Raw genomic sequence first — 115,343 nt, 5'->3', positions numbered from 1 at the left:
CCTCGCGCCGCTGCAGCCCTACCTGGCCGACCGCTTCAACGCGGCGTTGCGTGGCGGCGCCGCTACCGTCAAGGGCCGCCTCGGCGTGGAGGCGCCCACCGGCAAGCCAATCGCCGCGCGCTTCACCGGCAACGCGCTGCTCGGCAATGTGCGCAGCGTCGACCGGGTGACCGGTGACGACTTCCTGCGCTGGCGCTCGCTCGCGGTGAACGGCATCGATTTCGCCATGGATGAGGCCAAGGGGCCGATGAAGCTCGGCGTGGCCGGTGTCGCGCTGTCGGATTTCTACGCGCGGGTGATCCTGAATGCCAACGGCCGCCTGAACCTGCAGGATGTGATGGCCGGCGGCGCGGCCAAGGGCGAGGCCGCGCCCAGCACCAGCCTGACGCAAGCCAATCCCGCTTCGCCGAGCGCCGCCAGCGCACCGGCCCCGGTGCCCGCGCCTGTGGCTTCCGCCGCGGCCAAGCCGCAGATCCGGATTGGCGGCGTGACGGTGGAGAAAGGCAACATCAATTTCTCGGACTTCTTCATCAAGCCGAACTACACCGCCAACCTGACCGACATGAAGGGCTCGGTCTCCAAGGTGTCCTCGACGGAGCCGGCGCCCGCCGACCTCACGCTGGCAGGCCGCATCGACGATGATGCGCCGGTCACGATCGACGGCAAGCTCAACCCGCTGGCCGATACGCTCTACCTCGATATCGCCGCCAAGGCCGCGGGCGTGGAGCTGACCCGGCTGACCCCGTACGCGGCCAAGTACGCTGGCTACCCGATCACCAAGGGCAAGCTCACGGTCGATGTGGCGTACAAGATCGAGAACGGCAAGCTGGACGCGCGCAACCACCTCTACCTCGACCAGCTCACCTTTGGCGACAAGGTCGACAGCCCTAGCGCGACCAAGCTGCCGGTGCTGCTGGCGGTCTCGCTGCTAAAGGACCGCAATGGTGTGATCGACATCAACCTGCCGGTGTCGGGCTCCTTGTCGGACCCGGAGTTCAGCATCGGTGGCGTGATCGTGCGGGTGATCGTCAATCTGCTCACCAAGGCCATCACCTCGCCGTTCTCGTTGATTGCTTCTGCCTTTGGCGGTGGCGACGAACTGGGCTACGTGGAGTTTGCGCCCGGCACCTCCACGCTCACGCCGGCGGCCACGCAGAAGATCGCGACACTGGGCAAGGCCCTGGCCGACCGCCCGGCGCTGCGCCTGGAGATCAGCGGCCGCATCGATCCCGCCACAGATACCGCCGGCGCCAAGCGCGCCTGGCTGGACGCGCGCGTGGCCGAGCAAAAGTCGCGCGAGATGCGCGCCAGCGCGAAGGCGGGCGCCGTGGCCGAAGAGAGCGAAGAGGGCGAGCAAGGCGCCAAGGTGACGGTGTCGCCTCAGGAGTACCCGAAGTACCTGGAAGCGGTCTACAAGCGCGCCTCCTTCAAGAAGCCACGCAATGTGGTCGGGCTGGCGAAATCCCTGCCCACCAAGGAGATGGAGGCGCTGCTGCTGGAGAATGCGCCGGTGACCGAGGTGGAACTCCGGCAATTGGCCGAGCAGCGGGCGCTGGCGGTCAAGCAGGCGCTGGAGCGCGATGCCAAGGTGCCGGAAAGCCGCCTGTTCCTGACCGCCTCGAAGCTCAACGCCGATGGCATCAAGGACAAGGGCGCACCCAACCGGGTCGATTTCACCATTCGGCAGTGAATCGCCGGCAAACCTGGCCTTGCCCGCGCAGGGGGTGGCGGTGCCGTCCCCTGCGCCCCGCGGCCCGGCCCAATCGGCGGGGCACGAGCAAAAAACGCTGTATCATTTCGCCCGGAATCGATACAGGAGTGCGTTTTGCAGCAGGAAGCCGTTGTTTACAAGACTTGGGTTTGCTTGATTTGCGGATGGGTCTACGACGAAGAGCAGGGCTGGCCGGACGATGGCATTGCCCCGGGCACGCGCTGGGATGACATTCCGGATGACTGGCGTTGCCCCGAATGTGACGTGGGCAAGGGCGAATTCGCGATGATCGAGATCTGATCGGCCGGACAGGCAAACGCAGCCAGGCAAACGACCAGCTACCGGGCGCTTCCGGCCCGGATGACGATATCTCACAGAGGGCGGCTTAGTGCCGCTGCATTTGCCGGCAGATGCCGGCGCGCTTGCGCTGCTCGGCGCAGCGCCGATAGCGCATGCGGTAGGGGTGGCTACAGCGCCAGATCGCCGTGGCCACGGTGACCAGCAGGAACGCCGCCATCAAGACAGCCAACAGGCTCAGTGTCATAGCGGCCCCCTTTTTCACAAGCAAGCCGGGAACGCTCGAAGCGTTCAGATCAGCAACGGAAGCGCCTCCAGCAAGGCCACCGCCAGCAGAGCCCCGAAGATCGCACCCGCCGCGCGGCAACTGATGCGCAAGGCCCGGGCTGTGAAGGGGATCCCGCCGAAGGCAATCATGCCGACCAACGCCATCGGAATCAGGAACACAAGATCATGTGACGTGAAGTGCAGCATTGCCGTCTCCTGTCTCTCTACTTGTGCTTCCAGTATAGAAAGTGTCGCAGGGAGGCCAAGGACGATGACATTGGGGTTGTCCCGTAAGCTGCATTTCGTCGGGACGCGTGCACAAGCCGCCTCGCCACATCCCTTGCTGCAGCCGCCGCCCGTGCCATATTGGCCTCTGGCGCGGGCGCCAGGGCAGTCACTGCCGCCGGCCTGCTGCAGCGCTGCATAAATTCCCCTTGTAGAGCGCGTAAAAACTTCCTAAAAATTGGTCAGGCCACTTTACCTCCTGGCCCAAATCATTTTCGGGACCGCGCGCCGACATGCCCCTGCAGCAGATCGAACCCCGCCGCCTTTACCGCCAGATTGCCGACCAGTTGCGCCGGCTGATCGAGAACGGGGAGTTTCCCGTGGGCGCGCGCCTGCCGCCGGAGCGAGACCTTGCGGTGCAACTGGGCGTATCGCGGCCGTCGGTGCGCGAAGCGCTGATCGCGCTGGAGGTGGAGGGTCTGGTGGAGGTGCGGATGGGCTCTGGCATCTACGCCTGTCCGCCGGAACGTGCGCGCGCTGCCAGCGTGATGGCCGAGCCGCCGCTGGATGTGATCCGCGCGCGCCAGACCATCGAAGGCGAGATGGCGGCCAACGCCGCGCGGCATGCCACGCCGGCCTTGCTGGAGGCGCTGGAAGAATCGATTGCCATCATGCAGGAGGAGGCCGGCGCCGGACAGATTCCGGTCAAGGGCGATCGCCTGTTCCATTTGCGGATTACCGAAGTCTCGGGCAATGCCGTGCTGCAGCGCCTGGTGGCCGAGTTGTTCGACGAGCGTCATAACCCGCTCTTTGCCCGTTTCGGCAGCCACTTCGAGAACGCGTCCAGCTGGCACGCGGCCATTGCCGAGCATCGCGCCGTGGTGGCAGCCATCGCCTCGGGCTCGCCGGATGCCGCGCGCGAGGCCATGTGCCTGCACCTGGAAGCCTCGCACAGCCGCTTCTACGCGGCGTGGCCCGCGGGCGCGCCAATCGAGCCCACCGAGCCCACCGAGCCAATCCCAACGCGGCGCAAGCCGCGCAAGCTTGCCGAGGAGTCATGATGTCCCTGGTCTGCCATATCCATGCGAGCGAAGACCTGCGTTTCACGCAGGTGGAGCCTGCCGCTCCCGGGCCGTTCGAGGTCGAGGTGCGCCTCGGCGCGGCTGGCATCTGCGGCTCGGACCTGCACTACTACTTCCACGGCAAGGTCGGCGCCTTCGTGATCCGCGAGCCGCTGACGCCGGGCCACGAAGCGGCCGGTATCGTCTCGCGCGTTGGCAGCGGTGTCACGCGCGTCGCGCCGGGCAACAAGGTGGCGATCAATCCCTCGCATGCGTGCGGGCAATGCGACTACTGCCGGGCTGGGCGCGACAACCTTTGCCGGAACATGCGTTTTCTCGGCAGCGCCAGCATCTATCCGCATGTGCAAGGCATGTTCCGCGAGCACTTCCTGATGCACGAGCGCCAGCTGACGCCGGTGGACAGCGATATCTCGCTGGGTGAGCTGGCGTTTGCCGAGCCGCTCTCGGTGGCGCTGCATGGTGTGAACCGCGCGGGCGAGCTGCTGGGCAAGACCGTGCTGGTCACCGGCGGCGGCACCATCGGCAGCCTGGCGGTGATGGCCGCGCGCCTGGCCGGCGCTGCGCACATCATCGCTTGCGATATCGCGGACCGCCCGCTCGAAGTGGCGTTGCAGGTTGGCGCCGACCAGGTGATCCGCACCGACCGGGAGCCGCCGCAGGCGCTGCAGGACCTCGCCGATGTCTGCCTGGAAGCCGCCGGCAGCGGCGCGGCGCTGGACACCTGCCTGCTGGCCGCGCGGCGTGGCGCGCGCATCGTGCAGATCGGCACGTTGCCGGCCGAGGGCCTGCACTTTCCGGCCAACAACATCATGGCGCGCGAGCTGGAGTATGTCGGCGCGTTCCGCTTCGGGCGCGAGTTCGACTGGGCCGTGCGCTACCTCACGCAACGCCGCCTCGACGTGCGCCCGCTGCTGTCGGCGCAGCTGCCGCTGGCGCAGGCCGTGGCGGCATTCACGCTGGCCGCCGACAAGACGCGCAGCACCAAGGTACAGCTCACCGCCGCATAGATCCATCCACGCAGCACCTGAGCGCCGCAAGCGCATCCGCAAGAGAGCGCAAGGCCCACCACACCGAAGGAGACGAAGCATGAAGCCATTTTCCCTGCGCCTGCCGTCAACGTTGCTGCCGGCCGCCCTTGTGCTGGCAACCTGCGTGGCCAGCCTGGCCTGCGGCAGCGCGCTGGCCCAGACCAAGCTCAAATGGGCGCACGTGTATGAGACCTCGGAGCCGTTTCACAAGTGGTCGGTGTGGGCCGCCGAGGAGATCAAGAAGCGCAGCAACGGCAGGTACCAGATCGATGTGTTCCCCGCCTCCCAGCTCGGCAAGGAGAACGACATCAACCAGGGCCTGGCGATGGGCTCGGTCGATATCATCATCTCGGGTTCCAGCTTTGCCGCCAAGTCGTTTCCGCGCATCGGCGTGACCTACTACCCCTACACCTTCCGCGACGCCAACCACCTGCTGGCCTATACCAAGAGCGATATCTACAAGGAACTCACGCGCGGCTACGAGGAAAAATCGGGCAACCACATCGTCGCCACGACTTACTACGGGACGCGCCAGTCCACCTCCAACAAGCCTTTCTCGCATTGCGCCGAGATGAAGGGCCTGAAGATGCGCGTGCCCGATGTGCCAGCCTACCTTGCCATGCCGCGCGCCTGCGGTGTGAATACCTCGCCGATTGCCTTTGCCGAGGTGTACCTGGCGCTGCAGAACGGCACCGTGGAGGCACAGGAGAACCCGCTGCCCACCATCGAAGCCAAGAAATTCTATGAGGTGCAGAAGTACATCGTGCTCACGGGCCATATCGTCGACCACCTCAACACGGTGATCTCGGGCGGCCTGTGGAAGAAGCTCTCCGAGGCCGACCGCAAGATGTTCAGCGACGTGGCGCAGGAAGCCGCCACGCGCGCCACCGCCGACGTGGTGGCACGCGAGAAGGAGCTGGTGGCGGTATTCAAGCAAAAGGGCCTGACGGTCACCGACATCAATGTGCCGGAGTACCGCGACGCGGTGCTGAAGAACGTGAGCTTTGAATCGCAGGGTTATCGCAAGGCCGACTGGGACAAGATCCAGGCCGTGCAGTGACCCCGGCGGCAGGCGCCAGATGCCAGATCAAAGATCAGGCAGATCGCAGTCTTTGCGGAGCAACACCATGGAAATGCGTTCCCGACTTGCCGATGACCTTCCCGCGCAGGCCGTTGCCGGCGAGACCTCAGGCGGTGCGCCGCAACTGGCCACCGTCGCGGAGCTGGCGCACAGCTTCGAGGAGGCGGACAACAAGCAGGTGGACCTTGCCGGCTACGCCGCCGAGGACTGGTTCACGCTGGGCTTGTTCTGGCTCATGACCGCGCTGGTCTTCCTGCAGTTCTTCACCCGCTACGTGATGAACGACTCGCTGGCCTGGACCGAGGAGCTGGCCACCTACTGCCTGATCGGCGTGGTGTTCATCGGCGCGGCCATGTGCGTGCGCAAGAGCCGGCATATCCAGGTGGACCTGATCTACCGCTACCTGCCGCATGCGCTGGCACGCGTGCTGTCCACGCTGGTGGACATTGTGCGCACTGCCTTTCTCGGCTATGCGGGCTGGCTGGTCTGGCGCTACATCCTGGTAGTGGGCGACGAGCCGATGACCACCATCGCGTGGAACAAGAGCTGGATCTACTACCTGGTGCTGGCAGGATTCGTGCTGATGTGCCTGCGCTCCTGCCAGGTGAGCTGGCTGAACTGGACGCAGGGTTTTTCCATCCTGGAGCGCCCCGAAGCGTTCGAGGCCAGCGACGACTGACAACGACCGACGACAACCGACGACCGACGTCCAACCCGGAGCGCCCCCCGCCATGTGGATCCTGATTGTCTCCTTCCTGCTGCTGATGCTGGTGGGCCTGCCGGTCGCCATTGCGATGGCGGTGGCTTCGCTGCTGTATATCTGGGCCTCCGGCACGGTGCCGGACGTGATCCTGGCGCAGCGCATGATTGCCGGCGTGGAGAGCTTCCCGCTCCTGGCCGTGCCCTTCTTCATCCTCGCCGGCAACCTGATGAACGTGGCCGGCATCACCGGGCGCATCTATAACTTCGCCGTGGCGCTGGTGGGCTGGATGCGCGGCGGGCTGGGCCACGTCAACATCATCGGCTCGGTGATCTTCTCCGGCATGTCGGGCACCGCCATTGCCGATGCGGCCGGCCTGGGCACCATCGAGATCAAGGCCATGCAGGACCACGGCTACGAGACCGAGTTCGCGGTGGGCGTGACGGCGGCCTCGGCCACGCTCGGGCCGATCATCCCGCCGTCGCTGCCGTTCGTGATCTACGGCATGATGGCCAATGTGTCGATCGGCTCGCTGTTCCTGGCTGGCATCGTGCCGGGCCTGGTGCTGACCTTGTTCATGATGGGCACGGTGGCGTGGTTTGCCCACCGCCGCGGCTGGGGCAGCGATACGGCGTTCTCCTGGAAGCTGCTGGGCAACGCCAGCGTCGAGATCGCGGTGGTGCTGGCCTTTCCGCTGGCGATCTGGCTGATGACGCGCTTTGGCGTGTCCACCAACGTGGCCGCGCTGATCGCCCTGGCGGTGCTGCTGGCGCTGGACTGGTACTTCGACTTTTCCGCGGTGATGGCGCTGATGGCGCCGGTGATCCTGATCGGCGGCATGACGCTGGGCTGGTTCACGCCGACCGAGGCCGCCGTGGCGGCGGTGATCTGGGCGCTGTTCCTCGGGCTGGTGCGCTACCGCTCCATGACGCTGCGCTCGCTGGCCAAGGCCACGCTCGACACCATCGAGACCACCGCATCGGTGCTGTTCATCGTCACCGCGGCATCGATCTTCGCCTGGCTGCTCACCACCAGCCAGGCCGCGCAGATGCTGTCCGACGCCATCCTTGGCTTCACCCACAACAAATGGGTGTTCCTGCTGCTGGCCAATGTGCTGATCCTGATCGTGGGCTGCTTTATCGACACCACGGCGGCGATCACCATCCTGGTCCCGATCCTGCTGCCCATCGTGCTCAAGCTCGGCATCGACCCGATCCACTTCGGGCTGGTGATGACGCTCAACCTGATGATCGGCCTGCTGCATCCGCCGCTGGGGATGGTGCTGTTCGTGCTGGCGCGTGTGGCCAAGCTGTCGGTGGAGCGCACCACCGTGGCCATCCTGCCGTGGCTGGTGCCATTGTTCCTGACGTTGATCGCCATCACCTATTTCCCGGCGATCACGCTGTGGCTGCCGAACCTGGTGGGCAGCAAATGAGCGCCACCATCGTCGAGGTCGAACTGCTGCAGGTGGACCTGCCGCCGCGCGTGCCGCGCTCAGACGCCATCCAGTCCTTCGTCACGCAGGAAACGCCCATGGTGCGCATCCGCTGCGACGATGGCACCGAGGGCACGGGCTACGCCTACACCATCGGCACCGGCGGCTCATCGGTGATGGCGCTGCTGCGCGATCACCTGGCGCCACGCCTGATCGGGCGCGATCCCGCCCAGATCGAGGCGATCTGGCGCGAGTTGCTGTTCGCCACGCACGCCACCTCGGTCGGCGCCATCACCAGCCTGGCGCTGGCCGCCATCGATACGGCGCTGTGGGACTGGCGCTGCCGGCGCGACGGGCAGCCCCTGTGGCTCGCCGCCGGCGGGGCACAACCGCGCGTGCCGGTCTACACCACCGAAGGCGGCTGGCTGCACCTGGATGCCGATACGCTGGTGAGCGAGGCCGTGGCGGCGCGCGAGGCGGGTTTTCGCGGGGCCAAGCTGAAGGTGGGCCGCACGCGGGCGAGCGAGGACGTGGCGCGCCTGGCAGCGGTGCGTGCTGCCGTGGGTGACGGCTTCGAGCTGATGGTGGATGCCAACCAGTGCTTCACCGCTGCCGAGGCCATCCGGCGCGCGCCGCGCTACGCCGAGCTGGGCATCGCGTGGTTCGAGGAGCCGCTGCCGGCCGACGATATCGGCGGGCACGTGCGGCTGGCCGCATCCACCCCGGTGCCCATCGCGGTGGGCGAGTCGTTGTACTCGCCCGGCCAGTTTGCCGAGTACGTGCGCCAGGGCGCCTGCGGCATCGTGCAGGCCGATGTGGCACGCATTGGCGGCATCACGCCCTGGCTCAAGGTGGCGCACCTGGCCGAAGCCCACAACCTGTCGATCTGCCCGCACTTCCTGATGGAGCTGCATGTGTCGCTATGCGCCGCGGTGCCCAACGCGGCCTGGGTGGAGTACATCCCGCAGCTCGACGAGATTGCCGCCAGCAGCGTGCGCATCGAGGCTGGCCATGCCATCGCCCCGGACGCGCCGGGCCTTGGCATCGAATGGGACTGGGCCGCGATCGGGCGCCGCACAGTGGCGCGCGCGCTGGTTTCCTGATGATTTCACCGGCTACGAAAACGTGGCCGGAACCGCTTATGGAGAATGACTGATGACGCAACGACTCGCCGGCAAGCTGGCCCTCGTCACCGCGGCCGGGCAGGGCATTGGCCGCGCCACCGCCGAAGCCTATCTGCGTGAAGGCGCGCGCGTGATCGCCGCCGATATCAACGCGCGCTTGCTCGAGGCGCTGGCCGGCCAGCCCGGCTGCACCACGCTGCGGCTGGACGTGACGGACGGCGCCGCGGTGCAGGCTGCTGCGAAGCAGGCCGGCGCGCTCGATATCCTGTTCAACGGCGCGGGCTTCGTGCACCACGGCACCATCCTGGAATGCGACGAAGCGGCGTTCGATTTCTCGATGAACCTGAACGTGCGCGCCATGTACAGCATGATGCGCGCCTTCCTGCCCGCCATGGTGGCGCAGCGCCGCGGCTCGATCATCAACATGGCGTCGGTGGCAGGCAGCATCAAGGGCGCGCCCAACCGCTTCGTCTACGGCGCCACCAAGGCGGCGGTGATCGGCATGACCAAGTCGGTGGCGGCGGACTACATCGGCCACGGCATCCGCTGCAATGCGATCTGTCCCGGCACGGTGGAGTCGCCCTCGCTGCGCCAGCGCATCGCGGACCAGGCGCGTGATGGCGGCAGGAGCCTGGCCGAGGTGGAAGCCGCCTTTGTGGCCCGCCAGCCGATGGGACGCATCGGCAGCGCCGCAGAGATCGCCGCGCTGGCGGTGTACCTCGGCTCGGACGAATCGGCATTCACCACCGGCACGGCGCAGGTGATCGACGGTGGCTGGTCCAACTGAGGCGGCACATCCCGCTCGTCCCCTCTCAGCCACCCGCCCGGAGCCAGCATGCCAGCCGATCACATTCTCAATGTCATCCGCATCCATCCCGCCGACGACATCGTCATCGCCTGCCGCCAATTGGTGCCGGGCACCGTCATCGCCGCCGAGGGCGTGACCGTCGCCAGCCTGGTGCCGCCAGGGCACAAGCTCGCCGTGCGCGCCATTGCCGCGGGCGCGCCGGTGCGGCGCTACAACCAGATCATCGGCTTTGCGCGCCAGCCGATCGCGCCGGGCCAGCACGTGCATACGCATAACCTGGCCATGGGCGAGTTCGCACGCGAACACGCTGCCGGCGCCGATGCGCGCGCCACCGAATACGTTGACGCACCTGCCAGCTTCGACGGCATCATCCGCGCCGACGGCAGCGTGGCCACCCGCAACTACATCGGCATCCTTACCTCGGTGAACTGCTCGGCCACGGTGGCGCGTGCCATTGCCGATCACTTCCGGCGCGAGCTTCGCCCCGAGGCGCTGGCCGCGTTTCCCAACGTGGATGGCGTGGTGGCGCTCACGCATGGCGCGGGATGCGCCACCGATAGCGAGGGCGAGAACCTGCGGGTGTTGCGCCGCACGCTGGCGGGCTACGCGCGCCACCCGAACTTTGCCGCGGTGCTGGTGGTGGGGCTGGGCTGCGAGGCCAACCAGATCGATGGCCTGCTGGCCGAGGAGGATCTCGCTGGCATGGCCGGCGGCCCGCGCCTGCATGCGTTCAACATCCAGGACAGCGGCGGCACCGCTGGCGCGGTGGCGCGCGGCGTGGCCATCGTGCAGGACCTGCTTGCCGATGCCAATCGCGTGCGCCGGCAAGCCGTGCCGGCGAGCCACATCACGGTGGGCCTGCAATGCGGCGGCTCGGATGGCTACTCCGGGCTGACTGCCAACCCGGCGCTGGGCGCGGCCGTGGATCTGCTGGTACGCCATGGCGGCGGCGCCATTCTGTCCGAGACGCCTGAGATCTACGGCGCCGAGCATCTGCTGACGCGCCGCGCGGCGTCGCCGGCGGTGGCCGCGCGCCTGCTGGCGCGGATCCGCTGGTGGGAAGACTATTGCGCGCGCAACCACGGCAGCATGGACAACAACCCCTCGGCCGGCAACAAGGCCGGCGGGCTCACCACCATCCTGGAGAAGTCGCTAGGCGCGGTGGCCAAGAGCGGCACCACCAATCTGGTGGAGGTCTACGAGTTCGCGCAGCCGGTGCGCGCGCGCGGCCTGGTCTTCATGGACACGCCCGGCTACGACCCGGTCTCGGCCACTGGCCAGGTGGCGGGCGGCGCCAACCTGATCTGCTTTACCACCGGGCGCGGCTCGGCCTATGGCTGCGCGCCATCGCCCTCGCTCAAGCTGGCGACCAACAGCGCGTTGTGGCAAAGGCAGGCCGACGACATCGACATCAACTGCGGCGACATCGTCGACGGCGGTGCCAGCATCGCGCACAAGGGCGAGCAGATTTTCCGGCTGATGCTGGAGACCGCATCGGGGCGAAAGACCAAGAGCGAGCTGCATGGCTACGGGCAGAACGAGTTCGTGCCGTGGTCGCTGGGCGCGGTCATGTAAGCGCGAGCGGGCGCAGCGAACCATCAAAAAAAACCACGCAGGAGAGAGCATGAAGATCACCGCCGCGCGCGTCATCGTGTGTTCCCCGGGACGCAACTTCGTGACGCTGAAGATCGAGACCGACGAGGGCCTGAGCGGCATCGGCGACGCCACGCTCAACGGCCGCGAGCTGGCCGTGGCGAGTTACCTGGAGGACCACGTGGCGCCCTGCCTGATCGGGCGCGACCCGCACCAGGTGGAGGACATCTGGCAGTACCTGTATCGCGGCGCGTACTGGCGGCGCGGGCCGGTGACCATGAGCGCGATCGCCGCCGTCGATACCGCGCTGTGGGACATCAAGGCCAAGGCAGCGGGCATGCCGCTTTACCAGTTGCTGGGCGGCAAGAGCCGCACCGGCGTGATGGTGTACGGCCACGCCAATGGCAGCGATATCGAGTCCACGGTGGACGAGGTGCTGCGTTACAAGGAAATGGGCTACCGCGCGGTGCGCGCGCAATCGGGCGTGCCGGGGCTTAACAAGGTGTATGGCGTGTCGTCGGACCGCCTGTTCTACGAGCCGGCTGATGCCTCGCTGCCGTCGGAGCACGACTGGAGCACGGAGCGCTACCTGGACCACACGCCGCGCCTGTTCGAGAAGGTACGCGACGCGGCTGGCTGGGATCTGCACCTGCTGCACGACGTGCACCACCGGCTCACGCCGATCGAGGCGGCTCGCCTGGGCAAGTCGCTGGAGCCGTTCCGCCTGTTCTGGATGGAAGACGCCACGCCCGCGGAGCACCAGGAGAGCTTCCGGCTGATCCGCCAGCACACCACCACGCCGCTGGCGGTGGGCGAGGTCTTCAACACCATCTGGGACTGCAAGACGCTGATCCAGGAGCAGTTGATCGACTACATCCGCGCCACCGTGGTCCATGCGGGTGGCATCACGCACCTGCGCCGCATCGCGGACTTCGCCGCGATGCACCAGGTCCGCACCGGCTCGCATGGCGCGACCGACCTTTCGCCGGTGTGCATGGGCGCCGCGCTGCATTTCGACCTGTGGGTGCCCAACTTCGGCATCCAGGAATACATGCGTCATAGCGAGGAGACGGATGCGGTGTTCCCGCACGCCTACACCTTTGCCAACGGCATGCTGTATCCCGGCGATGCGCCGGGACATGGCGTGGATATCGATGAGACGCTGGCGGCCAGGTATCCCTATCAACGCGCTTACCTGCCGGTGAATCGGCTTGCCCACGATGGCACGCTGTGGCACTGGTAGTTCCAATGCCAGGCAAACACAGGCAGGCACCATGACGACGCCAAGACTGCATCCCGACACGCTCGCGCGGCTTCCGCATGACGTACTGCGCCCGCGCTATGCGCGCGAGCGCCTGCGTGGCGGCATTGTCCACCTGGGCATCGGCGCCTTTCACCGCGCGCACCAGGCGGCGGCGACGGAGGCCGCGCTGCACGCCGATGCCGCCGACGCGCACTCGCTAGACTGGGGCATCGTCGGCGTCTCGCTGCGCCGGCCTGACACGCGCGACGCGCTGGCGCCACAGCAAGGCCTGTACACGCTGGCGCTGCGCGGGGTGCGGGACGACGGCAGCCGCTTCACGCAGTTGCAGGTGATCGGCGCGGTGATTGCGGTGCTGGTGGCCGCCGATGATCCCGATGCCGTGCTGGAGCGCATCGCGCATGCGGACGCGCGCATCGTCAGCCTTACTGTGACGGAGAAGGGTTACTGCCATGACCCCGCCACCGGCACATTGAACTTCAACGACCCGGGCATCGCGCACGACCTGCTGCACGCGGGCGCCCCGGTGACCGCCATCGGCTATCTGGCGCGCGGCCTGCAACGGCGCATGGCACGCGGCCTGCCGCCGCTGACCTTGCTCAGCTGCGACAATATCGCCGCCAACGGTGACACGCTGCGCGGCTTGCTGCTGGCCTTCTGCGCCCGCGTGGATGGCGCGCTCCACGATTGGGTGGCAGAGCGCTGCGGCTTTCCCAATGCCATGGTCGACCGCATCGTGCCCAAGACCACCGTGGACGATGCCGCCCGCATCAGCGCCGCGCTTGGCGTGGAGGACGCATGGCCGGTGGTGGGCGAGCCCTTCCTGCAGTGGGTGATGGAAGACCGCTTCGTGGCCGGCCGGCCACGCTGGGAGGTGGGCGGCGCGCAGTTTGTCGAACACGCGCACCCGTTCGAGACGCTCAAGCATCGCCTGGTCAACGGCAGCCATTCGACCATGGCTTACCTGGGCATGGTGGCCGGGTGGGCCACCACCGACCGCGCCATCGCCGTGCCGGCTGTGCGCGCGCTGGTGGACGGCATGATGGAGCAGGAAATGCTGCCAACCTTGCCCGCGCTGCCGGGGCTGGACACCGCGGCCTACCGGCGCGACCTGCTGGCGCGCTTTGCCAATCCCGCGCTGCAGCATAAGACCAGCCAGATTGCCATGGACGGCTCGCAGAAGATCCCGCAGCGCTTGCTGGCGCCGATCCGCGAGCGCTTGCGTGCCGGTGCCCCGTTTCCGCGCCTGGCGCTGGGCGTGGCCGGCTGGCTGCATTTCCTGCGCGGCCGGGACGAGCACGGCGCCGAGTACCGTATCGAAGACCCGCTGGCCTCTTCGCTGCATGCCTTGCTGGCCGCGGCCGATGCCCGGCGTGCAGGGGAAGCGGATCGCATCGCGGCCATCGCGTCGTTTACGCCGGTGTTCGGGGATCTGGCTGCTTCGCGGGTGTTCGTCGAAACGCTGGCCAAGCCTACGCGCATGCTGCGCGAGCGCGGCGTGCTGGCGACACTCGCGGCGGTCGCCGGCACGCAGGACAGCTCCGCCTGAACGGATCGCCGAGCGCCAAGTACCGATCCTGCCACCCGCGCGTGGCACGTTGCGGCGCCAACGTGGCGCCGGCCCGCCTCCAGCACTTATTTGCGCGTGTGCGGTCAAACGATCAGGCCGGCGTGTCCTATGCTGTGCAGATACGCAGGCCTGATCAGCAATCGAGTCGCAGCTTGCGTATTTCAAGCGCTACCGCAGCGCAACAGCATATCCGGAGGTGGCTATGGAACTTCACATGCAATCGCACCACTACGTGCGCCGCATGCCAGACTGGACCGCGGCAGCGGTGTCGGGGCTGGCGGCCGGGGCGCTGCTGATGGTGATCGAGCTGTTCTGGTCGACGATGGTGGCGGGCATCAACCCGTGGGGCACGACGCGGATGATCGCGGCGATCCTGATGGGGCAGGACGTGCTCCAGACTTCGTTGTTCAGCGTGAGTACCGTGGCCGCGGCGCTGATGATCCACTTTGTGCTCGGCGCGGTGCTGGGCATGATCCTGGCAGCGATCATCGCGCCATTTCACCTGGATTCGAGCACGGGCCTGGCGTTGCTCACCGGCGCGGTATTCGGCATTGCCGTGTACCTGTTCAACTTCTACGGCATGACGCGCTTTTTCACCTGGTTCGCCGATGCGCGTGGCTGGCATACGCTGGTTGGCCACATGATCTTTGGCATGACCGCTGCCATTGCCTACTGGAAGCTCGAAAGCAAGGATGTATCTCACTGAGCACGCAAACCGGAGGAAATACCAGCCAATCCATTAGCGAATCCATCAGCGAATCCATCGGCGCGTGCCGCGGCGCATCCTTGTTTTCATTGCCCTGCGTCTACGCGCGGTTTAGCGGTTTAGCGATTTAGACCCGCGCATTGCCACTACACGGGCCGTGCGGGCTGGCGGCGGCGGAGGAAAGCATCGGCTTTCTCCGCCGCTTTTTGTTTTGCCGCTGGTGGCGCGTAGCCGGGCCGATCTTGTGTGGCATCGCACCCAAAGCGCTGTCAAGGCCGCCTTGCCGGTGGCGGACCAGATGCACTAGTCTTATCTCAGCTTGCGTGTAGTTTGCAGCCATCTGTACGCAAGCGGGGAGGGTCGGTATGGCGATAGCCATTGCAATCGTGATCGTCGTCGTTGCTTCGGTGCTCTTCCATTTCCTGAGCCCGTGGTGGGCGACGCCGCTTGCCTCCAACTGGAAGCAGATGGACGACACGCTGACCATCACGCTGGTCATCACCGGCATCTTCTTCGTCATCATCAACCTGTTCGTCGCCTACATCGTCTGGCGCTTTCGCCATCGCGACGGCGCGCGCGCGGCCTATCAGCCGGAGAACCGCAAGCTGGAGCTGTGGCTGACCGCCGGCACCACGCTTGGGGTGATTGCGCTGCTGGCGCCGGGCCTGTTCGTCTATGCCGAGTACGTGCGCCCGCCTGGCGACGCCATGGTCCTGGAGGTGGTGGGCCAGCAGTGGCAGTGGGGCTTTCGCTTTCCCGGCCGGGGCGGCCAGCTCGGCACCTCGGACCCGCGCTTTGTCTCGCCTGCCAATCCGCTGGGCGTGAACCCGGACGACCCGCGCGGGCAGGACGACATCATCGTCGCCGGCCAGGAAGTCCATCTGCCGCTGAATCGGCCGGTCAAGGTGCTGCTGCGCTCCAAGGACGTGCTCCACGATTTCTACGTGCCGCCGTTTCGCGCCCGCATGAACATGGTGCCAGGCACCGTCACGTCGTTCTGGTTCACGCCGACCAAGGCGGGTACGTACGAGATCCTGTGCGCGCAACTGTGCGGGGTCGGCCACTACAACATGCGCGGCCATGTGGTGGTGGAGGACGAGGCAGCGTTCCAGGCATGGCTTGCGCGCCAGCCGACGTTCGCGCTGACCATGGTGAAGACGCCCGCTGTGGCGGCAGGGGCAGCGCCTGCTGGCGCGCCGGCGGCCGATACGCTCGCCGAGCAGGGCCGCGCGCTGGCACAGAGCAAGGGCTGCGTGGGTTGCCACAGCATGGATGGCACCGTTGGCGTGGGGCCAAGCTGGAAGGGCTTGTATGGCAGTACCGGGACCTTTGCCGACGGCAGCAGCGCGAAGGTCGACGACGCCTACCTGAAGACGGAGATCACCGATCCGCAGGCACGCCTGGTCAAGGGTTTCGGCCCGCTCATGCCAAAGATGGCCCTGAGCGACGAGGAGGTGAGCGCGCTGATTGCCTACATCCGCGCCAACGGCGCGCCCGGCGCGGCGACGCAGGCGGGCGCCGCGTCCGGCGCTGCGGCCAGGTAGATCGCAGGCAGGTTGCAAGGAAGGCTACAGGAGGGAGTGCAATGGCATACGCCGACGACGCCGCCCACGACGGACCGCAGAGCTTCTTTACCCGCTACATCTGGAGCCAGGATCACAAGGTGATCGCGGTGCAGTACACGCTGGTTGCCATCTTCGTTGGTCTGGTGGGCGTGGTGCTCTCCAACCTGATGCGCCTGCAGCTGGGCTTTCCCGGGCACTTCACGTTTATCAATGCCAACCGCTACTACCAGTTCGTGACCATGCACGGGATGATCATGGTGATCTACCTGCTCACGGCGCTCTTTCTCGGCGGCTTCGGCAATTTCCTGATCCCGCTGATGGTGGGGGCGCGCGACATGGTGTTCCCGTACCTCAACATGTTGAGCTTCTGGGTCTACTTCCTCTCGGTGCTGGTGCTGCTGTCGAGCTTCTTCGTGCCGGGCGGGCCCACCGGCGCCGGCTGGACGCTGTATCCGCCGCAGGCCATCCTGCCGGGCACGCCCGGCTATGAGTGGGGCATCATCCTGATGCTGGTGTCGCTGGTGATCTTCATCGTGGCCGCCACCATGGGCGGGCTCAACTACGTCACCACCGTGCTGCAGGCGCGTACCGAGGGCATGACGCTGATGCGCATGCCGCTGTCCGTGTGGGGCATCTTCATGGCCACCATCCTGGCGTTGCTGGCGTTTCCCGCGCTGTTCGTCTCAGGCGTGATGATGCTGCTGGACCGCACGCTGGGCACGAGCTTTTTCATGCCGGCGATTGTTTCGCTGGGCCAGCAGCTGAACTACAAGGGCGGCAGCCCGCTGCTGTTCCAGCACCTGTTCTGGTTCTTCGGCCACCCGGAGGTGTACATCGTCGCGTTGCCGGCGTTCGGCATTGTCTCCGACCTGGTCAGCGTGCATTCGCGCAAGAGCATCTTCGGCTATCGCACCATGGTGTGGGCCATCCTGGCCATCGGCGTGCTGTCGGTGGTGGTGTGGGCGCACCATATGTTCGTGAGCGGGATGAACCCGTACTTTGGCTTCTTCTTTGCCACCACCACGCTGATCATCGCCATTCCCACCGCCATCAAGGTCTATAACTGGGTCATCACGCTGTGGCGGGGCGACATCCATTTCTCGGTGCCGATGCTGTTTGCCATCGCCTTTATCAGCACCTTCGTGATCGGCGGGCTGACCGGGCTGTTCCTGGGCAATGTCAGCGTGGACATTCCGCTGTCGAACACGTATTTCGTGGTCGCGCACTTCCATATGGTGATGGGCGTTTCGCCGATCCTGGTGGTGTTTGGCGGGATCTATCACTGGTACCCCAAGGTCACCGGCCGCATGCTCAACGACAAGCTGGGGCACATCCATTTCTGGGTGACGTTCGTCGGCACCTATGCCATCTTCTTCCCGATGCACTACCTGGGGATCCTTGGCATGCCGCGGCGCTACTACGCCTATGACAACTACGCCTTCATCCCCGAGTCGGCGCACACCATGAACGCTTATATCTCCGTGGCGGCGTTTATCGTGGCGGCGGCGCAGTTGCTGTTCATCTTCAACCTGGCCTGGAGCGTCAGGCACGGCAGGCCGGCGGGGTCCAATCCCTGGCGCGCGGCCTCGCTGGAGTGGCAGACGCCGGACACGCCGCCCGTGCACGGCAACTGGGGCGCGGAGCAGCCGGTGGTGCATCGCTGGGCCTATGCCTATAGCGTGCCGGGCGCGAGCGAGGATTTCATTGCACAGAACGCGCCACCCGAGGCCGGGGGCGCCGAACCCGAGCCGCATACCCGCCATGGAGCGGTAGCATGAACGCGAACCTGGTCTATCGCACCGGTGCCGACGGCGAGCGGCGCCCGGGCCCCGGCCCCGGCGATGTGGGCAGGCAGCGCGCGGGGCCCGCGCCGGCCAGCATCGGGCTGTGGGTGTTCATGGGCGTGGTGAGTTCGCTGTTTGGTTTGTTTATCGCCGCGTACGCCATGCGCATGGATTCGCCGGACTGGCACGCCGTGGCGTTGCCGTGGCAGGTCTGGCTGTCCACGGCCTTGCTGGCTGCGGGCAGCGGGGTAATGCTGGTGGCCGCGCGCGCGGCCCGCGCCGGACGTGTCACGGTGGCGCACCGCGCGCTGTGCTTTGGCGGACTGGCGGCGGCAGCGTTCGTGGCTTCGCAGTTGTGGGCATGGCAGGCCCTGCTCGCCATCCACGTGGTGCCTGCCAATAACCCGTCCGGCAGCTTCTTCTACCTGCTGACCGCCATGCATGGCCTGCATGTGCTGGGCGGCCTGGCCGGCTGGGCGATGGCCATGCGCGCCGGGCCGGGCAGCGCGCTGCGCATTCGCCTGTGCGCGCGCTACTGGCATTTCCTGCTGGCCGTGTGGCTGGTGCTGCTGGCCGCGCTTGGCTGGCTCACGCCGGAGTTCGTTCGCTTTATCTGCGGCCGCGGCTAGGCGGCCCCACCAATTCCCGAAGGAGACGTGCCCATGTCTTCGCTACCCACTTCATCCGCACCGGCGGTGACCGGCTTGCGCGGGCTGGTGGCTGACTGGTCCTCGGACCAGCAGGCCTTCAAGGTGTCGTGGGGCAAGGCGATGATGTGGATCTTCCTGCTGTCCGACACCTTCATCTTCAGCTGCTTCCTGACTGGGTACATGACGGTCAGGATCGCCAGCACGGCGCCCTGGCCGAACCCCAGCATCGTGTTCGGGCTCAAGGTGGGCGGCACCGAGGTGCCGTTGCTGCTGATCGCCATCATGACCTTCGTGCTGATCAGCAGCAGCGGGACGATGGCGATGGCCGTCAACTTTGCCTACCGGCGCGATCGCGTGAAATGCGCGTTGCTGATGTTTGCCACGGCGCTGTTCGGCGTTTCCTTCGTCAGCATGCAGGCTTTTGAATGGACCAAGCTGATCGTGACCGAGGGCGTGCGCCCGTGGGGCAACCCGATGGGGGCGCCGCAGTTCGGCTCCGCTTTCTTCATGATCACCGGCTTCCATGGCCTGCACGTGAGCTGCGGCGTGATCTACCTGCTGATCGTCGCCACCAAGGTGCTGCGGGGCCGCTACGAGCGCACGGGCAACTACCAGATCGTGGAAATCGCCGGGCTCTACTGGCACTTCGTGGACCTGGTGTGGGTGTTTATCTTCGCGCTGTTCTATCTCTGGTGAGGCCCCTCATGGCTGCGTCGACCCCGTCTCCCGAATTGCCCGCGCAGGCCCCCGCGGTTGCCGGCTCGCACGGCGATCTGCCGCATGGGCAACCGCATGGGCAGCAACATGGGCAGCAACACCCCATTGGCCTGTACCTGAAGATCTGGGCACTGTTGTTCGTGCTGTCCACGCTGTCCTACCTGGTGGACTACTTCCATTTCGAAGGCTATCTGCGCTGGACCCTGATCCTGCTTTTCATGGTGATGAAGGCCGGATTGATCGTGGCCGTGTTCATGCACATGGCCTGGGAGCGGCTGGCGCTGATCTGCGCCATCCTGCTGCCGCCGCTCTGCCTGCTGGTGCTGGTAGGCCTGATGGCGGCCGAGGCGGACTATACGTTCCTATTGCGCGGCGTCTTCTTCCGCTGAGCGTGCCTGCGCGTGCGGTGCATGTTCCGTGCGGGCCATCCGGGTACACTTGCCCGGTTGCCCGCCAATAAGAGGAAACCATGCACCCAGCTACGGAAGCCATCCTGATCTATAACCATGGCCGCGATCCCGAGCGGCTGACCCGCAAGCTCGCCGCCATCGCCGCCGATCCTTTCGCCTTCCTGCGCGGCACCAACCATCTCTACGCGGCCTCGGTGGGCACCGAGGCCGCGCTGATGGAAGCACCCACCACCTATGTCTGCGGCGATCTCCATCTGGAGAACCTGGGCAGCTTCAAGGGCGACAACGGCCTGGTTTATTTCGATCTGAACGACTTCGACGACGCGATGGTCGCACCGCTGACGGTGGACCTCGTGCGCCTGCTGTCCAGCCTGATGATCGCGGCGCCGCAGCTTGGCCTGTCGGCTGCCGACGCGCGCGCGGGCGCCGAGCGCATGCTCGATACCTACGCGGCGGTGCTGGCCAGCGGCAAGCCGCGCTGGGTGGAGCGCGCCACCGCCACCGGGCTGGTGGCGACGCTGCTGCGCCGCGTCAAACGCCGCCGCCGCGGCGAGATCCTGGCGGCGCGCACCGTGCGGCGTGGCGGGAAACGGCGCCTGCTGATCGACAACACCCATGCGCTGGCCCCGCTCAAGGGCGAGCGCAAGCGCGCTGGCGCCATCCTGCGCGAGTTCGCGCGGCAGGCCCATCACGGCCAGTTCGTGGCCGACGACGCCGCGCGGCGGGTGGCGGGCGTGGGCAGCCTGGGGCTGGAGCGCTATGTGGTGCTCGCGCATGCGCCCGGCACGCCCACCGCCCAGCGGCTTATCGACATCAAGCGCGCCGCGCCTAGCGCGTGGCAAGGCTTGCCGTATGGCGCGCAACCCGCGTGGGGCAGCGACGCGTCGCGCGTGGTGCATATCCAGCACGCCATGCAGGCGGCTTCGCCTGCGCTGCTCTCGGCGGTGACGATGGGTGACGGGCCAGCAAGCCCGTCCTATATCGTCAAGAGCCTGCAGCCCACGGCCGACCGCGTGAACCTTGGGCCTCACACCGATCGCGCCAGCCTGAATGAGGTGCTTCTCACGATGGCGCGCTCGGCGGCCTGGGCGCACCTGCGCGGCTGCGGACATGAAGCCGCCGATCGGATCGAGGCGTTGCAGGAATTTGCCGCCGGTACGCGCTGGCGCGCGCCGGTGCTGCGCCTGGCGCGGCACGGCTGCGAGATGGCCCAGGCGCAGTGGAAGGACTTTGCCGAGGATTACCGCAAGGCCCGGGGGAAATAAGCCTGGTTTGCGCGCTCGCCAGCCGTCGCCAACCAGTTTTTCCTGGCCGGGCGGTTGCCCGGCCAGGACGGTACATCAGACCTGCGTGATGAACTTGGTCACCAGGTAGCCATCGAAGGTTTCCTGGCCGCCTTCGCTGCCGATGCCGGAATCCTTGATGCCGCCAAACGGCGTCTCGGCCAGCGCCATGCCGAAGTGGTTGATGTTGACCATGCCGGCTTCCAGGCCGTTGGACACCACCGTCGCGGTCTTCAGCGAGTTGGTGAAGACGTACGAGGCCAGGCCGAACGGCAGGCTGTTGGCGCGGCGCAGCACTTCTTCCACGTCCTTGAAGCGCGTCACCGGCGCTACCGGGCCGAAGGGCTCGTCGACCATCAGCTTGGCGTCGTCGGGCAGGTCGGTGACCACGGTCGGGGCAAAGAAGAAGCCCTTGTCGCCGATGCGCTTGCCGCCCGCCACCACCTTGCCGCCGCGATAATTGGCGTCGTCCAGGAACTGCTCCATCGAGGCGATGCGGCGCTCGTGCGCCAGCGGCCCCATCTGGGTGCCGTCGTCCAGGCCGTCGCCAACCTTGATCGAGCCAATCACCTCAGTAAAGCGCGCCAGGAACTTGTCGTAGGCTTTTTCCTGCACGTAGAAGCGCGTGGGCGACACGCACACCTGGCCGGCGTTGCGCAGCTTGAAGCGCGCCAGCATCTCCGCTGCCGGCTCGATGTCGGCGTCGTCAAACACCAGCACCGGCGAGTGCCCGCCCAGTTCCATGGTCACGCGCTTCATATGGGCGCCGGCCAGCGCGGCCAGTTGCTTGCCCACCGGCACCGAACCGGTGAAGGAGATCTTGCGCACGATCGGCGATTCGATCAGGTAGGTGGAAATCTCGCCCGGCACGCCCCAGACGATGTTCAGCACGCCCGGGGGCAGGCCTGCATCGTGGAACAGCTGGGCCAGCGCGACCACCGCGCTGGGCGAGTCTTCCGGTCCCTTGAGGATCAGCGTGCAGCCGGCGCCGATGGCCGAGACCATCTTGCGGATCGCCTGGTTGAAGGGGAAGTTCCACGGCGTAAAGGCAGCGCACACGCCGATCGGCTCGCGCACCACGATCTGGCGCACGTTGGGCTGGCGCGGCGGGATCACGCGGCCGTAGATGCGGCGGCACTCCTCGGCGTGCCATTCGGCGTGCTCGGCGCAGATCATGACTTCGCCGATGGCCTCGGCCAGCGGCTTGCCCTGGTCCAGCGTGATGTTGCGGCCGATGTCCTTGGCGCGCTCGCGGGTCAGTTCCGCCACGCGGCGCAGGATCTTGGAGCGCTCCAGCGGCGAGGTCTTCTTCCAGCTTTCAAAGGCGCGCTGCGCGGCGGCCAGGGCGCGGTCCAGATCGCCGCGGTTGGCATGCGGCAGCTTGCCCAGCAGTTCCTGGGTGGCGGGGTTGATGACGTCTTGCTCGCGTCGGTCCCCTCCCTTGACGAATTCCCCGTCGATGTAGAGGGCGAGATCCTGGTACATGCCTTTCTCCTGAAGAAGGTTGCGTGCGACAAGCGCAGCCGGTGCCGCCGCGGTGGGGGGTGCCGCGCGTGGGCGCGGCGGCCAAACCGCAAGCTTAACGCGTCGGCCGGTTTTGTGCATCGGCAGGCGCCGGCGTTTCCGAGGGGGCGTGGGAAGTGCTGCAAAGGCCACCGTCCGTGCCCACTCACGGGCCAGGAAGAATGGCTGATGCCCCGGGCTCAGCCGCGCCGCATCGCCACCATGCTGCGCGTAGCCAGCGCTAGTGCGTTGTGCCGGTTGCCGCCGCCCAGGTCATCGGAGATCGCCGTGGCCGCGTTCAGCACCAGCGCGGCAAAGCCCTTGATCTTGTGCGGCTTGAACCGCTCGGCGGGCCCCGACAGCCCGATGGCGGCGATGACGTGCCCGTTGCCGTCGCAGATCGGCGCGGCCACGCCGTAGACGGTCTCGCGCCACTCGCCGCGGTTGACCGCATAGCCCTCTTTGCGCACCTTGGCCATCTCCCGCAGGAAACGCTCGGGCTCGACGATGCTGTTAGGTGTGGACGGCACCAGCGTGGTGAACATGCGCTGCAACGCGGTGTCCGGCTGGAAGGCCAGCATCGCCTTGCCGGTGGCCACGCAGTGCGCCAGCGCCCGCCCGCCGATCTGGGTATAGGCGCGCACGGGGTTGGGGCTGTCGATCTTGTGCACGTAGACTACCTCGGCGCGGTCCAGCACGGACAGGTGCACGCTCTCGCCGCTGGCGTGCATCAGCTTGTCCATCCACGCCTGGGCATGGCGGCGCAGGTCCAGCCGCGAGAGCACCGCCGAGCCCAGTTCCCAGAGCTTGATCGACGCGCTGTAGCCGGTGCCGGAGGCGTCGCGAATCACATAGTTGAGCTCGGTCAGCGCTTGCAGCAGCCGATGCACATTGCTCTTGGCCAGGCCCAGGTGGGTGGCGATCTCGGTGAGGCCCAGCGGCCGGTCGCTGTGCGCCAGCAACTCGATCACGCCGAGGCCCTTGATCAAGGTGTTGTTCATTGAAGCGATGTCTTAATGCGAATGGCGCAACCCTGTTCTCAAATGTGGAACGATAGTATCGTATTTTGCAACTCCCTATAATCGTCGCAACGCGGCAGGCAGCCTGCCGAAGAGGTCGGCTGATTCACTGCCGCCGCCGCCTCTCTCTCCTTGCCTGTGGATGCTTCCCATGCGTGATCTCGACCAACAGGACCTGCCGCTGCAAGGCGTGCGGGTCGTGGAATTCTGTACCGTTGCCGCCGGGCCCTTTTGCGCCATGTTGCTGGCCGATATGGGCGCCGAGGTGATCAAGGTGGAAGCGCCCGAGGGCGACACCTTGCGGCAGTGGCCGCCGCTGTCCGATGGCTTCTCCGAGAACTTCGCCTCGCTCAACCGCAACAAGGAGTCGGTGGCGCTGAACCTGAAGGATGCCGCCGACGTGGCGCTGGCGCGTGCGCTGATCCTGGATGCCGACGTGGTGATCGAGAACAACCGTCCCGGCGTGATGGACCGGCTCGGGCTGGGCTACGCCAGCTTTCGCGAGCAAAAGCCAGGGCTGGTGTATTGCTCGGTGTCCGCCTATGGCCAGAGCGGCCCGCGCGCAGGCGAGGGCGGGTTTGACCTCACCATCCAGGCTGCCGCCGGCGTGATGAGCGTGACCGGGGAGCCCGATGGCGCGCCGGTGAAATGCGGCGTGCCGCTGGCGGACTTCGCTTCGGGGCTGTACGGTGCCTTTGCCATTGCCAGCGCGCTCACGCGTGTGCGGGCCGGCGGCGCGGGCACGCATATCGATGTGCCGATGTACGGCTGCACGCTCGGCATCGCCGCACTGCAGACCAGCGAGTACTTCGGCACCGGCAGGAGCCCGGCCAAGCTGGGCTCCGCGCATCCGCGCAATGCGCCCTACCAGGCCTTCCAGGCCGCCGATGGCTACTTTGCCATCGCCGCGGGCAACCAGAAGCTGTGGCTCGAAGTGGTGCGCGTGGTGGCACTGCCCGCCCTGGCGCAGGACGCGCGCTTTGCCACCACGCGCGACCGCGCGGCCAACCAGGCCGCGCTGAAGATCCTGCTGGAAGAGCGCTTTGCCACCGCTGGCGTGGCGCACTGGATAGCCGCCTTCAATGCCGCTGGCGTGCCGCATGCGCGCATCAACGACTATGCCGCCGCGCTGGACGATCCGCAGGTGGCGCATATGGATTGGGTGCGCCCGCTGACGCTGCCTGGCGGCCACCAGACCCGCACCTTCGCCTCGCCGCTGCGTTTCGACGGGCTGGGCTTGCCGATCCGCCGCGACCCGCCGGCGCTGGGCGAGCACAACGCCGCCGTGCGCGCCCGTTACCAGGCGGCCACGGCAGCCACGGAACAAGACCCTACGTAAAGTCAAAGGCAGATAGAGGAACCATCATGAGCGACAAGACCGGCAACATCGATCGGCTGCGCGCGTTCGTTGCCACCATCAGCCGCGTGGTCACGCAGGCGGAACTTGCGGGCAGCAGCGAGGCGGACATCCTCGCGCAAGCCAGCGCCGCGCTGAGCGAACTGGTGGCGCACGACGACTGGCTGCCTGAGGCCATGGCGCGCCCGCATCCCGTCTACTACCAGCAGCATTTGCTCTATGGCGATCCGCTCGATCGTTTTTCGCTGGTCAGCTTTGTCTGGGGGCCGGGCCAGCAAACGCCCGTGCACGACCACACGGTGTGGGGCCTGATCGGCATGCTGCGCGGCGCCGAGGTGGACCAGCACTACCGCGTGGAAGGCGGCCGGCTGGTGGAAGACGGCGATGGCGTGGTGCTGAGCGCGGGCCAGGTGGCCGCGGTCTCGCCCACGCTGGGCGATGTGCACCGCGTGCGCAATGCGCATGACGACCGGGTGTCGATCAGCGTGCATCTCTATGGCGGCAATATCGGCCGCATACAGCGTCACGTGTATGACGCCGCCAGCGGCGCCACCAAGCCGTTTGTATCCGGCTACTCCAACGCGCTGGTGCCCAACCTGTGGGCGCCAGTGGCACCACCGGCGCAGGGGTGAACGTGGAACAAGCCGGTCTGCTGATTGACAAGCAAGGCGACGTCACCCGATTGACGCTGAACCGGCCCGAGCGCGGCAATGCGCTGTCGGCCGGGCTGGTGGAGGCACTCGCGGCGGCGGTGCTGGCGTGCTACCACGATGGCACCCGCCTGCTCGCCATTGACGGCGCCGGCGCGCATTTCTGCACGGGGTTCGACCTGGGTGAGCTGGATGGCGAGAGCGACGATTCGCTGCTGGCGCGTTTCGTGCGCGTCGAACTGCTGCTGCAAAGCGTGCATGGCGCGCCCTTTACCACCGTAGCGCTGGTCCAGGGCCGCGCCATGGGCGCGGGCGCCGACCTGATGGTGGCCTGCGAGCAGCATTGGATCGCGCCGGGCAGCACGCTGGCTTTCCCCGGCGCGGCCTTCGGCCTGGTGCTGGGCAGCGCGCGGCTGGCGCAGCTGGTGGGCGTGGCGACGGCGCGGGACTGGATCGCGAGCGGACGGGCGGTCCAGGCCGAGGAAGCGCTGGCCTGCGACATGGCCGGCAATTTGATGGCGCCGCAGGCGCGCGCCGCCGCGCTTGCCACGCTGGCACAGCGTGCACGCCGGCTGGATGCGCCAACCCATGCCGCTATCCAGGCCGCCACGCAGGGCGGCCACGCCATGGCCGAAGCGGCGCGCGCGGCGCAGCTGGCCGAGCTGGTGCGCTCCGCTGCCCGGCCGGGCCTCAAGGCGCGCATCGCCGCTTACCGGGCGGCGTCCAGGCGCTGACTCAGCGCGGCTCGGGGCTGAACGCCGGCAGGTCCGGCCATGCCAGCGCTGCCCAGGCGCCCTTGGGCGGCGCCAGCAGCTGGCGCAAGCTGGCTGCATCGAAGGCCTTGCCCAGCGGGTCGGCGCGGAATGCGGCAAGCCATTGCTGGCGGCCGGCGATAAAGGCATGGCCGAAGTCTTCCCAGCTGGCAAAGCAGTCCTGCGCACGCTGCGCGTTGAGCAGGAGCACGCGCCAGGCGGCCATCGGCTCGACCCAGCCCATCAGCATGACGGTGCGTGCAAAAAAGGCCATCCGGACGCAGGCGAAGGCCAGCGCGGCGCGTGGATCGTCGGTCGGCAGCAGCGCATGCAGGTCGGCGCGAAACCACCGGGATTCGAACACCTGGGCGAGGTGCTGGCGCACTTCGTCATCCGTGGCATTGGCGCGGAACTCCATCTGATGCAGCAACTGCACGCGGAACAACGCGCGCGTCGCGTCGGTCATGTGGTCCGAGGCGGGGTCGAAAAACCCCGTCATGCTGGTGGCATCGACCATGGGCTGCGCCAACGTCAATGCCCATTGCTTGCGCGGCGTGAACACAGCGGGACGCTTGGGGCGCAGGAAGCGGTAGACCCGCCATAGCACAAAGGCCCCGAGGAGCAGGTAGAAGACATTGATGCCATTCATCCGATCTGGCGCTCCGTGACACCTCGCGAGGGCGAAGCCTGGATTTGCGCCGCGCGCGACAGCGAGATGTCCGGCCACGGCACGCCTTCGGTGGCGACAACCGCCTCGGCGTCACCCGCGCCCGGCGTTTGCCGAGTGGCATACCGGACCGATGCCGCCATCGGCGAACGCTGCGCCAGCAAGCCAGGCTGGCGCGCGGCGACCAGCCACTCCACCATTGGCGTCGGCGCGCTGAGCCTGACAAAGAGCTGTGGGTAGCGGGCGACCAAGCGGGTCTGCGTCGTGGCGTCGGCCACGTCTTCAATGCGCGCCCAGCCGGCTGGCGTGCGTACCACGCCGATGGCGATGCAATCGTCGGGGGTTTCCTCGTCGGTACCCAGGGCGTTCAGGCAGGCCAGCACATCTTCCACGTAGCGCGCGATGGGCGGCTTGTTCTGCTTGCCCTTGACCTGGTCGACGGTGAGCGCGCCATTGGCCTGCACATGCACGCTGATGGTGATATGCGGTTGCCCGCTGGCATCGCGGAAACTCAGCAGGCGCAGGCGCTGCTGCGCCACCGCTTCGGCATAGCGCTCGCCGTAGCCGCCGGACAGCGCGCGCCGGTCGGAAAACTGCCCCAGGCAATGCCGCATGACATAGCTTTCAAAGGCCATTTCCGCGCGCAGCAGCGCGCTGTCGGGCAGCAACTCCACGAACACGCCATGCGGCGTCGGCAGCAAGGTGCGCAGCGCTTCGGGCTGGCTATGGCGCCAGCCGCGCTCGATGCGCGTGGCCATCTCGGCGTGTTCCTTGTCCCACAGCGCCAGCGCCTGCGGGCAGGTGATGCGGTCGAGCTTGCCGTCGAGAGCGGTGCCCTTGCGCGAGGTCAGGAACTCGACGAGCCGCGCTTCCAGCGCCAGCAGGCGCGGCTCGACAGGATCCACCCAGACGACCGGGGCCGGTGGCGCTGCTGTTTCACCGCCGCTTGCCTTGGCCGGCGCGCCAAAGCGCGCCGCAACCCACTGCGGCATCGCCTCGGATCTCAGGGCCTGTCGCGCACCGTCGAGCGAATCAATCTTGACGGCCGGCTCGAAGTTGGCGACGAGATGCCGATAGAAGTGGTTGAGCAGCCAGGCGCGCACCGCCGCATCGTCGCCGCGCGCCTGGCTGCGCGCAGCGATGCCCGCCTTAAGGGCGCCGGCATTGAGGGCGTTGCGCGGCGCGTACCCCGTTGTCCGCCTGGCAGTACTCATTTCCAGACTTGCCACCAGCTTTTGCTCTTGCCGGCGGGGTTGGCTTGCGCGCGGTAGAGCGCCACTTTTTCCTCCATCGCCTTGACATCGGCGAGCTCGTCTTCGTTGCTGCGCGGATTGAGTGCGATGGCACGCTCGAAGAGCGCGGCGGCCTCGGCGTGGCGCTGCAGCCCGCTGAGTGTGTCGGCCGCCAGGCTGACCATCCAGGATTCCGAGCAATGATCGACGTGGCGCGCGATGCGGCTCCACAGGGCCGCGGCTTCTTCCGGGCAGTGATGCGCCAGGTTGAAAGCCATTTGCAGGCGCACGCCCAAGTCCTTGCTCGACAGCTTGCTGCCGTCCTGGCCTTCTTCCCGCTCCCATTTCACCAGGCGCTCCACCCAGATGGGAATCTCGCGGTCGCGATCGAGCTTGTACAGGGCCTGCGACACCTCGCTCAGGTAGTCGTTGGGGTCGTGCCGGCTGTAGCCAAACTCGGCGGCGTAGTGCCAGAGCTGCTCGGCGGCGCTGATGATCCCCTCGGAATCCTGCATTGCGATCCGCACGCTCAGCAGGCCGGCGTAGTGTTCGGCAAACGGGCTGGCGGCGATGCCGCGCCTGTGCAGCTCGACAGCATCCTCGTAGCGCCGCTCGTCGTACCGGTAGATGATGGCCAGGTTGTTGCACAGCATGGAGTAGAGGTGCGCGCAGGCATCGTACGGATGGCCGGCGCCGCTCTCGAAATAGCGCTCCAGGCACGCCTGCCCTTGTTCGTAGGCGGCAATCTGCAGCTTGATGAAATCGCTGTAGGTTTCATTGCGCGACTCGGCGGGGACGCGGTCCAGGTGTTCCCCGAGCAAATCGCCAAGCGCGACCCCGAAGTTGTACGCCCACAGCCCGCTTGGCAGCGAGAAGGCCGGCAGCTTCAGCGTCTGGATCACCCCAAGCGATTGCACCCGTGCCTCGAACAGGGCATAGGCCGTGCGGTTGTCCTGCATGCTGCCTTCCTGCGCCGCCGCATACAGCCGCGCCGCTTGCGTCGTGGCATCGATGCGGCCCGCCGCGCCGTCGTTGACCGCCGCCAGTCTTGCGATCCATGGATGGCCCGGCGAACGCTGCTCGGCCAGCGCGCGTGCTGCGTCGAATACCGCCTGCAGGGCCTGCGCATCCACTTGCTCACCCACGGCGCCAAAGAGCGCTTCATGGGTCGGGGAGAGGGTCCGCAAATCCTGTTCTCCCTCTTGCGCTTTTGACAGGAAGGCCGCCAGCGTCTCTTCCGTGTTGCAGGCCCGCATGGCGCACAATGGCCACCAGGCCGAGTCGTCGGCCGCATCGGCCAGCCGCGCGTGAACCAGCTGCGCGGCGCCGTCCCACATCTTGTCCTCGACCTGATAGATGTGCAGGAACGCCCGGCGGCCGGCCTCGTCAGCGCGCTGGGCTTCCATCAGCCACGGCAGCTCGTATTCGATGAAGTCATCGCTGCCGTTCGACGACAGGCTATGGCGCGCGGCGGAGCAGGCGTTCAGCGCGCCGGGCAAATCGCCTTGCGCGTACAAGGCGCGCGCCGCGAGCCGGGACAGCCGGACTTCCAGCTCACGGCGCTGCGGCAAGGACCATTGCGCGCTCAGGGCCCTCGTGGCCTGCTGGAAGTCGGCAAGGCGCTCGGGCGCGATGCCGATCAGGGCGCTGCCCAGGCGCAGCCAGTCGTTTTCGTCGACGTCCTGTTCCGCGTCAGCCGTCTGCAGCGCCAGGATGGCCGCGCCAGCCGCTGCGCGGGCCTCGTCGTTGCTGTCATGGCGCGACAGCGCCCAGGCGCGCCGCCGATGATAGTCGGCGAGGTCCCATGCACGGAACGGCGCGCGTTCCGCGATGGCCGCGTTCAATGCATGGCGCAGGTCAATCGTCTCCAGCGCAATGCCCAGCTTGCGCAGCTCCAGGCTATCGAACACGCGAAGCTGCCGATATCGGTCCGCATTCAGCTCCGGCATCCCTGCCACGATGGCGCGCATCTCAGCGAGGGCACGCTGGATGCTCTCTTCCTCGTTGACGTGGTTGGCTATCTGGAGGCGATAGAGCGCCAGGTGCATGCGCAGCTCGGCCTGCGCTTCGCGCGGCGTGGCTTCCAGCGTGCCGGCGCCGTCTGCGTTGACCACCGCCAGCGCCGCCGCCGGATCCCCCGCGCGCATCCATAGCGTATGCAGCCGGTCGATGGACTCAAGGGAATCGGCCCGCAAAGGCTTGGCGCGCAATCTGGCCAGCAAATCAGCGGCTTCGCTTGAATTGCCTTCCTCGAGATCGGCTTCGAGGCGATCCAGTAACTGTTCCAGATGAACACCGGTCAATGCGTTGCCATTGCTATCCACGGATCTTTCCATAATGTGATCTAATTTTCACTTAACGCGCGATTCTACCCGGAGATGCCACAGACCCGGAAAATGCGCTCCATGGCTCGCCCAACGGCGTCGCGGTTCAAGCGTTCACCACGCTAAAACGCCCCGCCTCCTTGGGGGAGGCGGGGCGTTTCAGTGTGGTTGCCCGTACGGGGCAATGGGCAATGCGTCGGGCGCAGGGGGCGAGCGTATGCGCCTAGTTCTTCTGCGCGTCGGCGGGCGCGGCCGACATCTCCTGCTTCATGGTGTCGTTGTTGGCCTTCTTCTCGGCGCTCTTTTGCTGCTTGGCGGACTTCACATCCTGCTTGTACTCTGTCTTGGCGGCCTTCTTCTTGGCCTTGTATTCGTCCGAGGCCTGCTTGTTGGCATCGCGGCGCTGGACCAGCGGATCCTTCGGCGGCTCGATCTGTGTCATGCCGGCCGGCACCGCGGCATTGCCGCTATCGGCAGGAACGGTGGGCGTCTGGGCAAAGGCGGCCGCACATAGCAGGCCGGCAGCCAGGGCGGTGGAAGCTTGCAAAAAGCGAATCGGCTTGTTCTTCGTCATATCGGACCTCACGGTTCATGGATGGAAACGGCGCTTGGACGCCATGGCGGGGACGCCGCGATGGCCGCTCTGCGAGACACCAAGTGCCACTTGCGTATTGCGTTTCGCCCATGTTTGACTCCTCGCGCGCAGAGCCCGTGCCCTGATCCAAACAACTGCTTACAATTGGCTTTCTGTCTGACAGACGACTACCGACAAGGGCTGTCAGCAAGGTGTGACATAGTGGCGAACATGGGCATCGCACATGGCATTGCCCCGCGGTTTCCAACGAGCCCAGTCGCAACAAGAACACGACAAGAACACGACAAGAACACGATAAGAACACGAGACCCCTCGAACATGCCAACAAAATCCAAAGCCCAGCTGACCACGGGCCCGATCGGCCGCACGTTGCTGCTGTTTTCGCTGCCGGTGCTGGGCAGCAATATCCTGCAGTCGCTCAACGCCTCGATCAATTCCGTGTGGGTGGGGCATTTCCTCGGCGAGGCGGCGCTGACGGCCACCTCAAACGCCAACATCATCCTGTTCTTCCTGCTCGGCGTGGTGTTCGGCATCAGCATGGCCAACACCATCATGATCGGGCAAGCCGTGGGCGCGCGCGACCTGGTCGAGGCGCGCCGCGTGGTAGGCACCAGCACCACCTTCTTCATCCTGCTGTCGGTGCTGGCGGCGGCACTGGGCTACGCCTTCACGCCCGACATCCTTGCCGCGATGGGCACGCCGGCCGATGCCAGGGCGCTTGCCATCAGCTACCTGCGCATCATCTTCCTGGCGCTGCCCTTCATGTATTTCTACAACTTCGTGATGATGACGCTGCGCGGCGCGGGAGACTCGCGCACGCCGTTCTATTTCATGCTGTTGTCGGTGGGGCTGGACGTGGTGCTCAATCCGCTGCTGATCTTTGGCATCGGCCCGTTCCCGGAGCTCGGCATCGCAGGCTCGGCGCTGTCCACGCTGATCGCGCAGTTGGCGAGCCTGGCCGCGATGCTGATCGTGCTCTACCGCCGCCACCACTTCCTGGCACTGCGGCGCCACCAGCTCGCCTACCTGAGGCCCGATACCGCGATCCTGCGCGCGCTGGTGGCCAAGGGCTTGCCGATGGGGCTGCAGATGGTGGTGATCTCGTCGTCGGCGATCGTGATGATGTCGCTGGTCAATCGCTACGGCTCGCAGACCACCGCCGCCTATGGCGTGGCTTCGCAGTTGTGGACGTACGTGCAGATGCCCGCGCTGGCGGTTGGCGCCAGCGTGTCGTCGATGGTGGCGCAGAACGTGGGCGCCGGGCTGTGGAGTCGCGTGGCGCGCATCACACGTGTAGGGCTGCTGTTCAACCTGCTGATGACCGGCACGCTGGTTGCCCTGATCTACCTGTTCAATCGTCACTCGCTGGGCTTGTTCCTGCCCGATGACGGCACGGCCATCGGTATTGCGCAGCATATCAATGCCATCGTGCTGTGGTCCTTCATCCTGTTCGGTTTCACCATCGTGCTGTTCGGCACCGTGCGCGCCACCGGCGCGGTGATGGCACCCCTGGTGATCCTGTTCCTGTCGATGTGGGTGGTGCGCCTGCCATTTGCCTGGGTGCTCGAGCGCACCGTTGGCGCCGATGCGATCTGGTGGAGCTTTCCGCTGGGCTCGGTGGTCTCGGTCACGCTGGCCGTGGCGTATTACCGTTTTGGCAACTGGCGCGCCGCCCATATCCTGCCGGTCGCGCCCGGGCCGGCCCCGGAGCCGGAGTTCGCGCCCCAGGCGCCCGATACCAGCATGGGCACAGCGTGCGAGGAAGCCCTGAGCACGGCCGGCGCCACCGGCGAGCAGGCGCTGGCGGGCGAGTCCCGCGCGATGTCGAAGCAGGGCGCCGACTGAGTCGCTTGCCCGCATGTCACCGGCGCCAGCAGAAGCCCACTGAACAGGCGCAAAACCGCGCGCCGTGACGACGGCTGTCGCTCCCTCGTCCCTCAGGGGGAGAGGCGAGCGCGGCAGCGCATATCTGGCGTGCCGGTAAGGTGATGCAAGCGGCCCTCGGGTCTGCCGGCACGCGTCCGCACCGGGTTGATCCTCGTGCTTTCCTTACGTCTTCCTTTCAGTCCCCTTCAGTTTCCCTTCGGCTTCCTTTCATTCGTCTTTCGGCGTTACATCACAGCGTGATGTATATGTTTTGGCGGTTTTTCCCGGCGTATCGGTGAATACCCCTAAACCAAGACAAATGAAAGCAAGCTGAAAGATCGCCTCTCTAATGTTCGTTCCATCCTGCAGGGACACTATTTTCTTCCTGCCGAACGGACCACCTCCGCATGCAAAGAGCCTGCGAGCGGAGGGGCACTGCTTTCACGTACTTTGAGGAGAATCGTTTTGCGCATACGCAGCCAAAAGGACTTTGCCTCCGGCCTGATGTTCATTCTGGTCGGATTGTGCTTTTCCTGGGTCGCCCGCGGCTATTCCATGGGAACAGCCGCCAAGATGGGCCCCGGATATTTTCCGTTTCTACTCGGCCTGGTACTCGCCGTGCTCGGTGCATTCGTGCTGATCGGCTCGGTATCGAAAAAGGGTGAAGCTGACCAGCTCGCCCGCTGGGACTTGAAGACCCTGTTGTGGATTCTGGGTTCGGTGGTGCTGTTCGGCCTGCTGCTCAAGCCGCTCGGCATGGTGTTGTCGGTGTTCGTGCTGGTGCTGGTGTCGTCGATGGCCAGCCATGAGTTCAGCTGGAAGGGCGCGGTCTTGAACGCGATCGTCCTGGTGCTGATCAGCATGGGCGCCTTCGTGTACGGCATCAACCTGCAGATGCCGGTGTGGCCTGCTTTCATTACTGGTTAAGGAGTCGGCCATATGGAATTGATTGACCATCTTGCCTTGGGCTTTTCCACGGCGCTTTCGTTGCAGAACCTGGCATACGCCTTCCTGGGCTGTGTGCTGGGTACCTTGATCGGCGTGCTGCCGGGCCTGGGGCCTCTGGCCACCATCGCCATGCTGCTGCCGGTGACTTACACGCTGCCCCCGGTGGCCGCGCTGATCATGCTGGCCGGTATCTACTACGGCGCACAGTATGGTGGCTCCACCACCGCTATCCTGGTCAACCTGCCGGGTGAATCGTCGTCGGTGGTGACCACCATCGATGGCTACCAGATGGCACGGCGCGGACGAGCGGGCGTGGCACTGGCCACCGCCGGCCTGGGTTCCTTCTTTGCCGGCTGCGTGGCTACCCTGATCCTGGCCGCGTTTGCTACGCCGCTGTCGGAACTGGCGTTCAAGTTCGGTCCTGCCGAGTACTTCTCGCTGATGTGCCTGGGCCTGATCGGCGCCGTGGTGCTGGCTTCGGGCTCGCTGCCCAAGGCCGTGGCGATGATCGTGCTGGGCCTGCTGCTGGGCCTGATCGGTACCGACGTGAACTCGGGCGCCGCACGCTTTTCCTTCGACATCCCCGAACTGACCGACGGCATCGACTTCGTCGCGCTGGCCATGGGTATGTTCGGCTTCGCGGAAATCATCGCGAACCTGGAGCAGAAGGAAGCCCGCGAGACCTTCACCGACAGCGTTACCAACCTCTGGCCGACCAGGGAAGATTTCCGTCGCATGATCCCGGCTGTGCTTCGCGGCACGTTCCTGGGCTCCGCGCTGGGCATCCTGCCGGGCGGCGGTGCGGCACTGGCTTCGTTCGCAGCCTACTCGCTGGAAAAGAAGACCTCCAAGTACGCACATGAGTTTGGCAAGGGCGCTATCGAAGGCGTGGCAGGTCCGGAATCGGCCAACAACGCCGCGGCGCAGACCTCCTTCATCCCGCTGCTGACGCTGGGCATTCCGCCCAACGCCGTGATGGCGCTGATGGTGGGTGCGATGACCATCCACAACATCCAGCCGGGCCCGCAGGTCATGACCAGCAACCCCGCGCTGTTCTGGGGCCTGATCGCCTCGATGTGGATAGGCAACCTGATGCTGATCATCCTGAACCTGCCGATGATCGGCGTGTGGGTGAAGCTGCTGACCGTGCCTTACCGCTTCCTGTACCCGGCCATTCTGGTGTTCTGCGGTATCGGCGTGTACTCGGTCAACAACCAGACCTTCGACGTGTTCATGGCAGCTGGCTTCGGCATCATCGGCTACCTGTTCCTGAAGCTCAAGTGCGAGCCGGCGCCGTTGCTGCTGGGCTTCGTGCTGGGGCCGATGATGGAAGAGAACTTCCGCCGCTCCCTGCTGCTGTCGCGCGGCGAGTTCACGGTGTTCGTGACCCGTCCGCTGTCGCTGGGCCTGCTGATCGCAGCGGCTTCGCTGGTTGCCATCGTTGCCCTGCCTTCCATCAAGGCAAAGCGCGAAGAGGCATTCCAGGAAGAGTAGTCGTCAAGCCCCACCCGCGCCGGCCTCGTGCCGGCGCGCGCAATGCAAGAAATGGGGTGCCTCGTGCACCCCGTTTTTTTGATCGGCGTGCCTGGTGCCGACCGGGCCGCTTGCAGGTAACACGCCCGGGTGCGCTCGCAGCGCCAGGGCTGCCGATGTAGATCCGCTCTATCGCACCGCTGGCTGGTGTGTCACAGGAGCCGCATGAGAGCGCCAACGCTAGACGGCTTCGTTTCGAAGCTGTACATCCTCAAGCTTGTCCAGTCGAGCCCGTCGACGGTCATGACGCTGGTCGACCGCCTGCGCGAGCATGGCGTGGAAAAGAACATCCGTTCGCTCAGGCCCATCCTGCGCAGCCTGATGATCGCACGCGCGATCACGGCGGAGCTGGTGGAAGGCAGTGGCCGCGTCTATTGCATTACCGATAGCGGACGCGAAGAACTGCACAAATACCTGTCGCACCTCGACGTCTTGCAAAGCGATATCGAGCAGACGCGCTAGGACTGCCGTACCTGGCCATCGCTCAGGCAGCCTCGCCCTCGGCCCACCGCGCCGGGTAGAGCAGCAGGCTGACGGTCGTGCCCCGCTCCGAAGATGCAATCGACAACTCGCCGCCAATAGCGGCTGCGCGGCTGCGCATATTGGCCAGGCCATGGCCCGGTGCGCCGGACGCCGCATCGAAGCCGTGCCCGTCGTCGCGGATCTCGATCAGGATGGCCTCGCCCTCGACGCTGGTGCCCGCGAAGCTGCGCGCCACCACTTGCACCGTCGCGCCGCCGGCATGCTGCATCACGTTGGAGAGGGCTTCCAGCAGCAGGTACTGTAGCTCGCGCACGATCTGCGGCGTCAGGCCGGCCACGGGCGGCAGCCGCTCCACTTGCCAGTCCACCCGCAGCTTCGCCGCCTCCAGGCGCGCCCGCAGCCGATAGCGCAGGTTGCCCAGCACCACGGCGAGGTCGCCGCCGGTGTCTTGCATGGCATCCACCGAGAGCTTCAATGCATCCAGCGCTTGCTGCAGATGTTGCTGCAGCACCATGGGCGAGCCATGGCCCGAGCGCAGCAGGCTGAGCGCGCCTACCAGCGTACTGCCCAGGCCATCGTGCATGTCGCGCATGATGCGCCCGCGCTCTCGCAAGGTGGCCTGCTCGCGCTCGATCTCGCGTGAGTGCGCATAGAGCAGATGCAATTCTTCTTCCTTTTGCGCAACCTTGCGGTCCAGGTTGCGGTTGAGCTCAGCCAGCGTGCTGGTGGTGCGCGTATAGCGGTCCACCAGCAGCCAGGCCATGCTGAGGCTGAACAGCTGAGAGACGTACTTGGTCAGCGAGGTGTCCCAGTAGAAATCGTTGCTGAACTGGATGCGGATCATATCGGCGGTGCTCAGCGCGCTGGCCAGCGCCACCGTGGCGGCCAGCACCAGGCGCTCGCGGCTGGGACGCCGCAGCGCCGCCCACGCCAGCGCCGTGGCGATGCCGCACGCCAGCAGCATGTTGATGGCCCAGTCGAACAGCTTGAGGCTGGGGGCGTTGAACAGGAATGTCATCACCACGATCAGCGGCAGCTTGATCCACAGGAAAGCGGTGACCAGCCACGCCGGCCACGGTGAGCGAACGTCGATGATGATCAGCGCGAACCGGGCGGTGGCCACGATGAACAGGGTCCGGCTGGCCAGCACCAGCACCTGCCACGCGTGCAGCGGCAACGGGGCGCTGTCCAGCAGGCGCTCGACCACGCTGACCGACCACGCGATCTCGGCTAGCGCATAGAGGCCGAACAACGGATCGCGCTGGCGCCACCAGATCAGCAGCGAGATCGCCGTCAGCAACAGGCTCAGCGCGGTGATCACCAACGGCCCGATCACGCGGAACCAAAGTGCACCCAGGTAGTGCGAATGCACCAGCTGGCCCGGCCCGAACTCGACGCGCGACAGGCCTGCCTTGGCATTGGCGCGGGCGGCGATCGTGATCGTCAGCTCGTTCTCGGGCCGTAGCATGGCCTCGGGCACGGGGATGTACAAGGGGCGCTGGCCGCCGTAGAGGGCAGGCGCATCCATGGCGCCGGAGGCGGCCAGCAGCTTGCCGTTGAGATGCATCTCGAAGCTGTTGGCCGCGCGCGCCAGGTACAGCGCGGGGATGTCCTGCCCGCCGCCGCGGTAGGGAAAGGCCAGGCGGTAGGTCGCCGTGCCATTGCGGCCGGGGTAGATGCGGTCCCAGTCGTGAGGCAGTGCGACCTCGGCCGGCTGTGGCGCCTGGCCTTGCCCGGCGCCGTCGGGGCGGACCACGGCCAGCGCTTGCTGCAGCACCTGCACCTGGTTTGCCGGGTCCGGCGCGGATGGCCGCGAGGGATCCTGGTGCGCCGCGCCGCAGGCGGTGACCCCACAGCCCATGGCGAGCCACAGGGCACTCAGGCACACCAGCCGCAGGATAGGCAGCAGGGCCATCGCCATTGGCCTCAAAAGGTCTTCAACAGGCCAAGCTTGTGGGCTTCGAATACGGCCTCGGTGCGGGAGTTGACCGCCAGCTTGCCGTAGATGTTCTTGATATGCGCCTGCACGGTGTGCACGCTGATCGCCAGGTGCCCGGCGGTTTCCGCATAGGTGTACCCGCGCGAGATCAGGTCGAGCACCTCGGTCTCGCGGGCGGATAGCGTCACGTCCATGCCAGGGGCGCCCTGTGCGTCCGGCGCCGGGATGCCAGGCACGCTGGCACTGCGCAGCCGGGTGATGACCTTGCGCGCGATCACCGGGCTCATCGGCGAGCCGCCGGCGCGCAACGCCAGCACGGAGGCGCGCAGGTTGTCGTCCGACTCGTCCTTGAGCAGGTAGCCGGTGGCGCCCGCGGCGATGCTGGCCAGCACATTGGCCTCGTCGCCGAACATGGTGATCACCATGCAGTCGCAGCGCGGGTACAGCCGGCGCGCGTGTCGGATGACATCGATGCCGGACCCGTCCGGCAGCCCGAGATCGCACAGCAGCACGTCGGGCTCGTGCGCCGCCAGCCACTCGCAGGCGCTGGCGCGCCGCGCGCAGGCCGCCATCACCTGAATGCCCGGCAAGCTGGCCAGCGCACTTTGCAGGCGCGCGCTGGTGGCGGGGTCATCCTCGACCAGCAGGACGCGGATATCGGCCTCCGGGGCCGCAGACAGGTTCTGTGAGGGCATGGTTCAGGCTGAAGTGGTCTCGACTATGGCGCGGATAGGCGGGGGGCGGTACTCCATATTCATGGGATGGCGTCTGGCGGCAATCGTAGCGCCGGCACCGGATACGGTCAAACCGGCGGCAGCCCGCGCCGCCGCCATTCGGTTCGGCCGTGTTTCGCGCCCGAGGGCGCGAAACACCCGAGCGCGATGCGAAGCGAGCCGTCAAGGTTCACCTAGGCCGTATGGGGCGCCTCGGGCTTCGGCGAAAAGAGCGGAAACGAGGGACCCATGTCTGAGTATCGCCTTAAGGCGATGCGAGTTTGGGTCCCGGCCGCTCTTTTCGCCGAAGCCCGAGGAGGTAGTCGCCCCATCCGGCGCGCTTCTTTGCCTACTTTCTTGGCAAGACAAGAAAGTAGGTCGCCGCGCCGCAGGCGTGGTGAAACCGCAGTTGCAGTTGAAGTTGAAGCTCCAACAACCCAACCTACCCAACCCACCCATCAAGAAGTCATAACAACCTGATTCCTCCCATTCCGCTTAGCCTGATAAAGCCCAGCATCAGCAATCTCCACAATCCGGCTAAAAGGCAAATCCGCACCAGGCACGATCGCCGTGCCCCCAATGCTGACAGTCACATGCTGCCCCACCGGCGACCCGCTATGCGGCACCTGCAGGGACTCGATGGCGCGCCTGACCTTCTCGGCCAGCAGCCGTGCCCCGCCGGGTGAGGTGGACGGCAGGATCATGGCGAACTCCTCGCCGCCGAAGCGCGCCGGAAGGTCCGCCGGGCGCGCGCAGTTCTCGCGGATCACGCGGGCCACGCGGCGCAGCACCTCGTCCCCGGCCACGTGGCCATAGGTGTCGTTGTAAGCCTTGAACGAGTCCACATCGATCATCAGCAGCGCCAGCTGGCTTTGCTCGCGATTGGCGCGTTTCCATTCGGCCCCGAGGTACTCGTCGAAATAACGCCGGTTGGACAGCCCGGTCAGCCCGTCCGAGTTGGTCAGCCGCTGCAGCTCCAGGTTGGTCTCGAGCAACTGCTGCTGGCTCTGGCGCAGCGCGCGGTAGGCCTCGTCGCGCTGCTGCAGGTTGAGGTACGAGCGCGAGTGATAGCGGATGCGCGCGACCAGCTCGATGGTGTCGGGCAGCTTGACCAGATAGTCGTTCGCGCCGGCGGCGAAGGCCGCGCTCTTCATGAGCGGGTCTTCCTTGGTGGACAGCACGATGATGGGGATATCGCGCGTTGCCGGGTTGGCGCGGTAGCGGCGCACCAGCGTCAGGCCGTCGATGCCGGGCATCACCAGATCCTGCAGGATCACCGTGGGGCGGGTGCGCTCGGCTACTGCAACTGCCTCGTCAGGCTTGGCGCAATAGTGAAAATCGATATCGTGTTCGGGTTCCAGCTCGCGCCGTACCGCTTCGCCTACCATGGCCTGGTCGTCCACCAGCAGCACCATGGCCAGGTATTCATCCGGGCCCAGGGGCGCTCTAGGGGTTGTATCTTTAGACATTGTCTTCCTCGTGCTCTCCGACCTGGAGACGCTAACAGCATGATCCTGGCATGGCGGCGCGGGTGCGCGCGGCCAGATTCGCATCGTTTTTCATGTTGTTAGCGCCTCTGTGCTACCCCTGGTTGTTGATGGCATTGCATGCCCGTACGATGCGGGCGGCGATCTGCTGCAAAGGCAGGATTTCGCTGGCGGCCCCGATGGCGGCGGCAGCCTTGGGCATCCCGTAGACGGCACTGCTGGCCTGGTCCTGGGCGATGGTCAGGTAGCCGCGCTCGCGCATGGCCTTGAGGCCCAGCGCGCCGTCCCGGCCCATGCCGGTGAGCAGCACGCCCACCGCGTCACCGCGCCAGTGTTGCGCCACGGTCTCGAAAAACACATCGATCGACGGCCGGTACAGGTAGTCGCTCGGCTCTTCGGTATAGACCATGCGTGAGGCGCCGACCAGGCGCAGGTGGTCGTTGGTGCCAGCCAGCAGCACGGTGCCCGGCTGCGGCCCCTCGCCCTCGCGGGCCAGGCGCACAGGCAGCGCGCATTGCGCGTCCAGCCAGTCGGCCATGCCAGCCGCGAAAGTCTCGTCCACGTGCTGGACCGCTACCACGGCGGCGGTGAAGCCGGCCGGCAGGCCGCCCAGCACGGTAGCCAGCGCGGCCGGGCCGCCGGCCGACGCGCCCAGCGCGACAAGGCGCTCGGCACTGGCCTTGTGCCTTGGCGCCGCGGCCACGCGCGCGGGGCCGGTGCGGCCCTCTAGCAGGCGGCCGATATTGCGGATCTTGCGCAGCAGCGGGCCGCTTGCCAGTTGCGAATCCGGCTGCGTCAATGTGGGCGTGTCCACAGCGTCGATGGCGCCTTGTCCCATGGCATCGAAGACCTGGGTGGCGTTGCGGCCAAGGTCCATGGTCACGACCACGATGGCGCATGGCGTGGCGGCCATGATGCGGCGGGTTGCCTCGACGCCATCCATCACCGGCATCATCAGGTCCATCAGGATCAGGTCGGGCGTGCGCGCGGCGGCCAGGCGCACGGCGCTCTCGCCATCCTCGGCCACCCATGTGACCTCCAGCGCGGGATCGAGGGCGATGACGCGCCGCAGGGCGACCACCGCCAGGTGGGAGTCGTTGACAATGCCGATCTTCATGCGCGTGCTTCTCCAATCAGGTCTTGCACCGCATCGAGCAACGCGGCGTCCTGGAAGCTGCCTTTGGCCAGATAATAGTCCGCGCCGGCCTGCAGGCCGCGCTGGCGATCCTGCTCCCGGTCCTTGTAGGAGACCACCATCACGGGCAGGTGCATCAGGCGGCCCTCGCGCTTGATGCGGCTGACCAGCTCGATGCCGTCCATGCGCGGCATGTCGATGTCGGTGATGACCAGGTCGAACGACTCCGCGCGCAGCACGTTCCAGGCATCCATGCCGTCCACCGCCACCGTGACGTCATAGCCGCGGTTGGACAGGAGCTTGCGCTCCAGCTCGCGCACCGTGAGCGAATCGTCCACCACCAGCACGCGCTTGCGCCGCACCGGGGCTGCCTCCGCAGCGCGGCGGATGCGGTCGATCTTGCCCTCCGAGAGCAGCTTCTCCACCGAGCGGACCATATCCTCCACGTCGAAGATGAGCACCGGCGTGCCATCCTCGGTGAGGCTGCCGGCGGCGATGTCCTTGATCTTGCCCAGGCTTGCCACCAGGGGCTGCACCACCAGGATGCGCTCGCCCAGCAGCCGGTCCACCGCCACGCCGTAGGTACGTTCGTGATCGCCCAGGACCACCACCGGCACGGTGTCCTCGTCGCGCCGGGTCTCCGCCTGCTGCAGGACCTGTGCCGCGCTCACCAGCCCGACCTGGCGGCCGCCAAAGCGGAAGTGCTGGCGGTTTTCCAGCTGCTCGATGCTGCCGCGCTCCAGGTTGATGGCCCGCATGACATAGGCCAGAGGGAAGGCATAGGCCTCGCCGGACACCTCCACCAGCAAGGCGCGCACTACCGACAAGGTGAGCGGCAACTCCAGGTGGAACTGCATGCCGCGTCCGCTTTCCTGCGTCAGGCGGATGCTGCCGCGCACCTGGCGGATCATGTCCTGCACGGCGTCGAGCCCGACGCCGCGCCCGGACACCTCGCTGACAGTGTCGCGCATGCTGAAGCCGGGCAACAGCAGGAAGTCGAGCAGCTCGGCCTGCGACAGCCTGGCCACGGTGTCCTCGGGCACCAGCTTGCGCTGCACGATGGCGGCGCGCAGGGCGTCGAGGTCCACGCCCGCACCGTCGTCGGCAATCACGATCATCAGGCGGCCGGCGTTGTGGCGCGCGTTCAGCGTGATGCGGCCTTCGACCGGCTTGCCGGCGGCGCGGCGCGCCTCGGGCGGCTCGATGCCGTGGTCCACCGCATTGCGCAGCAGGTGCGCCAGCGGCGCTTCGAGCTGTTCCAGGATGTCGCGGTCGACCTTGGTGCTCTCGCCGACCAGTTCAAGGTGCACGGCCTTGCCCAGCGAGCGCCCCAGGTCGCGCACCATGCGCGAGTAGCCGGTGAGCCCGTCGGCGAGGGGCCGCATGCGGCTGGCCAGCGCCCGGTCATAGAGCTCGTGCGAAAGCTGGCCGGTGCGGTGGTCGTACTGCTCCAGCTCCGTGACCCGTTGCGACAGTTGCTGGTGGCTCTCGCCCAGCAGGCGCTGTGCTTCTGCCAGCGCGGCGTGGGCGGTGGGATCGGCCGCGCTGGCCGCGAGCGTGACCTGCAGGGCGTCGAGTGCCTGCAGCGCGCGCATCTGCATGCGCCGGGTCTGCTGCAGGGCGTTGCCGAAGGGCTTGAGCCAGTGGGTCTCCACCATCGCCGCGCCCGACAGCGCCAGCAGCTGGTCCAGCGTATCGGCGCTGACGCGCAGCATGCGCTCCTGGGCCTGCGGCTCGCGGGGGGCTTCGCCGGGCGCGAACGTGGCTGGCGTGGCTGGTGCCCTGGTCGCTCCGGGGACCGTGTCGGCCGCCGGACCATCGGGTGGGGTCGGGTGGATGGCTTCTGTCACCGCGGCCTCTGGCGCGCCCGCGGATGCACTCCCGGGCGTTGCCGCCGCCAAGGCATGAGCCGTGGCCCAGGCGTCGGAGTCCACCTCTTCGCCGGCCAGCAGCGCGGCCATGCGCAGCACCAGCGCATCGACCTCGGCCTTGCCGTCCCGGTCGGCCCAGTCCAGATCGCCGCCGGGCGGGCAGCCCAGCCGCAGCAGGAGGTCGGTGCCATGCAGCAGGGTGTCGATATGCACGGGCCGCAGCAGCAGCTCGCCGCGCTGGGCGGCCACCAGGCAGTCTTCCATCACGTGTGCCACGCGCACGCCGCCATCCAGGCCGACGATGCGCGCGGCCCCCTTGAGGGAATGCGCGGCGCGCATGCACGCCTCGAGCTGCTCGGCCGCGGCGGGGTCGCGCTCCAGCGCCAGCAGGCCGGTGTTGAGGACTTCGGCCTGCGACTGCGCTTCCAGCGCGAACAGCTCGAGCAGCGAGGCGTCGCGCAACTGGTCGGGGTTCATGCCAGGCTCCGCTTCAAGGCTTGTTGCAGCAGGGCCGGGTCGAGCAAGCCCACCGTGCGCTGGCCGCTTGTCAGCAGCGCCCGGGTGAAATGCGCCGAGGCGCGTGACAAGGTGGTCGGCAAAGGCTGCAGGTCGGCTTCGGCGATCCGTTCGATGCCGGTGACTTCATCCACAGGCAGCGCGATGGCGGTGCGGCCCTGGCCCAGCACCAGCAGCCGGGCGCCGTGCCCGGCGCTGCCTTTGGCATTGGAGGCGATGTTGGAGGCGGCACCAGCGGCAGGGTCCTGCCCGAGCAGCCGTGCCAGCGAGATGCATACCAGCAGATTGCCGCGCACGCTGGCCAGGCCCAGTACCGCGGCGTGGCGGCGGTGCGGCAGCGAGTGCACGGGGCAGGGCGCGGTGACCAGCGCCAGCGCGCCCGCGGGCAGCGCCAGCCATTCGTCGCCGATACGAAACACCAGGCATGACATGGCAGGCCCGCGCGCGGTGGCATTGGCATGAACGGCGTGGCCGTCCGGCAGGCTGACTTCGCCGGTGGGCAGGTTGTCCAGCAGCGTGAGCGCCGCGCGCGAATAGGTTGGGCAGTTGCGGCAATGGATGTGCTCGGCCAGCAGCGCACAGCTGCCATCGCCCAGCACGCCGATGCGGCGCCAGCAATCGTCGACGGCGACCGTAACAGTGCCCATGCCGGGCGGCCGGCCATGTGCGGCCAAGGGATGCGATGCGGGCTCAGCCATGACGGATCGGGGTCTTGCGCTGTGCGCGGTTTCTCAGGCGGGCCGAGGCCGCGCCGTCGCCTTCCGCTTCCAGGATGGCAGCCATATGGTAGAGCGCTTCCTGGTGGGCCGGGTCGAGGTAAAGCGCGCGGCGATAGGACTCGCGCGCGTCGGCGGGACGGCCGGTGGCGTCGTAGAGCACGCCCAGCAGGCAGTAGCCGGCAGCCGACGGACCTTGCGTGTCCAGGTGCGCCACGCAGGCCGTTACCGCGGCGGCCAGTTCGCCGCGATCGGCAAGCCGGGAGATCCGGGACAGCGCCTCGGCGCCGGCCTTGGCCCGTTCGGCCGTTTTGTCGCTGGCGGGGGCGCCAGGTGCCGGTGCCGGGGGCGCCAGCACGCCGGTGGAACCCGCCTGGCCGCGTGCGGCAGGCGGCCTTGGGGGCAGTGGCGGCTGCGGCCACGGTTGCGGGGCGGCCCGGGCCGGCGCACTCGGGTGCGCAGGGTAGCGCGGCGCTGCCGGCGTGGCGCTGCCCGCCTGGTGCGCGCCGCGCCGGGTAAAGGCAAAGGCAAGCGGCACGCCTGCCGAGATAAAGCCGTGCCGCGTAAGCAGGCTGGCCTCGGCCGGGCCGACAAAGAGCGTGGCATCCTGCCGGCTAAGCCGTTCCAGCATCTTGAGCGAACGGCGCTGGGTCGGCGGATCGAAATAGATCAGCAGGTTGCGGCAGAACACAAAGTGGTAGGGCGCTTCATTGGCCATCAGCCCCGGGTCGAGCAGGTTGCCGCGCAGCAACCGCACCTTGGCGCGCACGTTGGCCTTGAGCGCGTAGCCACCCGCGCAGGGGGTGAAATGCCGGTCGCGGAAGTCCAGCGGGGCGCCCCGGAAGGAGTTGTTGCCGTATTGCCCGATGCGCGCGCGCTCCAGCGAGCGGGCGCTCACGTCCACGGCATCCACCTGGAAGCGTTGCTCCGGCACACCGGCGTCCAGCAGCGCCATGACAATCGAGTATGGCTCTTCGCCGGTCGAGCAGGGCACGCTCAGGATGCGCAAGGGCGCGGCGTCGTCCGGCGCGCGATCACTGCCGAAGACCCGCATGGCGGCGAAGCGGCCGAGCGCCAGCAGCGCCTCGCGATGGCGGAAGAACCAGGTCTCGGGGACCACCACGGCTTCGATCAGTGACTGCAGTTCCTCCGGGTGCGAGTGCAGCAGGTTCCAGTACGCGTGGTGGTCGGGCACCGCGGCCGCTGCCAGGCGCTCGCGCAACGCGCGTTCGATCATGCCGGGGCCGACGGTGGCGGCGTCCAGGCCAATGCGCTCCTTGAGCAGCGCTTCGATATGGGAGGCGGTGGTCATGGCCCTGGCGCGCCGGCGTCAGCCGCCGGCAGATCGGGGAATAGCCTGGCGTGCACGTCATCAGGCAGCAGGGCATCGACCTTGATCCACTGCACCAGCCCCTGGCTGCCGCTGCGCACGGGCCCCAGGTAGCGGGCCGGGGCGGTGTCCACGCCGCTGTCGACAAACTCGGCGGGCTCGCAGCGCAGCGTCTCGGTAGCGTACTCCAGCCGTAGCCCGAGCAGCCGCGCGGGTGCCTCCGCGTGCCGGCGGTAATGCACCAATACGGTGCGTGTGCTGGTCCGGCTGGCGACCGGCGTGCCGATGGCCAGCGCATTGATGTCGATGACCGGCACCACCTGGCCGCCCCGCGCCAGCAGCCCGCTGACCCAGGCCGGCGCCTCGGGCAAGTGCTTGAGCGTGGTCAGGGGCAGCACTTCGACGATCTCCTTCGCGTCCAGCGCGTAGTGGTCGGGCCCGATGCGAAAGAGCAGGAAGAGTTTCATGGGGTGGCGTGGATGCCCGGGGCGCTCAACGTGCGCTCAAACCTTGAAGCGCGACACGCCGGTGCGCAGGTCATTGGCGACCAGCGTCAGCTCGTCGATCGCCTGGCTGGACTGGCGCAGGGATTCCACCGTCTGCTGGGCCGCCTCGGACAACTGCATCAGGGCCTGGTTGATCTGTTCCGCGCCGCCCGCCTGGGCTTGCATGCCCTCGTTGACCATCTGCACGCGCGGTGCCAGCGACTGCACCTGGCCGATGATCTGGGAGAGCTGGTCGCCCACCTGGGTCACCTCCGACATGCCGCGCCGCACTTCCTCGGAGAACTTGTCCATGCCCATCACGCCCGCGGCCACCGCTGACTGGATCTCGCGCACCATCTGCTCGATGTCGTAGGTGGCCACCGCGGTCTGGTCGGCCAGGCGGCGGATCTCGGTGGCGACCACCGAGAAGCCGCGCCCGTATTCGCCGGCCTTTTCGGCTTCGATGGCAGCGTTGAGCGACAGCAGGTTGGTCTGGTCCGCAACCTTGGCGATGGTGGTGACCACCTGGTTGATATTGCCCGCCTTCTCGTTCAGGGTGGCCAGCTTGGCGTTGACCGAGCCGGCGGCTTCCATCACATGGTGCATGGTGGCTTCCATGCGCGACAAGCTGGCCTGGCCGGTGCCGGCCAGGCCAGCGGTCTGCTCGGCGGCGCCGGAGACTTCGGTCATGGTGCGGACCAGGTCGCGCGAGGTGGCGGAGATCTCGCGCGAGGTGGCGCCGATCTCGGTGGTGGTGGCCGCCGTTTCGGTGGCGGTGGCCTGCTGCTGGCGCGCGGTGGCGGCGATCTCGTTGACCGAGGTGGTGACCTGGATGGCCGAGCGCTGGGCCTGCCCGACCAGCGCGGTGAGGTCGCCGGTCATCTGGTTGAAGCCTTGCTCGACTTCCAGGAACTCGTCCTTGCGGTTTAGCGACAGGCGCTGGCGAAAGTCGCCGCCACGCATGTCGGCGAGCTGCCTGACGATCGCGCGCATCGGCACCGTAATGGAGCGGAACAGCAGGTAGCCGGCCACCAGCGACTCCAGAAGGGCGGCGATCAGGGAGATCTCGATGCTGATCTTGGCCGTTTGCACCGCCTGGTTGATGCTGCTGGCGCCCTCCTCGGCCACTTTGTTGTTATCTTCCAACAGTGCTTGCACAGCCGTGCGGCCTTCGGTCCAGGCGGCGTGGATAGGTCCGCGCAGCTTGGCTTCGGCGGCGGCGACCTCCGGGCCGGTCGCCGCGAACAGCGATGCCGAGACCTGGTCATAGTGCCGGCGCAACTCGCGGTATTTCTCGAAGCGCTCGCGATCGTCGGCGCGCCGGATCGAATCGGCGTACTTTGCCTCCAGGCCGTCCAGCCGCTTGAGCAGGGCCGAGTTGGCCTCGGCGTATTGCCGGCGCTCGGCGTCATTGGCCGCGGTCACGCTCTGCCAGGCCAGCACATAGGTCTCGCCCCAGGCGCCGCGCATCGCGGTGCTGTAGTAGAGTCCCGGGAGTGCATCGTCGCGCAGCGCATTCGCATGGGTCTGGATGGCCGACTGGCGGTCATAGGCGACCACCGCCGTGAGTAAAATGACCGCCAGGATGAAGGCAAAACTTGCCAGGATGCGCGTGCGGATGGTCCAGTGAGTCACGGTGCGGTTTCCCGTTGCTTATTCTTGTCGGAAGGCGGTCCATGACCGGCCGGGCGCACGGGATTCGGCGCGCGTGCGCGGACCGGGCGCGAGCGGCCGGTTGATAGCGGCGTAGGGTACTGTAAGGCCCCGGCCATTTCAATGGCACGCGCGCAGCGGTAAGGAGATTCGGTGCGTTGCAACTTGTTGCCGCAACATATCGTTTAACTTGGCTTGATTTTTTCCTGGTTTTAGTCACACTTGCCAGATAGACAGATCGGACCGATGTCGATAATCACGAACAGGGCAGGCATGGTGGCCAGGTCAGAGGCGAAGGCCGGCGCCCCGCCAAACGCGGACATTGATCCGCTGACGGGCGTAGCGTCGCGCCAGGCATTCTTGAACACGCTGGAAGGCCGCCTGCGCACGGAGGCTTCCCCGCGCTGCTCGCTATTGCTGCTTGGCATCGACGATTTCCGCGCGTTCAATGACATGCATGGCCATGCCGAGGGCGACGAGATCCTGCGCCGGGTGGCCCGCCGCCTGCGTGACGCCTCGCCGCGCGACGCCATCCTGGGGCGGGTCGGCAGCGACGAGTTCGCCGTCTTGCTGCCTTCCATTGCCGATCCCACCCTGGTGCGCCACGTCAGCGCCGCCATCCTTTCGCTGCAGACCGAGCCCCACGAGTACGGCAACCGGCGCCATCACGTGCTGGCCAGCCTGGGCGCCTGCGTGATGCCTGCCGGCGGCGACAATGCCTCCGATGCCCTGGCCTCGGCCAGCCTGGCCCTGGGTCGGGCCAAGCGCGACGGCGGCCGCACCATCCGCTTCTTCAAGCCGCAGATGCGCACCGACGTGACGACCCGCCTGTCGCTGGTGCAAGCGCTGCGCGACGCCTACGCGCAGCGCCAGTTCGAGTTGCTGTACCAGCCCCAGATCGACCTGCGCGACGGCCGCGTGGTTGGCGCAGAGGCGCTGATGCGCTGGCGCCATCCCACCCAGGGCCTGCTGACGCCGGCCAGCTTCATCGATGCGCTGGCCGCCAGCAGCGTGGCGGCGGACGTCGGCGTCTGGCTGCTGCACACCGCCTGCGCCCAGGCGCGCATGTGGTCGCTCGGGTTTGCCGATGCACCGCGGGTGGCCATCAACCTGTTTGCCGCGCAGCTTAGCGAGAGCCGGCTGCTGACCGAAGTGCGTCACGTGCTGCGCGAGCTGGCACTGGCGCCGGAGCGGCTGGAGCTGGAGATCACCGAGACCATCGCCCTGCAGCAGGGCGACGAGTTTTCCGGGCAGTTGCAGACCCTGCGCCGCGACGGGGTGACCCTGACCTGCGACGATTTCGGCACCGGCTACGCCTCGCTCAGCTTCCTCAAGTCCTTTCCCGTGGACCGGATCAAGATCGACCAGTCGTTTATCCGCAATGTCACGCACAACCCGGTCGACGCCGCCATCGTGCGCGCCATGGTGAACGTCGGTGGCAGCCTGGGCATCGGCGTGGTGGCCGAGGGCGTGGAAACCGTCGAGCAGCGGGATTTCCTCTCCGAGAATGGCTGCCATGAGGTACAGGGCTACCTGTATGGCAGGCCCATGTCCGCCGACAAGTTCACCGAGTTCCTGCAGCAGTCGGCACGCTGATCCGGGCCGGCTGCCCGGGCACGTTACGCCACTTTTCGCTACTCCCCATCGTCCCATGGCCTGGCCGCGGGCCTTGCGCGCAAGGCCCGCGCTCGCGCGGCTCGCGGCAAATTGTTTCCGGCTTTGTCCCGGCCACCGGGCTCCTGCGCCTGACACCGGCAGCACCTGGGCCGCCGCGCGCGGCACGCAGGCGGGCGCGCTTGCCGGTCATGGCCGGGCCGGGGACATATGTGCTTACAAAGTCAAGTCGGCCAGTCTGGCTGCGTGGCGTTATCGGAAGTATGGTGATATCGGGGGCGGCGAGTCTCGGCCCGGGCGCCCATACTGACCAAGAGGTATTCCAAATGTTTTCTGATCGCAGGCTTGGCCCCGGCGCCCGCGCCTTGCTGCTTGCCGCAGGCATCGTTTTCGCCACTTGGCAACTGCCGGCGCTGGCGCAATCCGCCGATCCCTCCGGCCGCATCGGCACCGTGACCGATGCTGCCGGCAACCTGAGCTTTGCCCCGGCGGGTTCGGACGATTGGGCAGCCGCGGCGCTGAACCGGCCCATTACCACGGGCGACCGCCTGTGGGTCGACAATGGCGGCCGTGCCGAGCTGCATGCCGGGTCCACGGCGATCCGGCTTGGCAGCGGTACCGCCGTGACGGTGCTCAACCTCGACGACAGCGCTACCCAGGTCAAGCTGACCCAGGGCACGCTGCAATTGCGTGTGCGCGCGCTGCCGCCGGACCAGCCGGTCGAGGTGGATACGCCCAACCTGGCGTTCGTGCCCAGCGAGCCAGGCGACTACCGCCTGGACGTGGCGCCCGACGGCACCAGCACGGTCGTCACCATGCATCACGGCACTGCCGTGGTCTACGGCGACAACCACTCGCTGGTAATGCGGCGCGGTGACCAGATCCGCTTCGATGGCTCCGACCTGGCGCAAGACGGCAGTGCTTCCAATCCCCCGATGGATGCGTTTGACCAGTGGGCCTTGGCGCGGGACGCTCGGGAGGACGGATCGCCGTCGGCACGCTACGTGCCGCGTGAAATGACCGGCTCCGCCGAGCTGGATAGCTACGGCGACTGGCAAGAAGATCCCGGCTATGGCGCGGTGTGGTTCCCGCGTGTCGTGGCGGCGGACTGGGCGCCGTACAGCACAGGCCACTGGGCCTGGGTGGCGCCGTGGGGGTGGAGCTGGTGCGACGATGCGCCCTGGGGCTTTGCGCCGTTCCACTACGGCCGCTGGGCGCGCGTTGGCGAGCGCTGGGGCTGGATGCCGGGCCCGGTCGCGGCGCGCCCGGTCTATGCGCCGGCGCTGGTCGGCTTTATCGGCGGCGGCGGCTGGAACGCGTCCATCCAGATCGGCAATGGTCCTGGCGTCGCCTGGTACCCGCTCGGCCCGCGCGAAGCTTATCGGCCTGTCTACGGCGCAAGCCCGACATACATCACGCGGATCAACAACGTCACGGTCAACGACGTGACGATCAATCACAACGTCCACAACACGTACATCAACCGCGATGTACCCGGCGCCATCACCGCCATGCCGGCGCGCGCCTTTGTGCAGGGCCAGCGCGTGCCTCCGGGTGCCCGCAATGTGGCCTGGCGTGACCTGCCGCGGGGCGAGGCCAATGGCGCGCCGCCGCTGGCACCCGTCAAGGCGAGCCTGGTCGGCCCGGCGCCCGCGCGGCCGGCTCCGGCCGCGGCGATGCAAGGCTTTGCGCGTCCGGCTATCGCGGCGCGCCCTCCGGGCCGCCCCGCCAGCGACGAACTGGCCCAGCGTTTTGCCCGCGCCGGCGGCGCGGTGCCTGGCGCCGGGCCAGTCTGGCAAGGGCGGGGCAACGGTCCTGCCGCCATCCAGGCTGCGCCCGCGCCAGTCCGGCTGAGCCAGGCAGCCCAGGCCAATCATGGCCGCATCGCAGGCGGCCAGGTCGGCGGTCCGGCAGGCGGTAACTTCGGCAACCCGGCCATGGCGCCGCAGCGGGCGGAAGGCGGGATCCGTCCGCCGATGCCGCAGGGCCTGGCAGGCGAGCATGGTGCCCAGCCGCCCGCCCAGGGCATCGATCCGCGCACACGCGGCTGGACCACGCGCCCGGGCCAGGCCGGCGGCATGCCGCCGCAGAACGGCCAGCCGGCAGCGCCCCTCCAGCAGGCACAGCCGAATGGCCGCGGCCCGCAGCCGGAGCCGCAAGGCATGGCTCGCGGCCAACAGGCGCTGCAACAGCAGCAGGACATGCAGCGCCAGCAGCAACAGCGCCAGGCGGGCGACCAGCAGCGCGCGCAGCAGGCACTCCAGCAGCAGCAAGAGATGCAGCGCCAGCAGCAACAGCGGCAGGCGGGCGACCAGCAGCACGCGCAGCAGGCGCTCCAGCAGCAGCAAGAGATGCAGCGTCAGCAGCAGCAACGGCAGATGCAGGAGCAGCAGCACGCGCAACAGGCAGCGCAGCAGCAGGCCCAGCAGCGCCAGATGCAGGAGCAGCAACGGCAGCAGCAAGCCATGCAACGGCAGATGCAGGAGCAGCAGCGCGCGCAACAGGCAGCGCAGCAACAGGCCATGCAACAGCAGGCCCAGCAGCGTCAGCAGCAACAGCAGATACAGGAGCAGCAGCGGCAGCAGCAAGTGATGCAACGTCAGCAGCAGGAGCAGCAGCGCCAGCAGCAGGACCAACAGCGCCAGCAGCAGGAGCAGCAAAAGCGCCAGCAGGAACTGCAGCGCCAGCAGCAACACGCTGCGCAGCCGCATCCCGCGGCGGCGGATGCGCAGCCACCCCACGCGTGAGGGCGGGGCGGATCGCTTGGGAGAGCGCGGTTCCGCACGCATGAAGGGCAACGAGCCCGCCCTGGCTAGCCAGGGCGGGCTCGTTGCCGATGGCGCCGGCGGTGCGCCGGGCCTGTCTCTTGCCGTGCGTTACTTCGCCAGTTCCGACAGCCGCACCGGTGCGATCTTGCCGTTCTGCACCCAGCCCACCACAGTGTCGGCAACGGTGCCGCCCTTGGCGTCGATGCTCTCGATCTCGTTGGGGTTGGCATCCTTGGCCAGCGTCTTCACCGCCTCCGGCATCCTGGCCCGGATCGCGGCCACGTCGCTGGTGGTGCCGGCCAGCTTCATGGCGCCGGCCAGCGCGTAGACCATGGTGTAGTTGAGCGACATCTCGGTGGTGGCGTCGCGCCCGTCATGCAGCTTCTTGTATTTGCTGTTGTAGGTTTGCGCGGCCGGGCGGGCATCGTTGGCCAGCGGCATCACGCCGATGGCGCCTTCGAGCATGGCCAGGCCGTTGGTGACCTTGGCCATCTCATCCAGCTTGGCCTGGTCCATCACGATGAAGCCGCCCTTGAAGCCCAGCTCGCGCGCTTGCTTGACCACCAGCGCGGTCGGCTCGGACGGGCCGCCGACAAACATCACGTCGGGCTTGTCGGCCAGCACGCGTGACACGCCGCTGTAGAAGTCGGTGGCCTTGGTGTAGGACATCGGGTTGTTGGCCACCACCTTGCCGCCAGCGCTTTCCCAGGCCGGCACAAACGCCTGCACCCAGGCCTTGGCGTAATCGTGGTCGGCCGGCGCCAGCGCTACGTTCTTGCCGTAGCGCTTCATCTGCGCCTTGATGAAGGGATCGATATAGCCGGTGTAGGACGGCGGGATGCGGATGGTCAGCTTGTTGCCGGTGTCCGTGATGCGCGGCACGCTGGAGTAGGCCATCACCAGGAACTTCTCCTGCTCGTTGAACGCCTGCAGTGCAAAGATGCCGCCCGAGTGCGGCACGAACACGGCGGGCGTCTTGTACTGCTGCACCAGGCGGCGCGCGTTGATGGCGGCTTCGGCGGGGGCGTACTTGTCGTCCAGCGACACCACTTCCAGCTTGACCTTCTTGCCTTTGACCTCAAGGCCCGAGGCGTTGATTTCGTCCACTGCCATCTGGATGCCGGACAGGACGTTCTTGCCGTACAGCGCGGCGCCGCCGGACAGCGGGCCGGTGTAGCCGAGCTTGACGACTTCCTGCGCGAAGGCGGTGCCGGATGCCATCAGGGTGGCTATGGCGGTGGCGGCTAGCGGGAAGAGGCGGCGGATCGTTTTGGTTTGCATTTGGCTGTCTCCAGTTGTGTTTGCACTGCGTTCGTTCTTGCCTGCTGGTTCTGGTCTTGCTCCCCTCTCCCGCTTGCGGGAGAGGGGGGGGGAGAGGGCGGGCGATCATTGCGCCGTCGCGCTGCGCAAGACCTTTGGCTTCGCTTTTTGTGGCTCCTAGCTAAGCCACCCCTCTCCCCAACCCTCTCCCCCTGAGGGGAGAGGGAGCAACTGCCGTCGTCATTTCCAACGGCTTTGGCGCGCTCTAGCCACCGATATAAGCGCGGCGAATCCCTTCGTCCTTCAGCAGCGTGTCGCGGTCGCCTTGCATCACGATGCGGCCGCTCTCGATCACATACGCGCGGTGGGCGATGCCCAGCGCCGCATAGGCGTTCTGTTCGGCCAGCAGCACCGTGGTGCCCGCGCGGTTGATGCGCTGGATCACCTCGAACATCTGCTTGACCACCAGTGGCGCCAGGCCCAGCGATGGTTCGTCGAGCAGCAGCGTGCGCGGGCGTCCCATCAGCGCGCGGCCGAGCGCCACCATCTGCTGCTGTCCGCCGGAAAGCGAGCCCGCCGGATCGTCTTTTTTCTGCCGCAGGATCGGGAACATCTCGAAGACGTCTTCCAGCGAGCGCTTGATGCCGGCGGAGTCGCGCCGGTGCACGTAGGCGCCCAGCGTCAGGTTCTTCTGCACGCTCATGGCGGGAAACAGCTTGCGCCCCTCGGGGCAGTGCACCAGTCCCGCCTGCACGATCTGCGAGGGCTTCATGCCGGCCAGCTCGCGGCCATCAAAGCGCATGCTGCCGCCGCTGGTGCGGTGGATGCCGCTGAGCGCCATGAAGATCGAGCTCTTGCCGGCCCCGTTGGCGCCCAGCAGCACCACCAGCTCGCCGGCGGCGGCGTTCAGCGTGATGTTGTCGAGCGCGCGAAAGCTCCCGTACGAAAGCGAAACGCGTTCAAGCTGCAACATGGTCGGCTCCCAGATAGGCTTCGATGACCTGCGGGTCTTGCTGGATCTGCGCGGGCGACCCCTCGGCGATCTTCTCGCCGTAGTTCAGCACCATGATCTTGTCGGCCAGCCGCATGATCATGTCCATCTTGTGTTCGATCAGGCAAACCGTCTTGCCGTGGCGGACCATCTTGCGGATCAGTTCGGCCAGGCCCACGGTCTCCTCGGGGTTCACGCCGCCCGCGGGCTCGTCGAGCAGCAGCAGTTCGGCATCGGTGGCCAGCGCCAGCGCAAAGGCCACGCGCTTGCGCTCTTCCTGCGTGATGTCCGCCGCCACTTCATGCGCGAGGTGCGCCAGGCCCACGAAGTCGAGCGCCTCCTCGGCCTTGGCGCGGCACAGCCGTTCTTCCTCGCGCAGCCGGCGCGTGTTGAAGATCACGTCGGCCAGCCCCGCCTGCGTGCGCAGCCGGTGGCCGACGATCAGGTTGTCCAGCACGGTGGCGCGGTCGAACAGGTGCGTGGCCTGGAAGGTGCGGGCCACGCCGAGGCGGGCGATCTGGTCGGCGCGCAGGCCGGCCACGTTGCGGCCCTTGAGCAGGATCTGCCCGGAGGTCGGCGCATGGGTGCCGGCGATCAGGTTGAAGAAGGTGGTCTTGCCCGCGCCGTTGGGGCCGATGATGGCGTTGATATGGCCCGTCTCGAAGGTGATCGAGACATCGTGCACGGCGCTCAGGCCGCCGAATTTCTTGGTCAGGTTGCGGATCTCAAGCATGGTCGGCCCCTGCATTCGCAGCGTTTGCATTCGGGTTGCCGGCGACGGGCGCGTCGGCCGGGTGCGCGCGGCTCGTGCCGCTGCGGCGTGCGGCGGCGGCGCGGCGCGCCTGGCGCTTGGCCCACGAGCCCACGATGCCGTCCGGCACGAAAATGATCAGCAGCACCAGCACCGGCCCGAACACCAGCATGCGGTAGTCCTGCAGGAACTGCAGCGTCTGCGTGACCCACGGCACCAGCACCGCGCCCAGCAGCGGCCCCAGCAGCGTGCCGGTGCCGCCCACCAGCATCGCCATCACCATCTCGAAGGTCAGGTCGGTGCGCGCGATGTCCGGCCCGAGAAAACGCACCTGGCCCGCGTACAGCGCGCCGGCAAAGCCGGCATAGCCCACCGACAGCACGAACGACAGCACCTTGGTGCGCATCAGGTTGATGCCGAGCGCCTCCGCCAGCGCGTCGCTGTTGCGCACCGCCATGAAGCTGCGGCCCAGCAGCGAAGTGACGATGCGGTGCATCAGGAAGGTGCCCGCCACCAGGAAGAACAGCACCAGGTAGTACTGCGCCTGCACGTTGTCGAACGCGAGCGGGCCCACCGAGGCCGGCACCGGAATGCCGATCAGCCCCACGGTGCCGTGCGTCAGGCTCTCCCACTTCTCGATCAGCAGGTAGATGATGTAGCCGATGCACAGCGTGAAGATCGAGAAGTAATGGCCTTTGAGCCGCAGCGATACCACGCCGACGAAGTAGCCCACCGCCATGCACACCACGCCGGACAGCACGAACGCCGCCCAGAACGGCACCTGGTGATCCACCGTGAGAATACCCAGCGTATAAGCGCCGATGGCCATGAAGCCGCCGTGCGCCAGGTTGAGCTGGCCGGTGTAGCCCGTGATCAGGTTCAGCCCCAGCGTGGCGATGGCGTAGATAAAGGCCAGCGTCATCACCGTCAGGTAGTAGCTGTTGGGCGTGACCAGCGGGAACGCGATGGCCAGTGCCAGCAACAGGGCCCAGCCGGTCTTGCCTTGCAGTGTCTTTGTCATGGTGCGCTCCTTATGCGGCCTTGCCGGCAAACAGGCCTTGGGGCCGGATCGACAGGATGAGCACCAGCAGCGCGAAGGCGATGATGTCCTTGTAGTCCGTCGAGACGTAGAAGCCGCCGAAGCTCTCGGCCATGCCGATGATCAGCCCGCCCACGATGGCCCCCGGAATGCTGCCCATGCCGCCGAGGATGATGATGACGAAGGCCTTGGTGATGACCAGGTTGCCCATGCTCGGGTAGACCAGGTTGATCGGCGCGTAGAGCGTGGCGGCAATGGCGGCGAGCGCGCCGGAGATGGCAAACACCAGCAGCGTGACACGCGTGGCGTCGATGCCAACCAGCGCCGCGCCCTCGCGGTTCTGCGCCATCGCCACGATGGTGGAGCCGGTCACGGTGCGGGTGAGGAACAGGTGCAGCAGCACCATCAGCCCGAAGGCGGCGGCGATGATCAGCAGCCGTTGCGCCGGCGCGGTCAGGCCCATCACTTCCACCATCTGGCCATAAGGCGTGGGCATGCGATGGAAGTCCGCGCCCCACATTGCCTGCGCGCCGGCTTCGAGGAACAGCATGATGCCGATGGCGGCGATCATGTCGTGCAACTCCGGCGCGTTGCGCAGCGGATGGAACACCAGCCGGTCTGCCAGCATCGACAGCGCTGCCACCGCGATGGCGGCGGCACCCATCGCCAGCCAGTAGTTCATGCCCAGCGACGTCATCAGGTAGTACGAGACGTAGGCACCTGCCATGTAGAAGGCGCCATGCGCGAAATTGGGCACGTGCAAGATGCCGTAGACCAGCGTCAGGCCCAGCGCCACCAGGCTATATACGCCGCCCAGCGTCAGGCCGTTGAGGACTTGTTGAAGAAACAATGTCACGGGCTTACCTCATGCGACTTTTCGAATCACGAACGAAGGCACGCAAGCCGCGCTGCGGGCTGCGTGGAAATGGCGGCGCCGCGCAAAGAACAACGCGGGGGCCGCTTGGTCAGGCGGGGCGAGAGTCAGCCGCGGGGCGGTGCGGCCTGGTGAATGGCGTGATGCATGCTTGGTCTCCTGTGCGATGCGGCAATGGCCTGCCGTGCAGGCCCCGGGTGCGGTGTCGTCGTGTACCGTGAAGCGCCACGCATGTCTGCGTAGGTATGTTCCAGCACGATCGTTCGTTTTCATTGACTGTTGCATACGGCCTGAGGCACAGTCAAGAAATACGGAATAGTCTTCCGCACAGCGAAATAGCCGGCTTACCTCCGGCCCGCCATCTCCAAAGGCGGCCACAGGTCTGCTTCCCGCACCCAGTAGCCAAGCGTTATCGCCACGTATGAAGCGCACCTCGTCGATCCCGCTCTCGCCTGCCTCCTCCGCTTCCTTGCCCGGCGGCGCGCATGCCGCGCCTGTGCGCGCCGCCGATGCGCCGCACGACGGCAGCGAACCGGACATTGACCGTGACGACCGTGACGACCGCAATTTCGTCACCGCGCTGGCGCGTGGGCTGGACCTGCTGCGCGCCTTCGGCCCGCACGACGATTACCTTGGCAATGCGGAGCTGGCGCGGCGCGCCGGCATCCCGCGCCCCACGGTTTCACGCCTGACCTACACGCTCACCAGCCTGGGCTACCTGATCTATTCCGCGTCGCTGGAGAAGTACCGGCTCGGCCAGGGCGCGATGGTGCTGGGCCAGCGTTACCTCGCCGGCTCGGGCATCCGCGAGATCGCGCAGCCGCTGATGCAATCGCTGGCGTTTGCCACCGACTGCACGGTGGCGCTTGCCACATCGGACCGCCATGAGATGGTGTACCTGGAAGTCTGCCAGCCGCGCGGCGCGCTGGTCATGCGGCTGGCGCCCGGCTCGCGCCTGCCCACCGCCACCTCCGCCATCGGCCGCGCGTGGCTGGCCGGGCTGGAGCCGGAGCGGCGCGCCGCCGTGCTGGCCGACCTGGAGCGCCACTACGGCGCGCGCTGGCCCGCGATCCGCATCAAGCTCGAGCGCGCGCTGCGCGACTACGCCAAGCGCGGCTTCTGCCTGGCCCACGCGGAGTGGGACCGCACGGTCAGCGGCGCGGCCGCGCCCGTGGTGCTCGAAGACGGCGCGGAAGTGCTGGCCATCAACATCGGCGGCGCGGCCACGCGGCTGACGCCGGAAATCCTCGACGGCAATCTCGGCCCGCGCATCCGCGAACTGGCCGAAGCGCTGCAGAGCCGTCTGTGGCAGGGGCGCGGATAGCCGCGCTATGGGCGCCATCGATGCCATCGCCACGAATCGCTTTCTCACGGCCCCAGGGCCACACATCCAGCTAGCAATACAGACATAGAAAACAAAGGAGACAAAATGGAGATTCGCAACAAGACCGTGGTGGTGACCGGTGCGGCCACCGGCATCGGGCGCGCGCTGGCGCTGGCGTTTGCCGCCGGCGGCGCGCGCGGCGTGGCCGTGGCCGACCTGGATGGCAAGGGCGCGCAGGCGGTAGCCGAGGAAGTGGCCAAGGCCAGCCCGGACTGCCAGGTGTTCGCGCAGCAAACCGACGTGGCCGATGCTGCCGCCGTGCAGGCGCTGGCCGATGAGGCCACGCAACGCTTTGGCCAGATCGACGTGTTCTGCTCCAACGCCGGCATCATCCTGCGCAAGGGCCTGGATGCCAGCGCCGAGGAATGGCAGCGCATCTGGGAGATCAACGTCATGGCCCACATCCACGCCTCGCGCGCGGTGCTGCCGCAGATGCTGGCGCGCGGCGATGGCTATTTCGTCAACACCGTCTCCGCCGCCGGCCTGCTGTCGCAGATCGGCTCGGCGCCTTACGCCGTGACCAAGCACGCCGCCATCGGCTTTGCCGAGTGGCTGTCGATCACCTACGGCGATCGCGGCATCAAGGTCAGCTGCATCTGCCCGCAGGGCGTGCAGACGCGCATGCTGTTCGGCGAGGATGGCGAACGCAAGGGCTTCCTGCAGGCCGGCTCGGTCACGCCCGAGCACGTGGCGCAGGTCACGCTGGAAGGCGTGAAGGACGAGCGCTTCCTGATCCTGCCGCATCCCGAGGTGCTCGAGTATTACCAGCGCAAAGGCCAAGATTACGATCGTTGGCTAAAGGGAATGCGCCGGCTGCACGATAAAGTGATGGCGGAGTTCGGCGGCACGGTGGTTTAAGCGTGGCGTGAAACCCCGGGCAACAGTCAGATCAATCAGAACAGTCAGTTGAGTCACTGCTGCCGGCGGACGGGTGCAAGGCTTCGCCCCTTTGCGCTGGCAGCGTGCAAGATCAGTCCGACACCAGAATAAAACCGAACATCGGGAGACACACCATGCGTTGCAAACCTTTCGCAGCCGCCGTCCTGGCCGCCTGCGCCGCCTTCGCCGTGCCCTCGGCCCATGCCGACACCTATCCTTCCAAGCCCATCCGGATGGTGGTGGGCTTTCCCAGCGGCGGCGCGCCTGACATCCTGGCGCGCATCTTCTCCGAAAAGATCTCACCCTCGTGGGGCCAGCCCGTGGTGGTGGACAACAAGCCGGGCGCAGGCGGCAACATCGGCGCCGAGGCCGTCGCCCATGCCGCGCCGGATGGCTACACGCTGGCGCTGGGCACGGTCGGCACGCACTCCATCAACGGCTCGCTTTACAGCAAGATGCCGTACGACATGGTCAAGGATTTCACCCCGGTGATCCTGGTCGCCTCCACGCCCAATGTGCTGGTGGTCAACCCCTCCGTGCCGGCCAAGAACGTGGCGGAGCTGATCGCGCTGGCCAAGGCCAAGCCAGGCGCCCTGACTTTCGGCACGCCGGGCATTGGCACCTCGCCGCACGTGGCCGGCGAGATGTTCAACTCCCTGGCCGGGGTCAAGCTCACCCACGTGCCCTACAAGGGCCGCGCCATGGCCATTCCCGATCTGCTCGGCGGCCATATCAGCATGATGTTCGACAACCTGCCGTCGGCGTTGCCGGTGATCAAGGAGGGCAAGGTGCGGGCGCTTGGCGTGACCAGCGCGAAACGCTCGCACTCGGCGCCGGATATTCCCACGCTGGCAGAGCAGGGGCTGCCCGGGTTTGATGCGGACTCGTGGTTTGCGATCTTTGCACCGGCGAATACGCCCAAGGATGTGATCGCCAAGCTGAACACCGAGCTCAACCGGATTTACCAGCTTCCCGATGTGCAAGCCAAGCTCAAGACCTTGGGGCTGGATCCTATACTTGGTACACCGGAGAAGTTGGCGGGTTATCAGAAGGTTGAGATTGCCAAGTGGGCGAAGGTGGTGAGGGATTCGGGGGCTAAGGCGGAGTAAAGGTGTTGGCTTTTGGGGTTAGGGTGCCATACGACGTCGCTGTGCGGGGTTGGTTGCTGTTTCTTTGAGCGGCGATGGCGCTTGCACCCAAAGGCCATACGACATCCCCCTGCGGGGGCTGCCGGTCACTCTTCTTTGCGTCGGTGTATAGACCGGGGACATGGGTGACACATGTGCGAGGACATGGTTGACACATTTTAAGCGGCATTCGGGTCGTTTAGGTCGATGCTTCCGAAGCGATGATGTGCGAAGTAAAGGGCGTATTTGCCGCTGTGTCTGGCGTCAGGCCGCAGCGCCACGTGCAGCTTGGCTAGGGCATTCGAAACCTTGAAGCGACGTCCCTGGAAACAGAGCTCGCCGTGCCATTTGACCTGCACTACGGTGTCGTCAGGGCCGTATTCGATGGGCGGCAACTGCTCCGGATATGGCCTCGGGCTGGGCCGATACCGCGTGACGGGCGTCGCCAGGCCAAGGGCTTCGTGAGGTCGCTGCTGGTTGTAGACATCGCGCCAGCGATCGAATGCGCGCTGCGCATAACGGCAGGAAGCAAAGTCGTTGCCGGTGAGCACCTCGGCCTTAAAGGTGCGGTGGAACCGCTCATCCTTGCCATTGGTTTGTGGGTGCGCGGGGCGGCTATGGCTCAGGCGTACGCCCAGGCGAATCAACCAGATCGCCAGGGCCGTGAGCTGGCCGGGTTGGGAAGGGCTGCCCCAGGGCGCACCGTTGTCGGCGTTGATGCGCAGCGGCAGCCCATAACGACGGAAAGCCTCGCGCAGATGGCGCTGCACCACTGCAGTCTGGGTTCTGGTGCAGGCCGTGAGCAGGATATTGAAGCGGGAATGGTCGTCCAGCACTGTCAGCGGGTAACACGGCACGCCGTCTCGGGTGGCAAACCAGCCTTTGTAGTCCATTTGCCAGAGATGGTTGGGCTCGGGATGCTCGAAACGCTGCCATGCCACCGATTTGGCGGAGGCCTCCGGGGTAATTAGCCCGTGGCGATGCAGGATCGAGGTGACAGTGCTGGGAGCCGGCGCCTCGGTATGCCCAAGGTCCTGCAAGCGGCGGCTGATCTTGCGCCCGCCCCAGGCAGGATGCTGCTGGCGAAGCGCGATCACGGCCTGTTCAAGGTCGGCGTGGGTCTGTTCCGGGCTGCGACTGGGCCGCCGAGAGCGGTCGACCAGACCGGCCTCGCCTTGCTCGGCATAGCGCGCGAGCCATTTGTAGGCGGTCTGGGGACTGATGCTGAAACGCCGGCATAACTCGCGGCGATTGCTGCCCTCTTGCTGGGCCAGAAGGATGAATTCTTGACGAAGGCTCATGGTGTCGCGCGTGCTCCAAGGCATGGTCGGATTCCGGGCAGATTCATTGCCCGAAAGTGTCAACCATGTCCTCGCACACCCGTCACCTATGTCCCCGGTCTATACACGTCGGCAAAGAAGACTAACGAGAAGAAAGCCGACCCTGCCGGGGGCAGAGCAATAAGGCTGTTTTTGCCTCGGTGGTTGCGTCGTACGGCCCGGAGTGTTGGCTAGCGTATCCTACCGGCCCTAAGGACATCATTTTTGCATGACCCATGGGTTACGTCGCGCAGCCCCTGACCTCGCTTGCGGTGACCATTCCCACATCTGCCGTTCGCGAGGCGAAGTGCTGCGCCGTTTCGGGTGTGGATGGTTTCGTGGTTTTGTCTCGGAGGACGAGCGCCGTGGGTGTGAGCACGGCCCTCGCGCACGGGCCACGGTGCCCACCACGAAACCAGAGGGGGGTGAAGCAAGGTGCCGCTCGTGCCGGTACGGCAGGGCATCAAATGGCCGGGCGGCCACCGTCAGAGACAAAACCACGAAACCACCAGGGCAGGCAGGATCGTGGCGCTGCGCACCGCGAACGGCAGATGCCCGAACGCGCACCGCGCAAAGCGATCAGGGGTACCACCACGTGACCATAGGGTCATGCAAGTGCGCTGCCCTTCGGGTCGGTAGGATCGGCCAGCCAACACTCCGGGCCTTACGACGCAACCACCGACACTCGAAAGCCTGATTGCTCTGCTCCCGGCAGGGCGGCTTTCTTTTCGTTAGTTTTCTTTGCCGGTCAAAGAAAAGTGACCGGCAGCCCCCGCAGGGGGATGTCGTATGGCACTTGGGTGCAAGCGCCATCGCCGATGAAATAAACAGCGAAACCCCCTGCTGGGCGATGTCGTATAGCCCCAAAATCCAACACCAACAAAAAAATCACAAATCCGCCTCAGCGGCCACCTCCACCCCCACCCGCACCGCAGGTCCACTCCCACTCCCACTGCGCAACCGGCTAAAACTAACCACAGCCCCCACCAAAGCCACCCCCGCGGCAACAAAAAGCGCCACCCGAGCCGCCCCGCTGGCATCAACACTAAACAACAACGCCACAATAGCTGTCCCGGTAGTCTGCCCCAGCAACCGCGTTGTCGCCTGCGCCCCGCTAGCGCCGCCGCTGCGCGCCGGTGGCGTGGCGCCAATCATCGCGCGGTTGTTCGGCGACTGGAATAACCCGAATCCCAATCCGCACATGGCCATGCGCCAGCACACGGCAAAGCTGGACGCTTCCGGCCCGAGCGTCGCCAGGCCGATCAGCCCGGACCCGAGCAAGGCCAGCCCGATGCCGGCCAGGATGCTGGCGGGATAGCGATCGGACAGGCGTCCCGAGATGGGCGCCATGATGGCCACCATCAGCGGCCACGGCGTGATCAGCAGCCCGGTCTCGTGCAGCGTGCGGCCAAGCTGGTATTCGAGGTAGAAGGGCAGCGCCACGAAGGCCAGCATCTGCGCCATGAAGGAGCAGAAGGATGTGCCCACCGCCAGCGTGAAGGCGCGGCTGGCGAACAGGTCCACCGGCACCAGCGGCGCATGCTTGCCGCGCTGCATGCGTACCAGCCACCATCCCAGCAACGCTGCCACCACCAGGCCGGCGGCGGCGGCGGGGCGCCATTGCGCGTGGCCCGCGCCGTCCACGCCGAGGATGAACAAGGCAAAGACCACGGCCGAGAGCAGCGCGCTGCGATAGTCGAAGCTGCGCGGCTGGGGCGGCGTTGCCGGCAGCGCGGTGCGGGCCAGCGCCAGCGCGAAGATCGCCACGGGCACGTTGATGGCGAACAGCCACGGCCAGCTCGCCACCGACAGGATCAGCGCGCCCACCGAGGGCCCCACGGCAATGGTGATGCCCACCACCAGCGCGTTCAGCCCGATGCCCCGGCCCAGCTTGGTGGGCGGATAGATAAAGCGCACCAGCGCCGTGTTCACGCTCATGATGCCGGCGCCGCCGATGCCCTGCAGCACCCGCGCGGCCACCAGCACCGGCAGGTTGGGCGACAGCGCGCACAACAGCGAGCCCGCCAGGAAGATCGCCAGGCCGGCGCGGTACACGCGCTTGTAGCCAAGGATGTCGCCTAGCGAGGACAGCGGCAGCAGGCACACCGTGACGGTGAGCTGGTAGGCGTTGACCACCCAGATGGTGCTGGACGGGTCCGCCGCCAGCTCGCGCGAGATCGAGGGTAGTGCGATATTGGCGATCGAGCCATCGAGCACGGCCATGATCAGGCCGCAAAACACGGTGAGGATGGCCCAGGAGCGTTGGGGATAGGGTAGGCCTTGGTGTGGCTGCATGAGGGAGGGCGGCTGCTGAAGGAGTGGCGCGAGCGATGCTTGAGATGCTTGACGACACAATTATCGTCTCGCGGAGCGGTGCTTGCAAATGATCGGAATGTGGTAAGGCAGCGCCGGCAGTGTTGTTTTTCGGTTGCAGAGAAATAGGGCGGAAAACCCGCCGTACTCCACCAAATGCCCGGCTGGCCCAGCGCTATGATCCCCGGCACGATGTCCCGGAAACCAGGTCGCAAACAGCACCTCCCATGGGGACGCAGCGTTTTCCGGACCGCCATTAGCCATGTCAACACCAACCACCCAGGGCAGCTGGCAGCCAGTCCCCACCAGTCTCGATCCCGTCGACTGGAGCGCGCTGAGGGCGCAGGGGCACAGCATGCTCGACGATATGCTGGACCACCTCCAGGGCATCCGCGCCCGCCCGGTCTGGCAGCCGATTCCCGACGCGGTGCGCGCAAGCTTCCGCGAGCCGCTGCCCCGCGAGGGCAGCGGGCTGGACCAGGTGCATGAGACCTTCATGGACAGCATCCTGCCGTTTGCCGTGGGCAATGCGCATCCCGGCTTCATGGGCTGGGTGCATGGCGGCGGCACGCCGGTCGGGATGCTGGCGGAAATGCTGGCGGCCGGGCTCAATGCCAACCTGGGTGGGCGCGACCATATCCCGGTGGAGGTGGAGTGGCAGGTGCTGCGCTGGGTGATCGAGCTGTTCGGCTTTCCCGACGATGCCAGCGGCCTGTTCCTGACCGGCTCCTCCATGGCCAACCTGTCCGGCGTGCTGGTTGCCCGGACCCGGGCGCTCGGGTCCGAGGTACGGTCGACCGGCATGGGGCAGACGTCGCGGCGCCTGACGGCCTACACCTCCACCCGGGCGCATGGCTGCATCGCCCAAGGCATGGACCTGGCCGGCCTCGGCAAGGACAATCTGCGATCGATTCCCGTTGACCAGATGGGGCGCATGGATATGGCGTGCCTTGCCGCCGCCATCGCTGTCGACCGCGCTGCCGGCTTCCAGCCGTTTCTCGTGGTGGGTACCGCCGGCACGGTGGATACGGGCGCCATCGACGACCTTGCCGAGATCGCACGCATTGCCCGCCGGGAGCAACTGCATTTTCACGTCGACGGTGCCTTTGGCGCCCTGGCCATGCTGTGCCCTCAACTGGCGCCGCGCCTGCGCGGCATCGAGCAGGCGGATTCGATCGCCTTCGATTTTCACAAATGGCTGCAGGTCCCCTATGACGCCGGCTTCTTTGTGGTCCGCGACCGGCAATTGCACCTGCGCACCTTTGCCACGCACGAAGGCACGTACCTGAGCCGCGGCGAGCGCGGCATGGCGGCCGGCTCCCCCTGGCCTTGCGATTTCGGGCCGGACCTGTCGCGCGGCTTTCGCGCGCTGAAGACCTGGTTCACGATCAAGGTGTACGGCACCGAGCGGCTGGGCGGCATGATTGCCCACACCTGCACCCTGGCGCAGGAACTCGCGCGGCGCATCGAGTCCGAGCCGGAGCTTGAGCTGCTGGCGCCGGTATCGCTCAACATCGTTTGCTTCCGCTATATCGGTGCCAATGCCAATGTTGATGCCGATGCGAACGGCGCCATCGAACAGGTCAACCGCGATCTTGTTGTCGCCCTGCAGGAATCCGGCCTCGCCGCGCCTTCGTCGACCGTGCTCGACGCGCGCTTTGCGATCCGGGTTGCGCTCTTCAATCATCGCAGCGCGCCGCAGGATATCGATGTCCTGCTGAACGCCACCCTGGCGCTTGGCCGGTCGCTGAGCGCCGTATCACCCGCACCCGCACCCGCACCCGCACCCGTACCCGTTCCCGAAGCCAGCGGCCTATCACAATGAACGCAATCCTTGATCCCGCCAACATGAAGCCGGCCCCTGATACCCTGATCGGCCTGCGCCACCTGCTGCGGGCGGCCCATCAGAACGAGGACCTGCGCCCGCTCGGCGCCGAGCTGATCAACCACCTGCAGTCGCAACCGGACGATGCCAATGCGTTGATGGATCTCTCGCTGGTCCTGCAGCTCGTCGGCGATCACGCGCTGGCCATGACCATGCAGGCCGAGGCGCTGCAGGCGCGCCAGCTCTATCACTTGCCGACCTTGCGCGATGGCGAAGCCCGCCTGCGCGTGCTGGCCATCATGGTCTCGGGCGACCTGATGGCCAACACGCCGCTGGAGTGCTTGTTGGGCAACTCCGATGTGGCGCTCGATGCGCTCTACGTCACGCCGGAAAACCCGCTGCCGCAGGCCGTGCCGGAGCACGACGTGCTGTTCATCGCGGTGGGCGAATCCGACCGTACCCAGCCCGTGCTGGAGCACCTGCGCGCGCTCGCGGCAATCTGGCCGCGCCCGGTGCTGAACCAGCCGGATCGCGTGCAACAGCTCTCGCGGGACCGGGCGGCATCCTTGCTGGCGTGCGCGCCGGGCGTGTGCATGCCGCCGACGCTGCGCGTGGATCGCCAGGTACTGGCCGGCATCGCCGGCGGGCAGGCAGCGATCTCGTCGGTGCTGGGCGAGGGCGCTTTCCCCATCATCGTTAGGCCGCTTGGCTCGCATGCCGGCAAGGGCCTGGAGAAGATCGGCGACGCGGCCGAACTCGCTGGCTACCTGGCGCAGACGGACGAGCCGGCGTTCTATGTCTCTTACTTCATCGATTACCGCAACGATGACGGCCAGTTCCGCAAGTACCGGCTGGTGCTGATCGAAGGGCGCGCGTACGTGTGCCACGTGGGCATCTCCGAGCACTGGATGATCCACTATCTCAATGCCGGCATGGCAGAGAGCGCGGCCAAGCGGGATGAAGAAGCCGCCATCATGCGCGACTTCGACCACACCTTCGCGCTGCGCCACAAGGATGCCCTCGCTCTGATCCAGGAGCGGCTGGGTCTTGATTACGTGGGCCTGGATTGCGCCGAGACGCCGCAGGGGGAACTGCTGGTGTTCGAGGCCGATACGGCGATGGTGGTGCACGATATCGATCCGGTTGACCTCTTCCCGTACAAGCAGCCGCAGATGCACAAGATCTTCGCGGCGTTCCGGACCATGCTGATCAACGCCAGCGAGGCCCATGCCGACCACGTGGACGCGCACGATGCCGCTGCCATCGACGGCTGACCTGCTGGTCAGCGGCGGGGACCACCGCATCGCGCTGGATCCGGCGACCGGCCGTAACAAGTACGGTTGCCAGCCGCTTGCCTCGACGGGGCTGGTTCCCTTTGGCTCCTCCACGTCCTCGGGGATTTCTCCTGCCGCGTTCGCCGAGGTGGACGCGCTGCGCAACCGGCTTGCCGCGGCGCTGCCGCACCAGAGCGCGCCCGAGTTGTATCGCCACGAGCTGGACCGGCTGCGCGGCGAGTTGCTGGCGCTGTGCGGCATAGGCGATGCGCTTGGCACCGGGCTTGTTTTCTCGGCTTCCGGCACCGATGTGCACCTGCTCGCGGCGCGCGTTGCCGCGCGGGTGGCGGCCGATGGGGCCGGCAGCGATGCGGGCAATCCGAGCGTTCGGCGCCGGCCGCTGGTGATCATGGCCGGCGAGGCCGAGAGCGGCAGCGGTGTGGCCGCCGCGCTCACCGGGCGCCACTTCAGCACGTATAACGCACTGGGCCGTACCACCATTCCGGGCGAGTCCTTGAGCCAGGCCTGCGCCAGCGACATCCTCGACGTGCCGATCCGCAATGCGGACGGCAGCTTGCGGGATGCGAGCGTGGTCGACGCGCAAATCGAGGCGCTCGTCAGCCAGGCCGTGCAGGATGTGCGCCAAGTGCTGCTGGTGCTGATCGACGTCTCCAAGACCGGATGCATTGCGCCGAGCATTGCGTGCATGACGGCGCTGCATCGCCGCTGGCCCTCGGCGGTGCAGGTCCTGGTTGACGCCTGCCAGTTCCGCATTGAGCCGGGTACGCTCCAGGCCTACCTGCGCAACGGCTGCATGGTGGCGCTGACCGGCTCCAAGTTTGTGACCGGGCCTTCGTTCTCCGGCGCCTTGCTGCTGCCCGCGGCAATTGGCAAGATACTGCGCGAGCGCGGCGTTCCGGCGGAGCTGCGCCTGTATTCCGCGCGCGAGGAATGGCCGCAAGGCTGGGCAAGCGCGCAGGCGCTCGGCAGTTATGCGAACTTTGGCCTGCTGCTGCGCTGGCAGGCTGCGATCTACGAACTGCGCGAATTCCTCGCGGTGCCGGCCGGGCAAGCCGCTGGCATCCTGCGGCGCTTTGCCGGTGCCATCCAGCAAAGGCTGGGCAGCGATCCCGCCTTTGCCGCGCTGGCGGTGCCGGCGCTGGACCGCACCGCGCTGAACACGCCATGCCACTGGGACGAGATCCAGACCATTCACCCCTTCCTGCTGTACCGGTGCCAGCCGGGAGGCGGCAGGACCGCGCTCAGCCGGGAGGAGACGGCCGCCATCTTTCGCCGGGTCCAGGCGCCGGGGAGCGCCGACGCCGGCGTGGCCTACCAGCTTGGCCAGCCTGTGGACAGCGGCCACAGGGCGGGTGTCCCGGTCAGCGCCTTGCGGCTGTGCATGAGCGCCAGGCTGGTAGTCCAGGCAGCGCGAGACCCGGATCAGGAGCGGCACCTCATCGGCCAGGCCCTGGCATGCCTGGATATGGTCTCCGCGCTGGTGCACACCCCCACGCGCGACGTCGGCGTTGCGCCGGTGCTGGATACCGCCTTTTCATAACTACGTTCGCGTTTTCTCGCGGACTACGGCGTCACGATATTGAAGTCAGGCTTGAATGTGTCGAGCATGCCTGCGAGCACAATGGTCGGGTCAGCCGTGTGAGCGAGCCGGAGCCGCAGGCATGCCTCGGAGGCGAACCCGGTGCGCTTGCCAAGACGTTGATGCAGAAGCTATTCAACGATGGTCGATGATCTGCCGCGGCTTATCTTCCGTTCATGGCATCGTCGTCGTGAGGTCCTGTCCCACCCTCCACCCGCGCGCCAGCCGCTCGGACTCGGCCCGCTGTCTGGCGGTCAGTTCCGCGGCCATTCCGGTGCGCAGCGCCATGTCCTCCGAACCCGGCTTGGCCTCGCGGGTCGACAGCAGCACCCAGGCATAGGCAAGCACCATGTTGCGCGCCACGCCAAAGCCATTTTCTTAGGCTGCCGCCAGGTTGTTCTGGCCGGTGGGATGGCCTTGCATGGCGGACTTGCGCAGCCAATGCACGCCTTCGCGCTTGTTGCTCAGGACCATGCCTTCGCCTTTGATCAACATGGCGCCCAGGTTCGCCTGCGCGTCCGCAAGGCCCTGCACGGCCGCCTTGCGCAGCCATATGACCGCCTCGCGATCATCCACCGGCCCGCCTTCTCCGAAATGGTACTGGAGCGCCAGGTTGTATTGGGCCGGCCCGTAGCCTTGCTCGGCCGCCAGGCGGAACCAGCGCCTCGCCTGCGCGTAGTCCTTGGGCACGCCATTGTCCGCCGAATAGAAATTGCCAAGTTCATTGCGCGAATCCGCGTCGCCCTGCTCGGCGGCCTTGCGCAGCCAGGCCACGCCTGCCTGCACGTCCTTCTTGACGCAGGCGCCGCGGACATAGGCAATGCCCAGATGGCCCTGGGCCGCGGCCACGCCAGCCTTGGCGCGCGCTTGCAAGGTGGCGGTGGCGGGCTCGCACTTGCCACTGATCATCGCCGCGTACAGGTCCTGGGCCTCGCCAGCCCAGGCGCTGCCCGCGGCCATGGAAATGGCGGCGAGTCCGAGCGCCAAGGTACGGCGCGTTTCGTTGTGCTTCATTTCGCTTCTCGGTAAGACAGGGCGCCAGCTTACTGGTGGCATGCCGTCAAGAGAATAGGACAAGTCCTAAAACGCAGGCGTTGGCCGCAATCGATCCCTTCGCGCGGAATCGATCGCTATGCCCCCGGGCCGGTCACTGCACCGACATGAATGCGCTCGGATAGCGAAATGGCTTTTAGAAGAACTACCGAGCGGAATCGCTAAATCCCGGATCAGATGGCGCATATCGATGCCATTCTCGATGGATGTCGCGCCGGCTAATTGGATCAATGCGAGAGAGGTTGCGGTGATTACGGAATTCGCCGCCTAAGCGATGCCTTATTGTAAGATCCATCGTCTGAATTCAGGCTTTGTAATAAGAATGCGGGTCCCGGCCAGGATGCAGCAAGGCGAAGGGAACACTCGCAAGACAAAGACAAGATCACCGGGAAGCCGACCTGGATCGCAGCGGTCGGCAGTGTTGAGGGTGGGGCCTGGACTCCCGGCGGACCCGGACGAGCACACATCAATCACACCGTAGCGCGGGCACGTCACGCGCAGGAGCATCGAACGTGCAGAACATCAAGCCTCGGCGTGAGCAATACTGGCACCTGGCAATCGTGCTGGCAGCCATGCTGATCCCCGCAATTGTCATGGTGCCGCTGGTTTTCCTGCAGGGAAGGCAACGCGCCGACGGCGAAGCGTTGGTTACGGCGGTGGCAATCCAGAAGCAGATGGACAACATCCTCGGCGTAGTCACCGCCAATGTCGACAAGTCCATGGCGCTGCTCGGCAAGCCATGCGAGGAGGTGATCGGCGAACTCACGCGGACCAGCACCCTGAGTCCGTATTTCCGCTCGCTCATCCTGGTCCATCAAGAGAAGCTCTACTGCTCACCGGTCCTGGGCAAGGTCAACGACATCCCGCTCACCCTGGCATTCGATGCGATGACCAGCTTGCCACGGGGGCTGCTGATCACCCCCAGCTCAGGTACCTCCCTGGTCTCGGACCGGCCCGCAGTGATCGTCTCGCGAGGCATCGCCAACGGCTCGGGCGTGCTGGCCGTGATCGACGGGCAGTACCTGCTGGACATTCAGGCGGCCGCCTCGTACAGCGGCCAGTTCCAGGTCCAGATCCTGCTCAGCGACTCGCTGCGCCAGTTGCCGACCGGTGCGCCGTTGGCGACGACACCCGGCCCGCGCTACCGGAACAGCATGCAACTGGCCAAGTCCGCCGCCTTTCCCATCGAGGTGCGCGTCGCAGTCGCACCGGCGCTGATCACGGCCTACCGCCACGAGCTGTGGCGTCACTACGCGCCTTTCCTGCTCATGGCGGCGCTGCTCTCGGGATACCTGGCGCATCTGTTCTGCAGGCGGCGCTTGTCGCTGGTCAACGAGATCTACCGAGGCATGCGCCAGCGCGAGTTCCACATGGTCTACCAGCCGGTCATCCGGTTGGCCACGGGGGAGTGCAGCGGGCTCGAGGCCCTGGTCCGCTGGCACCGGCCCGGCCGGGGCCATATCCGGCCGGACATCTTCATCCCGCTGGCGGAAGACAATGGCGTCATCGGTGACCTGACTCGGCATATCTTCGATCTGGTGGCCGCCGACTTGCCGCGCCTGGGGCTGGGGCCGCGTGACCATATCGGTGTCAATGTCAGCGCTTCCCACCTGGCAACGCCCGGATTCGTCGATGATGTGCAGCGGCTCCTGGACAAGCTCGGCCCCGATGGGCCACTGCTGGTCCTGGAGGTGACCGAGCGCGAAGCGCTGCCGAACGACGAGCAGGTGCAACGTAACATCGCGCACCTGCGCGCGCAGGGCGTGCTCTGGGCGCTCGACGACTTCGGCACGGGGCAGAGTTCGCTGTCCTATCTTGAACAGCTCCATGCCGATTTCCTCAAGATCGATCGCTCGTTCGTCATGGGCATCGGCACGGACTCCGTCAACGCCGTGGTGCTCGACACCATCATCAGCCTGGGCCAGCGGCTGCGCCTGGAACTGACAGCCGAGGGGATCGAGAACGAGGTGCAGGCCGCCTACCTGCGACAGCACGGCGTGCATTGGGCGCAAGGCTATCTGTTCGCCGCGCCGTTGGGGGTGGAGGAGTGGGCGGCGTGGCGCCACAACCGTCCCCGTGTCACCGAGGCCGCCCAGGAGACCAAGCCGGACTCATTGCCGGCTTGAGCCTGAGGCTTCGACCGGTGGGTGACACCACGCCGCCTGCTGGGCTGCAACGCAATGCCCGCTTGCGCAACGCAAAGCGGCCCCGGCGCTACTTGCGCCGAATTCCCTAAAACCTGCCCCCTCTCCAGGAGGGGGAATATCTTCCGATTTCCTGCCGTTAGCCACACTGCAGCGTGGTTCCATATGCATTTGGAATTGTGCTGTTTAGGGCATAACAAGACGGCGCGGCGCGAAGACGATCGCCCAGAGCATCACAAATAGAAAAAAGCGGGAGCGGGATTGCAGCGTAACGGTTCGCATTGGCGATTCAAGCCATGACGCATGGACCATTCCGCAGCGCCAACGTCCCAACGGGACAAGGGGATCAAATCGTGAATTTCAAACTCCTGACCATCAAGGGCAAGCTCGTGCTGAGCTTTAGCCTGCTAGCCCTCATCGCGCTATCCATTTCCGCTTTGTCGCTACGCGCGCTGAGCCAGACCACGGACGGTTTCTCCCGCTACCTGTACGGCATCAACGCGCGCGCCGAAGTTGCCGCGCAGGTGAGGACCGCCGTTGACCGGCGCGCCATCGCGGCGCGCAACCTGGTTCTTGTCACCAGCCCCGAGGACCTGGCCCTGGAGAAGGCAGCCGTATCGCGCGCACATGACGATGTGCAGGCGCAGCTGGCAAAGCTCAAGGACATGGTGTCGGGCAATAGCGACGCCAGTGACACCGCGCGCAACCTGGTGCGCGAGATCGATCGCGTGGAGTCGCGCTATGGTCCCGTGGCCATCGCCATCGTGGACCTCGCGCTTGCCGCCAAGCGCGATGAGGCCATCGTCAAGATGAACAACGAATGCCGCCCCTTGCTGGGGGCGCTGGTCAAGGCGACCGACGCCTATACCGAGTTCACCAAAGGCCGCCAGGTCGATACGGTGCGCAAGCTGGAGGAAGACTACGCCGCGCAGCGCAACCTGCTGATCGTGATGTCCATTTGCGCCGTGGTGCTTGCCGTGGTGGGGGGCCTGCTGATCACGCGCTCCATCACCCGGCCCATGCAAACGGCCGTGGATGTGGCGCAAACCGTAGCGCGCGGTGATCTGGGCAGCCAGATTGCGGTGGTGGCGCGCGACGAGACCGGGCGCCTGCTGTCGGCCCTGCGCGACATGAACGAGCGCCTGACGGAGATCGTGTCCCGCGTGCGCCAGAGCAGCGCAAGCATTGCCGGGGCGTCGGCGGAGATCGCCGCGGGCAATGCGGACCTGAGCCAGCGCACCGAAGAGCAAGCGGCATCGCTCGAGGAAACCGCCGCCAGCATGGAAGAGCTGACCACCACGGTACGCCTGAGCAGCGAGAACGCCCGGCAAGCCAACGAACTGGCCCGGGAGGCTGCCGACATCGCGCACAGCGGCAGCACGGCGGTTGGCCGCGTGGTCGATACGATGCAAGGCATCAGCGCCAGCTCCACCAAGATTGCCGACATCACCGGCATGATCGAAGGCATCGCCTTCCAGACCAATATCCTCGCGCTCAACGCCGCGGTGGAAGCTGCCCGCGCCGGTGAGCAAGGCCGCGGCTTTGCCGTGGTGGCCAGCGAGGTGCGCAGCCTCGCGCAGCGCTCGTCAAGCGCCGCCAAGGAGATCAAGGAACTGATCGCGGGCTCGCTCAAGCAGATCCAGGACGGCGCCACGCTGGCGGGCGAAGCCGGGCAGACCATGAACTCGGTGACCAAGGCGGTCGCGCGCGTGAGCAGCATCGTGGAAGACATCGCCAGCGCGTCGATGGAACAAAGCCGCGGCATCGAGCAGGTGAACCAGGCGATCTCGCAGATGGACCAGGTGACCCAGCAGAATGCCGCCATGGTGGAACAAGCCGCCAGCGCCTCGCGCGCGCTGCAGGAGCAGGGCCAGGAACTCAACGAGGTGGTGGCGTTCTTCCGTCTGCCGGGCGCCGGCGGCACTGGGCGGCCGCATGCGCCGGCGAGCGACCGGGAGGTACGCCGCCAGCGCTCCGCGGCATTGGCCTGATCGCGCACTTGCATGCCAGGATGTGGCAGGCGTGTGCCAGCGCCCCGGAGTCGTCCCGGGTGCGGCTGGCACATTGGAGAACATGATGTTTATCCCGGCTCACAGTCATTGAATTTAATCGAAATTCCGGCTCCTTATAGGTCGGAGGCCAAAGCAGCACATTCCATTTTTCGCGCACGCCGGGAGACATTGGGCTATTAAGTTTCTTCTTAATAAATAAAAGTGCCGTAATTGAGATATTTTCGGCTTCTTTATTTGCCTGCTACTCCGGGGATTACCCAATTTCAACTTCGCCAGCATGATGGCTTACTGTGCCGGTGGATGCGGGGCTTCTCAGATGCTCCATTGGCCAGATTGGCCGCATCACACAGTATGCGAACGTGCCGGCAGGCCGACATCCGGTCGTAGGAAGGCAGGAATTGGAGACGTAGGCTGTGGCAGTTGAACGACCCGTGATTTATCTCGTCGATGACGATGATATTGTGCTCTGGACATACCATGAGTTGCTTCGTGGCCTTGGCACGGATATCAGGACATTTGTTTCCGCTCGCGATTTTGTCGAATCGTACCGGCCGGCACCGGTTGAATGCCTGGTCTGCGATCTGCGCATGCCGGGGATGTGCGGCCTGCAGGTGCAAAGCCAGTTGGCCGGCAAGGGCGTTCTTCCCCCTACCATCTTTGTTTCCGCCTATTCGGAGGTCCCTTCTGTGGTCAAGGCGATCAAGGCGGGCGCGCTTGATTTTCTGGAGAAGCCCGTCGACGGCGCCATGCTGGTGCAAAAAGTGCGGGGTGCGCTGGAACGCAGCCGCCAGATGCGCGAGCAGAGGCGGGCCTCGGCCGACAAAAGCACGCGGCTTGCACTCCTGACCCCGAAGGAGCGGCTAGTTGCCTGGCATGTCACGACCGGCAAGACCAGCAAGGCGATTGCCACGGAACTGGGGATCAGCGTGCGCACCGTGGAAAATCACCGGGCGCACTTGATGGAGAAACTGCAGGTCAAATCCGCGATTGAATTGACAACGCTGCTTCTCGACTGACCGATCCTGTCAGGCCGCCAACGAAATAGACGTCGCGAAAGCCAGGAATCAACGGCTCGCAGGCGGCCCGCAAGGGGCGGGAACGCCGCCCCGGCTTCATGCTTTGCGACGCGTCGCAGGAAATCATGATCAAGCGTTACTTCAGGAGTCTGCGAGGGACAGGCGGGAAAGAGGTCCGCCAGAATCTCATCATGACGGCCGTCGCCGTGGTCTTGCTGCTGGTCTTGAGCCACGAGGTGCTCCGGGGCCTTGAAAGGCAATTTCAGCGGAGTGCCGAAAGCCGCCTGAAAGCCGTGCTGGGTGCCATATCGGACCTGAACCGGACGATGGGCGAGGATTCGGCGGCGCGAGTCGGGACCATTGCCGAGAACCCTGCCCTGATAAAACTGGTGAAACGTATCCTGGCCGATCCCGGCCGGGCCGATTTGCTGACTGAATTCGATCAATGGATCCTGCCGATCTACAGGAGCCGGGGCTTCGACGGCTATGCCCTGATCCGGCCGGACCATACTATTCTCGCGGCGAGCAGCCCGCGCTATGTCAATTTTTCGGACCTGACCGAGCAGACCATACGCACCCTGCGGGGCGCGCAGGCGCGTGGATTTGCCATCTCGCGGCCTACGGTCTCGACGCTGCCGCTCATGGTACAGGGCGTCGAGCAGCCGGCCGGGATGTTTTATCAGCTTGCATGCGCACGCATCGATGCGGATGGACGGATCGCGGGCTTCCTGTGCCTGCGTGTCAATCCCTACGTGAGGTTGTTCAAGATACTCAAGGCGGGCCGGATCGGCGAAACGGGCGAGGCTTACGTGATCGATTCCGCCGCACGCATTATCTCCCCGACCCGCGCCCCGCAGCGCGATGCCCCGACGACCCTTGCCCTGCAACTGCTGATGGATAGAGGCAAGGAGGCGGTGGATGCCGAAGGCTATGACGGTCATGACGGACACAAGGTCATCGGGGCCGCCCGATGGCTGGCTGACCAGGACATGGGGCTGGTGGTCGAGCTGCAGGTGGATGAAGCCTATCAGTCGTACTTCCTGGTCCGCACGGCGATCGCGAGCCTGGCCGCGATCGCGATCGGGCTGATCCTTGCGCTGGCGGCATTCCAGTGGCGCGCGCGCCGCGGCGTGCGCGAGAACGAGGAGCGCATGCGCGCATTCCGCGAGCATGTGCCGACCGGGCTGGCCTACATGAGCCCCGAGGGCGTGGGCATCATGGCCAATCGCGCTTATGAGGAAGGCCTCGGGGTGGCGCCAGGCGTTGCCGTGGGATGCCGCGTCTGGGACATCATCCCGAATCGCCGCATCGCACAGATCAGCCGCGCTATGCACGAGCTGGTACTGGCCAGCGGACTACCCCAGAACCAGGTGCATACGACCAGCCCGCGGGACGGCGAAGAGCGCATCTTCCGCGTGGTCAAGTTCCCGGTGCCCGGGCCGGACGATGCGGGCATCATCGGCGTCGGTACGGTGGTCGCCGATATCACCGAGCAGGAGCGCACCCGACAGGCCCTGGAGGTGCTGACCAACACCCTGGAAGCACGCGTCGAAGAGCGAACGCTGCAGCTGACGGCAGCCCGCGAGGCGGCTGAATCGGCTGCACGCGTCAAGGCGAAGTTCCTGGCCAACATGAGCCACGAGATCAGGACGCCGCTGAATGCCATCATCGGCATGTCGCATCTGGCGCTGAACCGCGAGCGCGCGGACAAGCTGGATCGCTATCTGGTGCGCATCGGCGCGTCCGCCGGGCACTTGCTGGGAATCGTCAACGATATCCTGGATTTCTCCAAGATCGAGGCGGAAAAGCTGACCATCGACGCGCGCGAGTTCTACCTGTCTGAACTGCTGGACCGCGTTACGGGCCTGTTCTGGGAAACGGCGGAAGCCAAGGGCATCACGATGTCCATCTTCACGTCCCCGGCGATTCCGCTTCGGCTGGTCGGCGATCCGCTGCGTGTCGGGCAGATCCTGATCAATTTCCTGAGCAATGCGCTGAAGTTCACGGATCGCGGCGAGGTCTGCCTGCGAGTCAGGCAGACGCACGTGCGCGACGGCCATATCGGCTTGTGCTTCGAGGTCGAGGACACGGGCGTGGGCATTGCTCCGGAAGCGTTGCCAGAGCTTTTCACGCCGTTCCAGCAATTGGACAGCGCGATGAACCGCCGCTTTGAAGGCACGGGGCTAGGGCTTGTGATCAGCAAGAAGCTGGCGGAACTCATGGGCGGGCGCGTCCTGGCGCGCAGCCAGGCTGGTGCCGGAAGCATCTTTTCGTTTGAGGTGTCGCTGGAGATTGCGGGCGCAGAGCGGGCGGCCGCTCCGGGCTCCGGGCTTTCACATACGGCGATGGCGCCATCGGATTGCCGCTCGCTCGCCGGGCCAGCGTGGCAGGCACTGCACGGGCGCAAGGTCTTGCTGGTCGAGGACAATCCGATCAATCAGGAGGTCGCGCGCGATCTTCTCGAACTGGTGGGCATGGACGTGCACGTTGCTGGCGACGGCCAGCGGGCGCTGGTGGCGCTCAAGGAGCACGCATTCGATATTGTGCTGATGGACATCCATATGCCGGGCATGGACGGCATAGAAACCACCGGCGCGATTCGCCACGACCTGGGCCTGCATGCCCTGCCGGTGCTGGCGCTGACGGCAGACGCGATGTCGGCGGACCGCGTCCGCTGCATCAAGGGCGGGATGAACGATCACATTTCAAAGCCAATTGACGCACAGGTGATGTTCCGCACCATTGCGGCATGGCTACCGCCCGTCGCCGTGCCATCGGGCGCGGCTCGCGGCCCGGCAGGTGCGGTGACGGCGGCGACAGCGGCGACGGCGCGGGCGCGGCCACAGGCGTCGGCGGCAACGCAGGCCCTGAAGGGCATACCGGGCCTGGATGCCGCTGCGGGGATCAAGCTCTTGTTCGGCCGCGAGGATCTTTACATCAATCTGGCCAGGCGCGTCTGCGCCGAACGCGCGGACGTGGTCACGCAGATCCACGAGGCCATCGGGGCCGGTGACTTTGGCCAGGCAAGCCTGCATGTCCATGGCATGAAGGCCGTGCTCGGCATGCTTGGCGCGGCCGAGCTCGCGCAGGCATGTTCGGTGCTGGACCGTGGCTTGCAGGATGACCGGGCGGACGCCGTGGCGCTCGCCACGCTGGCCCGGGACTATCCGGCGCTGATCGCCAACCTGCGCTCGGCGTGCGCCGTGGGCGCGGTATAAAAAGAGTCCAGAGCCAGCCCGGCGCGTGAATCTGGCGCTTCATCTGCAGGTGGGGACACGGGGAGTGCTGTTTCCCTGCAAAAATCGGCCATGCTGGTAAGCCTCACGCGCAAAGCACGCTCTGGACCGGAAAAAGGGGCCGGCCATGACATCGTTCCCCGGCACTGCCAACGTTTCAGCGGCTCTCCACACCGACCGGGGCAGCGCACAGGTCGAGTCCGGCGGACAGCAACCTGAGCGACCACAGTTCCGCCTGGGTGAATGCGCCGTCGATGGTCACCCATGGGTAGCGGACACCGGAGATCGTATTCTCGAAGGCGATCAATGTGGCATCGTGGTCGACGGCGCACACGAAGCGCCGGATGCCGATCCTCGGATGCCGTACCTCATAGCGCGCGCGATGCTGGAGCCGGAACTCGTTCTTGCCCTCCCGGGTCACGATCGCTATCGCGTGCTCCTGCAGTCCGGGGGCGAGCGCATTGAGCACGCAGCTTAGCCAGTCGTCATACGCCAGTGAGGTTTCGCCGTTGCCCACCGCCGTCATCCACTGGTCGATGCGCAAGGTGTGGCGAACAGTTAGCTGATGAGATTCCATGCCTCATGATGGCCTGGCGATGACTGCCGCGAAAGAGTGGAATTACTCAGTTCACACACCCTGTATTCGTATCCGTTGCCAGGGGAAGAGCTGGGGAAATAGCCGGGGGAATAGCTGGGGGAAGGGGAGAGTATTTTTACTCTTTCCGATCCAGTGGGAACCCATGACAATGCGGCCGTTGCTTCGATTCAGCGAAAGACGGGCCGCGATGCCTGCATGGACTCGCTGTGGGTCGGACAACATGCCGGTATGGCGTATGGCGTGTGGCGGTGCCGGCAATGCGGACACGTCTTCTGACGTAGTCGGCGTGCATTGAATCGATTGCGGGGGTATCAGTGTCAATGCGATGCGACCGATGTCCGTTTTTCTTGGGAAGGCCCACTTCGGTGGGCTTTTTTTTTTGCCACGGCCGCCCGGAGCGTGGTTAACGGCAGCGGATCCCAATACTTGATCCCCTCCGCAAGAGGGGGCTGAATTGCGGCGCAAGATGTCCGTTATCGCAAGACAGGGGCCGGGACGCGCCTGGGGTTGTTGCGTCCCGTGCAATCTGTGGCCTAGCCCGGGCGAAAAGCGAACCGGTGCGAGAAATCCGCTATGTCAACGCAATATGACGGCATGTCTTTCGAAGTGCGCCGGAAACGCTGTCATCTTGCCTGCCCGGCAAGTATCCCGACCTGAATCTCCCCATGCGCTCTGACAATTCCGACGCTCAGCCCACGATTCTTGTGGTGGATGATCTTCCAGAAAACATCGCGATGATGGCCGCGTTGCTTCAGGATCGCTATCGGGTAAAGGTGGCGACCTCAGGCAGCGCGGCAGTGCGCATCGCCACGGCAGCGCCGCCAAGCCTGATCCTGCTGGACGTGATGATGCCGGACATGGACGGCTACGAAGCGTGCCGGCAGCTCAAGGCGAACCCGGCCACCATGGACGTGCCGGTGATCTTCCTGACGTCCCGTACCGGCGAGCACGACGAGACGCGCGGGTTCCAGGTGGGCGCGGTGGACTACATCATGAAGCCGCTCAGCCCGTTGGTGATGCACGCGCGCATCGCCACCCATCTCACCCTCAAGAACGCCAGGGATTTTCTCCGGGACAAGTCGGCCTACCTGGAGCAGGAGGTCCAGCGGCGGCTGCGGGAGATCTCCGTGATCCAGGACGTCACCATCATGGCCATGGCATCCCTGGCGGAGACACGCGACAACGAAACCGGCAACCACCTGCGGCGCACCCAGCACTACGTGCGCCGCCTGGCGCAGGCGCTGCGCCACCATCCTCGCTTTTGCGACGAGCTCAACGACGAGACCATCGAGTTGTTGTTCAAGTCGGCCCCGCTGCATGACATCGGCAAGGTCGGCATCCCCGATCGCATCCTGCTCAAGCCCGGCAAGCTGACCGCCGAAGAGTTCGAGGTCATGAAGACCCACACCACGCTGGGGCGTGACGCCATTGCGCATGCCGAGGCCCAGTGCGGTACCCCAAACTCCTTCCTGCGCTACGCCCGCGAGATTGCGCACTATCACCAGGAGAAATGGAACGGCAGTGGCTACCCCGACGGGTTGTCGGGCGATGCGATTCCTGTCTCCGCGCGCCTGATGGCGATCGCCGATGTCTACGATGCGCTTATCAGCCGGCGTGTCTACAAGCCCGCATTCCCGCACGAGCAGGCGGTAAGGATGATCGGCGAAGGGCGCGGCAGCCATTTCGATCCGGACATGGTGGACGCGTTCCTGGCCATCGCGCCTGAGTTCCTGGCCATTTCGCAGCGCTACGCGGACACCGACGCGGACCATGCGCGCGAGGCGGCATTGCTGGCCGCCAACGGCTATCCCGCCACCACGCCGCAAGCATGATGGCCGCATCCGCCTCCGGACTGCTGGCAGCATTGCGCGGGCGGGTGGCCACGCGCGCCGGTCTGCGGCGCTATGTCTATCCCGTGCTGGTGGTGGTGGGAGTCTGCCTGCTGGCCGGCGGCGCTGCCCAGCTGGTGTACGAGAATGACCGGGCCAACCTGGGCGCGCGGGTGGAGTCGATGCTGGCGACGTACGCGCGGCTGCTGGGGCTCTGGAGTGGCGAGCAACAGCGGCGGGTCGAGCGGATCGCACGCCTGCCGCAAGCGCTCAGCCTCGCGCGCCCGCTGCTCTTGGCGCCAGGCCAGCCGTTGCCGGATGGCGAGGCGGTGGCCAGGTTCGAACGCTGGGTGACCCCGGTCTTCCAGAGCAGCGGCTACCTCGGCTATGTCCTGGCTACGCCGGACCTCAAGATCGTGGCGTCGGAGCTGCCCGGGCGCACCGGCAGCCTGCTCTTGCCGGAACCTGCCCAGACGGCCCGGCGGGCGCTGCAAGAGGGCAGCGCGGCCTCGCCGCCTTATCCTGCCCCGGAACGAACCCGTGACCCGTGGGGCACGCTGGTGGACCTGCCGTTCCAGGTGGTGTGCGCCCGGCTGCTGGACGCGGGGCGCGCCATTGGCGTGCTATGCCTGCGGCTGGATCCCGGTGCCGTGATGCTGCCGATCATCGCGGCCGGCCAGTTCGGCCGCACCGGTGAGCTCTACGCCATCGACGCCCGGGGCCGGCTGGTGTCTCCCAGCCGCTTCGGCCCGGAGCTGGAGGCCAAGGGCCGGCTGGCGCCTGGCACCGCGTCCATGCTCAATGTATGGGCCCGGGTTCCTGGCCAAGGCGGCAAGGACGGGGGCAGCGCCCAGCCGGGCGGCCCGCTGACCCTGGTGGCCGAGCGCTTGCTGCGCGACCATGCCTCCGTGCTTGCCTACGACTATGCCGACTACCGTGGCCAGCGGGCCGCGGGCGCTGGCATCTGGGTGCCCGGCCTGGAGATGGGCTTGATCGTGGAGCAGGACATGGGCGAAGCGTTCGCCCCGTACCTGTTTACCCGCGACGTGCTGGCGGCACTGACGGCCATCATCCTGCTGCTGATCGGCACCGCCACGTGGATCGCGCGGCGGGACGGCAGGCGCCTGGCGGAGAGCCAGGAAAGGATGCGCGCGATGCTCGAGCACTCGCCCGCCATCATGTCGCTCAAGGACCGCGATCACGCCATGCTGGCGCTTAACCCGGCCATGCAGGCGCTGCTCGGCGCGAGCGAGAGCGAAGTCCTGGGCAGGTCCGACTGGGATTTCGGCGCCAACCCTGAGGTCGCGCGGGCACGCCGGGACATGGAGACGCGCGTGATGTCCTCGGGCAAGGCCGAGGAGCACGTCTACGCGCTGCAGACGCCCCATGGCGAGCGCCATCTCCAGGTGACGCGCTTCCCGGTGCGCAACCCGGCAACCCATGAGGTGGTGGGGGTCGGCGCCGTGGGCATCGATATCACGGAGCGGGTCGAGGCCAACCACCGGCTGACCGCGTTGTCCCAGACGCTGGAGCGCCGCGTCGAGGAACGTACGCGCGAGCTTGCCGAGACCAATGCCGAACTGGTCGTGGCCAAGCAGGCCGCGGAGAGCGCCGCGCATGCCAAGGCCAGCTTCCTGGCCAATATGAGCCACGAGATCCGTACCCCGATGAATGCGGTGATCGGCATGGCGCATCTGGCGCTGCGCACGCGGCTCGACGACAAGCAGCGCGGCTACCTGGAAAAGATCCAGCACTCCGGCCAGCATCTGCTCGAGATCATCGATGACATCCTGGACCTGTCGAAGATCGAGGCCGGCAAGCTGGAGATCGAACGGATCGATTTTTCGCTGGAGCGGATGCTGCGTACGGTGAGCGACCTGGTGGCCGAGCGGGCCGTTGCCAAGCACCTCGAGCTGATCGTCGAAGTTGCCCCGGACGTGCCGGACTCGCTGCGCGGCGATCCGCTGCGCCTGCGCCAGATCCTGATCAATTTCGCCAATAACGCGGTGAAGTTCACGCACCAGGGTGAAATCGTCATACGCGTCGAGCGCCACGGCGACGGGCAATGCCAGCCCCGCATCCGCCTGCGCTTCGAGGTGCGCGACACCGGCATCGGCATCGACCCCGCGACCTGCGCGCGCCTGTTCCAGAGTTTCGAGCAGGCCGACGCCTCGACGACCCGGCGCTACGGCGGCAGCGGCCTGGGCCTGGCCATCTGCCGCCGTTTGGTGGAGTTGATGGGCGGCACCCTCGGGGTCGAAAGCACCCCGGGCAAGGGCAGCAACTTCTGGTTCGAGCTGGACCTGCTGGCGGGCAAGAAGCGGCCTGCCAGCGCCATGGTCGCGCCACAGCTGGCGGGCTGCCGCCTGCTGGTGGCGGACGATCACGACTACGCCCGCCAGGTCATCATCGCCATGCTGCGCAACTTTGGCTTCCGCGTGGACGAGGCGGGCTCCGGCCGGACCGCGCTGGCCAGGATCGCCCAGGCCGACGAAGCGGCCGATCCCTACCAGGCCGTGTTCATCGACTGGAAGATGCCTGGCCTTGACGGCATCGAGACCGCTCGCCATATCGACGCCATGCGCCTGCGCCACCCGCGCCCGCGCCGCGTCATGATTACCGCCCATGGCCGCGAGGAAGTGCTGCGCGAGGGCGAGCGATCGGGCTTTGACGCGACGTTGATCAAGCCGGTGAGCGCATCGCTGCTGCTGGAGGCGACGGTGCGCACGCTGTCCCCGGACAATGACGCACCACCGGAGGCAGTGGAGCCACATTCGGCGGCGCTAGATGCCATGCCGGAATTGCCGAGCGCGCGCGTGCTGCTGGTGGAAGACAACGACATCAACCGCGAGGTCGCGGTCCACTTGCTGCAGGCCGCGGGCATCTACCCCGATACGGCCGAGAACGGCGCCGTGGCGCTGCACCTGCTCCAGGCCGGCGCTTACGATCTGGTCCTGATGGACGTGCAGATGCCCGTGATGGACGGGTTCGAAGCCACTCGGCACATCCGCGAGCAAGAGCAGTTCGCAAGCCTGCCGGTGGTGGCGATGACGGCTAACGCGTTGCCGGAAGACCGGGCGCGCTGCCTGGCGGCCGGCATGAACGACCATATCGCCAAGCCGATCAGCCCGCCGGCCTTCTATGCCATGCTGCGCCAGTGGCTGGCAGTCCCGGGCGGCGGCGACGCGGCCCCGTCAGCCGGGTCCCGGCCGGCCTGGGTTGACGCGCTGGCAAGCTCACCGCATCTTGACGTCGGCGGCGGCCTGGGCCGCGTCAGCGGCCGCGCGGAAGTCTACCGGCAGTTGCTTGAACGCTTTGCCAGCGGTTACGCCGACATGCCGGACCGGATCGGCGAGCGGCTGGCCCGCGGCGACCGCGACGGCGCGTTGTCGCTCGCGCACTCGCTCAAGGGCCTGGCCGCCAATCTCGGTGCCATGTCGATCTCGGGCGCGGCGGCTACGCTGGAGGCGAGCCTGCAACTTCCTCACGCGCCCGGGCGACCCGATCCCGTCACGCTGCTGGCTGCCTTGCGCACTACCTTCCTGCCATTGCTGGCGACCTTGCGCACGCACCTGCCTACCGGGCCCGCAGCGTTGGATGGCGTGGCGCCGGATACGTCCGGCCCCCTGGCGGATCCCGATGCCACGCAGGAGGCCGTGCTCCAGCTCCTGCGCGAACAGCTGGAAGAGGGCGACAGCGCGGCCAACAACACCTTTGCCCGCTACCGCGACGTCTTTACCCGCCTGCTGGACGCCGATGGCTGCCAGCGGCTGCAGGCACAGGTCGAGTGCTACGACTACGTGGCGGCGCTGGCCACGCTGGATAGCGGCGTCGTGCCCTAGGGCCGGCCTCGGCATCCCCGGCTAGCGGGAATCGCTTCGGGTATCTGTGGCGGTGCACGCCGTGAGGCGATTCGATCGCAAGAAACGGAGTTCTTGCGATCGAATTGAGGAATATAGTGTCCTCACACCAAACAGTTCTTGAACGCGATCATGCATAGAGATGCCAATACGCCAGGGACTCCTTCGCGCGATGACGAGCGATGGGCGGCCGTGCAAGCGCGAGATCCGTCGGCAGACGACAAATTCGTCTACGGAGTCAGGACGACGGGGATTTATTGTCGCCCGAGTTCCTCGGCCCGTCTCCCGAAACGGGAGAACGTCGAGTTCTTCGATTCCGCCGAAGCCGCGGAAGCTGCCGGTTACCGATCCAGTCGACGTGTCGCTTCGGATCGAAGTGCTGCGGCTGCCCAGCGTGCCGCCCTGGTCGCCGAAGCTTGCCGACTGATTGACGTCTCGGAGGTCCAGCCCAATCTCGAAGCGCTGGCCCTGCAAGCTGGCATGAGCATGTTTCACTTCCACCGGATATTCAAAGCCGAGACTGGTCTGACGCCGAAAGCGTACGCGAGCGCGTCCCGTGCCCGGCGGCTGCGCGAAGAGCTCGCCGGTGCCGAGACCATTACGAATGCAATCTACGAGGCCGGGTTCAATTCGAACAGTCGCTTCTACGAGGCATCCGCCGGCATGCTCGGCATGTGCGCACGTGACTATCGGGATGGCGGCCAAAACGCGGTCATCCGCTTCGCGGTCGGCCAGTGCTCACTGGGTGCCATCCTGGTCGCGCAAAGCCAACGGGGCATCTGCGCGATCTTGTTGGGAGATGACCCCGACCTTCTCGTGCGTGATCTGCAGGATCTGTTCCGCAAAGCAAGCCTCGTCGGCGGGGACGCGGATTTCGAGCGACTGGTCGCGAATGTCGTCGGTTTCATCGAGGCGCCGGCAATCGGGTTGAATCTTCCGCTCGACGTCCGGGGTACCGCGTTCCAGGAGAGGGTCTGGCAAGCGCTTCGCGAGATTCCGCCAGGTGCAACGGCCAGCTACGCCGAGATCGCAGCCCGTATCGGTTCACCGAAGGCAGCTCGCGCGGTTGCCCAGGCTTGCGGCGCAAATCCTATCGCGGTGGCCATTCCTTGCCATCGCGTTGTCCGCCGGGATGGCGACATCTCCGGATATCGCTGGGGCGTTGAGCGCAAGCGGGAATTGCTCAAGCGCGAGGCATAGTCCCGCAACGCCGAAGCCGGACCATGAACGCGAAAGTGATGGCCGGCTTGGATTGGCCAGGTTCGAGCGCCGAACTCGGCCAAGAGGGATATTCCGTCCCGTCCGTGGGAGGAAAGCGACATTGCGTGCTGCTTGCCTCCAACAGCGCCCCCTGGTAGGCGCTAACGCCCGCGATGCTATCTTCTACTTGCCGGCGGCTTGCGGCGCCGCCAGCGTGCGCTGGAAGAATGCCACCACTTCCGCGTTGAATTGCTGATGAAAACGCTCCCGCGAGAAGCCTTCGCCCTCGGCGCAAATCTCAGGTACTCGCGCTGCCTGCGCGGCGGTGCAGGGGGCGAGGAAATCGTAATGGCCTGCGCCGGCAACTTCGTGGTACTCGGGTGGGGCGACGCTCGCCTGGCGCACTGCATCGGCAAAGTAGGGCTTGGGCAAGATACGGTCCTCATCGGCGCGCCAGAGCTGCAGTGGCACCCTGACACGCGCCAAGCCGTCCGGGGCGAAGACGTACCCAAGCGCCGGCGCTGCAACCACCGCCGACTTGATTCGTTTGTCCCAGCCCGTGTCGGCCGCCCGCGGTGCCGTCGGAGGCTGTGATGTATCGGCATGCTCGCGCAGGTATTTGCAGCTCCATTCCTCCGGATGCGCCTGGCAGTGTGGCCCCACCTTGCCCAGATCGGCCTGTCCGCCAATCGCTGCCAGGGCGGTGAAGCCACCGGCGGAAAAGCCGAAGATGCCGATTCGCTCAGCATCGATGCGTGCATGCGCGGGCCACAGCGCCAGCATGTAGTTCAGCACGGCCCGGATCTGCAGCGGCCGTTCGGCGATGCGCGCCACGCGGCTCAGGTCCTGGTAGTTGTCTCCAGTGTGGGTCAGCGCCGCCACCACGAAACCTGCCTGTGCCAATGCTTGGGCCGTGTCGCGGTGGCTGCTGAGACTGCCGCCTGTGCCATGCGATATCAGGATCAGGGGCAACTGCGTGCCGGCTACCGGCGCGTCGGCGGCAACGTCTTGCTCGAATGACCCAAGCGTATGTGCGGCAGTTGTGGCGTTGGTGGGATACCAGACACCGACCTCCAGCGGCACGTCGTTGCTGACGGGGACGCTAAGCCGCGTAAAGCCTATCGCGGCATGGGCGCTGCCGGCACCCAGGGTCAGCAGCAGGGCCAGGGCAAGGCAGCCGCACAGGGTTGGTATCAGGCGGGCAGGCAAGACAGGTCGGCAGGCGTGTCGCATGTTTTCGGGTCGCATGGCGTGGTATCCGGTGAAAGCCGGGCGTGGTATGGCCCGTGTCCGACAGGACTGACGGGGGCGAGCGATCTGGCCTGCCTGCTTCAGCCGAGAGGGGGAGAGGCAGGCAGGCGCACCGGCAAAAGCAATTCCGTCTCGCATAGCGCGGGCGCGGTACCGGGTTCGCTGCGATACAGCTCCAAGGCCGGCCGGTGGTCCGGTTCGTGGCCGCTGGCGGGAAGCCATGCCGAGAACAAGATCTCCCAGGTGGCATTGATCAGGGTATAGGGTCCGCGCAGGATGAAGCTGGCATAGCGGCCACCGGCAACGGTCATCTCCGTCAGCCCGGCCGCGTCGACCGCCAGTGCCCCTTGGGTGTCGGCATGGTCCGGGCGGATCAGTGCGGCGAAGTAGCTGAAGTCGGCTTCGCTTTCGGGGTCGCCCTGGCAGACGCCCGCCAGGCTTGCGGGAGCCCGCCCGTGCCATCCGGCGCGTGTCGCGAGTGCCGCCAGGCGCCGGAACGTATGGGGAATCATGGACAACGGGCCCTGATGGTGCAGGCCGAGCAATGGCATCGGCGGCAGTTCCCGCAAGCGCACGGCGCCCGCCCCGGCACCATGGTCCTGGCTCAGCCTTTGCAGCTCGCTCGGACTCAGCGAGGTGAACTCGCGGAAGGCGCGTGCGAAGGATTGCGCGCTGCCGTAGCCAACTGCTCCGGCAATCTCCACCACGGGGCGATTCGAGCCGACCAGCAGGCTGGCCGCATGATGCAGGCGGATCCGGCGGATGGTGTCCGCCAGCGCTTCGCCGGTAACGGCGCGATAGACCCGGTGGAAATGGTAGGGAGAGAAGGCCGCCAGTGCGGCCAGGCTGTCGAGCCGGTGCTCGGCGGCGGGATCGGCCGCGATGGCCTCGACCACGCGTGCAATGCGCTGGCGGTAGCTGGCTTCGGTGGAGGCTTTCATGCCCTCTGGTGTCCTGAGCGAAGTTGGCCGCGAATATCCGTGAACGATTCGCGAATCAGGACGCAATACTAGCGCGCCGGCGCGGACGACGCTGCGCGCGGATTGCTGCTTTTGCTCCGGTGCAGCCCACCACAGGAGGTGGGCCTGAGCGCGGCGGTTCCCAGCGTGGGCTGCTGGCGCGAGGCTCGGGCGTGGCGACGCCGCTGGGACGCTTGAGATACAGCCACTTAGGGTGGGACCGCGAACAACGAGGCTCGGTGTCTGACGGCGTAACGACCTCAGCGGACCTCGCGCGCCGACGCCCATAGGCCACTCGCACCCACGCCGGCATACCAGGCTTCAAACTGCGATCGCCACTGTTCGAACGGCTCGCCCAGCGGATGCCTTGGGTCGCCGCTCAACGCATACGCCATGCCTTCGATCAGCCAACCGGGTTGCGTCGCCACGGCGATATTGCCCAGCATCTCTGCCTGCCGATGGTGAATCAGCTCGTGCGCAACATAAAACGCCTGCCACCCCCGCGGGGCTACCACGGTGCCGAAGTTCCCGATCGCTTCCGCTGCACGCCGCCCTAGCCCGAAGGTATCGGCGCATGCCTGCGTCGAACAGAACACCACACGCGGCGATTGCCGGAAGGGGCCAACCGCGCTGGCCGCCTTCGCATACCCCTCCCGGTACAGCGCTTGCGCGTCGGCGAGCCTGGCCAGGTCGTCGATGCAGATGTCCGGGAGCGGGCAGGCGACGCCGGGCATCAGCGTGGGAGCGACCACGCGCAATGGCTTGATAAAGGCAAGCGTGGTTGCCGGCAGCGCAGCGCAGGTCAGGGTGACGGCGAGCAACAGGTGTTTGAACTTCATGGGTCGATGCAGAAGAGCCAGGCGTGGCTACTACGTCCGTTGATAGGTTGAATGTCTGCGCTCGGCCCGATCGCGGCCGTCAGCGTCCGGCCATACTATACCGCCGTCCATCGCTGCCTATTCGAAGGCGACAGGCGAACGCCCGGCAGTTCGGCAGGCATTGAGGGTCGAAACGACTGAACAGGTGGGCCAGGCCCCGGCCACATCAGGTGCGATGGATCGACACGCCTCCGTCAACCAGCAGCGCTGCGCCGGTCATGAATGACGAGGCGCCGGACGCCAAGTAGAGGACCGATTGCGCAAGCTCCTCCGGTGTCGCGATGCGTTTGAGAGCATGTAGTCCTGCCACATGCGCCATGGCTTCGGGCGTCGCACTCATTGTGCGCCCCATGGGCGTGTCGACTCCACCAGGAAGGATGGCATTGACGCGAATGGCTTTCGGTCCAAACTCCGCGGCGAGGGATTGTGTCAACCCGATCAATCCTGCCTTGCTGGCGGCGTAGGCTGCGACGCCGGGGAAGCCGACGGTGTAGCCAACAAACGTTGAAGTGAAGATGAGGCTTCCGGCGCCGCGAAGCGCCATCGCGGGGATCTGATACTTCGCGCCAAAGAACGCGCTGGTGAGGTTGGTGTCAATGGTCTCGCTCCAACCCGTCGCCGAGACGCCCGGTGTAGGGCCCATTTCGCCGAGTGTCCCCGCGTTGTTGAACGCGATGTCCAATCCGCCGAAACGGTCAACCGCCGTCTGAACGAGAGTCCGTGCATAGGCCTCGTCTCTGACGTCGCCTGCGACGTATGCAGCCGTTCCGCCGTTTCCGGTGATTTCCCTCACAAGGTCTTCCAGCTCAGCCTTGCGGCGAGCGGCAACGACCACCGCTGCGCCCTCACGAGCGAAAAGTAGCGCGGTCGCGCGCCCAATCCCGGAACTGGCGCCGGTGACGATGGCGACTTTGTTTGCAAGCGCATTCATTGTGCTTTCCGATGTTCAAATTGATCAGCCGTCAGTCTGCTCGCCTATCGAGGCGCAAGAACTCCGTTTCTTGGCATTGAATTGCGGCGAAATTGCAAGACCCAGGCGATCAGCGCGGTGAATACCCCTTCCACGTTCAGCAGCAGGGAAGCCGACGCCGCGCTGGTGCTGGCCAGGCCGGTCATCAGCAGGGCCGGCCCGGCCACGCCGCCGGCCAGGATGGCACCCAGCAGCCATGGCGTCTCCTGGCGCGGCACGGTGAGCGGGCTTGCTGCGGCGCCGCTCCTGCTGCGCCGCATCGCGAGCAGGATGCCAAGCCCCAGCCCGCTGCCCAGGTAAAGCAGGCCGGCCAGCAGCAACGGCGGGATCGACCCGGCCAGGGCCTTTGCAAGTGGCGTACTTGCCCCAAACAGCAGGGCGGCGGCCAGGGCGGGGGCGGCGGTTCGGATGGCCATGGGCAAGGCAGCAAGGCGTGGCAATGCCGTATTGTCGCGCCACGGCCTGGTGGCGGGGGATGCGATATATTTCAGCCTTGGACGCCATGCAGGGCATGGCGGTTGCCACTTTGGAATGCTATGAAAACCCCCTCGCAATACGTGGGCGGCTGGCTGATCTGCGCGGCTGCGCTGCTGATGCTGCCAGGCTGCGCCATCCTGCAACCGGTACAGGAAGGCCAGAAACTGATCGGCTCGCCGGAAAGCGCGGTGCGCGCGACCTTCGGTGCGCCCACCAATATCTACCGGCTGGCCGACGGTTCCGTGCGCTGGATCTACTCCAAGCAACCGCTGGGCTATGAGGCCTACGCGGCCGATTTCGATGCCGGCGGAAAACTCACGAACTTCCGGCAGATGCTGGTCACTGCCGAGATCTACCAGGCCAAGGTCGATAGCTGGACCAAGCGCGACGTGGAAGAGCATTTCGGCAAGCCGCTCGAGCCGGTGCAGTACTACCCGCTGTTGCAGCGCGACGTCTGGTCCTATCGCTTCCGCCAGGACGGCAACCTGTCCTCGCTGTTCAATTGCTACTTCGACAAGCAGGGCATCCTGCGGCAGGTGCAGATCACCCTGGATCCGCTGGGTGGGGATTCCAGCAGGGCGCCCTGACGCCCTGATGCGCGCCGGCTTGGCCTGCAATCCATGCTTCGCCACAAGCTGAAACGTTTTCCCGCAGTGCGCGCCCACAATGGCGGCGAGCCCTTTCGGAGAGAACGCCATGCCAGCCCTGCCCAGCGCGGATGCACGCGCCAACCACGCCCAAGGCGCCAGCGGTCGCGCCCTGGACATGGCCTTGCTGCTGGCTTTGTCCACGCTCTGGGGCGCGTCTTACACATTCATCCGGCTTGGCGTGGCCACGATTCCCCCGGTCACGCTGATTGCGGCCAGGACGTTGATCGCCGGTGCGCTGCTGGTGGCGTGGATGGCGGCAAGCGGCATGCAGATCCCGCGTGGCGCGGCAGTCTGGCGCCGCTTTGCGGTGCAGGCCATGCTCAACAGCGTCGTGCCGTTCACGCTCATTGCGTGGGCCGAGCAATCGGTCCCGGCGGGGCTGGCGACGATCCTGAATTCTGCGTCGCCGGTGATCGCCGTACTGGGCACGTGGCTGGTCACGCGCCATGAGCCCATCACGGCGCGCAAGCTGTTCGGCGTGGTGGCGGGGCTTGCGGGCATCTGCCTGATCGTCGGCACCAGCGTGCTGGGCGGGCTTGGGCAGCAACTGCTTGCGCAACTGGCCATCGTTGCCGCGACCGTCTGCTACGCCGGCGCGGCCATCTACGGGCGCTCGTTCAAGGACCTGCCCGCCGCCGCGCCTGCCGCGGGCTCGATGATCGTCGGGGCGGCGGTGCTGGTGCCGGCAAGCCTGGCCATCGACCGGCCCTGGACGCTGCATCCGTCGCTGTCATCGCTTGCGGCGCTGCTGGCGTTATCCGTGTTCTCGACCGCGCTGGCCTTTGTCATCTACTTTCGCCTGATACGTACGCTGGGGCCGGTGGGCACCACGGCGCAAGCTTATCTGCGCGTGCCGATCGGCGTGGCCATCGGCATCGTGTTTCTCGGGGAATCGCTGGCCGCGGGGGCGTGGGCCGGCCTGGCGTGTGTCGTCGCGGGCGTGGCCGCCATGACGATGCCAGTGCGGCACCGGCCAGTCCGGCAAGGGGAATAGGCCGCGGCCGAGGTAGATCGTGGTTCGCGCCAGCCAGGCACTTCGCCCGGCACGCTTGCCGCAACATTGAACGCTTCACCATTTCGTGATGGTCAAGGCTGACGCCGCTCACACGTACATGCTTCGCACCCCCATGCTTGAGCCTGCCTTGGGGCGCCCGGCGCTGCCGATGGCATCCGGGCCGCCGGTCCTTGGCTCAGAACCCGGCCTTGTGCACCGGGCCATCCCAGCCATCGAGGTACTTGGGCAGGGCGTCGTCGACTTCCACCACGCGATGGCGATAGAACAGGTGCATGGCCGGCTGCAGCGCATCCGGCAGCGCGCCGCCGCAGGCCCGCGCGAAGAGGGTGTTCGGGATCACCGACATGCCCAGCCGGTTGATGCCAAAGAGCGTCTCGCCGCACTGCGGGCAAAACTGGCGCTGGAGCTGCCGGGTCGCATGGTGATAGGTGGCCAGGTGCTGCGCGCCGCGCGCCACCACCACGTTGGCCGGCTCCCAGGCCGTGGCGGCGAACACCGGCGTGGCATAGAAATCCCGGCAGGCCTGGCAATGGCAATTGGCTTTCGCCACCGGTTCCCCGGCAATGCGCAGCTGCACCTGGCCGCAAAGGCACTCCAACGTAGCGGGAATCTGCATTGGCGTTGTCTCCTGTTGTTTGTGTTGCCTGAATGGCGGAGTGCATTCTACTTGGCCGCGATGCAGGCTGCAGGGCGTGCCCTCCGGGCGCCTATCCTGCCACGGCTGCATCCAGCATGGCGCCGAACAACCCGATCAGCAGCGCGATGGCCGAGGCGATGAACCAGCGCACCGTCTTGCGGTACTCGGGCACCTGGTCGTCCTCCACCCGCAGCGAGCGGAACAGGGCGATGATCTGCAGGCACACCGCCGCCACCAGCGAGGTGGCGGCGAACAACGCCTGGACGCTCCAGTGGCCAGGGCTCTCGAAGCCCCAGAAGCGCCAGAACGCCAGCGAGAAGCCCAGCAGGACCGTGATGGCGGTGATGATGCCTTGCCGGTAGCCGGCCGGCACGACCTGCGGCGGCGCGCCTACCGCCTTGGGGGCGGGCGGTGGCGGGGCCGCGGGATCAGGACCGGGATCGGCTGGAGAGGCGGTCATGGGCTGTCCTCCTGATCGGTGCCGCAAGGCCATGGAAGTGATGCAACGAGTATAGGCACTGGCCGGGCACGGGTGGCGGCGCGAACGCTCCCGCCTGGCTTTGGTATCCGGCCCTTTGTATCCGGCCTTTGTATCCGACCATCCGTGGCCGTCATCCACCCTCTGCGGGCATTACAATGCGGCTTCAAAGCCGCCGCGTTGCCCGCAAGGCTGGCCGGCCTGTTTCTTTGCCCACGCTTGATCTCCTACCTCCTTATGTCCTCGCTTCCCCCCTCAGGCAATCGCATCTGGCTCGACGGCGCAGCCGGCAGCATCGAAGCCCTGACCGATGCGCCGCAAGGCCCGATCCGCGCGATCGCCGTCGTGGCGCACCCGCATCCGCTGCTGGGCGGCAGCGCGGAACACAAGATCCCGGTGGCGCTGGCCAGGATCTTCCAGGCGCGCGGTTTCCTAGCCGTGCGGCCGAATTTCCGGGGCGTGGGCGGCACGCAAGGCAGCCACGATGCGGGAGAGGGTGAGACGGACGATGTGCTTGCCGTGGTCCGGCAGGTCCAGGCAGCGCACCCGGGCCTGCCGCTGGCGCTGGCGGGATTCTCGTTCGGCGCCTATGTGCAGACGCGCGTGGCGCAGCGCTTGGCTCAAAGCGGCGAGCCTGTCGCGCACCTGATCCTGGCCGGCATGCCGGCCGGGCCGGCGGCCGGCGGGCGCACCTACGACACGCCCGCGGTGCCGGCAGATGCTTTTGTCATCCATGGCGAGAACGACGCCAATGTGCCGCTGCAAGCGGTGTTCGACTGGGCGCGCCCGCAGGAGCTGCCGGTCGTGGTGGTGCCCGGCGCCAACCATTTTTTCACCGGCAAGCTGCCGGTGTTCCAGCGCGCCGTGGCGGAGTACCTGGATACCCGGCAGCGAATCGCCGGGGCCGCCAGCTAAAAATGCTCTTAAAGCGCGTCAATCCATGGCCGCATGCGCCACGGCATCGTCGTCGACGTGGCGCGTGGGCTTGATCAGCAGGATGAGCGGCACCACCAGCAGCGTGGCAAGGAACATGACCTTGAAATCGTTGAGGTAGGCGATCATCGCGGCCTGCTGGTTGATCGACTGGTTGAGCATGGCCAGGTCATAGCGCGAGCCGCTGGCCAGCAGGGATTGCAGGGCCGGGTTGTACACGCTCACATTGGCCGCCAGGTCGGCGTGGGCCACCTGCGTGTTGCGCGTCATCAAGGTCTGGATCACGGAGATGCCGATGCTGCTGCCGATATTGCGCATCAGGCTGTAGGTGGCCGTACCATCCGCGCGCAACGCCGGCGCGAGCGTGGAAAACGTCAGCGCGCTCAGCGGCACGAACACCAGCCCCAGGCCAAAGCCCTGGATGATGCCGGGCCACACGATATCGGAGACCGACAGCACCACGGTGTACTGCATCATCTGCCACAGCGCGAAAGCGGAAATCAGGAAACCCGCAAACAGCAGCACGCGCGCGTCGATCCGCTTGAGCAGGCGTCCGGCCAGCAGCATGGAGAGCATGGTGCCGGCGCCGCTTGGCGCGGTAACCAGCCCGGTGGTGGCCACCGGATAGCCCATCAGGTTTTGCAGCATCGGCGGCAGCAAGGCGCGGGTGGCGTACATGACCGCGCCGATCACGAAGATAAAGCAGGCGCCGGTGGCAAAGTTGCGGTCCTTGAGCAACTGGTACCGGAAGAATGACCTGGGCCCGGCCGTGGCGGTGTGCGCCAGGAAATACAGGAAGCTGACCCCCGCCAGGATGGCCTCGATGCGGATTTCCAGCGAGCCGAACCAGTCGAGCTGTTCGCCGCGGTCGAGCATGGCCTGGAACGCGCCGATGGCCAGGCCAAGCGTGATGAAGCCGAACGCATCGAACTTTACGGCTCGCGCTGGCGCCCGGTTGGGCAGGAAGGACAGCACGCCGAACAACGCGAATGCACCAATCGGCACATTGATGAAAAATACCCATCGCCAGTTGTAGCTATCGGTCAGCCAGCCGCCCAGCGTCGGCCCCAGGATGGGCCCCACCATCACGCCCATGCCCCACACCGCCATCGCCTGTCCCTGCTTCTGGCGGGGGTTGATATCCAGCAGGATGGATTGCGACAGCGGCACCAGCGACGCCCCGAAAATGCCCTGCAGCAGCCGCGACGCCACGATCTGCGCCAGCGTGTCGGACATCCCGCAGAACGCCGAGGCAATGGTGAAACCGGTGATCGAGATGGCCAGCAGCCGCTTGACGCTGAGCCGGTCGGACAGCCAGCCGGTGAGCGGCGTGGCGATCGCGGCAGCGACGATGTACGAGGTCAGCACCCAGGTGATCTCGTCCTGCGACGCCGACAGGCTGCCTTGCATGTGCGGCAGCGCCACGTTGGCGATGGTGCTGTCGAGCGTCTGGATCAGGGTCGCGGCCATGATCGCGATGGTGATCATGGGCCGGTTGAGCGGCATTTCTACGCGCGCGGCTACCGCTTCGGAAGACATGGTTTGAACAACCTGGAGGGGTTTGGTTAGATGATAAGCATGCTTATTATAAGGTCGCGCCAAAGCATGGCAAGCCGCTTCTTGCGGGCGTGGCGGCGCGCGCGAGGGAGATCTTTGTACAATCGCGCCATGGAAACGAAACTGGAAAAGCGCTTTGGCTTCCTGGTCTCGGACGTTGGCCGCCTCAACGGCAAGCGGTTCGACGAACTGGCCAAGTCGTCCCTTGACCTCACCCGGGCGCAATGCCGTGCGCTCGCCTATCTGTCGCACTATGGTGAAGTCAACCAGGTACGGCTGGCCGAGTTGCTGGAAGTCGCGCCGATTTCGGCGGGACGCCTGCTTGACCGCATGGAAGAGGGCGGCTGGATTGAGCGCGTGCTCAACCCGGAAGACCGCCGCGAGCGCGTGGTGCGCATGACGCCCAAGGCGCAAAGCGCGCTGGACAAGGCCCGGCGGGTTGGCGACGAGGTTGCCGCGGAGGCGCTGGCCGGCCTCAGCGAGCCGGAACGGGAGCAACTGATCGGCCTGCTTCAGCGCGTGCGGCAAAACCTGGGCACGATCGTCGATCGTTGAAGGCGGGCAGCACGCCCAGCCAAAACCCCCGAAATTTTCTATCCTGGCGCCTCAGACCAGCCGAGCCACGTCCTCCACAGCGTTATCCAGTTGCAGCTTCAGCAGCTTGAGCAAGCAATACAAGCCGTAAGCCTCCTCCGTCTTCTCGCTGTGCAGCTCCGCCAGTTGCAGCAGGCTATCCATCCCGGCGCTGACGCTTTGCAACTCCGCGCAACCGTTGGCGATGCGTTCGCGCAGCGCGCGATCCAGCGTTTCGATCCGGTCGATCAGTGCGGATACGAGGGGCTGCGCCTCGGCATTGGCGGGACGCGTCATGCCGATCAGCTCGGCGATGAGATCGCCTTGCTTGCTGATGGCGGGGTGGGGGGCGGAGGGACTGCCGCCGCGCGTGATCGAATTGGGGCCGGCTCGGGCGCTAGGATGCATGCAAGCTCCTGAAAGAAGGGGAGGCGACGTGGGCAAGACCAGGCCGCCTTCAACGCGAGCGTGGCGGACGCGTAAAAGCATACTGCTTCCGCGCTCGCTTACCCTTAAGAAATTTCTGGATTTGCGGGCCGGCGCGCGCCTTTGTGCTCAGTGCAAGGGCTCGTCCGCCTGGCGGGGGCGCCCATGTTCGAGCGGGTGGGTGCTGGTGAAGCGCAGCCTTGCCATCTGCTCGGCCGCATCCGACAGCAAAGCGCTCGCGTTGGCCATGGCCTGCTCGACAGTGATCGGGCCGGGCGCCAGGGAAAAGCAACCCGTGAAATGGGCCCCGAGCGCCGGCAGCGCGGCGGGGTCGATGGCGCCGGACAGCAGTGAGGCGGGCACCCCGCAGGCATGCGCGCGCTGGCAGGCGATCAACGGCGCCTTGCCGCTTAGCGTCTGCACATCGCTGCGCCCCTCGCCGGTGATCAGCCAGTCGGCGCCCGCCAGCGCGCCATCGAGGTCTACGCAGTCCGCCACGATGTCGGCGCCCGGGCGCATCTGCGCGCCAAGCATCAGCAAGGCGTAGCCGAGGCCGCCCGCGGCTCCCGCGCCTGCCGCGTTGCTGGCGCGGCGCCCGAGCGCCGGCTCCAGCAAGCTCGCGTAGTCGGCGAGCACGGCATCGATGGCATCCACATCCTGCGCTTGCACGCCCTTTTGCGGGCCGAACACGGCAGTGGCGCCGTGCGGCCCGGTCAGCGGGTTGGTGACATCGCACATCGCGACCAGCCTGGTGGCGGCCAGCCGCGGGTCGAGCTGGCTGGCATCGATTGCCGCCAGTTGGGGCAACGCGGCGGGCGTGGGCGGGATGTCGCGGCCCTGCGCATCCAGCAAGCGCAGCCCCAGGCCATGCAGCAGGCCGGCGCCGCCATCGTTCGTGCTGCTGCCGCCAAGGCCGACGAAGATCTCGCGCATGCCCAGGTCGAGCAGGGCCTTGATGGCATCGCCGAGGCCGGTCGTCGAGCGCTGCGCCACGGGGCATGCCATGCCCGCCGGATCGGTGATGCCGACGATTTCCGCGGACTCGATCACGGCGCGGTCGCCCGCGAGCAGCGCTACCGTGGCGATGCGCGGGGCACCATCCGCGCCGCGCACCTCGATGCCGGCGCGCTGGCCGCCGGCGGCCAGCATTGCGTCGATGGTGCCTTCGCCGCCGTCCGCCATCGGGCGTTGCCGGATCGTCGCGCCGGGCAGCGCGCGCCGGATCCCGGCGGCGATGGCGGCGGCGACCTGGTCGGCCGCAAGGGAGCCCTTGAATGAGTCGGGGGCAATGACAATGATGGGATCGGGAAGGCTAGGCATAAGGCGAGGCGGGGTGAACGGCGCTCACCGCAGGGCAAACGCCATACGGAGGAAAGGGGAGCAGCGGGGAAAGGCCATGGGGCGGCAGCGGGTGCCGCCCCATGCCAAAGACTGCCGGCTAAATCGTGCCCTCAATCCTTCTTGGCCGCGACTTCGTGGTTGGCCATCAGCTCAAGCGCGCGGACCAGTGCGGAGTGATCCCAGTCCGATCCGCCATGGCTTGCGCAGGCATTGAACAACTCCTGGCAGGTGGCCGTGTTCGGCAGCGATACGCCCATCTCGCGCGCGTTCGACAACGCAAGGTTCAGGTCCTTCTGGTGCAGCCCGATGCGAAAGCCCGGGTCGAAGGTCCGCTTGATCATGCGTTCGCCGTGCACTTCCAGCACCTTGGAGGACGCAAAGCCGCCCATCAGCGCCTGGCGCACGCGCGCCGGATCCGCGCCGGCCTTGGAGGCGAACAGCAGGGCCTCGGCAACCGCCTCGATGTTCAGTGCCACGATGATCTGGTTGGCCACCTTGGCGGTTTGCCCCGCACCGTTGTCGCCCACCAGCGTGATGTTCTTGCCCATCAGCTCGAACAGCGGGCGCACGGTCTCGAACGTCGCTTGCGGGCCGCCGACCATGATCGACAGCGTGGCGTTGCGCGCGCCGACCTCGCCGCCGGACACCGGCGCATCCAGGTACTGGCAGCCAAGTGCGTTCACGCGCTCGGCGAAGGCCTTGGTGGCAATGGGCGAGATCGAGCTCATGTCGACCACGATCTTGCCGGCGCTCAGCCCGGCGGCAATACCGCCGTCATTGAACAGCGCGGCCTCCACATGGGGCGTGTCCGGCACCATCAGGAAGATCACATCCGAGCGTTCGGCCACTTCCTTGCCGGAGTGGCAAGCCACGCCACCGCTGTCCAGCAGGGATTGCGGCACGCCGCTGCGGCTGGACAGGCTGACTTCGTGCCCGCCGGCGATCAGGTTGGCGGCCATCGGGGTGCCCATGATGCCAAGGCCAATAAATCCAAGCTTCACTTTCGTTCTCCGTTAGTCGATCTCAATGGCATCGCTTGCCGCCGGACGCCTGCGCAGCGGGCACCGCGATGCCGGTGCCTCAAATCTCTTGTCTCGATACTGTCTGAAACGCTGTCTGAAACGTTGTCTGAAATGCTGGTGCAGACACGGTGCCGGCTCAGTAGCCCGATGTTTCGCCGCCTGCCGCCTGCCCGTCGCGCATCTGCGTCACCACCTGCCGGGCACCGGCCGCCATCAGGCGCGCATCGGAGCTAACGGTGACGAACTGGAAGCCTTGCTCGATCCTGCGCAACGCCGCTTCCGGCGCGCCGTTGTGGATGCCGGCGACCACGCCGTGCGCCTTGGCGCGGGCTACCACGTGCGCGATCGCCTCCGCGACGGGCGGGTCGACATCGTCGAAGGTCGGGCGGCAGCCGAGCGCGAGCGACAAGTCGGACGGGCCGATATAAACCGCATCGAGCCCTTTGACCGACAGGATGTCGTCCAGGTTGTCCAGCCCCTGCTTGGTCTCGATCATCGCGAAGACGACGATGGTTTCGTTGGCGCGCTCGGGATAGTCGGGGCCGCCATACAGCATGCCGCGGATCGGCCCGAAGCTGCGCGTGCCCATTGGCGGGTAGTGGGTGGCGGCCACCAGGCGCTCCGCGTCTTCGCGCGTGTTGATCATCGGGCAGATCACGCCGTACGCGCCGGCGTCGAGCACCTTCATCAGGATGCCTGGCTCGTTCCAGGGCACGCGCGCCACCGGCATGGTGTCGGTGGTGGAGATCGCCGTGAACAGGCTGAGGGCATCGCGGTAGTCCAGCGCGCCGTGCTGCAGGTCCACCGTGAGGGAGTCCCAGCCCTGGTGGGCCATCGTCTCCGCGGCAAAGCTGCTGGGGATGGACAGCCAGCCATTGACGACGGCTTGCCCGTTCGCCCACATGTTCCGTATCCGGTTCTCGCGCATTGTGTCTCCTGTGGCTTGACTTATAAGTTATCGTACAACATGGGGCAAGTATAACCCGAGCAGGCACGTCGTCAAGCGAAGCAGCAAGGTTAAGGCCGGTTTGAGGAAAGTGAGTGCGCCCGGAGCGGCCCGAGGCAGGCGGGAATCGTGCTGAGGCTATGACATGGCTCGCGGTGAGCCACGTCATAGTATCTCTTGCTGATGCAATGCGTCTTAACGCTGGCCCACGCGGAAAGCGATCTCGCCGACACCCGCCACACCGGCGGTCACTTCGTCGCCGGGCTGCAGCGCGCCGACGCCGGCCGGTGTGCCCGTGAAGATCAGGTCGCCAGGTGCCAGGGTCACGCTTTGCGACACATAGGCAATGACGTCGGCCACGGGCCAGATCAGCTCGTTCAGGTCGCCTTCCTGGCGCGTCTCGCCATTGACCTTGAGCCACACGTGGCCTGCGCCGGGATGGCCGATGCTGGCCACGGGGTGCAGCGGGCCGCAAGGGCCGGAGGCGTCGAAGCCCTTGGACCAGTCCCACGGACGGCTCATCTTCTTGGCAGTGTCCTGCAGGTCGCGGCGGGTCAGGTCCACGCCCACGCCGTAGCCCCACACCAGGTCGAGTGCTTGTTCGGGCTTGATGTTCGCACCGCCCTTGCCGATCGCCACCACCAGTTCGACCTCGTGGTGCAGGTTTTCCGTGAGCGGCGGATATGGCACCGTGCCCTCGGCGCCCACGACGGCATCGGCCGGCTTGGTGAAGAAGAACGGCGGATCGCGGTCCGGGTCATTGCCCATCTCGCGGGCGTGCGCGGCGTAGTTGCGGCCCACGCAAAACACGCGGCGGATGGGAAAGCGGGCGCTGCTGCCGGCCACGGCGACGCTTGCCTGTTCGGCGGGCTGGAAAACGAATTCGGTCATGTCTGGTTCCGTTTGTGACGAAAGCGGGGGAGGGATTACTTTGCGAAGACCTGGCTGATGTCGCCAAAAGCCTTGAACTCCAGCGCGTTGCCCGACGGATCCAGGAAGAACATCGTCGCCTGCTCGCCGACCTGCCCCTTGAAGCGCACATGCGGCTCGATCACGAACTGCGTATTGGCAGCGCGCAGCTTCTCGGCCAGCGCTTCCCAGGCATCCATGGACAGGATCGCGCCGAAGTGGCGCACCGGCACCTCGTCGCCGTCGACGGCGCTGGTGGCACGGTGGCCGCATTCTTCCGGCGCGAGGTGGGCGACGACCTGATGGCCATAGAAATTGAAATCGATCCAGGCGTTCGAGCTGCGGCCTTCGGGGCAGCCGAGGAGCTCGCCGTAGAAGCGGCGCGCCTCTTCCAGGTCGTTGACGGGGAAAGCCAGGTGGAACAACGGGGTTGCGCTCATCGAAGGGGCTCTTGTCTCTTGTGCGTGGGAGTTGTCGGCGTGTTGCCGCGTTCGTTTGATTGTAATCAGCAGAAGTCGTAATATGAAACGAATGATTTCTGTGCTCAGCATCAAAAATTTAGATATAAATAGCACCATGCCGCCTGTGATCCCCTGCATGATCCCAACGTGACCCCCAAATGATTCGTAAATGATCCGTAAATGATCCGTAAATGATACGCAAATGATCCGCAAATGATCCGCAAATGATCCGCTACTTCCGCACTTTCCTTGTGGCGGCCGAGACCTCGTCCTTTTCCGCCGCCGGCGCACGCCTTGCCCTCACCCAGTCAGCGGTGAGCACCCAGATACGCCGGCTGGAGGAAGACCTTGGCTGCACGTTGTTTGACCGGGCTGGCAAATCGGTCGCGCTGAGCGAGGAGGGCCGCAAGCTGCTGCCGGAAGCCATACGCTTCGTCGAGCTATACGAGTCCATGAAGGGCCGCGCGCATTCCGCCTCCGACACCACGCCGCTGGAGCTTGGCGCCGTCTCCACCGTGCAGGCCACGTTGCTGCCGGGGGCCATGAAGCGCTTTCGCGCCGGATATCCCAAGACACACGTCAACATCGTCCCCGGCATGTCCACCCAGCTGCTGACCCAGGTCGATGCCCGCGAGCTCGACGTGGCGGTGCTGATCAAGCCAAGGCTCGGCATTCCGCAGGAACTTAAATGGGTGCCGCTGATGCGCGAGCGCTTTGTCGGCATCGCGCCGGCGGGCTCGCCGCGCGATTTGAAGGCGGTGCTGGCGGCCATGCCCTTCATCCGCTACAACCGGCATTCCATGGGCGGGCAACTGGTGGACCGCTATCTGCGCCGGCACCGGCTGTGGGTAGAGGAAGGCATGGAGCTGGACGAGCCCGCCGTGATCCTGCAGATGGTCGACGAAGGGCTGGGCTGCGCGATCATTCCGGCCGCGCTGGTGCCGCTGCAGGCCGCGCGTCACGTTGTGGAGATACCGTTGCCCGGCGAACCCATATTCCGCGAGATCGGCGTGCTGGTCAGGCAGTCGTCGCTCAAGCGCGCGTCGATGGCAGCGCTGATCGATGCGCTTGTCGCCGAGGCCGCGCGCGCAACCTGATGCCCTTGCCCGGGCCGCGCAAACGTTGCCGCGTCCTTAAAAAAAAAAAAGCGCCCCGCGCGGCGGGAGCGCACGCGGGGCGACCAGGACAAATTGGCGGCACCCGCAAGGGCGCTGCCGGACCAGCAAATCTTCAGATTCTCAAAGTTCCGGATTCCAGTTCATCATGTCTGCTGCACCGGCGTGGGCCGGGGCCTTGTTCCATGATGGTTGCGACGCTGTGGCACCCAGTCGCGTTTCGCGAGGTGCGGCGGCATCTTAAGCAGCGGGAAGAGGGATCAATGCGAGGAGGAGCAGGGCCATTGCGGCCTTATCCCGGCTTTAGGAACAGAGGTGCTGCCCGTGGCCGCCGAGGCGGGAGCGGGGAGGGCGGATGAACTGGCGCGTGCGTCACCTGGCGGGCCGCCGGCGCGGCAATTCGTCGCATATTGGTGCGCATGCCGCGCATGCGCTGTCATGCTTTTCAGCGCGCAGGCATGGATTCCGCCAGGCTGGCCAGGAAGACTTGTCGCAGGGCCGCAACAGGCGCAACCCATTTATCGTCGACTACCGCGGCCGGGCGCAGGCTGGCGTCGAGCCAGGCCTTGGGCACCACTTGCCGGCCATTCCACTTGCCGCCGGCCAGCATCTGGCACCGGCCAGTCGCTGCCCGCGTTTGCGCACACGGTGTTGTTCGCACCGCTGGAGCATAAACAGGATCAGGCAGCCGGGGGCTCGCCCTGGAGAAAGCGCGCAGGGATGGCGTCCTTGATCGGGAGCATGTGGAAGTAGGGGCGGGCCTCGGCCAGCACCCGCGCAACCGAAGGACGAGCCACCAGGCGCTCGAAATAAGCAGCCAGGAGCGGATGCGTTTGCGCAAACGGCACCAGCATTGCCGCGTAGAACAGCGCGGGTTCCGCGGCGCAGTCTGCCAGCGTGAAGTGCTCGCCGACCATCCAGGTGCGGCCGGCCATGCGCTGCTCGATCATGTCGTAGGCAGTGCGCAGAGCGGCTTGCGCGTCCGCCACGCCGCGTGGGTCGCGCTCTGCCTCGGCCCGTAGCTGGTCGCCCACGATCTTCTGCATCGGCAGGTGCACGTAGAGGTCGAAGATGCGATCCCACAGCCGCGTCTCGCGGCGCTCATCGTCGTCGGCCGGCAGCAGCGCTTGCGCGCCCGGGTAGTGCTGGTCGAGGTAGTCGATGATGATCGTGGTTTCCGGGAGCGTCACGTCGCGGCTGTCGTCGCGCAGCACCGGCATCTTGCCGATGGGCCAGAGCGCCAGGAACGCGGCGCGCGAGTCTTTGTCGCCAAGGTTCACCACAACGCCGGAAAAAGGCGTCTGGTTTTCGTAAAGCGCGATCAGTACCTTGTGGCAGAAGGAAGACAGCGGATGGTAATGAAGCGTCAGGGCCATGATGGTTGCTCCTTGCCGTAGTGCCCGCCTACGTGGTCATCAGCTGCGGCGGCCGCGGGCGCGTGGCCACCGCAAAGGCAATCTGCGCCAGCCCGGCGGCCAGACCCAGGGTTACGCCGATCTGCCACGCCAGGGTGTAGGAACCCAGCGCATCGTAGACGAGCCCACCGCCAAACGCACCGACGAAGCTGCCGATCTGGTGGCTGAAGAACGCCACGCCGCCCAGCATGGCCTGCCAGCGCAGCCCGAAGGTCTGCGCGATCCAGCCTGCCACCAGCGGCGCCACGCCCAGCCACAGGAAGCCCATCACGGCGGCAAACACCAGCGTGCTGCCCGGCGTGGGCGCCGACGAGAAGTACCAGGCCAGCGCCAGCGAGCGCACGCTGTAGATGGTGCCGAGCAGCACCAGCTTGTTGACCCGCCCGCCAGCCCAGCCAAAGAACAGGCTGCCAAGTACATTGAAGCCGCCGATCACGCCGAGCGCCTTGGCGCTGAGCATCGGGTCCATGCCGCAGATGTCGAGATACGAAGGCAGGTGCGTGGTGAGGAAGACCAGCTGCATGCCGCACACGAAATACGCGGCGCCCATCACCAGGAACGCCTTGTTCCGCAGGGCCGCGCCAAGCGCCTCGCGCGCATTTTGCTGCACGGCGCCGGGCAACGTGGGCAGCGGCAGGCGATCCACCCTGCCCGCGTACCACGCGGCCGGCAGCATCACCAGCGCAAGCAGGATAAAGGCCGCCAGTCCCACCCGCCAGCCGAACGACTGCGCCACCACCTGTCCGATCGGCGCCGCCACCAGCGCCCCGAGCGAGCCGGCGCCGGACACGATGCCAAGCACCGCGCTGCGCAATGCCGCGGGCACCGGCCGCGCGGCCACCGCCATGGCAATGGCGCTGCCCGTGCAAGCCATCGATGCGCCGATCGCCACGCCCGCGCCGAGCGTCACGCCCGCGATGCCGTGCGCCGTGGCCAGCAGCGCCAGCCCCAGCACATAAAGCAGCGAGCCGGTCATCATCAACGGCCGGAACCCCACCCGCGTGGCCCAGGCGCCGGCCATGGGCTGGAGCAAGCCCCAGGCCAGGTTCTGCACCGCGATCGCGATCGTGAAATCCGACACCGAGATGCCGATGTCCCTGGTCAGCGGGGGCATGAAGATGCCAAGGCTCTGGCGCAGGCCCATGGCCAGGCTCAGCATGACGGAAGCGCCGATCAAGATCGGCAGGACGGGGCGGAGGTCGGACAGGCGAGGGGGCACGGTGGAACGGTCTCTGTCTTTGTATTGTTGTTATTGTTTTCTTCTTGGTCGTGATCTGACCGGCACACTACGGGCAGCCGTGAAGCCACGTAGCCGTGAAGTGATATCGAATTGGATATCGATATGCGGGCCGATCAGATAACCCGGCCGAGGGTAAGTCCGGGTGCAAGCGCTGTCAATCTGGATATGGCAAAGGCTGGGTTTGGCTAGCCGGGCGAGGTCAAGGCTGGCGCGCCGTCTCCCACAACCCCTCCATCATCACCGGGTAGGCCACTGGTGCCATGAGCCATACGGTTGGCCGCTTGGGGGAACCCGTCACGAAATCAAAGCGGGTATGCTTTGCCGGTGGCCAACTTTCCCGCATCCCCATGTCGAAAGTCCGCAAAACCGCCATCTCGCCCGCCGCGCTCTGCGTCCTGGCGCTTGCCCTGTCCGGCTGCATTTCCCATTACCGGGTCGAAACCGGCACGCCCGCCGCCCGCATCCGGCTGGTGACCAACACGGACGACAACACGACATTCAATGTGGTGGATGCCACCCGGTGCCCGAAGCCACCCAAGCCGCTTCTGCTGGGCGGCACGGGCAAGCAGCTGCCCGCGATGGGCACCGAGCGTGACCTGGGCATGGTGGGGATATCGCCGGAGCCGCCCGGCCGCACGCGTGAGCGGTGGCTGGTGGCTGGCCAGCGTATCTACCTCACGGCAGCGGCGGTTGCCGCTGGCGAGCAGCCCTATCGGTGCGCGGTGGGCGTTTCCTTTGTGCCGCTGCCGGGCTGGCAATACGAGTTGCGCTACCAGCGCAACGCGGCGGCGAAGAGTTGCACCGGGCAGGTGCTGCGGCTGGCCGGCAAGGACGGCCGCGAGATCGAGCCTGAGCCGGATCCCACGCAGCTGGTCTTTCGCGGATTCGAGGCCGACGCTGTCTGCGCGGCGCGGGGCCCCTAGGGCTTGGCGGCCTGCGCGTCCGGCATGACGCCCACATAGGGCGCATCGGTCAGCGTGCGCAGGAACGCCACGAGATCGTCGATTTCCGCTTCGGTCATGGCCGGCTTGGTGCCCGCGCGCCGGTTCATCGGCGTCGAGTTGATATTGATATTGCCCCGATACGCCGCCGGCACGTCATCGAAGGTCTTGCCGCCTTGATACCACTTGCCCGGGTCGGTCGAGCGCGTGTTGTAGAAGGCCACGGCATCGCGCAGCGTGGTGAACACGCCGTTGTGCATGAAGCTCTGGCGCACCGCGACATTGCGCAGGCCGGGCGTGCGGATATACCCGCACCATTGCTCCGGCTCGGGCCAGCGCAGGCGGCGGGCGGTGTCGCACAGGCCATTGTCGAAGCGCTTGGGATCACGGTTGGCGGCCAGCGCCCGGTTGCGGGGCACGGCAATCGCGTCATAGCCAAAATCCGTGAACAGCGAGCGCTCCGGGCGGCTGGCGGTATCCGAGAGCGTGTGGCAGGTCATGCAGTTGCCCTTGTCCGGGTTCTTGAACAAGGCCAGGCCGCGGGCTTGCGCCGGCGCCAGCGGCGTGCGATGGCGCAGGTAGTCGTCAAAGCGGGAGCTGAACGGCGCCATCTCGTCGCTCTGCAGGTAGGCCTCCAGCGCCTTGCCGAGCGCCAGCAACATCTGCTCGGGATCGGTCTCTACGGCGGGGCCGAAGCGCGCGGCCAGCGCGGGCGCCAGCTCTGTCCCCTTGACCTTGCGCAGCAGGCTCGCCGGCGTGCCGTTGTTCATCTCGTTGGGATCGAGCAAGGGGCCGCGTGCCTGTTCGGCAAGCGTATCGGCGCGCCCGTCGGCGAACAGGCCGCCGAAGGGCGACGCGTAAGGTGCGTCGTCGTCCTGGTAGAAGTGCCGGCGCGGGATGTAGCGCACGTACAGCAGCGAGGGCGCGTTGCGCAGGCTGAAGCGCCCGGGCCGGCTGCCCTGGGGCACGTGCGGGCCTGCCAGCGACGCGGGCGATAGCGTCGGCGCGAAGGCACGCGCGGGGTCATGGCAGCCGGCGCAGGACATGCCGCGCGGCTCGGACAGGCGTGCATCGAAGAAGATGCGCTTGCCCAGCGCGGCCAGCGCCGGGTCGGAGCGGAACACGGCAGCGGTGGGGTCGACCTTGGCGGCGACCTTGGGCGTGCCCTTGCCGATGGTGTCCACCACGCTGGCGGGTGGGGCGCCGGGCATCAGCACCACCCCCGGCGCGGGCGCTGCAAGCGCCGCGCCGCCAGCGCCAGCCGCAAGACAGATAACGGCAAGGGCGGCGCTGGTGGCGCGCAGGGCCCCGATCACGGCGCCAGGAAGCCGGTCTTGTCGCAAGCCAGCGTATTGGAGGTTTGCACGCAGGTCGCCATCAGCTTGCCGGCCACGCTATACGCCTTGAAGGTCCAGCCGGTGGCGGGCGAGGCATTGCGCTCCATCATCAGGAAGCCAAAGCTCGCGCTGTGCGTGATCTTGTCGATCACGGTGCCGGGCGCGGGAACCGTGCCGGGCGGCAGCGGATCGGGCAGCGCTACGTCCAGGTTGTCGCCGCCGTTGCCCGACACGATGGTGGCCGGGTGGCTGGAGGCAAAGTTGATGGCCTGGAAGTCATGCACGTGGCCGTGCAGCGCCACTTGCACGCCGGGCGGGTAGTAGGCCTGGGCGTTGGCATTGCTCATGACCGATTGCAGGGCCAGGTTGCCCGGTGCGGGGTTGCTGCCCGCCACCGGCGCAAAGGCCAGGATGGGATGGTGGTTGGTGAACATGGTGGTGGTCATGCCCGGCTTGGCGGCCAGCCAGCCTACCGTCTGGAACTGCTTCTGGTAGGCGATGAACTGCGGGTCGGAGGTCGGCAACGCGGCCTTGCCGGCCTTGGCCGAGTCGAACACGATGACCTGCGAGCCGGTGCCCAGCGCAACCGCATAGGGCTCGGAGTAGTTGGCGTTGCTGTCGTTGGCGGGGTCGTTGCAAGAGCGCGCGTCCGAGTACGGGCGCGGATCGAGGAAGCGGAACCAGCCCTGGCCGGCACGGGCGCATTCTTCATGGTTGCCGCGCACGACCACCCACGGCGCCTTGGCCATCAGTGGGGCGGCGGGCTTGAAGAGATCGGCCTGCCAGGTATCCCAGCCATAGCCCCACGGCGTGCCCTGGCAGCCGGCGATGTCGGGCGGGCAGAGGTTTTCGCGGTAGTGGTAGTCGCCAATATGCAGCACCAGGTCCGGGTTCATGCCGGCGGCGGTGGTGGCCAGCGCGGCAAACGGCCAGGCGGTGCCGTCGCTGCAAGGCTGGTAGGCGTTATCCGCCTTCTTCAGGCGGCAGCCGGTATCGGCCAGCACCAGCACGCGTTGCGGCTGGGCCTTGGGCAGCGGCAGCGTCTGGCCCGCCACGCTGGCAGCGGCGGCGCCGGCCGGCAGCGTGGCTTCGCATACGGAGACCGGGAAATCAGACGGTTTGGAGTCGGCCGCGGCGCTGGCGGTGGTGCGCTGCGCCATGGTGCCGGCGCCGACCCGTAGCGCCATGCGTTGCTGCACGCCATCCACCGTCAGCAGCGGGCAAAGCGCGTTCGAGGGCAGCGCGCTGCCTGCGGCTACGGCCGGCGCGGCGTAGTTGGTGATGACGCGTGCAATGGCTTGGTTGCTGTCGCCGATCTCGACCCACGCGGCCTGGATATTGGCGCTGGCGCTGGGTGCATCGCCGGATGGCGTGACCGGCGTGACGGGCGCGGTGGCCACGGCGGCCGGCGCTGCGTCCGTGCTGTCGCTGCCGCAGCCGTGCAGCACGGCGGCCGCAGCGAGTATCGCGAGGATGGCGCCAGCGCCCACGCGCATGGCGGGACCGGCTTGCCGGTTGGTGTTGTGGTTATCCATTCTTATATTTCCCTGTTATCCCTGATGGCGAAGCGGAAATATACGGATGTGATGTTTCGGCACGATGAACGTTATGTGTCAGCCTGGCTGGCGTGGCGCTCATTTGGCCTTGCGCGCGGCGCGCGGCGCGGCCCGGATGGCTTCGGTGGCGGCCAGTTGCAGCTCGCGTGGCAGCGCGGTGATGGCTGAGACGAAGAAGCGGCGCTCCGCAGGGCGCAGCTTGCCGAGCAGCCTAGCCAGGCGCTCCACGGTGGCAAACGCGGCAGGCGTGGCACCGTGCTCGAAGGCGTGGAACCAGCTGGCCTCCAGCAGCAGGTTGGCGAGCGGCAGGGCGCCGTAATGCACGTGGCCGCTGTCGTGCTCGTCGAGCGCGAAGCTGGCCAGCGACGACCAGCTGATAAAGCCTTTGGCCCGCGCAAAGGGCGCATGGAAGGGGCGCAGCGCGTCCACCGCTTCATCCAGCGGCAGCGGCCGTTGCGCACGAAACGCCTTGAGCGCGCCGCCGCCGTCCTGCGCGCAGTTGCCGCGCGCAATGCGCAGCAGGAAGATGATGTTCCACGCCGAGCCGCCCCCCACGCCAAAGCGGTCGCAGATCCATTCCGACAAGCCCAGCCAGCGCACGGCCTGGCGCTGCACCTGGCCCGCGGGCCATGCGCGCCGCGGATCGATCAGCGCGTGGTTCCAGAACAGCCACAGGCAAAGCCCGAGGTTGGCCGCCACGTGCTGCGCGGCATCCACCGAGTCCGCCTCATAGGCCGCCTGCAGGGCGCCGGAGAAGCCTGCCACGGCCGCTTCGGCCGCTTGCCGCGCCGCCTCCGGCTGCGTTGCCATATCGCGGATCGCCACCGTCTTGTGGATCAGCGCACCGAGGTTGAGGGTCTCGAAACGCACGCGCGGGTTGTAGCGCACCACGGGCTGCAGCGCGGGATCGGCGGCAAGGCCTTCCAGTTCCGCCTGCGCCGCCTCCATCTGGTTGCCCGCATAGCGCTCCCAGGCCCGCACCACGCGCGCCATGGCGGCGAAGGTGGGCACCGCCGTGTCCACGGTGCCGGTGCCCACGATGCGGTCAAAGCGCTGGAGCGCCGCGCGGCTGCGCGCAAGGTCGTCGCCGCGCCGCCAGGCCAGGCTCTCCTTGAGCAGCGCGAAGGCGTGCTGGAAATCGTCGGTGGCACAGCGCTGCGCGGCGCGCAGGGCTTGCGCCACCCCGTTGCTGGCACCACCACCCGCCGCGCCGGCAACGCCCACGCCGTCCTGCATGCCGCGCATGGCTTGCGTGAGATGGCTCCAGTAGCTGATGTCACGCATCACGTAGTCAACCGCGGGGTGGGCTTCGTCTGCCTGGCGGGCCGCGTCTTTCGCGGCGGCGGTGCCCAGCCCCACGAAGCGCGCCAATGCCGCATCGCCAGCGCTGCGGCCATCCACGGTGAAGCGCACGCGCTTGCCGTCCGTCGGCTCGATCCAGAACGGCCCGCGGCTGCGGCGCGCCGGGTTGAGGCCCGCGATGCCCTGGCCCCGGTCTGGTCCCCAGCCCACCGGCACGCCCCAGCGTGCGAAGTCGGCAAAGGCGCGCGAGACCATCATGCGGATATTGGCGGCATCGGGGAAGCGGGTTTGCAGATGCACCGCCGGCAGGCTGGCCCCGCGGTTGCGCGCGGCAGCGCAGACGGCGACGAGCAGCCACAGGCTCTGGTAGCGCGCGGGCTCGCCGTTGACGAGATAGGGGGCGGATAGCTCGATGGCAAGGGCGGGCTGGCGCATGTGGGACGGCTTTGTGTGGGGCGTTGATGCAGGATGTTGAAACGGTCCTTTGCAGCGGCACTCGCCAGCGGCAATGTGCAGCGGCACATGTGGGAATTGTGCCATCGGCGCGTGTGCCGAAGGTGCCATGTTACGCAGGTTACAGCCAGCGGGCTTGGCGTCATGCCGCCGCGCTCCTATGCTCCGTTTCGTGCGCCGGCCTGGCCGGCCAGATCGATCGCGCTCATAAAAAACACGGAAATCATCTTGAAGCCAATCGCCATCTTTGCCGCGCTTTGCGCGGCGCTGTCCTTGTCAACTGCCCGTGCCGAGCTGACGTGCACGGTCCTGGTGGATGCCAGTAGCGGCAAGCTGCTTAAACAAGAGGGCACCTGCGACCAGCGCGTGACCGCGGCATCGACGTTCAAGGTCCCGCTCAGCCTGATGGGCTTCGACGCAGGGCTGCTGGCCGATGCGCACGCGCCAGCCATGCCGTATCGCGAGGTGTATCGTGAGAGCAACCCGTCCAAGCGCGTCACCACGGACCCCCAGCGCTGGATGAAGACCTCGGTTGTGTGGTACTCGCAGCAGTTGACGCAACAGCTTGGCCAGGCGCGCTTCGGGCGCTACGTCAGTGCGTTCCAGTACGGCAATGGCGATATCTCCGGCGACCCCGGCAAGCACAACGGGCTGACGCGCTCATGGCTTAGCTCGTCGCTGAAGATCTCGCCGCTGGAGCAGGTTGCCTTTTTGCAAAAGGTGGTCAATCGCAAATTGCCCGTGACCGCGCATGCCTATGACATGACAAGCCGGATCATGGCGCTCGGCGAGTTGCCGAACGGATGGGCCGTTTACGGCAAGACGGGCACCGGCGCCCCGCGCCTGGCCGATGGCGCCGAGGACTGGAGCCACGGCTATGGATGGTTTGTTGGCTGGGCGGCGAAGGACGGCCGCAACGTCGTCTTTGCGCGCCTGATCCAGGATGAGAAGAAGGAGCCTGTCAGCGCAGGATTGCGCGCGCGCGATGCGTTCATGCAGGCGCTGCCGGGACTGTTGGGATCACTCTGATGCAACCGCTTAATCACAGGAAAGGACCGATGACACATTGCCCCGTTCGCCGCACACTGCTGCTCGCCGCCGCGACAGCCCCCTTCGCCGCAGCCTGCACTTCGTGGGCCGGCAGGACCGAAGGGAGCGTCGCCGCGCAAGACCGCCTGGCCGCGCTCGAGTCCGCAGCCCGCGGGCGCCTTGGCATCGCCGCGCTGAACACCGCCAATGGCGCGCGGCTCAGTCACCGCGCCAACGAACGCTTTGCGCTATGCAGCACATTCAAGGTGATCGCCGCATCCGCCGTCCTGCAGCGCAGCGCAACGCAGGCCGGGCTGCTGCAACGGCGCATTGCCTACAAGAAGGACGAACTGGTCGCGTATTCGCCGATCACGGAGAAGCACGTCGGCGATGGCCTGACGGTCGCCGAACTGTGCGCGGCCGCCCTTCAGTACAGCGACAACACGGCCGCCAACCTGCTGATGAAGCTGCTCGGCGGCCCTGCCGCCGTGACTGCGTTTGCCCGTGCGATCGGCGACGACCAGTTCCGGCTTGATCGCTGGGAGACCGAGCTCAACACCGCGCTGCCTGGCGACCCGCGCGATACGTCGACCCCGGCGGCCATGGCAGCTAGCCTGCAACGGCTCACGCTGGGCGATGCACTGGGCGGGGCAGAGCGCGAACAGCTGGTGGCATGGATGCGCGGCAATACCACCGGCGCCACGCGGATCCGCGCCGGCGTGCCAGCGGACTGGCAGGCGGCGGAAAAGACGGGCTCCGGCGACTACGGCACCGCCAACGACATCGGAGTGGCATGGCCGCCCGGAAAGCCGCCCATCGTGCTGGCGATCTATTTCACGCAACCCGGCAAGGATGCCGCCTATCGCAACGACGTGCTGGCATCCGCTGCGCGGATCGCGGCCGAGGCGCTAAGCTAGGGCTGGCTCGCGGCCGCTGCGGCATACGCAACGTAAATCCTGCCGATCCTTGTTGTGGCGAGGCCGCATTGCCCTACGATTAGAGCGCGGGTTCCACAACCACTGGTCGCTCACCCTATTTGGTATCTTGCTGGCCAACGCCGGCGTAGTCCCGCCGCAAGGCAAAGAGTGATGAAGACATGAGCAAGGAGAACTACGACGTATTCCAGTCCGGCACCGGCCGCCCGGTCAAGATGTGGACCCATGGTGTACCCGTCGATGACGGCGCGCGCGCGCAGCTCGCCAACACCGCGCAGATGCCGTTCATCTTCAAGCATCTGGCCGTGATGCCGGACGTACACCTGGGCATGGGTTCCACCATCGGCTCGGTGATCCCCACACGCGGCGCCATCATCCCGGCGGCGGTGGGCGTGGATATCGGGTGCGGCATGATCGCCGTCAAGACCACGCTGACCGCCGGCGACCTGCCCGATAGCCTCGGCCCGCTGCGCAGTGCCATCGAGAAAGCGGTGCCGCACGGTCGCTCCAACAACCGCAGCGGGCGCGACAAGGGCGCCTGGGGCGAGGTGCCGGATGCGGTGGACGCGAGCTGGGCCGCGCTGGCAGGTGACTTCGCGCGCATCACGCAGAAGTACCCGAAGCTGGCGCGCACCAACAACCGCAACCACCTTGGCACGCTAGGCACCGGCAACCACTTTATCGAGGTCTGCCTGGATGAAAGCCAGTCAGTCTGGTTCATGCTGCACTCGGGCTCGCGCGGGGTGGGCAATGCGATCGGCAACACCTTTATCGAGCTGGCGCAAGCGGACATGCGCCGGCACGTCATCAACCTGCCCGACCGCGACCTGGCCTACCTGGTGGAAGGCAGCGAGCACTATGAAGACTACGTGTTCGCGGTGGAGTGGGCGCAGCAGTACGCGCGCCGCAACCGCGAGACGATGATGGCCAACGTGCTGGACGCCGCGCGCGCCGTGATCGGCAAGCCCTTTGCCACGCAGATGGAGGCGGTGAACTGCCATCACAACTACGTGCAGAAGGAGCGTCACTTCGGCGAAGACGTACTGGTCACCCGCAAGGGTGCGGTCAGCGCCAAGGCCGGTGAGCTTGGCATCATTCCAGGCTCGATGGGCGCGCGCTCCTATATCGTGCGTGGCAAGGGCAATGCGGAATCGTTTTGCTCCTGCAGCCACGGTGCGGGCCGCACCATGAGCCGCTCCGAAGCCAGGCGCCAGTTTTCGGTGGAAGACCAGCGACTGGCCACGCAAGGCGTCGAGTGCCGCAAGGATGCCGAAGTCATCGACGAGATCCCGATGGCCTACAAGGACATCGACGCGGTGATGGCGGCGCAGTCCGACCTGGTCGAGATCGTCCACACGCTCAAGCAGGTGGTGTGCGTGAAGGGCTGAGGGCAACGCCCGGATTCGCCCGTGGTGTCCCGCGGCCGTGTGCGCTCAGCGCGGCGCCGTGCCCCGCATCTGCCCGGGCGGCAACAGGTTCCACTCGAGAATGGCGATGAATCCGCCCGTGCAGGAGACGACGAAGCGCTCGCCATCGACATGGTCTACCACGCCCGGCGGCAGGTTATGCGGTTCGCGCCAGGCATGGGCGTCGATGACGTGGACCACATTGCCGTTGATGCGCGCCAGGCATTCATGGCGCCCGAAGGCGCGCAGCATCGCGTTAATGCGCTCGGGTGCCAGGGAAAAGTCGAGCGTACGGTCGGCGTCGGTCCAGAAGGGGATGTAGGAGCCCGCACCTTGTGGCACGGCGTTCTTCCACAGCGCATCGAGATTGAAAGCCACTTCTTGGGCCAGGCGCGATGTGGCGCGCTGCACTTTCAGGTCGAGGCTTTCATGCGTTTCGTCGGGGGCAATGTCGAACTGCCGCTGGGCCAGGATGTCGCCCTGATCGAAATCCCTGCTGATCTTGTGGCAGCTCACGCCCCAGGTGGCAAGACCGTCCAGGATGGCCCGTGGCAGTGGATAGGGGCCGCGGCCCACCGGCAATGGCGAGGGGTGGAAATTGATGGCCATCGGAATCCGCGAGGCCCAGTCTCCGATGCGCCACGCGTAGCTTGCCACCACCAGCAAGTCACACCCGAGGTCGCGCAGGCCGTCGAGTGACCGGTCATTCATGGGTGAGAGCTGGATGTCGATCTTGCGGGCTTCCGCGCGGCCCAGGATGGCGTCGGTGCGATGCATGCGCCCGTCGACGCGGGCGGTGAACAGCTTCACCGGTTCCCATCCGTGCTGGACGAACGCATCGAAGACGCCAATATAACGGTCGGATGCGGTGATGGCGAAGCGTCTTGGCGCAGCGGGTACCGCCACGGGGCGCACTGCGGCGGGGCCGAAGCCGGCGCTTGCACCGGTGTCGAGGGAGGGAGAGGGGGTGCTCAACGATCGATTCCTGAATCGTCGGGCGGCCCTGCTTGTAGCAAATGGATGCCGCTTCACCAGGAAGCGAAGCGAAAGGACCCCGGCTGGAGCCGCGGCCGCCGACACGTCAATGTACGGCA

General features: G+C 66.6%; 97 protein-coding genes and 1 pseudogene (1 of these 98 running past the window's edge). 50 read left to right on the top strand and 48 right to left on the bottom strand.

Going from position 1 to position 115,343, the window contains the following annotated elements; translation table 11 throughout:
* Both F7R26_RS33625 and F7R26_RS33620 read left to right on the top strand, forming a co-directional pair.
* Positions 1–1,690 carry the 3' portion of a DUF748 domain-containing protein gene (locus F7R26_RS33625; protein ID WP_150987376.1) on the top strand. The gene continues 2,276 nt to the left of window position 1, outside the view, so only the last 1,690 of its 3,966 coding nucleotides appear in the window; its start codon lies beyond the left edge, outside the window; it ends in the stop codon at positions 1,688–1,690.
* 135 nt (positions 1,691–1,825) lie between these two features.
* A complete protein-coding gene (locus F7R26_RS33620) occupies positions 1,826–2,011 on the top strand; it encodes a rubredoxin (protein ID WP_150987378.1) in 186 nt (61 codons plus the stop codon).
* Between the two features lie 85 nt (positions 2,012–2,096).
* Here the strand turns inward: F7R26_RS33620 and F7R26_RS33615 are convergent, their stop codons facing one another.
* Together F7R26_RS33615 and F7R26_RS33610 are read right to left on the bottom strand one after the other, a co-directional pair.
* A complete protein-coding gene (locus tag F7R26_RS33615) occupies positions 2,097–2,255 on the bottom strand; it encodes a hypothetical protein (RefSeq protein ID WP_170301920.1) in 159 nt (52 codons plus the stop codon).
* A gap of 44 nt (positions 2,256–2,299) precedes the next feature.
* Positions 2,300–2,482 (bottom strand): hypothetical protein, encoded by a 183-nt coding sequence (locus tag F7R26_RS33610; RefSeq protein WP_006163669.1) that lies wholly within the window; start codon positions 2,480–2,482, stop codon positions 2,300–2,302.
* Between the two features lie 311 nt (positions 2,483–2,793).
* Between F7R26_RS33610 and F7R26_RS33605 the strand changes: the two genes are divergently transcribed.
* The 17 genes from F7R26_RS33605 to F7R26_RS33525 all read left to right on the top strand — a co-directional run bounded on the left by F7R26_RS33605 (position 2,794) and on the right by F7R26_RS33525 (position 21,279).
* Entirely contained in the window at positions 2,794–3,561 is a 768-nt protein-coding gene (locus F7R26_RS33605; protein ID WP_150987380.1) for a FadR/GntR family transcriptional regulator, read from the top strand.
* Complete coding sequence (locus F7R26_RS33600) at positions 3,561–4,589, top strand: L-idonate 5-dehydrogenase (RefSeq protein WP_150987460.1); 1,029 nt, start codon at positions 3,561–3,563, stop codon at positions 4,587–4,589. Before F7R26_RS33605 ends, F7R26_RS33600 begins: the two co-directional genes overlap by 1 nt.
* 79 nt (positions 4,590–4,668) lie before the next feature.
* Positions 4,669–5,670, top strand: a complete 1,002-nt coding sequence (locus F7R26_RS33595; protein ID WP_150987382.1) for a sialic acid TRAP transporter substrate-binding protein SiaP — start codon at positions 4,669–4,671, stop codon at positions 5,668–5,670.
* A 67-nt stretch (positions 5,671–5,737) separates the two neighbouring features.
* A complete protein-coding gene (locus tag F7R26_RS33590; RefSeq protein WP_150987384.1) occupies positions 5,738–6,370 on the top strand; it encodes a TRAP transporter small permease in 633 nt (210 codons plus the stop codon).
* A 52-nt stretch (positions 6,371–6,422) separates the two neighbouring features.
* Complete coding sequence (locus F7R26_RS33585) at positions 6,423–7,826, top strand: TRAP transporter large permease (protein ID WP_150987386.1); 1,404 nt, start codon at positions 6,423–6,425, stop codon at positions 7,824–7,826.
* Positions 7,823–8,929 carry a mandelate racemase/muconate lactonizing enzyme family protein gene (locus F7R26_RS33580; protein WP_150987388.1) on the top strand — a complete coding sequence of 369 codons (1,107 nt, stop codon included), beginning with the start codon at positions 7,823–7,825 and terminating at the stop codon, positions 8,927–8,929. The genes F7R26_RS33585 and F7R26_RS33580 overlap by 4 nt, the downstream gene beginning before the upstream one ends.
* A gap of 52 nt (positions 8,930–8,981) precedes the next feature.
* Entirely contained in the window at positions 8,982–9,737 is a 756-nt protein-coding gene (locus F7R26_RS33575; protein WP_150987391.1) for an SDR family oxidoreductase, read from the top strand.
* A gap of 48 nt (positions 9,738–9,785) precedes the next feature.
* On the top strand, positions 9,786–11,333 hold the full coding sequence (locus F7R26_RS33570; RefSeq protein WP_150987393.1) for a UxaA family hydrolase: 1,548 nt from the start codon (positions 9,786–9,788) through the stop codon (positions 11,331–11,333).
* A 49-nt stretch (positions 11,334–11,382) separates the two neighbouring features.
* Positions 11,383–12,594, top strand: coding sequence for a D-mannonate dehydratase ManD (gene manD, locus F7R26_RS33565; RefSeq protein ID WP_150987396.1), 1,212 nt, complete (start codon positions 11,383–11,385; stop codon positions 12,592–12,594).
* A 31-nt stretch (positions 12,595–12,625) separates the two neighbouring features.
* A complete protein-coding gene (locus tag F7R26_RS33560; RefSeq protein ID WP_150987398.1) occupies positions 12,626–14,161 on the top strand; it encodes a mannitol dehydrogenase family protein in 1,536 nt (511 codons plus the stop codon).
* Between the two features lie 223 nt (positions 14,162–14,384).
* On the top strand, positions 14,385–14,888 hold the full coding sequence (locus tag F7R26_RS33555; RefSeq protein WP_150987400.1) for a hypothetical protein: 504 nt from the start codon (positions 14,385–14,387) through the stop codon (positions 14,886–14,888).
* Between the two features lie 365 nt (positions 14,889–15,253).
* Positions 15,254–16,432 carry a cytochrome c oxidase subunit II gene (locus F7R26_RS33550; protein ID WP_150987402.1) on the top strand — a complete coding sequence of 393 codons (1,179 nt, stop codon included), beginning with the start codon at positions 15,254–15,256 and terminating at the stop codon, positions 16,430–16,432.
* Positions 16,433–16,473: 41 nt separating this feature from the next.
* A complete protein-coding gene (gene ctaD, locus F7R26_RS33545; RefSeq protein ID WP_150987404.1) occupies positions 16,474–18,231 on the top strand; it encodes a cytochrome c oxidase subunit I in 1,758 nt (585 codons plus the stop codon).
* Positions 18,228–18,866 carry a cytochrome c oxidase subunit 3 family protein gene (locus F7R26_RS33540; RefSeq protein ID WP_150987406.1) on the top strand — a complete coding sequence of 213 codons (639 nt, stop codon included), beginning with the start codon at positions 18,228–18,230 and terminating at the stop codon, positions 18,864–18,866. The genes ctaD and F7R26_RS33540 overlap by 4 nt, the downstream gene beginning before the upstream one ends.
* 33 nt (positions 18,867–18,899) lie before the next feature.
* The gene (locus F7R26_RS33535; protein ID WP_150987408.1) at positions 18,900–19,583 is read left to right on the top strand and encodes a heme-copper oxidase subunit III family protein; all 684 of its coding nucleotides are present in this window, start codon (positions 18,900–18,902) and stop codon (positions 19,581–19,583) included.
* 8 nt (positions 19,584–19,591) lie between these two features.
* Entirely contained in the window at positions 19,592–19,993 is a 402-nt protein-coding gene (locus F7R26_RS33530) for a cytochrome C oxidase subunit IV family protein (RefSeq protein WP_241754631.1), read from the top strand.
* An 80-nt stretch (positions 19,994–20,073) separates the two neighbouring features.
* Entirely contained in the window at positions 20,074–21,279 is a 1,206-nt protein-coding gene (locus F7R26_RS33525) for a DUF2252 family protein (protein ID WP_150987410.1), read from the top strand.
* 75 nt (positions 21,280–21,354) lie between these two features.
* Here F7R26_RS33525 and F7R26_RS33520 read toward each other — a convergent pair whose 3' ends face one another.
* Both F7R26_RS33520 and F7R26_RS33515 read right to left on the bottom strand, forming a co-directional pair.
* Positions 21,355–22,782, bottom strand: coding sequence for an NAD-dependent succinate-semialdehyde dehydrogenase (locus tag F7R26_RS33520; protein WP_150987412.1), 1,428 nt, complete (start codon positions 22,780–22,782; stop codon positions 21,355–21,357).
* 218 nt (positions 22,783–23,000) lie between these two features.
* Complete coding sequence (locus F7R26_RS33515) at positions 23,001–23,801, bottom strand: IclR family transcriptional regulator (RefSeq protein ID WP_150987414.1); 801 nt, start codon at positions 23,799–23,801, stop codon at positions 23,001–23,003.
* A gap of 169 nt (positions 23,802–23,970) precedes the next feature.
* Between F7R26_RS33515 and F7R26_RS33510 the strand changes: the two genes are divergently transcribed.
* Genes F7R26_RS33510 through F7R26_RS33500 form a run of 3 tightly spaced genes read left to right on the top strand, consistent with a single transcriptional unit; the run spans position 23,971 to position 26,560 of the window.
* Positions 23,971–25,158: a CaiB/BaiF CoA transferase family protein gene (locus tag F7R26_RS33510; protein WP_150987415.1), complete on the top strand. Its 1,188-nt coding sequence runs from the start codon at positions 23,971–23,973 to the stop codon at positions 25,156–25,158.
* A gap of 26 nt (positions 25,159–25,184) precedes the next feature.
* Positions 25,185–25,808 (top strand): cysteine dioxygenase family protein, encoded by a 624-nt coding sequence (locus F7R26_RS33505; protein WP_150987417.1) that lies wholly within the window; start codon positions 25,185–25,187, stop codon positions 25,806–25,808.
* 2 nt (positions 25,809–25,810) lie between these two features.
* Positions 25,811–26,560, top strand: a complete 750-nt coding sequence (locus F7R26_RS33500; RefSeq protein ID WP_241754630.1) for an enoyl-CoA hydratase/isomerase family protein — start codon at positions 25,811–25,813, stop codon at positions 26,558–26,560.
* A 1-nt stretch (position 26,561) separates the two neighbouring features.
* Here F7R26_RS33500 and F7R26_RS33495 read toward each other — a convergent pair whose 3' ends face one another.
* From F7R26_RS33495 to F7R26_RS33480, 4 genes are all read right to left on the bottom strand, one after another.
* Positions 26,562–27,227 carry a DUF1266 domain-containing protein gene (locus F7R26_RS33495; RefSeq protein ID WP_170301921.1) on the bottom strand — a complete coding sequence of 222 codons (666 nt, stop codon included), beginning with the start codon at positions 27,225–27,227 and terminating at the stop codon, positions 26,562–26,564.
* Positions 27,224–28,474 (bottom strand): PcfJ domain-containing protein, encoded by a 1,251-nt coding sequence (locus F7R26_RS33490; RefSeq protein ID WP_241754629.1) that lies wholly within the window; start codon positions 28,472–28,474, stop codon positions 27,224–27,226. Before F7R26_RS33490 ends, F7R26_RS33495 begins: the two co-directional genes overlap by 4 nt.
* A complete protein-coding gene (locus F7R26_RS33485; RefSeq protein ID WP_150987421.1) occupies positions 28,456–30,801 on the bottom strand; it encodes a hypothetical protein in 2,346 nt (781 codons plus the stop codon). Before F7R26_RS33485 ends, F7R26_RS33490 begins: the two co-directional genes overlap by 19 nt.
* Before the next feature lie 223 nt (positions 30,802–31,024).
* On the bottom strand, positions 31,025–31,375 hold the full coding sequence (locus tag F7R26_RS33480) for a hypothetical protein (RefSeq protein ID WP_150987423.1): 351 nt from the start codon (positions 31,373–31,375) through the stop codon (positions 31,025–31,027).
* Positions 31,376–31,714: 339 nt separating this feature from the next.
* Between F7R26_RS33480 and F7R26_RS33475 the strand changes: the two genes are divergently transcribed.
* The 4 genes from F7R26_RS33475 to F7R26_RS33460 all read left to right on the top strand — a co-directional run bounded on the left by F7R26_RS33475 (position 31,715) and on the right by F7R26_RS33460 (position 36,205).
* Positions 31,715–33,241 carry an MATE family efflux transporter gene (locus tag F7R26_RS33475; protein ID WP_150987425.1) on the top strand — a complete coding sequence of 509 codons (1,527 nt, stop codon included), beginning with the start codon at positions 31,715–31,717 and terminating at the stop codon, positions 33,239–33,241.
* A 486-nt stretch (positions 33,242–33,727) separates the two neighbouring features.
* Positions 33,728–34,189, top strand: coding sequence for a tripartite tricarboxylate transporter TctB family protein (locus F7R26_RS33470; protein ID WP_150987427.1), 462 nt, complete (start codon positions 33,728–33,730; stop codon positions 34,187–34,189).
* A 12-nt stretch (positions 34,190–34,201) separates the two neighbouring features.
* Positions 34,202–35,704, top strand: a complete 1,503-nt coding sequence (locus F7R26_RS33465) for a tripartite tricarboxylate transporter permease (RefSeq protein WP_150987429.1) — start codon at positions 34,202–34,204, stop codon at positions 35,702–35,704.
* A 204-nt stretch (positions 35,705–35,908) separates the two neighbouring features.
* A complete protein-coding gene (locus F7R26_RS33460; RefSeq protein ID WP_043356716.1) occupies positions 35,909–36,205 on the top strand; it encodes a helix-turn-helix transcriptional regulator in 297 nt (98 codons plus the stop codon).
* Between the two features lie 22 nt (positions 36,206–36,227).
* Here F7R26_RS33460 and F7R26_RS33455 read toward each other — a convergent pair whose 3' ends face one another.
* The 9 genes from F7R26_RS33455 to F7R26_RS33415 form a co-directional block, all read right to left on the bottom strand.
* The gene (locus F7R26_RS33455) at positions 36,228–38,141 is read right to left on the bottom strand and encodes a sensor histidine kinase (RefSeq protein WP_150987431.1); all 1,914 of its coding nucleotides are present in this window, start codon (positions 38,139–38,141) and stop codon (positions 36,228–36,230) included.
* Between the two features lie 11 nt (positions 38,142–38,152).
* Positions 38,153–38,860, bottom strand: coding sequence for a response regulator (locus F7R26_RS33450; protein ID WP_150987433.1), 708 nt, complete (start codon positions 38,858–38,860; stop codon positions 38,153–38,155).
* Between the two features lie 476 nt (positions 38,861–39,336).
* Positions 39,337–40,347: a response regulator gene (locus F7R26_RS33445; RefSeq protein ID WP_150987435.1), complete on the bottom strand. Its 1,011-nt coding sequence runs from the start codon at positions 40,345–40,347 to the stop codon at positions 39,337–39,339.
* A 112-nt stretch (positions 40,348–40,459) separates the two neighbouring features.
* Entirely contained in the window at positions 40,460–41,482 is a 1,023-nt protein-coding gene (gene cheB, locus F7R26_RS33440; RefSeq protein WP_150987437.1) for a chemotaxis response regulator protein-glutamate methylesterase, read from the bottom strand.
* Entirely contained in the window at positions 41,479–43,848 is a 2,370-nt protein-coding gene (locus F7R26_RS33435) for a hybrid sensor histidine kinase/response regulator (RefSeq protein WP_150987440.1), read from the bottom strand. The genes cheB and F7R26_RS33435 overlap by 4 nt, the downstream gene beginning before the upstream one ends.
* Positions 43,845–44,585, bottom strand: coding sequence for a chemotaxis protein CheW (locus F7R26_RS33430; RefSeq protein ID WP_416351353.1), 741 nt, complete (start codon positions 44,583–44,585; stop codon positions 43,845–43,847). The genes F7R26_RS33435 and F7R26_RS33430 overlap by 4 nt, the downstream gene beginning before the upstream one ends.
* Positions 44,578–45,915, bottom strand: coding sequence for a CheR family methyltransferase (locus tag F7R26_RS33425; protein WP_193692205.1), 1,338 nt, complete (start codon positions 45,913–45,915; stop codon positions 44,578–44,580). Before F7R26_RS33425 ends, F7R26_RS33430 begins: the two co-directional genes overlap by 8 nt.
* Entirely contained in the window at positions 45,912–46,400 is a 489-nt protein-coding gene (locus tag F7R26_RS33420; protein ID WP_150993377.1) for a chemotaxis protein CheW, read from the bottom strand. The genes F7R26_RS33425 and F7R26_RS33420 overlap by 4 nt, the downstream gene beginning before the upstream one ends.
* Before the next feature lie 36 nt (positions 46,401–46,436).
* Positions 46,437–48,053 carry a methyl-accepting chemotaxis protein gene (locus F7R26_RS33415; RefSeq protein ID WP_150993379.1) on the bottom strand — a complete coding sequence of 539 codons (1,617 nt, stop codon included), beginning with the start codon at positions 48,051–48,053 and terminating at the stop codon, positions 46,437–46,439.
* Positions 48,054–48,344: 291 nt separating this feature from the next.
* Here F7R26_RS33415 and F7R26_RS33410 point away from each other — a divergent pair, with 291 nt between their 5' ends.
* On the top strand, positions 48,345–49,667 hold the full coding sequence (locus F7R26_RS33410; RefSeq protein WP_150993381.1) for a putative bifunctional diguanylate cyclase/phosphodiesterase: 1,323 nt from the start codon (positions 48,345–48,347) through the stop codon (positions 49,665–49,667).
* Between the two features lie 344 nt (positions 49,668–50,011).
* Positions 50,012–52,432, top strand: a complete 2,421-nt coding sequence (locus F7R26_RS33405) for a DUF6600 domain-containing protein (RefSeq protein ID WP_150993383.1) — start codon at positions 50,012–50,014, stop codon at positions 52,430–52,432.
* A 129-nt stretch (positions 52,433–52,561) separates the two neighbouring features.
* On the opposite strand, the gene F7R26_RS33400 is transcribed toward F7R26_RS33405, so the two are convergent.
* The 5 genes from F7R26_RS33400 to F7R26_RS33380 all read right to left on the bottom strand — a co-directional run bounded on the left by F7R26_RS33400 (position 52,562) and on the right by F7R26_RS33380 (position 57,350).
* A complete protein-coding gene (locus tag F7R26_RS33400) occupies positions 52,562–53,734 on the bottom strand; it encodes an ABC transporter substrate-binding protein (RefSeq protein ID WP_150993385.1) in 1,173 nt (390 codons plus the stop codon).
* 244 nt (positions 53,735–53,978) lie between these two features.
* Entirely contained in the window at positions 53,979–54,686 is a 708-nt protein-coding gene (locus F7R26_RS33395; protein WP_150993387.1) for an ABC transporter ATP-binding protein, read from the bottom strand.
* Positions 54,673–55,437 carry an ABC transporter ATP-binding protein gene (locus tag F7R26_RS33390; protein WP_150993389.1) on the bottom strand — a complete coding sequence of 255 codons (765 nt, stop codon included), beginning with the start codon at positions 55,435–55,437 and terminating at the stop codon, positions 54,673–54,675. The genes F7R26_RS33395 and F7R26_RS33390 overlap by 14 nt, the downstream gene beginning before the upstream one ends.
* Positions 55,430–56,476 (bottom strand): branched-chain amino acid ABC transporter permease, encoded by a 1,047-nt coding sequence (locus F7R26_RS33385; RefSeq protein WP_193692204.1) that lies wholly within the window; start codon positions 56,474–56,476, stop codon positions 55,430–55,432. Before F7R26_RS33385 ends, F7R26_RS33390 begins: the two co-directional genes overlap by 8 nt.
* A 10-nt stretch (positions 56,477–56,486) precedes the next feature.
* Positions 56,487–57,350, bottom strand: a complete 864-nt coding sequence (locus F7R26_RS33380; RefSeq protein ID WP_150993602.1) for a branched-chain amino acid ABC transporter permease — start codon at positions 57,348–57,350, stop codon at positions 56,487–56,489.
* A gap of 439 nt (positions 57,351–57,789) precedes the next feature.
* Here F7R26_RS33380 and F7R26_RS33375 point away from each other — a divergent pair, with 439 nt between their 5' ends.
* From F7R26_RS33375 to F7R26_RS33365, 3 genes are all read left to right on the top strand, one after another.
* Positions 57,790–58,692, top strand: a complete 903-nt coding sequence (locus F7R26_RS33375; protein ID WP_150993600.1) for an IclR family transcriptional regulator — start codon at positions 57,790–57,792, stop codon at positions 58,690–58,692.
* 105 nt (positions 58,693–58,797) lie between these two features.
* Entirely contained in the window at positions 58,798–59,610 is an 813-nt protein-coding gene (locus tag F7R26_RS33370) for an SDR family oxidoreductase (RefSeq protein WP_150993598.1), read from the top strand.
* Between the two features lie 155 nt (positions 59,611–59,765).
* The gene (locus F7R26_RS33365) at positions 59,766–60,740 is read left to right on the top strand and encodes a Bug family tripartite tricarboxylate transporter substrate binding protein (protein ID WP_150993596.1); all 975 of its coding nucleotides are present in this window, start codon (positions 59,766–59,768) and stop codon (positions 60,738–60,740) included.
* Positions 60,741–60,937: 197 nt separating this feature from the next.
* Here the strand turns inward: F7R26_RS33365 and F7R26_RS33360 are convergent, their stop codons facing one another.
* Both F7R26_RS33360 and F7R26_RS33355 read right to left on the bottom strand, forming a co-directional pair.
* A complete protein-coding gene (locus F7R26_RS33360) occupies positions 60,938–62,083 on the bottom strand; it encodes an IS481 family transposase (RefSeq protein ID WP_193692081.1) in 1,146 nt (381 codons plus the stop codon).
* An 882-nt stretch (positions 62,084–62,965) separates the two neighbouring features.
* The gene (locus tag F7R26_RS33355; RefSeq protein ID WP_150990398.1) at positions 62,966–64,372 is read right to left on the bottom strand and encodes an MFS transporter; all 1,407 of its coding nucleotides are present in this window, start codon (positions 64,370–64,372) and stop codon (positions 62,966–62,968) included.
* A gap of 280 nt (positions 64,373–64,652) precedes the next feature.
* On the opposite strand from F7R26_RS33355, the gene F7R26_RS33350 reads away from it, so the two are divergent.
* Genes F7R26_RS33350 through F7R26_RS33340 form a run of 3 tightly spaced genes read left to right on the top strand, consistent with a single transcriptional unit; the run spans position 64,653 to position 69,050 of the window.
* The gene (locus F7R26_RS33350; protein WP_150990400.1) at positions 64,653–66,215 is read left to right on the top strand and encodes a pyridoxal phosphate-dependent decarboxylase family protein; all 1,563 of its coding nucleotides are present in this window, start codon (positions 64,653–64,655) and stop codon (positions 66,213–66,215) included.
* Positions 66,212–67,489, top strand: coding sequence for an ATP-grasp domain-containing protein (locus F7R26_RS33345; RefSeq protein ID WP_150990402.1), 1,278 nt, complete (start codon positions 66,212–66,214; stop codon positions 67,487–67,489). Before F7R26_RS33350 ends, F7R26_RS33345 begins: the two co-directional genes overlap by 4 nt.
* Positions 67,443–69,050, top strand: a complete 1,608-nt coding sequence (locus tag F7R26_RS33340; protein ID WP_150990404.1) for a hypothetical protein — start codon at positions 67,443–67,445, stop codon at positions 69,048–69,050. Before F7R26_RS33345 ends, F7R26_RS33340 begins: the two co-directional genes overlap by 47 nt.
* 213 nt (positions 69,051–69,263) lie before the next feature.
* Here F7R26_RS33340 and F7R26_RS33335 read toward each other — a convergent pair whose 3' ends face one another.
* Complete coding sequence (locus F7R26_RS33335) at positions 69,264–69,440, bottom strand: hypothetical protein (RefSeq protein ID WP_170301958.1); 177 nt, start codon at positions 69,438–69,440, stop codon at positions 69,264–69,266.
* Positions 69,441–69,467: 27 nt separating this feature from the next.
* Complete coding sequence (locus F7R26_RS33330; protein WP_170301959.1) at positions 69,468–70,103, bottom strand: tetratricopeptide repeat protein; 636 nt, start codon at positions 70,101–70,103, stop codon at positions 69,468–69,470.
* A 551-nt stretch (positions 70,104–70,654) separates the two neighbouring features.
* Here F7R26_RS33330 and F7R26_RS33325 point away from each other — a divergent pair.
* From F7R26_RS33325 to F7R26_RS33310, 4 genes are all read left to right on the top strand, one after another.
* Positions 70,655–72,268, top strand: a complete 1,614-nt coding sequence (locus F7R26_RS33325) for an EAL domain-containing protein (RefSeq protein WP_150990409.1) — start codon at positions 70,655–70,657, stop codon at positions 72,266–72,268.
* Between the two features lie 371 nt (positions 72,269–72,639).
* Positions 72,640–74,277, top strand: coding sequence for a methyl-accepting chemotaxis protein (locus F7R26_RS33320; RefSeq protein WP_193692203.1), 1,638 nt, complete (start codon positions 72,640–72,642; stop codon positions 74,275–74,277).
* Between the two features lie 452 nt (positions 74,278–74,729).
* Positions 74,730–75,314: a response regulator transcription factor gene (locus tag F7R26_RS33315; RefSeq protein ID WP_241754628.1), complete on the top strand. Its 585-nt coding sequence runs from the start codon at positions 74,730–74,732 to the stop codon at positions 75,312–75,314.
* 191 nt (positions 75,315–75,505) lie between these two features.
* Positions 75,506–78,532, top strand: coding sequence for a response regulator (locus tag F7R26_RS33310; RefSeq protein ID WP_170301960.1), 3,027 nt, complete (start codon positions 75,506–75,508; stop codon positions 78,530–78,532).
* 175 nt (positions 78,533–78,707) lie between these two features.
* Here the strand turns inward: F7R26_RS33310 and F7R26_RS33305 are convergent, their stop codons facing one another.
* The gene (locus F7R26_RS33305; RefSeq protein WP_150990415.1) at positions 78,708–79,127 is read right to left on the bottom strand and encodes a hypothetical protein; all 420 of its coding nucleotides are present in this window, start codon (positions 79,125–79,127) and stop codon (positions 78,708–78,710) included.
* A gap of 686 nt (positions 79,128–79,813) precedes the next feature.
* Between F7R26_RS33305 and F7R26_RS33300 the strand changes: the two genes are divergently transcribed.
* The 3 genes from F7R26_RS33300 to ada all read left to right on the top strand — a co-directional run bounded on the left by F7R26_RS33300 (position 79,814) and on the right by ada (position 86,037).
* A complete protein-coding gene (locus F7R26_RS33300) occupies positions 79,814–80,980 on the top strand; it encodes a response regulator (protein ID WP_150990417.1) in 1,167 nt (388 codons plus the stop codon).
* Entirely contained in the window at positions 80,977–84,819 is a 3,843-nt protein-coding gene (locus F7R26_RS33295) for a response regulator (RefSeq protein ID WP_150990419.1), read from the top strand. The genes F7R26_RS33300 and F7R26_RS33295 overlap by 4 nt, the downstream gene beginning before the upstream one ends.
* Before the next feature lie 150 nt (positions 84,820–84,969).
* Positions 84,970–86,037 carry a bifunctional DNA-binding transcriptional regulator/O6-methylguanine-DNA methyltransferase Ada gene (gene ada / locus F7R26_RS33290; protein ID WP_150990496.1) on the top strand — a complete coding sequence of 356 codons (1,068 nt, stop codon included), beginning with the start codon at positions 84,970–84,972 and terminating at the stop codon, positions 86,035–86,037.
* Positions 86,038–86,220: 183 nt separating this feature from the next.
* On the opposite strand, the gene F7R26_RS33285 is transcribed toward ada, so the two are convergent.
* From F7R26_RS33285 to F7R26_RS33265, 5 genes and pseudogenes are all read right to left on the bottom strand, one after another.
* On the bottom strand, positions 86,221–87,285 hold the full coding sequence (locus F7R26_RS33285; RefSeq protein WP_206702542.1) for an alpha/beta hydrolase family protein: 1,065 nt from the start codon (positions 87,283–87,285) through the stop codon (positions 86,221–86,223).
* An 83-nt stretch (positions 87,286–87,368) separates the two neighbouring features.
* The gene (locus tag F7R26_RS33280) at positions 87,369–88,229 is read right to left on the bottom strand and encodes an AraC family transcriptional regulator (RefSeq protein ID WP_150990421.1); all 861 of its coding nucleotides are present in this window, start codon (positions 88,227–88,229) and stop codon (positions 87,369–87,371) included.
* A 278-nt stretch (positions 88,230–88,507) separates the two neighbouring features.
* Complete coding sequence (locus F7R26_RS33275) at positions 88,508–89,086, bottom strand: hypothetical protein (protein ID WP_150990423.1); 579 nt, start codon at positions 89,084–89,086, stop codon at positions 88,508–88,510.
* Between the two features lie 205 nt (positions 89,087–89,291).
* Complete coding sequence (locus F7R26_RS33270; protein ID WP_150990425.1) at positions 89,292–90,056, bottom strand: SDR family oxidoreductase; 765 nt, start codon at positions 90,054–90,056, stop codon at positions 89,292–89,294.
* Positions 90,057–90,133: 77 nt separating this feature from the next.
* Positions 90,134–90,511, bottom strand: a pseudogene (locus F7R26_RS33265) (EamA family transporter); the annotation flags it as partial.
* Positions 90,512–90,631: 120 nt separating this feature from the next.
* Between F7R26_RS33265 and F7R26_RS33260 the strand changes: the two are divergent.
* Together F7R26_RS33260 and F7R26_RS33255 are read left to right on the top strand one after the other, a co-directional pair.
* Entirely contained in the window at positions 90,632–91,159 is a 528-nt protein-coding gene (locus F7R26_RS33260) for a hypothetical protein (protein ID WP_193692202.1), read from the top strand.
* Positions 91,160–91,268: 109 nt separating this feature from the next.
* Entirely contained in the window at positions 91,269–92,216 is a 948-nt protein-coding gene (locus F7R26_RS33255; protein ID WP_150990428.1) for a DMT family transporter, read from the top strand.
* 196 nt (positions 92,217–92,412) lie between these two features.
* Here F7R26_RS33255 and F7R26_RS33250 read toward each other — a convergent pair whose 3' ends face one another.
* Entirely contained in the window at positions 92,413–92,853 is a 441-nt protein-coding gene (locus tag F7R26_RS33250) for a GFA family protein (protein ID WP_150990430.1), read from the bottom strand.
* A gap of 91 nt (positions 92,854–92,944) precedes the next feature.
* Positions 92,945–93,334, bottom strand: coding sequence for a hypothetical protein (locus F7R26_RS33245; protein WP_241754627.1), 390 nt, complete (start codon positions 93,332–93,334; stop codon positions 92,945–92,947).
* Positions 93,335–93,589: 255 nt separating this feature from the next.
* Here F7R26_RS33245 and F7R26_RS33240 point away from each other — a divergent pair, with 255 nt between their 5' ends.
* The gene (locus F7R26_RS33240) at positions 93,590–94,267 is read left to right on the top strand and encodes an alpha/beta hydrolase (RefSeq protein ID WP_150990433.1); all 678 of its coding nucleotides are present in this window, start codon (positions 93,590–93,592) and stop codon (positions 94,265–94,267) included.
* 18 nt (positions 94,268–94,285) lie between these two features.
* Here F7R26_RS33240 and F7R26_RS33235 read toward each other — a convergent pair whose 3' ends face one another.
* Positions 94,286–95,824 carry a DHA2 family efflux MFS transporter permease subunit gene (locus F7R26_RS33235; RefSeq protein ID WP_150990435.1) on the bottom strand — a complete coding sequence of 513 codons (1,539 nt, stop codon included), beginning with the start codon at positions 95,822–95,824 and terminating at the stop codon, positions 94,286–94,288.
* Between the two features lie 129 nt (positions 95,825–95,953).
* Here F7R26_RS33235 and F7R26_RS33230 point away from each other — a divergent pair, with 129 nt between their 5' ends.
* Entirely contained in the window at positions 95,954–96,397 is a 444-nt protein-coding gene (locus F7R26_RS33230; protein ID WP_150990437.1) for a MarR family winged helix-turn-helix transcriptional regulator, read from the top strand.
* Positions 96,398–96,448: 51 nt separating this feature from the next.
* On the opposite strand, the gene F7R26_RS33225 is transcribed toward F7R26_RS33230, so the two are convergent.
* The 6 genes from F7R26_RS33225 to F7R26_RS33200 form a co-directional block, all read right to left on the bottom strand.
* Entirely contained in the window at positions 96,449–96,823 is a 375-nt protein-coding gene (locus F7R26_RS33225) for a DUF1484 family protein (RefSeq protein ID WP_170301961.1), read from the bottom strand.
* A gap of 147 nt (positions 96,824–96,970) precedes the next feature.
* Positions 96,971–98,161: a glycerate kinase gene (locus F7R26_RS33220; RefSeq protein WP_150990441.1), complete on the bottom strand. Its 1,191-nt coding sequence runs from the start codon at positions 98,159–98,161 to the stop codon at positions 96,971–96,973.
* A 131-nt stretch (positions 98,162–98,292) separates the two neighbouring features.
* Positions 98,293–99,153 carry a 2-hydroxy-3-oxopropionate reductase gene (locus tag F7R26_RS33215; RefSeq protein ID WP_241754796.1) on the bottom strand — a complete coding sequence of 287 codons (861 nt, stop codon included), beginning with the start codon at positions 99,151–99,153 and terminating at the stop codon, positions 98,293–98,295.
* A gap of 187 nt (positions 99,154–99,340) precedes the next feature.
* On the bottom strand, positions 99,341–100,132 hold the full coding sequence (locus F7R26_RS33210) for an HpcH/HpaI aldolase family protein (RefSeq protein ID WP_150990445.1): 792 nt from the start codon (positions 100,130–100,132) through the stop codon (positions 99,341–99,343).
* Between the two features lie 213 nt (positions 100,133–100,345).
* The gene (locus tag F7R26_RS33205; RefSeq protein ID WP_150990447.1) at positions 100,346–101,041 is read right to left on the bottom strand and encodes a fumarylacetoacetate hydrolase family protein; all 696 of its coding nucleotides are present in this window, start codon (positions 101,039–101,041) and stop codon (positions 100,346–100,348) included.
* Between the two features lie 35 nt (positions 101,042–101,076).
* Complete coding sequence (locus F7R26_RS33200; RefSeq protein WP_150990449.1) at positions 101,077–101,499, bottom strand: VOC family protein; 423 nt, start codon at positions 101,497–101,499, stop codon at positions 101,077–101,079.
* A gap of 245 nt (positions 101,500–101,744) precedes the next feature.
* Between F7R26_RS33200 and F7R26_RS33195 the strand changes: the two genes are divergently transcribed.
* Entirely contained in the window at positions 101,745–102,617 is an 873-nt protein-coding gene (locus F7R26_RS33195; RefSeq protein WP_150990451.1) for a LysR family transcriptional regulator, read from the top strand.
* A gap of 463 nt (positions 102,618–103,080) precedes the next feature.
* On the opposite strand, the gene F7R26_RS33190 is transcribed toward F7R26_RS33195, so the two are convergent.
* The 3 genes from F7R26_RS33190 to F7R26_RS33180 form a co-directional block, all read right to left on the bottom strand.
* A complete protein-coding gene (locus F7R26_RS33190) occupies positions 103,081–103,245 on the bottom strand; it encodes a hypothetical protein (protein ID WP_170301962.1) in 165 nt (54 codons plus the stop codon).
* Between the two features lie 70 nt (positions 103,246–103,315).
* Positions 103,316–104,011 (bottom strand): glutathione S-transferase family protein, encoded by a 696-nt coding sequence (locus F7R26_RS33185; RefSeq protein ID WP_150990453.1) that lies wholly within the window; start codon positions 104,009–104,011, stop codon positions 103,316–103,318.
* Positions 104,012–104,039: 28 nt separating this feature from the next.
* Positions 104,040–105,209: an MFS transporter gene (locus F7R26_RS33180; protein WP_150990455.1), complete on the bottom strand. Its 1,170-nt coding sequence runs from the start codon at positions 105,207–105,209 to the stop codon at positions 104,040–104,042.
* 428 nt (positions 105,210–105,637) lie between these two features.
* On the opposite strand from F7R26_RS33180, the gene F7R26_RS33175 reads away from it, so the two are divergent.
* Entirely contained in the window at positions 105,638–106,213 is a 576-nt protein-coding gene (locus F7R26_RS33175) for a hypothetical protein (RefSeq protein ID WP_150990457.1), read from the top strand.
* Here the strand turns inward: F7R26_RS33175 and F7R26_RS33170 are convergent.
* From F7R26_RS33170 to F7R26_RS33160, 3 genes are all read right to left on the bottom strand, one after another.
* The gene (locus F7R26_RS33170; protein ID WP_416351377.1) at positions 106,210–107,505 is read right to left on the bottom strand and encodes a cytochrome-c peroxidase; all 1,296 of its coding nucleotides are present in this window, start codon (positions 107,503–107,505) and stop codon (positions 106,210–106,212) included. The two genes, F7R26_RS33175 and F7R26_RS33170, sit on opposite strands and share 4 nt — an antisense overlap.
* Positions 107,506–107,543: 38 nt before the next feature.
* On the bottom strand, positions 107,544–109,103 hold the full coding sequence (locus F7R26_RS33165; RefSeq protein ID WP_416351352.1) for a metallophosphoesterase family protein: 1,560 nt from the start codon (positions 109,101–109,103) through the stop codon (positions 107,544–107,546).
* Positions 109,104–109,202: 99 nt separating this feature from the next.
* On the bottom strand, positions 109,203–110,861 hold the full coding sequence (locus F7R26_RS33160) for a hypothetical protein (RefSeq protein WP_150990460.1): 1,659 nt from the start codon (positions 110,859–110,861) through the stop codon (positions 109,203–109,205).
* A 246-nt stretch (positions 110,862–111,107) separates the two neighbouring features.
* Between F7R26_RS33160 and blaOXA the strand changes: the two genes are divergently transcribed.
* The 3 genes from blaOXA to F7R26_RS33145 all read left to right on the top strand — a co-directional run bounded on the left by blaOXA (position 111,108) and on the right by F7R26_RS33145 (position 114,231).
* Positions 111,108–111,908: a class D beta-lactamase gene (gene blaOXA, locus F7R26_RS33155; RefSeq protein ID WP_150990462.1), complete on the top strand. Its 801-nt coding sequence runs from the start codon at positions 111,108–111,110 to the stop codon at positions 111,906–111,908.
* Positions 111,909–111,937: 29 nt separating this feature from the next.
* Entirely contained in the window at positions 111,938–112,825 is an 888-nt protein-coding gene (gene bla, locus F7R26_RS33150; RefSeq protein WP_150990464.1) for a class A beta-lactamase, read from the top strand.
* Between the two features lie 179 nt (positions 112,826–113,004).
* A complete protein-coding gene (locus tag F7R26_RS33145) occupies positions 113,005–114,231 on the top strand; it encodes an RtcB family protein (RefSeq protein ID WP_150990466.1) in 1,227 nt (408 codons plus the stop codon).
* Positions 114,232–114,276: 45 nt separating this feature from the next.
* Here the strand turns inward: F7R26_RS33145 and F7R26_RS33140 are convergent, their stop codons facing one another.
* Complete coding sequence (locus tag F7R26_RS33140) at positions 114,277–115,224, bottom strand: methionyl-tRNA formyltransferase (RefSeq protein WP_150990468.1); 948 nt, start codon at positions 115,222–115,224, stop codon at positions 114,277–114,279.
* Between the last annotated feature and the right edge of the window lie 119 nt (positions 115,225–115,343).

The organism is Cupriavidus basilensis (assembly GCF_008801925.2).
GTDB classification, from domain to species: Bacteria; Pseudomonadota; Gammaproteobacteria; order Burkholderiales; family Burkholderiaceae; genus Cupriavidus; species Cupriavidus basilensis.
The sequence above is the reverse complement of the archived record's forward strand: the minus strand, read 5'-3'. Positions and strand labels throughout refer to the sequence as shown.

Coding starts and splice junctions, on each gene's coding strand:
- F7R26_RS33160 (WP_150990460.1), bottom strand. CDS start 110,861: ATGCGCCAGCCCGCCCTTGCCATCGAGCTATCCGCCCCCTATCTCGTC.
- F7R26_RS33280 (WP_150990421.1), bottom strand. CDS start 88,229: ATGAAAGCCTCCACCGAAGCCAGCTACCGCCAGCGCATTGCACGCGTG.
- F7R26_RS33225 (WP_170301961.1), bottom strand. CDS start 96,823: ATGCATCCTAGCGCCCGAGCCGGCCCCAATTCGATCACGCGCGGCGGC.
- F7R26_RS33555 (WP_150987400.1), top strand. CDS start 14,385: ATGGAACTTCACATGCAATCGCACCACTACGTGCGCCGCATGCCAGAC.
- F7R26_RS33395 (WP_150993387.1), bottom strand. CDS start 54,686: ATGTTGCAGCTTGAACGCGTTTCGCTTTCGTACGGGAGCTTTCGCGCG.
- F7R26_RS33285 (WP_206702542.1), bottom strand. CDS start 87,285: ATGCGACCCGAAAACATGCGACACGCCTGCCGACCTGTCTTGCCTGCC.
- F7R26_RS33570 (WP_150987393.1), top strand. CDS start 9,786: ATGCCAGCCGATCACATTCTCAATGTCATCCGCATCCATCCCGCCGAC.
- F7R26_RS33615 (WP_170301920.1), bottom strand. CDS start 2,255: ATGACACTGAGCCTGTTGGCTGTCTTGATGGCGGCGTTCCTGCTGGTC.
- F7R26_RS33425 (WP_193692205.1), bottom strand. CDS start 45,915: ATGACCACCGCCTCCCATATCGAAGCGCTGCTCAAGGAGCGCATTGGC.
- bla (WP_150990464.1), top strand. CDS start 111,938: ATGACACATTGCCCCGTTCGCCGCACACTGCTGCTCGCCGCCGCGACA.
- F7R26_RS33370 (WP_150993598.1), top strand. CDS start 58,798: ATGGAGATTCGCAACAAGACCGTGGTGGTGACCGGTGCGGCCACCGGC.
- F7R26_RS33510 (WP_150987415.1), top strand. CDS start 23,971: ATGCGTGATCTCGACCAACAGGACCTGCCGCTGCAAGGCGTGCGGGTC.
- F7R26_RS33340 (WP_150990404.1), top strand. CDS start 67,443: ATGCCGACCACGTGGACGCGCACGATGCCGCTGCCATCGACGGCTGAC.
- F7R26_RS33210 (WP_150990445.1), bottom strand. CDS start 100,132: ATGCGCGAGAACCGGATACGGAACATGTGGGCGAACGGGCAAGCCGTC.
- F7R26_RS33275 (WP_150990423.1), bottom strand. CDS start 89,086: ATGAAGTTCAAACACCTGTTGCTCGCCGTCACCCTGACCTGCGCTGCG.
- F7R26_RS33595 (WP_150987382.1), top strand. CDS start 4,669: ATGAAGCCATTTTCCCTGCGCCTGCCGTCAACGTTGCTGCCGGCCGCC.
- F7R26_RS33505 (WP_150987417.1), top strand. CDS start 25,185: ATGAGCGACAAGACCGGCAACATCGATCGGCTGCGCGCGTTCGTTGCC.
- F7R26_RS33310 (WP_170301960.1), top strand. CDS start 75,506: ATGACGGCCGTCGCCGTGGTCTTGCTGCTGGTCTTGAGCCACGAGGTG.
- F7R26_RS33430 (WP_416351353.1), bottom strand. CDS start 44,585: ATGGCTGAGCCCGCATCGCATCCCTTGGCCGCACATGGCCGGCCGCCC.
- F7R26_RS33590 (WP_150987384.1), top strand. CDS start 5,738: ATGGAAATGCGTTCCCGACTTGCCGATGACCTTCCCGCGCAGGCCGTT.
- F7R26_RS33480 (WP_150987423.1), bottom strand. CDS start 31,375: ATGACGAAGAACAAGCCGATTCGCTTTTTGCAAGCTTCCACCGCCCTG.
- F7R26_RS33245 (WP_241754627.1), bottom strand. CDS start 93,334: ATGACCGCCTCTCCAGCCGATCCCGGTCCTGATCCCGCGGCCCCGCCA.
- F7R26_RS33400 (WP_150993385.1), bottom strand. CDS start 53,734: ATGCAAACCAAAACGATCCGCCGCCTCTTCCCGCTAGCCGCCACCGCC.
- F7R26_RS33200 (WP_150990449.1), bottom strand. CDS start 101,499: ATGAGCGCAACCCCGTTGTTCCACCTGGCTTTCCCCGTCAACGACCTG.
- F7R26_RS33195 (WP_150990451.1), top strand. CDS start 101,745: ATGATCCGCTACTTCCGCACTTTCCTTGTGGCGGCCGAGACCTCGTCC.
- F7R26_RS33175 (WP_150990457.1), top strand. CDS start 105,638: ATGTCGAAAGTCCGCAAAACCGCCATCTCGCCCGCCGCGCTCTGCGTC.
- F7R26_RS33220 (WP_150990441.1), bottom strand. CDS start 98,161: ATGCCTAGCCTTCCCGATCCCATCATTGTCATTGCCCCCGACTCATTC.
- F7R26_RS33215 (WP_241754796.1), bottom strand. CDS start 99,153: ATGGGCACCCCGATGGCCGCCAACCTGATCGCCGGCGGGCACGAAGTC.
- F7R26_RS33600 (WP_150987460.1), top strand. CDS start 3,561: ATGTCCCTGGTCTGCCATATCCATGCGAGCGAAGACCTGCGTTTCACG.
- F7R26_RS33190 (WP_170301962.1), bottom strand. CDS start 103,245: ATGCTGGCCGGCGGCAAGTGGAATGGCCGGCAAGTGGTGCCCAAGGCC.
- F7R26_RS33205 (WP_150990447.1), bottom strand. CDS start 101,041: ATGACCGAATTCGTTTTCCAGCCCGCCGAACAGGCAAGCGTCGCCGTG.
- F7R26_RS33260 (WP_193692202.1), top strand. CDS start 90,632: ATGAAAACCCCCTCGCAATACGTGGGCGGCTGGCTGATCTGCGCGGCT.
- F7R26_RS33235 (WP_150990435.1), bottom strand. CDS start 95,824: ATGTCTTCCGAAGCGGTAGCCGCGCGCGTAGAAATGCCGCTCAACCGG.
- cheB (WP_150987437.1), bottom strand. CDS start 41,482: ATGAAGATCGGCATTGTCAACGACTCCCACCTGGCGGTGGTCGCCCTG.
- F7R26_RS33550 (WP_150987402.1), top strand. CDS start 15,254: ATGGCGATAGCCATTGCAATCGTGATCGTCGTCGTTGCTTCGGTGCTC.
- F7R26_RS33460 (WP_043356716.1), top strand. CDS start 35,909: ATGAGAGCGCCAACGCTAGACGGCTTCGTTTCGAAGCTGTACATCCTC.
- F7R26_RS33605 (WP_150987380.1), top strand. CDS start 2,794: ATGCCCCTGCAGCAGATCGAACCCCGCCGCCTTTACCGCCAGATTGCC.
- F7R26_RS33475 (WP_150987425.1), top strand. CDS start 31,715: ATGCCAACAAAATCCAAAGCCCAGCTGACCACGGGCCCGATCGGCCGC.
- F7R26_RS33185 (WP_150990453.1), bottom strand. CDS start 104,011: ATGGCCCTGACGCTTCATTACCATCCGCTGTCTTCCTTCTGCCACAAG.
- F7R26_RS33455 (WP_150987431.1), bottom strand. CDS start 38,141: ATGGCCCTGCTGCCTATCCTGCGGCTGGTGTGCCTGAGTGCCCTGTGG.
- F7R26_RS33585 (WP_150987386.1), top strand. CDS start 6,423: ATGTGGATCCTGATTGTCTCCTTCCTGCTGCTGATGCTGGTGGGCCTG.
- F7R26_RS33560 (WP_150987398.1), top strand. CDS start 12,626: ATGACGACGCCAAGACTGCATCCCGACACGCTCGCGCGGCTTCCGCAT.
- F7R26_RS33305 (WP_150990415.1), bottom strand. CDS start 79,127: ATGGAATCTCATCAGCTAACTGTTCGCCACACCTTGCGCATCGACCAG.
- F7R26_RS33610 (WP_006163669.1), bottom strand. CDS start 2,482: ATGCTGCACTTCACGTCACATGATCTTGTGTTCCTGATTCCGATGGCG.
- F7R26_RS33145 (WP_150990466.1), top strand. CDS start 113,005: ATGAGCAAGGAGAACTACGACGTATTCCAGTCCGGCACCGGCCGCCCG.
- F7R26_RS33335 (WP_170301958.1), bottom strand. CDS start 69,440: ATGGTGCTTGCCTATGCCTGGGTGCTGCTGTCGACCCGCGAGGCCAAG.
- F7R26_RS33515 (WP_150987414.1), bottom strand. CDS start 23,801: ATGAACAACACCTTGATCAAGGGCCTCGGCGTGATCGAGTTGCTGGCG.
- F7R26_RS33575 (WP_150987391.1), top strand. CDS start 8,982: ATGACGCAACGACTCGCCGGCAAGCTGGCCCTCGTCACCGCGGCCGGG.
- F7R26_RS33580 (WP_150987388.1), top strand. CDS start 7,823: ATGAGCGCCACCATCGTCGAGGTCGAACTGCTGCAGGTGGACCTGCCG.
- F7R26_RS33435 (WP_150987440.1), bottom strand. CDS start 43,848: ATGAACCCCGACCAGTTGCGCGACGCCTCGCTGCTCGAGCTGTTCGCG.
- F7R26_RS33270 (WP_150990425.1), bottom strand. CDS start 90,056: ATGAATGCGCTTGCAAACAAAGTCGCCATCGTCACCGGCGCCAGTTCC.
- F7R26_RS33445 (WP_150987435.1), bottom strand. CDS start 40,347: ATGTCTAAAGATACAACCCCTAGAGCGCCCCTGGGCCCGGATGAATAC.
- F7R26_RS33520 (WP_150987412.1), bottom strand. CDS start 22,782: ATGTACCAGGATCTCGCCCTCTACATCGACGGGGAATTCGTCAAGGGA.
- F7R26_RS33525 (WP_150987410.1), top strand. CDS start 20,074: ATGCACCCAGCTACGGAAGCCATCCTGATCTATAACCATGGCCGCGAT.
- F7R26_RS33355 (WP_150990398.1), bottom strand. CDS start 64,372: ATGCAGCCACACCAAGGCCTACCCTATCCCCAACGCTCCTGGGCCATC.
- F7R26_RS33240 (WP_150990433.1), top strand. CDS start 93,590: ATGTCCTCGCTTCCCCCCTCAGGCAATCGCATCTGGCTCGACGGCGCA.
- F7R26_RS33420 (WP_150993377.1), bottom strand. CDS start 46,400: ATGAAACTCTTCCTGCTCTTTCGCATCGGGCCCGACCACTACGCGCTG.
- F7R26_RS33535 (WP_150987408.1), top strand. CDS start 18,900: ATGTCTTCGCTACCCACTTCATCCGCACCGGCGGTGACCGGCTTGCGC.
- F7R26_RS33295 (WP_150990419.1), top strand. CDS start 80,977: ATGATGGCCGCATCCGCCTCCGGACTGCTGGCAGCATTGCGCGGGCGG.
- F7R26_RS33180 (WP_150990455.1), bottom strand. CDS start 105,209: ATGCTGAGCCTGGCCATGGGCCTGCGCCAGAGCCTTGGCATCTTCATG.
- ctaD (WP_150987404.1), top strand. CDS start 16,474: ATGGCATACGCCGACGACGCCGCCCACGACGGACCGCAGAGCTTCTTT.
- F7R26_RS33360 (WP_193692081.1), bottom strand. CDS start 62,083: ATGCCTTGGAGCACGCGCGACACCATGAGCCTTCGTCAAGAATTCATC.
- F7R26_RS33350 (WP_150990400.1), top strand. CDS start 64,653: ATGTCAACACCAACCACCCAGGGCAGCTGGCAGCCAGTCCCCACCAGT.
- F7R26_RS33230 (WP_150990437.1), top strand. CDS start 95,954: ATGGAAACGAAACTGGAAAAGCGCTTTGGCTTCCTGGTCTCGGACGTT.
- manD (WP_150987396.1), top strand. CDS start 11,383: ATGAAGATCACCGCCGCGCGCGTCATCGTGTGTTCCCCGGGACGCAAC.
- F7R26_RS33165 (WP_416351352.1), bottom strand. CDS start 109,103: ATGGATAACCACAACACCAACCGGCAAGCCGGTCCCGCCATGCGCGTG.
- F7R26_RS33365 (WP_150993596.1), top strand. CDS start 59,766: ATGCGTTGCAAACCTTTCGCAGCCGCCGTCCTGGCCGCCTGCGCCGCC.
- F7R26_RS33375 (WP_150993600.1), top strand. CDS start 57,790: ATGAAGCGCACCTCGTCGATCCCGCTCTCGCCTGCCTCCTCCGCTTCC.
- F7R26_RS33410 (WP_150993381.1), top strand. CDS start 48,345: ATGGTGGCCAGGTCAGAGGCGAAGGCCGGCGCCCCGCCAAACGCGGAC.
- F7R26_RS33450 (WP_150987433.1), bottom strand. CDS start 38,860: ATGCCCTCACAGAACCTGTCTGCGGCCCCGGAGGCCGATATCCGCGTC.
- F7R26_RS33385 (WP_193692204.1), bottom strand. CDS start 56,476: ATGACAAAGACACTGCAAGGCAAGACCGGCTGGGCCCTGTTGCTGGCA.
- F7R26_RS33465 (WP_150987429.1), top strand. CDS start 34,202: ATGGAATTGATTGACCATCTTGCCTTGGGCTTTTCCACGGCGCTTTCG.
- F7R26_RS33405 (WP_150993383.1), top strand. CDS start 50,012: ATGTTTTCTGATCGCAGGCTTGGCCCCGGCGCCCGCGCCTTGCTGCTT.
- F7R26_RS33530 (WP_241754631.1), top strand. CDS start 19,592: ATGGCTGCGTCGACCCCGTCTCCCGAATTGCCCGCGCAGGCCCCCGCG.
- F7R26_RS33495 (WP_170301921.1), bottom strand. CDS start 27,227: ATGAATGGCATCAATGTCTTCTACCTGCTCCTCGGGGCCTTTGTGCTA.
- F7R26_RS33255 (WP_150990428.1), top strand. CDS start 91,269: ATGCCAGCCCTGCCCAGCGCGGATGCACGCGCCAACCACGCCCAAGGC.
- ada (WP_150990496.1), top strand. CDS start 84,970: ATGCATAGAGATGCCAATACGCCAGGGACTCCTTCGCGCGATGACGAG.
- F7R26_RS33330 (WP_170301959.1), bottom strand. CDS start 70,103: ATGAAGCACAACGAAACGCGCCGTACCTTGGCGCTCGGACTCGCCGCC.
- F7R26_RS33300 (WP_150990417.1), top strand. CDS start 79,814: ATGCGCTCTGACAATTCCGACGCTCAGCCCACGATTCTTGTGGTGGAT.
- F7R26_RS33540 (WP_150987406.1), top strand. CDS start 18,228: ATGAACGCGAACCTGGTCTATCGCACCGGTGCCGACGGCGAGCGGCGC.
- F7R26_RS33390 (WP_150993389.1), bottom strand. CDS start 55,437: ATGCTTGAGATCCGCAACCTGACCAAGAAATTCGGCGGCCTGAGCGCC.
- F7R26_RS33250 (WP_150990430.1), bottom strand. CDS start 92,853: ATGCAGATTCCCGCTACGTTGGAGTGCCTTTGCGGCCAGGTGCAGCTG.
- F7R26_RS33345 (WP_150990402.1), top strand. CDS start 66,212: ATGAACGCAATCCTTGATCCCGCCAACATGAAGCCGGCCCCTGATACC.